99 protein-coding genes and 3 riboswitches (1 of these 102 running past the window's edge) are annotated in these 115343 nt (G+C 72.4%); of the genes, 35 read left to right on the forward strand and 64 right to left on the reverse strand.

What is annotated here, in order from left to right:
* Positions 1 to 226 precede the first annotated feature (226 nt).
* Positions 227 to 1195 carry a 16S rRNA (cytosine(1402)-N(4))-methyltransferase RsmH gene (gene rsmH, locus ACYVD5_RS09005; RefSeq protein ID WP_461000690.1) on the reverse strand — a complete coding sequence of 323 codons (969 nt, stop codon included), beginning with the start codon at positions 1193 to 1195 and terminating at the stop codon, positions 227 to 229.
* Between the two features lie 513 nt (positions 1196 to 1708).
* Complete coding sequence (mraZ, locus tag ACYVD5_RS09010) at positions 1709 to 2140, reverse strand: division/cell wall cluster transcriptional repressor MraZ (protein WP_461000691.1); 432 nt, start codon at positions 2138 to 2140, stop codon at positions 1709 to 1711.
* A 302-nt stretch (positions 2141 to 2442) separates the two neighbouring features.
* Here mraZ and ACYVD5_RS09015 point away from each other — a divergent pair, with 302 nt between their 5' ends.
* The 3 genes from ACYVD5_RS09015 (at position 2443) to ACYVD5_RS09025 (ending at position 7211) form a co-directional block, all read left to right on the forward strand.
* Positions 2443 to 3435, forward strand: a complete 993-nt coding sequence (locus ACYVD5_RS09015) for an AAA family ATPase (RefSeq protein ID WP_461000488.1) — start codon at positions 2443 to 2445, stop codon at positions 3433 to 3435.
* Positions 3436 to 3451: 16 nt separating this feature from the next.
* Positions 3452 to 4696 (forward strand): DUF58 domain-containing protein, encoded by a 1245-nt coding sequence (locus ACYVD5_RS09020; protein WP_461000489.1) that lies wholly within the window; start codon positions 3452 to 3454, stop codon positions 4694 to 4696.
* 157 nt (positions 4697 to 4853) lie between these two features.
* Complete coding sequence (locus ACYVD5_RS09025; protein ID WP_461000490.1) at positions 4854 to 7211, forward strand: transglutaminase TgpA family protein; 2358 nt, start codon at positions 4854 to 4856, stop codon at positions 7209 to 7211.
* A 469-nt stretch (positions 7212 to 7680) separates the two neighbouring features.
* Here ACYVD5_RS09025 and ACYVD5_RS09030 read toward each other — a convergent pair whose 3' ends face one another.
* The 10 genes from ACYVD5_RS09030 to ACYVD5_RS09075 form a co-directional block, all read right to left on the reverse strand.
* On the reverse strand, positions 7681 to 8100 hold the full coding sequence (locus tag ACYVD5_RS09030; protein ID WP_461000491.1) for a DUF3040 domain-containing protein: 420 nt from the start codon (positions 8098 to 8100) through the stop codon (positions 7681 to 7683).
* A gap of 296 nt (positions 8101 to 8396) precedes the next feature.
* A complete protein-coding gene (locus ACYVD5_RS09035) occupies positions 8397 to 9668 on the reverse strand; it encodes a DNA polymerase IV (RefSeq protein WP_461000492.1) in 1272 nt (423 codons plus the stop codon).
* A gap of 58 nt (positions 9669 to 9726) precedes the next feature.
* Positions 9727 to 10527, reverse strand: a complete 801-nt coding sequence (locus ACYVD5_RS09040) for a methyltransferase (RefSeq protein ID WP_461000493.1) — start codon at positions 10525 to 10527, stop codon at positions 9727 to 9729.
* A gap of 58 nt (positions 10528 to 10585) precedes the next feature.
* The gene (nusB, locus tag ACYVD5_RS09045; protein ID WP_461000494.1) at positions 10586 to 11005 is read right to left on the reverse strand and encodes a transcription antitermination factor NusB; all 420 of its coding nucleotides are present in this window, start codon (positions 11003 to 11005) and stop codon (positions 10586 to 10588) included.
* A 49-nt stretch (positions 11006 to 11054) separates the two neighbouring features.
* Positions 11055 to 11618 (reverse strand): elongation factor P, encoded by a 564-nt coding sequence (gene efp, locus ACYVD5_RS09050; protein ID WP_461000495.1) that lies wholly within the window; start codon positions 11616 to 11618, stop codon positions 11055 to 11057.
* Positions 11619 to 11759: 141 nt separating this feature from the next.
* Positions 11760 to 12848, reverse strand: coding sequence for a 3-dehydroquinate synthase (gene aroB / locus ACYVD5_RS09055; RefSeq protein WP_461000496.1), 1089 nt, complete (start codon positions 12846 to 12848; stop codon positions 11760 to 11762).
* The gene (locus ACYVD5_RS09060; RefSeq protein WP_461000497.1) at positions 12845 to 13369 is read right to left on the reverse strand and encodes a shikimate kinase; all 525 of its coding nucleotides are present in this window, start codon (positions 13367 to 13369) and stop codon (positions 12845 to 12847) included. Before ACYVD5_RS09060 ends, aroB begins: the two co-directional genes overlap by 4 nt.
* Before the next feature lie 56 nt (positions 13370 to 13425).
* Positions 13426 to 14610, reverse strand: coding sequence for a chorismate synthase (gene aroC, locus ACYVD5_RS09065; RefSeq protein WP_461000498.1), 1185 nt, complete (start codon positions 14608 to 14610; stop codon positions 13426 to 13428).
* 69 nt (positions 14611 to 14679) lie between these two features.
* Entirely contained in the window at positions 14680 to 15513 is an 834-nt protein-coding gene (locus tag ACYVD5_RS09070; RefSeq protein ID WP_461000499.1) for a prepilin peptidase, read from the reverse strand.
* 24 nt (positions 15514 to 15537) lie between these two features.
* On the reverse strand, positions 15538 to 16242 hold the full coding sequence (locus ACYVD5_RS09075) for an SseB family protein (RefSeq protein WP_461000500.1): 705 nt from the start codon (positions 16240 to 16242) through the stop codon (positions 15538 to 15540).
* A gap of 192 nt (positions 16243 to 16434) precedes the next feature.
* Here ACYVD5_RS09075 and ACYVD5_RS09080 point away from each other — a divergent pair, with 192 nt between their 5' ends.
* The 4 genes from ACYVD5_RS09080 to ACYVD5_RS09095 all read left to right on the forward strand — a co-directional run bounded on the left by ACYVD5_RS09080 (position 16435) and on the right by ACYVD5_RS09095 (position 22328).
* Positions 16435 to 16980, forward strand: coding sequence for a YceI family protein (locus tag ACYVD5_RS09080; protein ID WP_461000501.1), 546 nt, complete (start codon positions 16435 to 16437; stop codon positions 16978 to 16980).
* Between the two features lie 165 nt (positions 16981 to 17145).
* Positions 17146 to 17487, forward strand: coding sequence for a DUF2470 domain-containing protein (locus ACYVD5_RS09085; RefSeq protein WP_461000502.1), 342 nt, complete (start codon positions 17146 to 17148; stop codon positions 17485 to 17487).
* 861 nt (positions 17488 to 18348) lie between these two features.
* Positions 18349 to 21096: a protein kinase domain-containing protein gene (locus ACYVD5_RS09090; protein ID WP_461000503.1), complete on the forward strand. Its 2748-nt coding sequence runs from the start codon at positions 18349 to 18351 to the stop codon at positions 21094 to 21096.
* Positions 21097 to 21425: 329 nt separating this feature from the next.
* The gene (locus ACYVD5_RS09095) at positions 21426 to 22328 is read left to right on the forward strand and encodes an aldose 1-epimerase family protein (RefSeq protein WP_461000504.1); all 903 of its coding nucleotides are present in this window, start codon (positions 21426 to 21428) and stop codon (positions 22326 to 22328) included.
* A gap of 55 nt (positions 22329 to 22383) precedes the next feature.
* On the opposite strand, the gene ACYVD5_RS09100 is transcribed toward ACYVD5_RS09095, so the two are convergent.
* The 13 genes from ACYVD5_RS09100 to fmt form a co-directional block, all read right to left on the reverse strand.
* On the reverse strand, positions 22384 to 23025 hold the full coding sequence (locus ACYVD5_RS09100) for a nucleotidyltransferase family protein (protein ID WP_461000505.1): 642 nt from the start codon (positions 23023 to 23025) through the stop codon (positions 22384 to 22386).
* 208 nt (positions 23026 to 23233) lie between these two features.
* The gene (locus ACYVD5_RS09105) at positions 23234 to 24394 is read right to left on the reverse strand and encodes an XdhC family protein (protein ID WP_461000506.1); all 1161 of its coding nucleotides are present in this window, start codon (positions 24392 to 24394) and stop codon (positions 23234 to 23236) included.
* On the reverse strand, positions 24387 to 25526 hold the full coding sequence (locus ACYVD5_RS09110) for a vWA domain-containing protein (protein WP_461000507.1): 1140 nt from the start codon (positions 25524 to 25526) through the stop codon (positions 24387 to 24389). The genes ACYVD5_RS09105 and ACYVD5_RS09110 overlap by 8 nt, the downstream gene beginning before the upstream one ends.
* Positions 25523 to 26476: an AAA family ATPase gene (locus ACYVD5_RS09115; protein WP_461000508.1), complete on the reverse strand. Its 954-nt coding sequence runs from the start codon at positions 26474 to 26476 to the stop codon at positions 25523 to 25525. Before ACYVD5_RS09115 ends, ACYVD5_RS09110 begins: the two co-directional genes overlap by 4 nt.
* Positions 26477 to 26625: 149 nt before the next feature.
* Positions 26626 to 26760: a hypothetical protein gene (locus tag ACYVD5_RS09120; protein ID WP_461000509.1), complete on the reverse strand. Its 135-nt coding sequence runs from the start codon at positions 26758 to 26760 to the stop codon at positions 26626 to 26628.
* 149 nt (positions 26761 to 26909) lie between these two features.
* Positions 26910 to 27320: a PH domain-containing protein gene (locus ACYVD5_RS09125; RefSeq protein ID WP_461000692.1), complete on the reverse strand. Its 411-nt coding sequence runs from the start codon at positions 27318 to 27320 to the stop codon at positions 26910 to 26912.
* A gap of 166 nt (positions 27321 to 27486) precedes the next feature.
* The gene (gene ribH / locus ACYVD5_RS09130; protein WP_461000510.1) at positions 27487 to 27990 is read right to left on the reverse strand and encodes a 6,7-dimethyl-8-ribityllumazine synthase; all 504 of its coding nucleotides are present in this window, start codon (positions 27988 to 27990) and stop codon (positions 27487 to 27489) included.
* A gap of 90 nt (positions 27991 to 28080) precedes the next feature.
* Entirely contained in the window at positions 28081 to 29520 is a 1440-nt protein-coding gene (gene ribA / locus ACYVD5_RS09135; RefSeq protein ID WP_461000511.1) for a GTP cyclohydrolase II, read from the reverse strand.
* A gap of 107 nt (positions 29521 to 29627) precedes the next feature.
* The gene (locus ACYVD5_RS09140) at positions 29628 to 30242 is read right to left on the reverse strand and encodes a riboflavin synthase (protein ID WP_461000512.1); all 615 of its coding nucleotides are present in this window, start codon (positions 30240 to 30242) and stop codon (positions 29628 to 29630) included.
* A 110-nt stretch (positions 30243 to 30352) separates the two neighbouring features.
* Positions 30353 to 30483: riboswitch (FMN riboswitch) on the reverse strand.
* 38 nt (positions 30484 to 30521) lie between these two features.
* Entirely contained in the window at positions 30522 to 31559 is a 1038-nt protein-coding gene (locus ACYVD5_RS09145; protein ID WP_461000513.1) for a phosphatase PAP2 family protein, read from the reverse strand.
* A gap of 214 nt (positions 31560 to 31773) precedes the next feature.
* Positions 31774 to 32457 (reverse strand): ribulose-phosphate 3-epimerase, encoded by a 684-nt coding sequence (gene rpe, locus ACYVD5_RS09150; protein WP_461000514.1) that lies wholly within the window; start codon positions 32455 to 32457, stop codon positions 31774 to 31776.
* A gap of 110 nt (positions 32458 to 32567) precedes the next feature.
* On the reverse strand, positions 32568 to 34118 hold the full coding sequence (locus tag ACYVD5_RS09155) for an RsmB/NOP family class I SAM-dependent RNA methyltransferase (protein ID WP_461000515.1): 1551 nt from the start codon (positions 34116 to 34118) through the stop codon (positions 32568 to 32570).
* Positions 34119 to 34421: 303 nt separating this feature from the next.
* Entirely contained in the window at positions 34422 to 35354 is a 933-nt protein-coding gene (fmt, locus tag ACYVD5_RS09160; protein WP_461000516.1) for a methionyl-tRNA formyltransferase, read from the reverse strand.
* 152 nt (positions 35355 to 35506) lie between these two features.
* On the opposite strand from fmt, the gene ACYVD5_RS09165 reads away from it, so the two are divergent.
* Both ACYVD5_RS09165 and ACYVD5_RS09170 read left to right on the forward strand, forming a co-directional pair.
* The gene (locus ACYVD5_RS09165) at positions 35507 to 37810 is read left to right on the forward strand and encodes a primosomal protein N' (protein ID WP_461000517.1); all 2304 of its coding nucleotides are present in this window, start codon (positions 35507 to 35509) and stop codon (positions 37808 to 37810) included.
* Between the two features lie 122 nt (positions 37811 to 37932).
* On the forward strand, positions 37933 to 38553 hold the full coding sequence (locus ACYVD5_RS09170; RefSeq protein ID WP_461000518.1) for a Uma2 family endonuclease: 621 nt from the start codon (positions 37933 to 37935) through the stop codon (positions 38551 to 38553).
* A 91-nt stretch (positions 38554 to 38644) separates the two neighbouring features.
* Here ACYVD5_RS09170 and ACYVD5_RS09175 read toward each other — a convergent pair whose 3' ends face one another.
* The 4 genes from ACYVD5_RS09175 to ACYVD5_RS09190 all read right to left on the reverse strand — a co-directional run bounded on the left by ACYVD5_RS09175 (position 38645) and on the right by ACYVD5_RS09190 (position 43199).
* Entirely contained in the window at positions 38645 to 39874 is a 1230-nt protein-coding gene (locus ACYVD5_RS09175) for an FUSC family protein (RefSeq protein ID WP_461000519.1), read from the reverse strand.
* Between the two features lie 158 nt (positions 39875 to 40032).
* On the reverse strand, positions 40033 to 40590 hold the full coding sequence (locus ACYVD5_RS09180; RefSeq protein ID WP_461000520.1) for a DinB family protein: 558 nt from the start codon (positions 40588 to 40590) through the stop codon (positions 40033 to 40035).
* Between the two features lie 165 nt (positions 40591 to 40755).
* Positions 40756 to 41541: an SAM-dependent methyltransferase gene (locus ACYVD5_RS09185; protein WP_461000521.1), complete on the reverse strand. Its 786-nt coding sequence runs from the start codon at positions 41539 to 41541 to the stop codon at positions 40756 to 40758.
* A 230-nt stretch (positions 41542 to 41771) separates the two neighbouring features.
* Positions 41772 to 43199, reverse strand: coding sequence for an aminotransferase class V-fold PLP-dependent enzyme (locus tag ACYVD5_RS09190; RefSeq protein WP_461000522.1), 1428 nt, complete (start codon positions 43197 to 43199; stop codon positions 41772 to 41774).
* Positions 43200 to 43303: 104 nt separating this feature from the next.
* Positions 43304 to 43427, reverse strand: a riboswitch (SAM riboswitch).
* 288 nt (positions 43428 to 43715) lie between these two features.
* On the opposite strand from ACYVD5_RS09190, the gene ACYVD5_RS09195 reads away from it, so the two are divergent.
* The 5 genes from ACYVD5_RS09195 (at position 43716) to ACYVD5_RS09215 (ending at position 48848) form a co-directional block, all read left to right on the forward strand.
* A complete protein-coding gene (locus tag ACYVD5_RS09195; protein ID WP_461000523.1) occupies positions 43716 to 44141 on the forward strand; it encodes a DUF3870 domain-containing protein in 426 nt (141 codons plus the stop codon).
* A complete protein-coding gene (locus tag ACYVD5_RS09200) occupies positions 44141 to 45478 on the forward strand; it encodes a CaiB/BaiF CoA transferase family protein (RefSeq protein WP_461000524.1) in 1338 nt (445 codons plus the stop codon). The genes ACYVD5_RS09195 and ACYVD5_RS09200 overlap by 1 nt, the downstream gene beginning before the upstream one ends.
* Before the next feature lie 94 nt (positions 45479 to 45572).
* A complete protein-coding gene (locus tag ACYVD5_RS09205; RefSeq protein ID WP_461000525.1) occupies positions 45573 to 46763 on the forward strand; it encodes an acyl-CoA dehydrogenase family protein in 1191 nt (396 codons plus the stop codon).
* 86 nt (positions 46764 to 46849) lie between these two features.
* Positions 46850 to 47314, forward strand: coding sequence for a nitroreductase/quinone reductase family protein (locus ACYVD5_RS09210; protein ID WP_461000526.1), 465 nt, complete (start codon positions 46850 to 46852; stop codon positions 47312 to 47314).
* A gap of 199 nt (positions 47315 to 47513) precedes the next feature.
* Positions 47514 to 48848 carry a DUF418 domain-containing protein gene (locus ACYVD5_RS09215; RefSeq protein WP_461000527.1) on the forward strand — a complete coding sequence of 445 codons (1335 nt, stop codon included), beginning with the start codon at positions 47514 to 47516 and terminating at the stop codon, positions 48846 to 48848.
* Positions 48849 to 48890: 42 nt separating this feature from the next.
* Here the strand turns inward: ACYVD5_RS09215 and ACYVD5_RS09220 are convergent, their stop codons facing one another.
* From ACYVD5_RS09220 to pyrR, 15 genes are all read right to left on the reverse strand, one after another.
* Positions 48891 to 50438 (reverse strand): OFA family MFS transporter, encoded by a 1548-nt coding sequence (locus ACYVD5_RS09220; protein ID WP_461000693.1) that lies wholly within the window; start codon positions 50436 to 50438, stop codon positions 48891 to 48893.
* A gap of 321 nt (positions 50439 to 50759) precedes the next feature.
* Positions 50760 to 51356: a Uma2 family endonuclease gene (locus tag ACYVD5_RS09225; RefSeq protein ID WP_461000694.1), complete on the reverse strand. Its 597-nt coding sequence runs from the start codon at positions 51354 to 51356 to the stop codon at positions 50760 to 50762.
* A 358-nt stretch (positions 51357 to 51714) separates the two neighbouring features.
* Positions 51715 to 52908 carry a methionine adenosyltransferase gene (gene metK, locus ACYVD5_RS09230; RefSeq protein ID WP_461000528.1) on the reverse strand — a complete coding sequence of 398 codons (1194 nt, stop codon included), beginning with the start codon at positions 52906 to 52908 and terminating at the stop codon, positions 51715 to 51717.
* Between the two features lie 435 nt (positions 52909 to 53343).
* Positions 53344 to 54570, reverse strand: a complete 1227-nt coding sequence (coaBC, locus tag ACYVD5_RS09235) for a bifunctional phosphopantothenoylcysteine decarboxylase/phosphopantothenate--cysteine ligase CoaBC (protein WP_461000529.1) — start codon at positions 54568 to 54570, stop codon at positions 53344 to 53346.
* 103 nt (positions 54571 to 54673) lie between these two features.
* A complete protein-coding gene (gene rpoZ, locus ACYVD5_RS09240) occupies positions 54674 to 54940 on the reverse strand; it encodes a DNA-directed RNA polymerase subunit omega (RefSeq protein WP_461000530.1) in 267 nt (88 codons plus the stop codon).
* A 220-nt stretch (positions 54941 to 55160) separates the two neighbouring features.
* Positions 55161 to 55724, reverse strand: coding sequence for a guanylate kinase (gene gmk / locus ACYVD5_RS09245; protein ID WP_461000695.1), 564 nt, complete (start codon positions 55722 to 55724; stop codon positions 55161 to 55163).
* A gap of 437 nt (positions 55725 to 56161) precedes the next feature.
* Positions 56162 to 56482 (reverse strand): integration host factor, actinobacterial type, encoded by a 321-nt coding sequence (gene mihF / locus ACYVD5_RS09250; protein ID WP_040273339.1) that lies wholly within the window; start codon positions 56480 to 56482, stop codon positions 56162 to 56164.
* 460 nt (positions 56483 to 56942) lie between these two features.
* Complete coding sequence (pyrF, locus tag ACYVD5_RS09255; RefSeq protein ID WP_461000531.1) at positions 56943 to 57644, reverse strand: orotidine-5'-phosphate decarboxylase; 702 nt, start codon at positions 57642 to 57644, stop codon at positions 56943 to 56945.
* A 371-nt stretch (positions 57645 to 58015) separates the two neighbouring features.
* Positions 58016 to 58957, reverse strand: coding sequence for a dihydroorotate dehydrogenase (locus ACYVD5_RS09260; protein WP_461000532.1), 942 nt, complete (start codon positions 58955 to 58957; stop codon positions 58016 to 58018).
* 2 nt (positions 58958 to 58959) lie between these two features.
* On the reverse strand, positions 58960 to 59862 hold the full coding sequence (locus tag ACYVD5_RS09265) for a dihydroorotate dehydrogenase electron transfer subunit (RefSeq protein ID WP_461000533.1): 903 nt from the start codon (positions 59860 to 59862) through the stop codon (positions 58960 to 58962).
* A gap of 121 nt (positions 59863 to 59983) precedes the next feature.
* The gene (gene carB / locus ACYVD5_RS09270; protein WP_461000534.1) at positions 59984 to 63283 is read right to left on the reverse strand and encodes a carbamoyl-phosphate synthase large subunit; all 3300 of its coding nucleotides are present in this window, start codon (positions 63281 to 63283) and stop codon (positions 59984 to 59986) included.
* Between the two features lie 15 nt (positions 63284 to 63298).
* Positions 63299 to 64483, reverse strand: coding sequence for a glutamine-hydrolyzing carbamoyl-phosphate synthase small subunit (carA, locus tag ACYVD5_RS09275; RefSeq protein WP_461000535.1), 1185 nt, complete (start codon positions 64481 to 64483; stop codon positions 63299 to 63301).
* Positions 64480 to 65790, reverse strand: coding sequence for a dihydroorotase (locus tag ACYVD5_RS09280; RefSeq protein WP_461000536.1), 1311 nt, complete (start codon positions 65788 to 65790; stop codon positions 64480 to 64482). The genes carA and ACYVD5_RS09280 overlap by 4 nt, the downstream gene beginning before the upstream one ends.
* Positions 65791 to 65945: 155 nt before the next feature.
* Positions 65946 to 66854 carry an aspartate carbamoyltransferase catalytic subunit gene (locus tag ACYVD5_RS09285; RefSeq protein ID WP_461000537.1) on the reverse strand — a complete coding sequence of 303 codons (909 nt, stop codon included), beginning with the start codon at positions 66852 to 66854 and terminating at the stop codon, positions 65946 to 65948.
* Complete coding sequence (gene pyrR / locus ACYVD5_RS09290) at positions 66854 to 67486, reverse strand: bifunctional pyr operon transcriptional regulator/uracil phosphoribosyltransferase PyrR (protein ID WP_461000538.1); 633 nt, start codon at positions 67484 to 67486, stop codon at positions 66854 to 66856. Before pyrR ends, ACYVD5_RS09285 begins: the two co-directional genes overlap by 1 nt.
* A 498-nt stretch (positions 67487 to 67984) precedes the next feature.
* Between pyrR and bldD the strand changes: the two genes are divergently transcribed.
* Positions 67985 to 68479 carry a transcriptional regulator BldD gene (gene bldD / locus ACYVD5_RS09295; RefSeq protein ID WP_017591133.1) on the forward strand — a complete coding sequence of 165 codons (495 nt, stop codon included), beginning with the start codon at positions 67985 to 67987 and terminating at the stop codon, positions 68477 to 68479.
* Positions 68480 to 69253: 774 nt separating this feature from the next.
* Complete coding sequence (locus tag ACYVD5_RS09300; protein ID WP_461000696.1) at positions 69254 to 69793, forward strand: GNAT family N-acetyltransferase; 540 nt, start codon at positions 69254 to 69256, stop codon at positions 69791 to 69793.
* Here the strand turns inward: ACYVD5_RS09300 and metF are convergent.
* The gene (metF, locus tag ACYVD5_RS09305) at positions 69711 to 70664 is read right to left on the reverse strand and encodes a methylenetetrahydrofolate reductase [NAD(P)H] (RefSeq protein ID WP_461000539.1); all 954 of its coding nucleotides are present in this window, start codon (positions 70662 to 70664) and stop codon (positions 69711 to 69713) included. The genes ACYVD5_RS09300 and metF overlap by 83 nt on opposite strands.
* A 73-nt stretch (positions 70665 to 70737) precedes the next feature.
* Between metF and ACYVD5_RS09310 the strand changes: the two genes are divergently transcribed.
* Complete coding sequence (locus ACYVD5_RS09310; protein WP_461000540.1) at positions 70738 to 71808, forward strand: polyprenyl synthetase family protein; 1071 nt, start codon at positions 70738 to 70740, stop codon at positions 71806 to 71808.
* A 270-nt stretch (positions 71809 to 72078) separates the two neighbouring features.
* Positions 72079 to 72978: an NAD(P)H-binding protein gene (locus tag ACYVD5_RS09315; RefSeq protein ID WP_461000541.1), complete on the forward strand. Its 900-nt coding sequence runs from the start codon at positions 72079 to 72081 to the stop codon at positions 72976 to 72978.
* Between the two features lie 77 nt (positions 72979 to 73055).
* Here ACYVD5_RS09315 and thiE read toward each other — a convergent pair whose 3' ends face one another.
* The gene (gene thiE, locus ACYVD5_RS09320; RefSeq protein ID WP_461000542.1) at positions 73056 to 73706 is read right to left on the reverse strand and encodes a thiamine phosphate synthase; all 651 of its coding nucleotides are present in this window, start codon (positions 73704 to 73706) and stop codon (positions 73056 to 73058) included.
* A gap of 129 nt (positions 73707 to 73835) precedes the next feature.
* A complete protein-coding gene (locus ACYVD5_RS09325; RefSeq protein WP_461000543.1) occupies positions 73836 to 74213 on the reverse strand; it encodes an Rv2175c family DNA-binding protein in 378 nt (125 codons plus the stop codon).
* A gap of 204 nt (positions 74214 to 74417) precedes the next feature.
* A riboswitch (TPP riboswitch) is annotated at positions 74418 to 74531 on the forward strand.
* Between ACYVD5_RS09325 and thiO the strand changes: the two genes are divergently transcribed.
* The 5 genes from thiO to ACYVD5_RS09350 all read left to right on the forward strand — a co-directional run bounded on the left by thiO (position 74528) and on the right by ACYVD5_RS09350 (position 79794).
* Positions 74528 to 75754 carry a glycine oxidase ThiO gene (thiO, locus tag ACYVD5_RS09330; protein ID WP_461000544.1) on the forward strand — a complete coding sequence of 409 codons (1227 nt, stop codon included), beginning with the start codon at positions 74528 to 74530 and terminating at the stop codon, positions 75752 to 75754. Its footprint overlaps the riboswitch before it by 4 nt.
* Entirely contained in the window at positions 75745 to 75945 is a 201-nt protein-coding gene (thiS, locus tag ACYVD5_RS09335) for a sulfur carrier protein ThiS (protein ID WP_461000545.1), read from the forward strand. Before thiO ends, thiS begins: the two co-directional genes overlap by 10 nt.
* Position 75946: 1 nt before the next feature.
* Entirely contained in the window at positions 75947 to 76855 is a 909-nt protein-coding gene (locus ACYVD5_RS09340; RefSeq protein ID WP_461000546.1) for a thiazole synthase, read from the forward strand.
* Positions 76856 to 77065: 210 nt separating this feature from the next.
* Positions 77066 to 79039, forward strand: a complete 1974-nt coding sequence (gene pknB / locus ACYVD5_RS09345; protein ID WP_461000547.1) for a Stk1 family PASTA domain-containing Ser/Thr kinase — start codon at positions 77066 to 77068, stop codon at positions 79037 to 79039.
* A 38-nt stretch (positions 79040 to 79077) separates the two neighbouring features.
* Positions 79078 to 79794, forward strand: coding sequence for a response regulator (locus ACYVD5_RS09350; protein ID WP_461000548.1), 717 nt, complete (start codon positions 79078 to 79080; stop codon positions 79792 to 79794).
* A gap of 243 nt (positions 79795 to 80037) precedes the next feature.
* Here ACYVD5_RS09350 and glpK read toward each other — a convergent pair whose 3' ends face one another.
* Entirely contained in the window at positions 80038 to 81516 is a 1479-nt protein-coding gene (gene glpK / locus ACYVD5_RS09355; RefSeq protein ID WP_461000549.1) for a glycerol kinase GlpK, read from the reverse strand.
* Between the two features lie 273 nt (positions 81517 to 81789).
* Between glpK and ACYVD5_RS09360 the strand changes: the two genes are divergently transcribed.
* Both ACYVD5_RS09360 and thiI read left to right on the forward strand, forming a co-directional pair.
* The gene (locus ACYVD5_RS09360) at positions 81790 to 82815 is read left to right on the forward strand and encodes a 6-phosphofructokinase (protein WP_461000550.1); all 1026 of its coding nucleotides are present in this window, start codon (positions 81790 to 81792) and stop codon (positions 82813 to 82815) included.
* Positions 82816 to 83090: 275 nt separating this feature from the next.
* A complete protein-coding gene (gene thiI / locus ACYVD5_RS09365) occupies positions 83091 to 84365 on the forward strand; it encodes a tRNA uracil 4-sulfurtransferase ThiI (RefSeq protein WP_461000551.1) in 1275 nt (424 codons plus the stop codon).
* A 169-nt stretch (positions 84366 to 84534) separates the two neighbouring features.
* Here the strand turns inward: thiI and aroF are convergent, their stop codons facing one another.
* Entirely contained in the window at positions 84535 to 85578 is a 1044-nt protein-coding gene (gene aroF / locus ACYVD5_RS09370) for a 3-deoxy-7-phosphoheptulonate synthase (RefSeq protein WP_461000552.1), read from the reverse strand.
* Between the two features lie 350 nt (positions 85579 to 85928).
* Here aroF and ACYVD5_RS09375 point away from each other — a divergent pair, with 350 nt between their 5' ends.
* Entirely contained in the window at positions 85929 to 86531 is a 603-nt protein-coding gene (locus ACYVD5_RS09375; RefSeq protein WP_461000553.1) for a molybdopterin-dependent oxidoreductase, read from the forward strand.
* Positions 86532 to 86668: 137 nt separating this feature from the next.
* Here ACYVD5_RS09375 and macS read toward each other — a convergent pair whose 3' ends face one another.
* The 3 genes from macS to ACYVD5_RS09390 all read right to left on the reverse strand — a co-directional run bounded on the left by macS (position 86669) and on the right by ACYVD5_RS09390 (position 89679).
* Positions 86669 to 87955, reverse strand: a complete 1287-nt coding sequence (gene macS / locus ACYVD5_RS09380; protein WP_461000554.1) for a MacS family sensor histidine kinase — start codon at positions 87953 to 87955, stop codon at positions 86669 to 86671.
* A gap of 96 nt (positions 87956 to 88051) precedes the next feature.
* Positions 88052 to 88915, reverse strand: coding sequence for a hypothetical protein (locus ACYVD5_RS09385; protein WP_461000555.1), 864 nt, complete (start codon positions 88913 to 88915; stop codon positions 88052 to 88054).
* Complete coding sequence (locus ACYVD5_RS09390; RefSeq protein ID WP_461000556.1) at positions 88912 to 89679, reverse strand: alpha/beta hydrolase; 768 nt, start codon at positions 89677 to 89679, stop codon at positions 88912 to 88914. The genes ACYVD5_RS09385 and ACYVD5_RS09390 overlap by 4 nt, the downstream gene beginning before the upstream one ends.
* A 331-nt stretch (positions 89680 to 90010) precedes the next feature.
* On the opposite strand from ACYVD5_RS09390, the gene ACYVD5_RS09395 reads away from it, so the two are divergent.
* Positions 90011 to 90913: a lysophospholipid acyltransferase family protein gene (locus ACYVD5_RS09395; protein ID WP_461000557.1), complete on the forward strand. Its 903-nt coding sequence runs from the start codon at positions 90011 to 90013 to the stop codon at positions 90911 to 90913.
* Positions 90914 to 90933: 20 nt separating this feature from the next.
* Here the strand turns inward: ACYVD5_RS09395 and ACYVD5_RS09400 are convergent, their stop codons facing one another.
* The 3 genes from ACYVD5_RS09400 to ACYVD5_RS09410 all read right to left on the reverse strand — a co-directional run bounded on the left by ACYVD5_RS09400 (position 90934) and on the right by ACYVD5_RS09410 (position 93220).
* On the reverse strand, positions 90934 to 91656 hold the full coding sequence (locus ACYVD5_RS09400; protein WP_461000558.1) for an endonuclease/exonuclease/phosphatase family protein: 723 nt from the start codon (positions 91654 to 91656) through the stop codon (positions 90934 to 90936).
* An 87-nt stretch (positions 91657 to 91743) separates the two neighbouring features.
* Positions 91744 to 92694, reverse strand: coding sequence for an ROK family glucokinase (locus tag ACYVD5_RS09405; RefSeq protein WP_461000559.1), 951 nt, complete (start codon positions 92692 to 92694; stop codon positions 91744 to 91746).
* A gap of 85 nt (positions 92695 to 92779) precedes the next feature.
* Positions 92780 to 93220 (reverse strand): hypothetical protein, encoded by a 441-nt coding sequence (locus ACYVD5_RS09410; protein WP_461000560.1) that lies wholly within the window; start codon positions 93218 to 93220, stop codon positions 92780 to 92782.
* Positions 93221 to 93502: 282 nt separating this feature from the next.
* Here ACYVD5_RS09410 and ACYVD5_RS09415 point away from each other — a divergent pair, with 282 nt between their 5' ends.
* A complete protein-coding gene (locus ACYVD5_RS09415; protein WP_461000561.1) occupies positions 93503 to 95299 on the forward strand; it encodes an AMP-dependent synthetase/ligase in 1797 nt (598 codons plus the stop codon).
* 164 nt (positions 95300 to 95463) lie between these two features.
* Here the strand turns inward: ACYVD5_RS09415 and ACYVD5_RS09420 are convergent, their stop codons facing one another.
* The 4 genes from ACYVD5_RS09420 to ACYVD5_RS09435 form a co-directional block, all read right to left on the reverse strand.
* On the reverse strand, positions 95464 to 96615 hold the full coding sequence (locus ACYVD5_RS09420; RefSeq protein ID WP_461000562.1) for a glycosyltransferase family 4 protein: 1152 nt from the start codon (positions 96613 to 96615) through the stop codon (positions 95464 to 95466).
* A gap of 170 nt (positions 96616 to 96785) precedes the next feature.
* A complete protein-coding gene (locus ACYVD5_RS09425) occupies positions 96786 to 97796 on the reverse strand; it encodes a C40 family peptidase (protein WP_461000563.1) in 1011 nt (336 codons plus the stop codon).
* 547 nt (positions 97797 to 98343) lie between these two features.
* On the reverse strand, positions 98344 to 99351 hold the full coding sequence (locus tag ACYVD5_RS09430; RefSeq protein ID WP_461000564.1) for a C40 family peptidase: 1008 nt from the start codon (positions 99349 to 99351) through the stop codon (positions 98344 to 98346).
* Positions 99352 to 99836: 485 nt separating this feature from the next.
* Positions 99837 to 101219, reverse strand: coding sequence for an NYN domain-containing protein (locus ACYVD5_RS09435; RefSeq protein WP_461000565.1), 1383 nt, complete (start codon positions 101217 to 101219; stop codon positions 99837 to 99839).
* A 345-nt stretch (positions 101220 to 101564) separates the two neighbouring features.
* On the opposite strand from ACYVD5_RS09435, the gene ACYVD5_RS09440 reads away from it, so the two are divergent.
* The 3 genes from ACYVD5_RS09440 to ACYVD5_RS09450 all read left to right on the forward strand — a co-directional run bounded on the left by ACYVD5_RS09440 (position 101565) and on the right by ACYVD5_RS09450 (position 104594).
* Positions 101565 to 103367, forward strand: a complete 1803-nt coding sequence (locus ACYVD5_RS09440; RefSeq protein WP_461000566.1) for a DEDD exonuclease domain-containing protein — start codon at positions 101565 to 101567, stop codon at positions 103365 to 103367.
* 87 nt (positions 103368 to 103454) lie between these two features.
* Positions 103455 to 104222 carry a rhomboid family intramembrane serine protease gene (locus ACYVD5_RS09445; RefSeq protein WP_461000567.1) on the forward strand — a complete coding sequence of 256 codons (768 nt, stop codon included), beginning with the start codon at positions 103455 to 103457 and terminating at the stop codon, positions 104220 to 104222.
* Between the two features lie 93 nt (positions 104223 to 104315).
* Positions 104316 to 104594 (forward strand): Lrp/AsnC family transcriptional regulator, encoded by a 279-nt coding sequence (locus ACYVD5_RS09450; RefSeq protein WP_461000568.1) that lies wholly within the window; start codon positions 104316 to 104318, stop codon positions 104592 to 104594.
* Positions 104595 to 104752: 158 nt separating this feature from the next.
* Here ACYVD5_RS09450 and trpD read toward each other — a convergent pair whose 3' ends face one another.
* Positions 104753 to 105820 (reverse strand): anthranilate phosphoribosyltransferase, encoded by a 1068-nt coding sequence (trpD, locus tag ACYVD5_RS09455; protein WP_461000569.1) that lies wholly within the window; start codon positions 105818 to 105820, stop codon positions 104753 to 104755.
* Positions 105821 to 106247: 427 nt separating this feature from the next.
* On the reverse strand, positions 106248 to 106688 hold the full coding sequence (locus ACYVD5_RS09460) for a hypothetical protein (protein ID WP_461000570.1): 441 nt from the start codon (positions 106686 to 106688) through the stop codon (positions 106248 to 106250).
* Positions 106689 to 107101: 413 nt separating this feature from the next.
* Here ACYVD5_RS09460 and ctaE point away from each other — a divergent pair, with 413 nt between their 5' ends.
* The 4 genes from ctaE to qcrB are packed head-to-tail and all read left to right on the forward strand — an operon-like array spanning position 107102 to position 111478.
* Entirely contained in the window at positions 107102 to 107728 is a 627-nt protein-coding gene (ctaE, locus tag ACYVD5_RS09465; protein ID WP_461000571.1) for an aa3-type cytochrome oxidase subunit III, read from the forward strand.
* 17 nt (positions 107729 to 107745) lie between these two features.
* Positions 107746 to 108678, forward strand: a complete 933-nt coding sequence (gene qcrC, locus ACYVD5_RS09470; RefSeq protein ID WP_461000572.1) for a cytochrome bc1 complex diheme cytochrome c subunit — start codon at positions 107746 to 107748, stop codon at positions 108676 to 108678.
* Positions 108671 to 109798: a cytochrome bc1 complex Rieske iron-sulfur subunit gene (qcrA, locus tag ACYVD5_RS09475; protein ID WP_461000573.1), complete on the forward strand. Its 1128-nt coding sequence runs from the start codon at positions 108671 to 108673 to the stop codon at positions 109796 to 109798. Before qcrC ends, qcrA begins: the two co-directional genes overlap by 8 nt.
* Positions 109799 to 109801: 3 nt before the next feature.
* The gene (qcrB, locus tag ACYVD5_RS09480) at positions 109802 to 111478 is read left to right on the forward strand and encodes a cytochrome bc1 complex cytochrome b subunit (RefSeq protein WP_461000574.1); all 1677 of its coding nucleotides are present in this window, start codon (positions 109802 to 109804) and stop codon (positions 111476 to 111478) included.
* A gap of 473 nt (positions 111479 to 111951) precedes the next feature.
* On the opposite strand, the gene ACYVD5_RS09485 is transcribed toward qcrB, so the two are convergent.
* From ACYVD5_RS09485 to ctaD, 3 genes are all read right to left on the reverse strand, one after another.
* A complete protein-coding gene (locus tag ACYVD5_RS09485; protein ID WP_461000575.1) occupies positions 111952 to 113238 on the reverse strand; it encodes a L,D-transpeptidase in 1287 nt (428 codons plus the stop codon).
* 316 nt (positions 113239 to 113554) lie between these two features.
* Complete coding sequence (locus ACYVD5_RS09490; protein WP_461000576.1) at positions 113555 to 113980, reverse strand: cytochrome c oxidase subunit 4; 426 nt, start codon at positions 113978 to 113980, stop codon at positions 113555 to 113557.
* Positions 113981 to 113995: 15 nt separating this feature from the next.
* On the reverse strand, positions 113996 to 115343 hold the 3' portion of the coding sequence (ctaD, locus tag ACYVD5_RS09495; RefSeq protein ID WP_461000577.1) for an aa3-type cytochrome oxidase subunit I. It continues 332 nt past the right edge of the window; 1348 of the gene's 1680 nt are visible here — the last part of the coding sequence; its start codon lies beyond the right edge, outside the window; the stop codon is at positions 113996 to 113998.

The raw sequence follows: 115343 nt of genomic DNA on the forward strand, positions 1-115343 counted from the left end.
CGGCGCTGACCGGGCTGCCGGCGCGGGCCGCGCCGGGGCCGCCTTGCGTTCCGGGGCCGCCTTGCGCGGCGGCGCGGTCCGGCGCGCCGGCGGGGCCTCGGTACCGGCCCGCCGGGTGCGGGCGCTCTCCTCGGTGGCGCTGCTCATCTGGGTCCTCCCCGCTGTGTCTCCCACTGGGCCCTGGGCCTGCGCTCGGCAGGCCGGTCGGCCGGTGCCGCCGGCGCGGTCATGGCCGGCGGATGCGTTCGGCTGCCCGCAGCCGGGCCGAGGCCGCGCGCGGATTGGTTTCGCTTTCCTGGTCGGTGGGGGATTCGGAGCCGCGGGTAAGCAGCCGCAGCTCGGGGCTGTACTGCGGCAGCGGCACCGGCAGGTCGCGGGGTGTGGAGTCGGTGGCGAGCCCGGCCAGGGTCCGCTTGGTGATGCGGTCTTCCAGCGAGTGGTACGACAGCACCGCGATGCGCCCGCCCGCGGCCACGCTGCCGACGGCGGCCGGCAGCGCGCGGGTGAGGATTTCGAGTTCGGCGTTGACCTCGATGCGCAGCGCCTGGAAGGTGCGCTTGGCGGGGTTGCCGCCGGTGCGCCGGGTGGCGGCCGGGATGGCCTCGCGCACGAGCTCGGCGAGCTCGCGCGTGGAGTCGAGCGGTTCGTCGGCGCGGCGGCGGGCGATGGCCTTGGCGATGCGCCCGGCGAAGCGTTCCTCGCCGTAGTCGCGCAGGACTCGGGTGAGCTCGCCGACGGAGTAGGTGTTGACGACATCGGCGGCCGTCTGCCGCTGGGTGCGGTCCATGCGCATGTCCAGCGGGGCCTCGCGCGAGTAGGCGAAGCCGCGCTCGGACTCGTCGAGCTGGGGCGAGCTGACCCCGAGGTCGAGCAGCACCCCCTGGACCCCGCCGCGGCCCTGGCGGTCGAGGACGGCGGGGATGTCGTCGTACTCGGCGTGCACGAGTTCGGTCCGGTCGCCGTACGGTGCCAGCCTGGTGCGGCTGCGCTCCAAGGCGACGGGGTCGCGGTCGATACCGACCAGGTGCAGGCCGGGGTGGGCTTCGAGCAGTGCGGCGGCGTGGCCGCCCAGCCCCAGGGTGCCGTCGACGAGGACGGCCCCGGGCTCGGACAGGGCCGGCGACAGCAGCTCGACGATGCGGTCGAGCATGACCGGGGTGTGGCCCGGTCCGGGCTCGCTGCCGATATCTGCCATGAGCACAGTGCCCCCTCCTCACTGACCGCCCGGTGTGCCGCGCTGTGCCTGCGGCCGATCGGACCGCTGCGGCGCTTGGCCGCAAGCGGGCCCGCAGGCCCCGCCCCGGTGCCTGCGCGCTCCCCTGCGGGGCACTCGCTGCGAGCGGTGCTGCGGCTTGTTCGCGTTCGCGGTCGGGCCCGCGGTCGGTGTTGTCGTCTCGTTGCCGGCGGCCGAGCCGAGCCCGGGTCTGCAGCCGATCTGTCCTGATGCTGTGCGCGCCGCCGGTCCTGCGCGGCCCTCATGCCGGCGGTGCCGGCAGTGCCGGCCATATCGGCGAAGCTGTCCGGACGGGCCTCCAGGCGCGGCGCCTGCGGACCGCGCTGCAACGCGGCCGCCACCTGGCGCCGGGGAAGATGCGTCAGCTAGCTGCGGCTCGCGCCTGAAGGCCGGCGTCCAGACAGGGCTTAGACGGCGGTGGCTCGGCGGACCGGTGTGCGCGGGTGTCGAGGCCGGCACCGCGGTCGCGCGAAGTCACAGCACCCCCGGCAACACCTCCTCCGACAGATCCGCGAATGCCTGCTCCTGTTCGGCTTCGTAGCGGGCCCAAGCCGCGGCGTCCCAGATCTCCAGCCGCGTGTTGGCCCCGATGACGACGCAGTCGCGTTCCAGGCCGGCATAGGCACGCAGCCCGCTCGGAACAGTGATGCGCCCCTGCTTGTCGGGGACTTCGTCGGATGCGCTGGCGAAGAAGACCCGGCTGTAGTCGCGGACCGCCTTGGCGGTGACCGGCGCCGCGCGGAGGGCCTCGGTGATGCGCTGGAACTCGTCGGCAGGAAAGACGTAGAGGCAGCGCTCCTGTCCCTTCGTGATCACCAGTCCCCCCGACAGTTCGTCGCGGTACTTCGCCGGAAGGAACAGGCGTCCCTTCTCGTCGAGGCGCGGCTCGTGAGTGCCGAGAAACACCGGCCCCACCTCCCAAGCCCCCAGCAGAGCAGTCTCCCGCTCCACGATGCTCCACTGTACTCCACTCTTCCCCACGGTCAACAGTTTCAATCGCGCCCGCGACACAAACCGGACAGAGAAATCGCAGGTCAGAGCGGGTGGAGCGGAGTGGGGCGGACGGTCGGCGCCGCGCTGGGCGGCGCGCGGATGTGACACAGTGCTCGGCCGCCGAGGGCCGGCCCCTCACCCGTTTCGGTTTCATTCGCCGCGCTTTGCCCCTAGCCTCAATTCCGTCGGCTCCCGAATCCTCAGAGAGGGGACACGTGTCACTGGGCACGCGGCAGAACACGCAGGGGGACGGGCCCCCGGACGACGACGGCGGGGTCATCGCCATCGCGGGACGGATCCGCGAAGCCGTCGAAACCGTGATCGAAGGCAAACCCGATGTCGTACGCATCGCCCTGACGGTCCTGCTGGCTGAGGGCCACCTGCTCATCGAGGACATCCCCGGCGTCGGCAAGACCATGCTGGCGAAGTCGCTGGGGCGTGCGATCGACTGCTCGGTGCAGCGGGTGCAGTTCACCCCCGACCTGCTGCCGGCCGATATCACCGGTGTCAGCGTCTACCACCAGGACCGGCGCGAGTTCGAGTTCAACCCCGGTCCGGTTTTCGCCAACATCGTCCTGGGCGACGAAATCAACCGGGCCTCGCCCAAAACCCAGTCGGCGCTGCTGGAGTGCATGGAGGAGATGCAGGTCAGCGTCGACGGCGAAACCCGTCCGCTGGAACGCCCCTTCATGGTCGTCGCCACGCAGAACCCCGCCGACATGGAGGGCACCTACCCGCTGCCCGAGGCCCAGCGCGACCGCTTCATGGCCCGGATATCGGTGGGCTACCCCTCCCCGCAGGCCGAGCTGGACATGATCGACACCCACAGCTCGCAGTCGCCGCTGGACCGGCTGGTCCCGGTCGCCTCGGCGGCCGACGTGCGCGCCATGGTCGACCGGGTCAACACCATCCACGTCGCCCCCGGTGTGCGGCGCTACGCCGTCGACCTGGTCGCGGCCACCCGCACCTCGGCGGCGCTGCGGCTGGGCGCCTCGCCGCGCGCCACCCTGCACCTGGTCCGGGCCGCGCGCGCCTACGCCGCCCTGGAGGGGCGCCACTACGCGGTGCCCGACGACCTGCAGACCCTTGCGGTTCCGGTGCTGGCGCACCGGCTGCTGCCCAGCCCCGAGGCCCGCATGGAGCGCCGCACACCCGAACAGGTCGTCTCCGAGATCGTCGCCCGCCTGCCCATTCCCAGTCCGCGCTGAGCGCCGGGAGGCACGCGTGAGACTGCTGACGGCGATCACCGTCCGCGGCTGGGGCCTGCTCAGCGGCGGAGCCGCACTGATCGCAAGCGGCCTGATCATCGGCGAGCGCGACCTGGTGGGATTCGGCATCCTGGTCTTCGCGCTGCCGCTACTGGCCGGTGCGACCCTGGCCGGTGCGCCCGGGCGGGTGGCGCACAGCCGCGCCCTGCAGCCCTCGCGCACCCCCGCCGGGTCCGACGCGCGGGTGCTGATCCGGGTCGCCAACGGCTCGGGAGCACTGCCGGTCGGCGGGCTTCAGGTCGAGGACGGCCTGCCGCGCCCGCTGGGCCGGGCGCCCGGGTTCAACGTGGGCTTTCTCGGACCGCGCGCCGTACGCGACCTCACCTACCGGGTGCGCACCCAAGTGCGCGGGGCCTACCCCGTGGGGCCGCTGACCGTGTCGTTCACCGACCCGTTGAACTGCCTGCGGCACCGGCGGACCGTCGGCGCACCGATGACGCTGCTGGTCACACCGCCGGTCACCGCTCTGCCGCCGGTTCCCTTGCCCGGAGGCGCCGCCGAGGACGGCGACAGCTCCGGGCCGTCGCTGTCGGGCGGAACCGAGAACGACCCGGTGCCGCGCGGTTACCGGCACGGCGACGACATGCGCCGGGTGCACTGGCGCAGCACGGCCCGCCACGGCGAGCTGATGGTCCGCCGCGAAGAGCACCACCTCAGCGACCGCAGCGCAGTGCTGGTCGACCTGCGCGCCCGCGCCCACGCCGGCTCCGGGCCGGAGTCCTCGCAGGAGACCGCGGTCAGCGCAGCGGCCTCCGTCGCCCTGCACCTCATCGGCCGCGGCCACGAGATGCGGCTGCACACCGACAGCGGCGAGGTCGCCGCCACCCGCGGCCCCGACATCCTCGACGCTCTTGCGGTGGCCCCGGCCTCGCCGGCCGGCAACCTCGCCGGAGCCGCCGAGACGATCGCCGACTCCCATGTCAGCGGCCAGGGCCTGCTGGTGGCGGTGCTCGGCGCGCTCTCGGCCGAAGACCTCGACGCGCTCACCCGGATGCACGGCGGCCGCGGCCACACCTGCATCGCGCTGCTGTGCACCCGCGCCGCCTGGCCCGATTCCCAAGCCGAGCGGCGCTCGGCCGCCGCACTGCGCGAGGCGGGCTGGCTGGTGGCCGAAACCGCATCGCCGGGGGCCGACCTGGCGCGCGCCTGGAACACCGCGTCGATGGGCCCCGCCGGCGCACAGACCGGGGCGGGCCGGTGATGGCCCGCGCCGCCCAGCGCGGGCTGCCGCCCCGGAGCGCATCCGGTGCGTTGGCCCCTCCGGCCGAGTCCCCCGTCAGCTTCGCCCAGTAAGGAGGAACGGCGCAGCCCGCCGGCGCCGCCGCATCCGGCGCGCCCGGCGGGGCCGCCGGCACACGATGATCGCAAAGGCCGCGCTGACCCTGGCGACCGCCGTCTCACTGCTGCTGGCGCTGCCCGCACTGGCGCCGGTGATCGACGGCGACTCCTGGTGGGTGCCTGCGGCCGCCGTGGTCGCCGCCACCGCCCTGACCGGACTGGGGCTGCGCGCAGCGCGGCTGACCGTGGTCGTCATCCCGCTCGCACAGGCCGCGGTCGTGCTGTGCGTACTCACCGGAACGTTCGTCTCGCCCGCTGCACCGCTGGGCTTCGTACCGGCCCCCGGTGCGCTGTCGGAGCTGCTGGCGGTGTTCGCCGAAGGGCGCATGCAGATCAGCGCGGAGACCACGCCGATCCCGGCGACACCGGCGCTGGCGCTGGTGCTCGCGGCGGGGATGGCCGTGCTGGCGGTCGTCTCCGACTTCCTGGCGGTGACCGCCCGCGCGGCCGCCATGCTGGCGCTGCCGCTGGCCGGGCTGCTGCTGGTGCCGCTGCTGGTGGACGACGAAGGCCTGGGCGCCTTCGCCTTCGCCGCCGCTGCGGCGGGCTACGTGCTGCTGCTGGCGGTGGACGGCTGGGCCCGCAACGCCGAGTGGGGCGTGCGCGTGCGCGCACCCCAAGACACCGCCGCGCCGGTGCTGGGCGGGTTCCAGCACGTGTTCTCCGCAGCGGGCGTGGCCGCGGTCGCGGTGACCCTGGCGCTGCTGGTCCCGCTGGCCGTGCCGGGCCTGTCGTCCAACTCCCTGTACGCGATGGCCGACGGCAGCCAACTCGGCGGCGAGACCATCACCACGACCCACCCCCTGGTGAGTCTGCGCCGGGACCTGGCCTCGACCTCCGACCGGCCGGTCCTGGACTACACCACCGACGTCGACGAACCCGACTACCTGCGCATGTACTCGCTGGACGTGTTCGACGGCGAGAACTGGACCATGTCGCGGCTGCGCGCCAATGGCGACGGCGACCTCAACGACGAGGTGCTGCCGTCCCCGCCCGGCCAGAGCAACATCGGCAGCGAACGCGCCCACACCCGGATCCGGATGGCCGACGGCTACGCGGCCGACTTCCTGCCGATGCCCTACCCGCCGCGCCGGCTGACCAGCACCGGCGAATGGTACGCCGACGCCGACACCCTGATGGTGTTCACCACCGACACCCCTGCCCAGGGCGCCCGTTACGAGGTCACCAGCCTGGTCAACGAGCCCGACCCCGACGTCCTGGCCGCCGACCTGCCGCCCGATTCGGACTTCGACGAGCGCTACCTGGAGGTTCCGCCGGAGGTCGCAGAGCGCACCGGCGACCTGGCCGAGTCGATCACCTCCGACGCGGCCACGACCCACGACAAGGCGGTTGCGCTGCAGGAGTGGTTCACCAGCGGCGACCGGTTCACCTACGACCTGAGTCCGCCGCCCGTCCCGGCGGGCGCGGACCCGCTGACCCACTTCCTCTTCGACAGCCGGGTGGGCTACTGCGAGCAGTTCGCCGGCGCGATGGCGCTGCTGGCGCGCCAGGCGGGTATCCCTGCGCGCGTGGGCATCGGCTACACCTCTGGCACCCGTACCGGCGAGGGCGCCTGGGAGGTTTCGGAGTCCGACGCCCACGCCTGGCCGGAGCTGTACTTCCAGGGAGCGGGCTGGCTGCGGTTCGAGCCGACTCCCGCCTCCCCCGGCGGCCAGGGCACCGCCACCGTCCCCGACTACGCCGACGGCGCGGCTCCGGCACCCCCGGGCGGCCAGGCGCCCGGGGCGGAGAATCCGCAGGAGAACGGGGCGGTGGACCCCTCCGACCCCGCCGAGCAGCAGCAGGCTCCCAGCGAGGCGCCCGAGACCCCCGCCCCGGACCAGCAGGCGGACGGCGGCGGCGCCGGCGGTTCGCAGGGCTCGGGCGGTGCCGGGTGGTGGCCGGCGCTGATCCCCTCCGTGCTGCTGGCCGCGGCTGTTCCGGGGCTTGTGCGGGTGCTGGTGCGGCGCACCCGGTGGATGCGTGCGGGCTCGGCGGCCGAACGCGCCCATGCCGCCTGGCGGGAACTGCGCGACGACTGCCGCGACCTGGGGTTGGCCTGGAGCGCGGCCGAGACTCCGCGGTCGGTGGCCGAGCGGCTGGCCGCCGCGGCGCCGCAGGATCTGCAGGGCGAGGCCGGCGAGGCGCTGCGGCGGCTGGCGCTGGGTGAGGAGAGTGCGCGCTACGCGCCCGAGGTGGTCGAGCACGGCTCTCCGGCGGCCGACAGCAGCCGGGTGCGCGCGGCCCTGCGGAGCGCCTGCGGCCGCGGAGCGGCGCTGCGAGCCGCCGTACTGCCCCGTTCGCTGCTGCCGTCCCCGACGACGCAGCGGGCGCCGCAGGTGCCCGGGGCGTACGGCAGCGGGCTAAGCCCTGGCTAAGAAATCCTTTGTCTGCTTGGCCCGGTATGTCGGTTCACAGGTCCACTCGGCGACCTTGCCCGCGGTCGGCTAACGGGCGGTCTGGACGTGAAAAGCGGCAGCAACGGCCGCAGGCGGCCGGGGCGGGCGGTCACCGGCCCCGCCCGCAGGCGGCGGGCCACCCGACGCACCGACCCTGCAGAAAGGCCCGTCTCAGCGTTAAAATCTGGGCATTTCTGCAGGGTCATCGCCACCGCAACCCCGAAATCCGACATAACGGTCACGCGCCCACCCACCCGAGCCGCCCACCGCCCTTGGTGCCGCTTTCCCCTGCAGACCACCCGCCGCCCGGCCGCGGGCAAGGCCGCACAGCCGACCGTTGCCGCCGCCCTTGCCCGCACACACGAGAACGCGCCCGCCGGATCCATCCGGTGGGCGCGTTCTCGTGTGCGTTGCCTGCGACCGGGAACGGCCGCGCAGCGGGACGCCGCTACTTGTCGTCGCCCTCTTGGCGGCGGCGCCACCGCTCCTCGAAGCGGTGCATCATCCCGGGGCGCTGCTGGCGCCGGCGCTGTTTGGGTTCGGCGCCTTTGCCCTGTTCGTGCGGCTGCTGCGCAGCAGCCTCGCCACCGCCGCCGGTGGCGACACGCCTCCAGGCCGACAATCCCCACAGCAGGCAGGCCAGCATGACAATGAAGCCGATGACACCGACTATGACCTGCTGGAAGATCGCGCCGCCCATGAGGAGCGAGATCCCGACGACGAACCCGATGGAGGCCTGGACGATCGACCGCTTGTAATGGATGGCGGGCGTCGTCTGGCGCACGGTATTGGCGAACTTCGGATCCTCGGCGTACAGCGCCTGCTCGATCTGGTCGAGCATACGCTGCTCGTGTTCAGAGAGCGGCACGGCGCCTCCCAACGACAGTCCCTGAGTGGGGTGAGATGTACTGAACAACTAGCTGTTGCCCAGTTGTATGCCCAGAATAAGGTGCCTTAGCTCCTACTGAAAAGAAAAGATGAGCGTATCGCTGGCCCACGTTGGCCACATTACCCTCACGGTCTAACCGCAACACCGCTGCGCTCGCCCTTCTGCCGTCCCCTGTGCTGCCACGGTGGAGCCGCCGTTCCACTCGGCCGAGGTGCCGGTAGGCCGGTGCTCCCCCTGTCCCCTGTAACGCGTGCAACCGCCCGAAAGTTGCCGTACTATACGTCATTCTCCTCACGCTTGGCCAAGGCGGCCGGTCGGATGGCGCCGGTCCCGAACCGCCGCGTAACGGCGTCCATGGCCTGTTCGGCCTCGCGCCAGCCGGTCTCAGGTTCGTCCAGAGTGAGCTGGCGGTGGGCCTCGGCGGCCGGCACCAGCCCTTCGACACGCACCCCCACCAGCCGCAGCCGCACCCGTTCCAGGCCCGCGGCGGCGTACAGCTCGCGCGCAGCGGCGTTGATCTCGTGGGCGACGTCGGTGTGCTCGGTCAGGGTGCGCGACCTGGTGATGGTGGTGAAGTCGGCCCGGCGCAATTTCACCACCACCGTGCGGCCCACCTGCCCGCCGGCGCGCATCCGCCGGGCGACCTTCTCGGCGAGCCGCAGCAGTTCGCGGTGGATGGTGCCGGGGTCGTCGACGTCGCGGGGAAAGGTTTCCTCGGCCCCGATGCTCTTATCGGGGGTTGAGGGCACGACCGCGCGGTCGTCGCGCCCCTGGGCCAGGGCGGCCAGCCGATCGCCCAGAGCCGCACCGAACTCGCCGCGCAGGGTGGCCGCCGAGACGCGCGCCACGTCGCCGACCGTACGCAGGCCCAGTTTGGTGAGGGTCTGCTCGGTTTTCTCGCCCACCCCCGACAGCGCACCCACCGGCAGCGGGTGCAGGAACGCGGTGACCTGGTCGGTGGGCACCGCCAGCAGGCCGTCGGGCTTGCACTGGGTGGAGGCCAGCTTGGCCACGAACTTGGTGGCGGCGGCACCCACCGAGCAGGTCAGGCGCTGTTCCTCGCGCACCCGGCGGCGGATCAGCTCGGCGATGCGCACCGGGCCGCCGAGGCGCCGGCGCGCACCGGAGACGTCCAGGAACGCTTCGTCCAGCGAGACCGGTTCGACCTCGGGGGTCACCGACAAAAAGATGTCCATGACCGCCTCGGAGACCCGCCTGTAGGCGGCGCCGTCGGGCGGGAATACCACTGCATCGGGGCACTGCCGCAGGGCGCGCACCATCGGCATGGCCGAATGCACGCCGTAGGAGCGGGCGATGTAGTCGGCCGAGGAGACCACTCCGCGCGGCCCCGTGCCGCCGACGATGATGGGCTTGCCCTGGGTCTCGGGGTGCTCCAGCCGCTCAACGCCGGCGAAGAAGGCATCCATGTCGATGTGCAGGACGGTGCAGTCGTCGGCGGCGGAGTCGTTTTCAGGCAGCGGCTCGACCCCGCCGGGCCCCATCATCCCCCGCAGCGCCTGCCCGCGCTCAAGCTGGCGTCTGCTCATACCACCAGTGTGCCGCCTGCGCCATGACCAGGGCCAGTCCGCCCTCGGATCTGCGGCATCACAGCGGCCTACGGGCCAGCAGGTGGATCTGGGTGGCGATCCCCGACAGTGCCGGGTGCACCGAAGCGGCCTTTTCCAGCTCGACGAGCTGCTCGCCGAGCTGGGGCTCGCCGTCGAGCACCCGGCCGGGCAGCAGGTCGGCGAACACCCGGACGCCGCGGATGTCGGTGCCGCCGAGCCCGGCCCGTTCGGCAAGGTCGACGAGTTGGCCGGCGGTGAGGCGGCGCGGCATGGGGTCGCCGGGGCCCCAGCGCCCTTCGGAGTCGTCGATCAAGTGGCGTGCCTCGGCGAGGTGGCCGCTGAGTGCGCGGTGCAGTACACCGGCCACGGCGTTGGCGGCCAGGATGCTCACCGCGCCCCCGGGCCGGGTGAGCGCGGCGACGTCGTCCAGGGCGTCGGCGGGGTCGTCGACGTACTCCAGCACGTTGTGCACGAGCACCAGGTGGGCGTGTGCGGCGGGCAGCAGGTGGGCCAGGTCGCTGGTCTCGCCCTGCAGCGCGCGCACCCGGACCCCGGACTCGGCGGCCCGGCGCTCCAGCGCGGCCAGCGAGTCGGGACTGGGGTCGACCACGGTGACGCGGTGGCCCAGCCGCGCCAGCGGGACGGCGGCACCGCCGGTACCCCCGCCCGCGTCGACGATGTCCAGGCCGTCGGGCTCGCTGCCCGCCGGTTCCTGGTCGGCCAGCGCGGCGCGCAGGACCTCCCAGACGACCTCGGTGCGGGCCGCGCTGGCCGCCCGATGCGGGCCGGACCCCGCACCGTGCTCGGTCGGCACGGCGCCGTCGTGCTTGTCGCTCACGCCGGCTCCCCTTCTGCTTGCTGGTTGGGGTTTGCTGGTGGCGGCGCGCCGGCGGATGTCAGGGCGCGAGCTCGGCCTTGTTCTCCATCAGCCGGGAGAGCAGGCCGTTGATGAAGGTCGGCGATTCCTCGGTGGAGAGCTCCTTGGCCACCGCAACGGCCTCGGCAATCGCCACGCCGTCGGGGATGTCGCCGGCCCACAGCAGCTCATAGGCGCCCATCCGCAGGATGTTGCGGTCGACCACCGGCATGCGCTCCAGGGTCCAGCCGATCGCGTACTCGGACAACAGGGCGTCGATGCGCTCGTGGTGCTCGTTGATGGCGAACGCCAACTGCTCGGTGAACTCGTTGATCGGGGGTTCGGCCTGGGCGCGCCGGCGCTCGATGACCGCCGAGACCGTGGTGTTGCGCACCTCGGCTTCGTACAGGATCTCCACCGCTCGTCTGCGCGCCTTGCGCCGTGCTCCTCCGGTGCTCATCGCTGCTCCGCCCGGCCGCCCGGGTGGCTGCCGCCCGCAGTCGGCGCCATCAGTTGACGCGGCCGAGGTAGTCGCCGGTGCGGGTGTCGACCTTGACACGCTCGCCGGTGGTGATGAACAGCGGCACCTGGATGACGGCACCGGTTTCGATGGTGGCCGGCTTGGTGCCGCCGGTGGAGCGGTCGCCCTGCACGCCGGGGTCGGTCTGGGAGACCTCGACCTCAACGGCTGCGGGCAGCTCGATGTAGAGCGGGCTCTCTTCGTTGACGGCGACGGTGACCATGGCGCTCTCCTGCAGGTAGTCGGCGTTGCGGCCGACCACCTTGGCGTCCACGGGCAGCTGGTCGTAGGTCTCGGTGTCCATGAAGATGTAGGACTCGCCGTCGGTGTAGAGGTACTGCATCTCCCGGCGGTCGACATTGGCGATCTCGACCTTGGCTCCGGCGTTGAAGGTCTTGTCGACGACCTTGCCGGAAGTGACGTTTTTGAGCTTGGTGCGGACGAACGCTCCGCCCTTGCCGGGCTTGACGTGCTGGAACTCCACGACGTTCCAGAGTTCACCGCCGTCGAGCTTCAGGGTCGTGCCGTTCTTGAGGTCGTTCGTCGAGGCCACTTCGGTCGTCTCTCCAGAGGTCGGGCTCAGTCGGTGGCGGGGCGGGCGCGGTGCGCGCGCAAAAGCGCGCGCGGGGGCCTGCCGCCGCCGTCGTACTCGCAGTCTAGTGGGTATCGCCGGTGCGGGCGTTCACGTCGGGTTTCACGCGTCGGCGCTGCCGACGGCCGCGTAGGCGGCGTCGAGGCGTTCGTCCGGCGGCCCGGTCAGCACGGCAGGCTTGCCGAGCCCGTCGAGGACGATGAAGCGCAAGGTGGAGCCGCGCGCCTTTTTGTCCACCCGCATGTTCCGCCGCAGCTCCTGCCAGGCCCGGGCGGGGTATCCGGTGGGCAGGCCCACCGCGGCCAGCACGCTGCGGTGCCGGTCGACGAGGTCGGCGCCGATACGGCCGTCCAGGCGCGCGAGCTCGGCCGCGAAGACCATGCCGATGGCCACCGCGTAGCCGTGCCGGAACGTGTAGTCCTCGGCGCGCTCGACGGCATGGCCCAGGGTGTGGCCGTAGTTGAGGAACTCCCGGCGGCCGGATTCGCGCAGGTCGGCCGATACGACATCGGCCTTGACCGCGATCGCGCGCTCGACGAGTTCGCGGGTGTGGCGCCCCTCGGGCCGGGTGGCGCCCTCGGGGTCGGCCTCGACGAGGTCGAGGATGGCGGGGTCGGCGATGAACCCGGCCTTGATGATCTCGGCCAGGCCGCCGATGTAGTCGGCGGTGGGCAGGCCGCCGAGCGTGGCCAGGTCGCACAGCACCCCGGCGGGCGGGTGGAAGGCACCGACCAGGTTTTTGCCCTCGGGGGTGTTGATTCCGGTTTTGCCGCCCACGGCCGCGTCGACCATCGCCAGCAGGGTGGTGGGCACCAGCACGCAGCGGACGCCGCGCAGCCAGGTGGCGGCGACGAAACCGGCCAGGTCGGTGACTGCGCCGCCGCCCACGCCCACCACCGCGTCGGTGCGGGTGAAGCCCGCCTGGCCCAGCCGGCTCCACAGCCCGGCGGCGACCTCGGCGGTCTTGGCGGCCTCGCCCTCGGGCACGGGCAGCGCAAGGACGGTGTAGCCGGCCGACTCCAGGGCGCCCGCGACCGGACGCGCAAGCTCGCCGAGCCCGGCCGGGTGGATCACGGCGACCTGCTCGGCGCGCGGGCCCACCAGCTCAGGCAGTTCAGCGAAGATGCCGCTGCCCACGACGACGTCGTAGGGTTCGGCCGCGCCGCCCACGCCGATGCGGGTGGCGCTCACTGGTCGCCGCCCTGGCGCGCGGGCAGGCCCTCGACGATCGTGTCGACGACCTCCTCGGGGTGGTAGCCGCTGGTGGACACGGTCGCCTGCGCCAGGCCTTCGTACAGCGGCAGCCGCTCGTCCAGCAGCTTGCGCAGCCGGGTGCGCGGGTTGCCGGCCAGCAGCGGGCGGGGGGTGTCCAGGCCGACCCGTTTGGCGGCGTCGCTGAAGTCGACCTGCAGGTAGACCACGTGGTGCCGGGCGAGGTCGGCGGCGGTGGCGGAGTCGAGCACCGCTCCCCCGCCCAGCGCCACGACACCGTCCCAGTTGGCCAGCGCTTCGGCGACGATCTCGCGCTCCAGGGCGCGGAAGGCGGGCTCGCCGTCCTGGACGAAGATGTCGCCCACCGGCTTGCCGGCGCGGGTCTCGACCTCGGTATCGGTGTCCAGCAGCGCCGCGCCCAAGCGTTCGGCCAGCGCCCGGCCGACCGTGGTCTTGCCCGCGCCGGGCGAGCCGATCAGGACCGCGATCGGTGTGCTCATCGGTGTCTCCTCGGTTGTCGGACGGCCGGTGGGCCCAGGCCGCGCCCGGTCTGCCGCTACCGGATCTCCAGCGTATCCAGGTAGGAGCGCGCGTTGCGGGCGGTCTCGGCCAGGGAATCGCCGCCGAACTTCTCCACGGCGGCCTCGGCCAATACCAGGGCGACCATGGCTTCGGCCACCACACCGGCGGCCGGCACCGCGGTGACGTCGCTGCGCTGGTGGTGGGCCTGCGTGGGTTCGCCGGTGACCACGTCGACGGTGTCCAGCGCCCGCGGGACGGTGGCGATGGGCTTCATCGCGGCCCGCACCCGCAGCGGATCGCCGGTGGTCATACCGCCCTCGACGCCGCCGGAGCGGTTGGTACGGCGCCGCACGCCGTCGGTGCCGGGGTCGGGCTCGATCTCGTCGTGGGCGGCCGAGCCGCGCCGGGCGGCGGTGCGGAAACCGTCGCCGACCTCGACACCCTTGATGGCCTGGATGCCCATGAGCGCACCCGCCAGCCTGGAGTCCAGGCGGCGGTCCCAATGCACGTGGCTGCCCAGCCCCGGCGGCAGGCCGTAGGCCAGCACCTCCACGACACCGCCCAGGGTGTCGCCGGCCTTGCGCGTTTCGTCGACCTCGGCCACCATGCGCTCGCCGGCCTCGGGGTCGAAGCAGCGCATGGGGTCGGCGTCGATTCGTTCCAGGTCGCCGGGCTCGGGCAGCGCGGACTCGTCGGCGCTGATCCCGCCCATCGAAACGACATGGCTGAGCACCTCCACCCCCAGCGCCTGGCGGCAGAACGCGCGGGCGACCTCGCCGAGGGCCACGCGCGCAGCGGTCTCGCGGGCGCTGGCGCGTTCCAGCACCGGGCGGGCCTCGCTGTGGCCGTACTTCTGCATGCCCACCAGGTCGGCGTGGCCGGGGCGGGGGCGGGTCAGCGGGGCGTTGCGGGCCATGCCCGCCAACTCCTCGGCGGGCACCGGATCGGGCGACATGACCCGCTCCCATTTGGGCCACTCGGAGTTGGCGACCTCGACGGCCACCGGACCGCCTTGGGTCAGGCCGTGCCTGATACCTCCGACGAGGGTCACCTCGTCCTGTTCGAACTTCATCCTGGCCCCACGGCCGTACCCGGCGCGACGGCGGCGCAGCGCGGCGGCGATGTCGTCGGAAGTGACGGCGACACCGGCCGGAAGGCCCTCCAAAATCGCGACGAGTGCCGGTCCGTGGGACTCTCCCGCAGTCAGCCAGCGCAACATGGCCCGATCATTTCACGTGCTGCGGTGCCCGGGCACATCAGCCGCCCCGGATGCAGGCCGGCCCGGGACTCAGCCCGCCAGCAGCACGGCCAGCGCACCGCCGATCATGAACGGGCCGAAGGGGATCTGGGTGCGGCGGGTGGCGCGGCGCAGCACCAGCAGCACCACGCCGTAGACCGCGGAGCCGACGAACGCCGCAAAGGTGCCCGCGACCACCGCCCACGGTCCGGCGAAGCCCAGGTAGAGGCCGACCAGTCCGGCGATCTTGACGTCGCCCCAGCCCATTCCCGCCGGGTGGATGAACCACAGCAGCCAGTAGGTGGCGGCCAGAGCCGCCATCGCGCCCAGCGGGCCGAGTGCGGCCAGCAGCAGGTCGGCGCCGGTGGCCGCGGGCGCGCCGGGCGCCCCGGCACTGCACTGCAGGACCGCGGCGCCCATCACCAGCGGGACGGCGATGGGGTAGGACGGTGCGACGATCGCGTTGGGCAGCCGGTGCACCCGCAGATCCACGGCCGACAGCAGCGCTCCCACGGCCGCGAAGAACAGCAGCGCCACGAGCCAGAGCGGGTTGGCCGCGGCACCGGAGACCCCGGCGGCGGCGCCCGCGGCGGCGAAGAGCAGAGCCGTGGCGAGAGCGAGCCGCCCCGAGGCGGGCACCCGCTGCGCGCAGCCGGGGCAGCGCCCGTTGCGGGCGAACCCGCGCACCCGCGCCGCCGGCAGCCAGGCAGCGAACGGCACCACCGCACCGCAGTGCGGGCAGGCGGGCGGTGGCGGCGGGGCGTCGTCGTCGTGGCCGGGGTCGTGGCGGGCGAACAGGGGCACCAGGCGGCCGGCGGCGGCGCCGATGGGTGCTCCCGCAGCGGCCAGGAGCAGCGCCAGTGCGATGTCGATGGTGCCGGGCATGGGCGGCAAGGCTGCGGCCGGGGCTCAGCCGCGCCGCTCGGCGCGCACGACGGCACTCAGCTCCACGCCGCCGGGCAGGATCGGGGCGAGTTCGGCGGAGAGCCGGTCGGCGACCCGGCGCAGCGACTCGTCGTCGCGCCGCTCAAGTTCGAGGCGGATGCCGATGTCGGCGCGTTCGGACTCGTGGACCCGCACCCGGCCGATGCCGAACTCGGTGTGGGTGACCCGGTAGATCAGCGCGAGGATCTGCGGGTCCTCCTTGGGCGCCGGAACCGTGCCCTGCTCGGCCAGCGTGGTCAGAAAACGGCCCTGGATTGCGTAGGTGACGGGGCCGGAGACGTCGACGACCACGGCGTCGGCGCCCTCGTCCATGGCGGCGCGGCAGGCCTCGACGGCGGTGACCGGGACCGGGCGGGCGTCTGCGCGCCAGGCCCGGGCGGAGTCGACCGAGGTGAAGCCGAGGACACCGCGGCGCCCGTCCTGGCCGACCATCAGCGGCAGGGCGATGTCGCTGTTCTTCTCGTGCTCGCGGCCGGCCTCGTCCTGCTCGGTCTCGCCGGCAACGGCCACGACGGGCACCAGCAGCCGGGAGTCGCCGAGCGCGGCGAGTACCTGGCGGTCGCCGGCCTCGCCGCGGGAATAGGAGTCGAGTCGCTCGGCGACGGCGGGATCGGCCGATCCGTCGTCGTCGCGGAAGCGCTGCGCGCCGGAGATGGTGGGGCGGTTCACGACGGGTCTTGGCTCCTGCGTGTCGGGGCGAAACGCGCCCCCGTCAGATGTCCGCGCTCAGCTTAGCCAACCGGGGCGCGCACTCAGCCGGACACGCCGGGAGAGCCGAACCGGCGGACATTACCGGTAATGATCGGGAAACTACAGTTGGCGATAGTTGCAGGTGATGCCGCAGGCAGGGAGGACCGCGACATGTCCGACGAACAGCTCCAACCGGGGACCTGGCAGATCGATACCGCGCACTCGGTGATCGGGTTCTCGGTGCGCCACATGATGATCAGCCGCGTGCGCGGCCGATTCGAGAGCTTCGACGCCGCGCTGACCATCCCGGAGGATCCGATGCAGTCGTCGGTGCAGGCCACCATCGACGCCGACTCCATCAACACCGACAACGCAGAGCGCGACCAGCACGTGCGCTCCGCGGATTTCTTCGACACCGCCACCCATCCGCAGTGGCGGTTCGAGTCCACCGGAATCCGCACCTCCGGCGAGGACTTCGTCATGGACGGCGATCTCACGGTGCGGGGCAATACGCGCCCGGTGGCGCTCACGCTGGAGTTCAACGGGGTCACCCGCGACCCCTACGGCATGCTCCGGGCCGGTTTCCACGCCGAGACCGAGATCAGCCGCAAGGCGTTCGGGGTCGACATCGAGATGCCCATGGACGGCGGCGGGGTCGTGGTGGCCGACCGCATCAAGATCGAGATCGACGCGGAGTTCACCCGCCAGGAGGAGTGAGCGCACAGCGCGGCGGGCCGGGTGCTGCCGTCCGGCTGCCGCGGACGGCGGCGGCCGGGCGGCGCTGCGGCACCGGATGAGCCGGATGAGCCGGATAAACTCGTAGGCCCGCGGGCCGCCGGAAGGCGGCGCGCCGCGCAGGCAGCCACCACCCCGAGGAGCGCCGTGCCGACAGCACCGTTCACGGCCGACGCGGTCGCAGCGATCACGGCCCACATGAACGAGGACCATCCGCAGGAGACCCTGGTCATCTGCCGCGCTCTGGGCGGGGTACCGACCGCGACCGCCGCCCGGATGACCGGCCTCGACTCCGCGGGCGGCGATTACGCGGCGGTTGTCGGCGGGGCCGAGGCGGCCGTGCGCATCCCGTGGTCCGCCGAACTCACCGAACGCGGCCAGGTACGCCGCGAGGTGGTCCGGATGTACCGCGATTCCTGCGACCTGCTGGGCATCGCGCCCGGAGCGGGCGACGGCTCGGAAGCAGCAGACGGCGCCGCCGAGCACTGAGCGACCGGCATCGGGCCGGGCGCGTCCGGGCGCCCGGCGACGCGTGCTGATCGATCGGTTGGGTTTGTGTCGGTTGGAACACGGGTCCGCTCGGCGGCCTTGTCCTGGCCTTGTCCACGGTCGGCCGACTGGTGGTCCGGATTGAAACAGCAGCAACGGCCGCAGTCGGCTGGGGCGGGCGGTCACCCGGCGCACCCGAATGGTCATGCGGAAATGCCCGGATTTTAAAGCCGACGCCGAAAACGACCATAGGTACAGGCTCAACTCCGCTGTGCGGCCTTGTGGCCGGTCGGGTGGCGGGTGGTCTGCGGGGAAGGCAGCAGTGGGGGCGGCGACGGGCTTCGGCGGCAGCCGGCGGTGCCGTGGGCGGACGGTAGCGGCCGTAGCGGGGAGGCGGCGGTGGCAGCCGGAGCGCAAACCGGTCATATCAGGAGCAATCAACCACTCTTGAGGGTCGCAGTGTCTGACATAACGGACACGCGCGCGCCCACCGGCCCACCGCCGTCCTTGGTGCCGCATTTCACCGGAGACCACCCGCCGCCCGGCAGATCACAAGGCCGCACAGTGGACCGTCGCCGTCCGCCACGTGAACAGCGCCGGCGCCGCGAGTCTGATCACTCCCGTTCCTGTTTCTGATGCTGATCGCCGCTGGACGTCCGCACCTACTCCGCGTACTCCAGATCCGAGGGGCCTGCCCCCGGCGGGGCCAGGGGCCGGAATCAGGGTCGAATCCGGGTCGCCCTCCAAGGCCGCCCGGTGCGGCCTCGCCTATCCTGTAAGGGGTCAGCCCTGGCCCGGCGCCGCCTCGGCGCCCGGTACCGCCACCGCCCCGCGAGACCCCCGAGAGACGCCGCCACGACGATGGTCGAACCCGAGTCCGCAGACCCCGACTCACCCACCCGCAACATCGAGCCCGCCGCCACGACGACCCGGCTCGGCAACGACCGTGCCGCCACGCGGTGGGTCACCCGTATCCTGCGCCCGCGCAGCGGGCAGGAGCCCGCCGCGCCCACTGCGCCCACCGTCTCCGGCACCGCGCCCGCGCGCGAGAACACCCGTGCGCTCACCCGCGCGGGCCTGACCCGGACGGGCCCCGCGGCCGATGCCGCAGGCGGCGCCGCCGGCGCGCAGGCGGCGCCCTCCTGGTGGCGCCGGCTACTCGCTCCGCTGTTCGCCTGGTTCCCGCGGCTGGTCTCGCGGGTGGTGGTGGGCCCGGCCGGCGAAATCGACTACGCGGTACCCGCCGAACTGCGCCGCAGCTACACCGTGCTCGAACGCATCGGCGCCGGCGGCGAGGCCGTGGTCTACCTCGCCGAACCCGCCGGGACCGCACGCAGGCAGGCGAACGGCGATGGCGCCGCCGATGGCGGCACAGGGCACAGCGGTACCGGCGGTGCCCCGCAGCGCCGGGTCGCGCTGAAGGTCTACCGCCCCGGCCACGACCTCAACCGCGAACTGCTCGACCGGCTGCGCACCCGCGGCGGGGGCGACCCGCACACCCCCGCCATCCACGGCTACGGCCGTGCTCGCAGCTCCTGGGGCGAGGAGGTGGCCTGGGAGGCCCAGGAGTACTTCGCCGGGGGCTCGCTGCGCTCGGTGATGGAACGCGCTCCGGTCGACGACGCAACCGCGCGCGCCGTGGTCGCCGCCGTCGCCGACTGCCTGCACCACTGGCAGGACGAGCTGCAGCACAACCACACCGACGTCAAGCCCGAGAACCTGCTGGTGCGCTCCGCCGAACCGCCGGTGTTCGCACTCACCGACTTCGGCGGGGCGGTGCGGGCCACGATGAGCCGGGTCTACGGCGGTCTGGCGATCACCGAGGCCTACGCCGCACCCGAAGTGGTCGAGGGCCGGCGCGAGGCCCCGGCCGCATGGTGGTCGCTGGGCATCATGGTGCACGAGCTGATCGCCGGTCGGCGTCCCGAGCGGGGCGAGAACTGGTTGACCGCGCGCAGCACCGAGATCGACGTCTCGGCCATCACCGACGAATCCTGGCGGCTGCTGGCCCGCGGCCTGCTCACCCCCGCGCCGTCGGCGCGCTGGGGCCACGACCAAGTGCGCCAGTGGCTGGCCGGCGAGCGCCCCGCCATCGCAAAGCCCCGCCGCCACGCGCCCATCCGCTTCGCCGACGCCTCCCACGACGACCCGCCCAGCCTCGCCTTCGACCTGCTCGACCGGTGGGACCGCGGCGAGGTGTGGCTGCGCACCCACTGGCCGACCCTGCGTACCTGGCTGGACCGCGAGGTCAACGACTACACCTTCGACCGCGGCTACCTCACCGGCCTCGACGCCCACCCCGAGCGGGTGCACCTGGCCATCAGCGCCCTGGCGGCGCGGTTCGTCCCGGGCATGCCGCCGCGCTTCCGCGGTCTGGAGATCAGCGCCGAAGGCGTGCTGGCGCTGGCCCAGGGCGGGCACAGCCGCCACGCGGTGCTGCGCGAGGCGCTGGAGTTGGGAGCGCTGGACCTCGCGGCCAAGCACTGGTGCGGCCACCCGGGCTGCCGTGCCGAGGCGGCCGGCCGCTGTGCTCCGCTGGAGCATGTCCAGCACGAGGTGCCGCTGATCATGCGCCAGGTCGAGGCCACCGTGGGCGGGCTGGCGTCCGGCCCGGCCGGGGCCGCCGGCGCCGCCGACCTACCCGGCCACGCCTGGGACGGCGCTTGGGCGCTGGCCACCGAACTGGTGCTGTCGCCCGACGCGGCGAGCCGCGAACGGGGGGTGCTGCGCGCGCAATCCTGGCATCCGCGCCACCGCAGCCCGGCGCCGCACGTCGACTGGTGGCGCGAACAGCGCGACACCGGGCTGCGCCGCCGCTCCGGCGATGTCGCGGCCAATGCGGCCCTGGTCACCGCATCGCTGCTGCTGCCCGTGGCCACCCGGTTGGGTGCCGTCCAGCGCGAGCGGGACCGCCAGGACAGCCGCGCCCGGCGGCGCGACCGCTGGGCGGCCGTCTCCGGCGCCGCGGCCGACCGCTGGCAGCGGGTGCGCGAGCGCGCGGGCGGCGGCACACCGGCGGATGACGAGTCCGGCGGCGGCCGGCCGGGCACCGCTCCCTACGGCTGGGCGGGCAACGCCTACGGCCGCCCGCTCACCGAGGCCGAGCAGCGCAAGGCGCGCCGCCGCGAAGAGAAGGAGCGCACGCGGGTCAACCGCAGCATGCGCCAGATCGAGCGGGCCCAGGGGGCCGGGCGCTGCCGCCGGTTCGCCTACCCGGCCGCCGCGGTCGGGTTCGCAGACGCGCTGGGCCGGCTGGTGCGCTCCGGCGGTTTCTACCCCGAACGGCCCGGCCCGCTGGCCGACGCCTACACGGGGTGGGTCGAGTTCACCCGCAGCACCGCGGTCTCGGGAATCTCAGGCGCGGCCGACGCCGTGGTGGGGCTGCTGCCGGCGGGGATCTCCGCCCAGTGGTGGCTGCCGGCGCTGCTGGGGGTGCTGCTGGTGGTGCTGGGCCGGACTGCGGCGGGGCAGGCCCGCGCCCGCACGCGGCTGATGGCCTACCGGCTCGCGGTCGCGGGGTCGGTGGCGATGCTGCTGGTGGTGGTCTCAACCGGTCTGCTGATGGTGGGCGCGGCTGTGCTGATCCCGCTGTACAACCTGCTGGGCTGACCCGGCTGCCCCCGGGTAGGGCGCCGCCGTCCCGGTCGGCGGCGCCCGGTCCGGCCGCCCGTGCGCCCGCGGCCGCGGGCCGGCAAGCCGTGTGTGTGCCCATGCCAATGCGCGGGGCGTCCTGCGGCGCGCGGGGCCGCGCTGGTTCCGCCCCACTCGGCGGGCTCCCCCATATGCCCGCCAGGGGCCGGAGAGTGCCCGGAGAACGCCGCGGGAGTGGGAATCCCTCCCTGGTACGGCCCGCGCTGTAGGGCGGCGGCCCACCAAGCGCGGCCTGTGGGGGCTATCATCGCCCGGGATTCGGAAACGGCAGGAGAAGGGCGGCTCGCGTGGGCGATGCGATCGAGTTGGCGGCAGGAGACTACCGGGCGGTCGTCAGCAGGCTGGGTGCGGGCATGTGCCGGCTCGCCTGGGGCGGCGAGGAACTGATCTGGAGCTGTCCGCCCGACGCGCCCCCCGCCAACTTCAAGGGCCGGCTGCTGGCTCCCTGGCCCAACCGCATCGGCGACGGCCGCTACACGTTCCAGGGCGCCGAGCACCAACTGGAGATCAACGAGCCGCAGCGCGGCACCGCCCTGCACGGGCTGGCGCACGCCCTGGCGTGGCTGCCGGTGGAGATCGGCTCGGACCGGGCCACGCTGACGTGCGTGCTCGACGGCGCTACGGGCTACCCGTTCCGCATCGAGCTGACCGCGTCCTACGAGCTCGACGCGGCCCACGGCCTGGCGGTCACCATCGAAGCCCGCAACACCGGCGGCTCCGCGGCCCCCTACGGCGTCGGCGCCCACCCCTACCTTGCCGTCGACTCCCCGCTGGACGAGGCGGTCCTGCGCCTGCCCGCCGCCTCCCGGCTGCCCGTGGACGAGCGGCTGCTCCCCTCGGGCCCGCCCGAACCGGTGGCGGGTACCGAGCACGACTTCCGCACGCCCCGGCGGGTCGGCGCGACCATGTTCGACACCGCCTTTACCGACCTGGACCGCGGCGCCGACGGCCTGGCCTGGACGGTGCTGTCTGCGGACGGGGGGTCTGCGGCGGTGTGGGCCGACTCCTCTTACGGTTGGCTGCAGGTGTTCAGCGCCGACGGGCTGCCCGATGGACGGCACCGGCGCGGCCTCGCCGTGGAACCCATGACCTGCCCGCCGGATGCGTTCCGGTCGGGCACCGACCTGGCCGTGCTGGAGCCGGGCGAGCAGACGCGGTCGCGCTTCGGCATCACGCGCCTGGCGGACTGACCGGGGAGGGCTGGCGCCCGCCCCTGCCGGCTCGGCGGGCGGGTAGGCGGCCCGGTCAGCCGGAGTGGGGCGGGGCGGCGGAATGCCGGGCAAGTTTTGCCTGCAGCCGCTCCAGGTCCTCGGGGGTGTCGATGTCGTCGGGGCTGGCGATATCGTCGCAGGCGACGTTGGTCACCAGGTGGGAGTAGGCGCGCAGGAACGGGCGCGCTCCCACGTCGCCCTCGGCGAGCGCGTGGACGCTGGGCCAGTGCTCGCGGCCGAGCAGCACCGGGTTGCGGAGGTTTCCGGCGTAGGTGGCCGCGGCCGCGCGCGCACCGACGGCATAGGCCGCGAGCAGCCGCTGGACCGCCGCCGAGGTCACGAACGGCTGGTCGGCCAGCGCCACGACCACGGCATCGATGTCGCCGGGTAGGGCCGCCAGCCCCGCCCGCAGCGACGAGCCCAGTCCGCTCTCCCAGTTGGGGTTGTGGATGGAGGCCGCCTGTTCCACCGCGACCTCGACAGCCCCCGTCACGACGTAGACCGGCGCGCAGCCGCCTTCGCGCAGCAGCCGCCCGCCGCGGTCGGCGAGCCGTTCGCCGCCGACCTCGACCAACGCTTTGGGGCGGCCCAGCCGGCGCCCGGCTCCTGCGGCCAGCAGCAGCCCGGCGACCGGCGCGCCGGCGGCACCGTCCTTGCTCTGCTCGCGTGTCGTCATGGCGCGATAATGCCATGTCCGGTGCCGCCTGCAGCCCCCGGTATCGGACCCGGGGCGCCGATACTCCGCGGGAAACCCCCTCCTTCGGGACGATCCGGGCGGGTCGGCGCCCGGGATCACATCCGGAGCTGTCCGGTTGTGGCCTCCTCATGGCGGTACAGCCGGGCGTGTCGCACAGCTGCCGCCGAACCCGCGCCGGACACCGATATCACCTGGAATGCCCCGCCGAAACCGGCCGGGCACCCGCCGCCGCCATGCCGGCGAGCGGCTCGGTGTGGATGCGCCCGGTGGTCGCCGAAAGCGGCCGGCCGGTGCCGCCCCAGCGGGTCTGGATGAGCTCGGCGGCGATGGAGACGGCGGTCTCCTCGGGGGTACGCGCGCCCAGGTCGAGGCCGATGGGCGAGCGCACCCGCTCCAACTGCTCCTCGCTGAGTCCGGCTTCGCGCAGCCGGGTGAGGCGGTCCTCGTGGGTGCGCCGGCTGCCCATCGCCCCGATGTATCCGGCCGGTGTGCGCAACGCCACCTCCAGCACCGGCACGTCGAACTTGGGGTCGTGGGTGAGAACGCACACAGCGGTGCGCTCATCGATCTGCGCCTCGATCTCACCGAGGAACACATGCGGCCACTTCACGACCACCTCGTCGGCGCGCGGGAAGCGCTTGGTGGTGGCGAACACCGGGCGGGCGTCGCACACCGTGACGCGGTAGCCCAGGTAGGCGCCGATGTCGGCGACGGCCGCGGCGAAGTCGATGGCGCCGAAGACCAGCATGCGCGGCGCCGGGGCGAACGACTGGACGAAAACCTCCAGTTCGTCGCCGCGCCGCTGGCCGTCGGCGCCGTAGCGCAGGATGCCGGTGCTGCCCTGGGCGAGCATGCCGCGTACGTCGTCGTCGACCGCGGCCTCCAGGCGGCTCCCGCCCAAGCCGCCTTCGGCGCCATCGGGCCAGACCACCCGGCGCGCGCCCACGTGCCCGGGGCCCCCGGCGACCGTGGCCACCGCGACGGGCCGGTGCGCTTCGATGTCGGCGATGACGGCGCCCAGGAGCGGGGTGCGTTCGGGATCGATCGGCTCGACCAGCACCTGCAGGGTTCCCCCGCAGGTCAGCCCGACGGCGAAGGCGTCGTCGTCGCTGACGCCGTAGGTGGCGCGGGCCGCCTCGCCGGTGGAGATCACCTGCTGGGCCAGTTCGTAGACCGCACCTTCGACGCAGCCGCCGGACACACTGCCGGCCACCTCGCCTCCGGCGCCCACCGCCATGGCCGCCCCGGCCTCGCGGGGCGCACTGCTATAGGTATCGATGACCGTGGCCAAGGCGAACGTGTCGCCGGCTGCGTACATGTCGGATACGGCGGCGCGGATGTCACGCACGGGGCTCTCCTCCCTCGCGCCCACCGCCGATCACGGCGGTGGCGAGCTGCTCCAGCGCGTCCAGGCTGTGCCCGGACACGAAGTCGTCGATGTGCGGCCAAGCGGCGCGCATCCCCGCGGTCAGTGGCGCGTAGCCCGGCTGCGCACTGTGCGGGTTGGCCCAGACTATGCGGTGCGCGAGCCGGGCGAGCCGGGCCATTTGGGCTCCCAGCAAGGCGGCGTCGCCGCGTTCCCAGCCGTCGGAGGCGATGATGACCAGGGCGCCGCGTGCCGCGCCGCGCCGGCCGTACAGGTCCAGGAACTCCTTGAGCTCGCTGCCCAGTCTGGTCCCGCCGCTCCAGTCGGGGATCGCCTCGGCGGTGGCGGCCAGGGCGGACGCCGGGTCGCGCATCCGCATCTGGGCCGTGAGCCGGGTCAGCCGGGTGCCCACGCTGAAAGCCTCGGTGTGGCGGGGGTGGCCCCGCACCACGGCGTGGGCAAGGCGCAGCAGCGCGTCGGCGTAGGGCGACATGGAACCGCTGATGTCGATGAGCAGCACGACACGGCGGGGCCGGGTGGAGTGGCGCCGGCGCGGCAGCCGCATCGGTTCGCCGCCGGTGCGCAGCGCCGCACGCAGCATGCGCCGGTGGTCCAGCCGGCCGTGCGGGGCGGGTTCGAGGCGCCGGGTGCGGCGCCGGGGGCGGTCGGCGCTGATGCGCGAGACCAGCCGGGCCACCGCGGCGCGCTCCTGGCGGGTGAGGGTGGCGAGGTCGGCTGAGCGCAGGACCTCGGTGTCGCCGGCGGCGAGCAGGCCGGTGTCGCCGGTCTCGGCCCCGGATTCGGCGGGCGGGTTCCACATGGCCTGGGCGGTGGTGGTCACAGTGCGGCTGCGCTGGGCCGGGTCGGGCTCGGCGCCGCTGAAGTAGTGGGCGAAGCAGGCGTCGTAGCGGGCGAGGTCGGCGCCGCAGGAGCACAGGGTCAGCCGCCCGGCCCAGTAGACGCGTTCGGGCCGGGTGATGCCGAGGGTGTCCGCGGCGCTCAGGAAGGCCGCGGCGCGGCCGGTGTCGGCGCTGACCCCGGCTGCGCGCAGGGTGCGGACGAACCCCAGCAGGGTTTCGGTGGTGTCGCGGGTTGCGGCCTGCACGGCCATCATCCCGCCGGCACCGTGTCGTGTCCGTTGAGCAGTGCCGCGAGCCGCAGCTGGACGGCTTCGTGGTCCTCGCGGTGTTTGACGAGCGCGCCGAGGCTGCGGGCCGCGGAGTCGGGGTCGAGTTCGCGGGCGCCCAGGGCCACCAGCGCCGCGGTCCAGTCGATGGTCTCGGCCACGCCCGGCGGTTTCACCAGGCCGGCACCGTCGGTGCCGGGCGTGCGCAGCCGCTGCCCGGCGGCGGCGACCTGGCGGACGAGGCGGTCGGCGGCATCGGGCAGGCGGCGGCGGATGATGGCGGTTTCGCGTTCGAAGCCGGGGTTGGGCATCCAGTGGTAGAGGCAGCGGCGCTTGAGCGCGTCGTGGACCTCGCGGGTGCGGTTGGAGGTGAGCACGACCACGGGCGGGGTGGCGGTGTGCACGGTGCCGAGCTCGGGGATGGAGATGGTGAAGTCGGAGAGGAACTCCAGCAGGAACGCTTCGAACTCGTCGTCGGCGCGGTCGATCTCGTCGACCAGCAGCACACCGGGGCCGGCGGGGCCGGTGCTGGCCTCCAGCGCGCGCAGCAGCGGCCGGGCCAGCAGGAACCGGCGGTCGTACAGGTCCGATTCGAGCTGTTCGGTGTCGGCGGCGGCCGCGCTGCCGGCCGCTTGGGCCGCGCGCAGGTGCAGCATCTGGCGGGGGTAGTCCCAGTCGTACAGCGCCTGGGCGGCGTCGATGCCCTCGTAGCACTGCAGCCGGATCAGGGGCGTGCCCGTGACTGCGGCCAGCGCCTTGGCGAGCTCGGTTTTGCCCACGCCGGCGTCGCCTTCGAGGAACAGCGGACGGCCCATGCGCACGGCCAGGAAGCACGCGGTGGCCGCGCCGTCGTCGGCCAGGTAGTCGTGCTCGTCGAGCCGGCGGGCGAATTCGTCGGGGCCGGTGATCGCACCGGCGGCCCCGGGCATCTCAGGCATCGGTCCGCGTCTCCCTTCGCCTCAGCTCCAGGCTAGACGCTACGCGGAATCGGCGCGGCGCACCCGCGGCCGCGCGGAGCCGCGGGCACGGTTGCCATTGCCGGCTGCGGGGCCGGCACGGGCCCGCCCGGCTGCGTGGCCGGGCGGTGTCACAGGGCGACGCGGCTGACCAGAGCGTCTGCTACGGCGATGCCCATCACGGTCGCCCAGAGCAGGGTCCTGGCCCGGGTGTTGCGGGGACGCCGGCGGTAGGTGCGCCGCGGGCGCCGCATCTCGGAGTCCATGTCTCCAGCAAGCGCCACTGCGGCGACTGCGTCAACCCGCCGAACCGCTACCGGCGCGCCGCGCGCAGGCCCGAACCGCCGGAGGCGTCCGGGCCTTTGCGTTCCGGGCCGGGGTGCCCGGTGGCTCCGGGGCCGCGGCTCGGGGACACTCAGTACGGGCGGTCGGGTTCCTCGGCCTCGCCGCGGTTGCGCAGCAGCGCCTGGAAGTCCTCCAGCGCCCGGTGGGCCAGGGCACCGTCGTTGCTCTGGATGCCCATGACCGCGAGTGTGGAACCGTCGGCGAGGTCGATGGTGGGCCAGGGCTCGCCCACCGGCATGCGGGCGTCGATGATCTCGGGCCACTCCAGCACGTGGGTGCGGATGCTGTTGACCACGGTGACCCCGGACTCGGTGGCTTCAAGGCGGGGACGGGCCAGCAGGTGCAGCACACCCGCCCCCACAAGGCCCAGGGCGCCCAGGCCGAGCCGGTCCGACAGCCGCCAGTCCGGCGGCAGCGCCACGGCCAGCAGCACCATGGTCACCACGATGAGTGCGGCCAGGGCGTAGCCGACCAGGCGCATGTTGCGCGGCCGCCACGTGGCCGGCAGCGCCGAACCCGGCTGCCGGGGCGCATCGCCTTCCTGCACGGAACCTTTTTCTCCTTGACTCGCTTCGTCGGCGTCCAACCGCCTGCCCCGCTTTCTCGCTGTGCTGTGGTCGGGCGGCGGGACCACTCACCGGCTCGGATCACCGGCTCGGAGTGGGGACCCGTCCGTCGGCGGTGCGCAGCCCGTGCAGGACGGCGGCGGTGTCGACGGCCGCGGTGGCGGCCTCCCAGCCCTTGTCCTCGGAGCTGCCGGGCAGGCCGGCGCGGTCGCGCGCCTGCTCCTGGGTATCACAGGTGAGCACACCGTTGGCCACGGGGGTCGACTCGGCCAGCGCGACTTCGGTGAGGCCCTGGGTCAGCGACTGGCAGACGTACTCGAAGTGCGGGGTTCCGCCGCGGATCACCGCGCCCAGCGCCACGACGGCGTCGTGGGTGCGGGCGAGCTGCTGGGCGACGACCGGCAGCTCGACCGACCCGGCGACGTGGACGACATCGGGCTCTTCGGCGCCCCAGTGCGCCAGCGCCTCGCGGGCGCGGGCGAGCATGGGCTCGACCACTCCGGCGTTCCAGCGGGTGGCCACGATGCCCACGCGCAGGCCTGCGGCGTCGACCGCGTGTTCCTCGGGGCGGCCTGTTCCGCTCATCTCGTTTCCTTCCGGTGCTGTTGGGCGGTTGGTGCTGCGGATGCTGCGGGTGCTGTGGCCGATCCTGCCCGGCTCGGAGCCGGGTCCCGGTCAGGTCGCGGCGACGATGCCGGGCAGGTCGTGGCCCATCCGGTCGCGTTTGGTCTGCAGGTAGTGCAGGTTGTCGCGGGTCACTGCGCTGGGCATGGGGATCCGCTCGGCGACGGTGATGCCGTGTGCGTGCAGCCCGTCGGTCTTTTTCGGGTTGTTGCTGAGCAGCCGCACCGAGTGCGCGCCGAGATCGGCGAGGATCGCCGCCCCGGCGCTGAAGTCGCGGGCGTCGGCGGGCAGGCCCAGTTCCAGATTCGCGTCGACGGTGTCGGCTCCGGAGTCCTGCAGCCTGTAGGCCTGCAGCTTGTGCAGCAGCCCGATTCCGCGGCCCTCGTGGCCGCGCAGGTAGACCAGGATGCCGCGGCCCTCGGCGGCGATGGCGGCCATGGCGGCCTCCAGTTGGGTGCCGCAGTCGCAGCGGTGGGAGCCGAACGCGTCGCCGGTCAGGCATTCGGAGTGCAGCCGCACCAGCGGGTCGGCGGCTGCGGCGGGGTCGCCGAAGACCAGGGCGACGTGCTCGGCGCCGTCGGCGGTGCCGCGGTAGCCCACCGCGCGCCATTCGCCGTGGCTGTTGGGGATGCGGGTCTCGACCGCCCGTTCCACCAGCGCAGGCGGGCCCGCGGGGGCGGGGGCAACGGGCACGGTGGGTACGGCGGGCGCGCCGGGCGTGCCGTCGACCGCAACAGGCGTGCCGTCGACCTGTCCCGCAGCCGCGCCGGTGCCCGACGCCTCGATGTGGTGCACCAGTTGGTCGATGGAGACCAGTCGCAGCCCGTGCTCGTCGGCGAACTCGCGCAGCCGCGGCAGGCGCGCCATGGTGCCGTCGTCGTCGACGACCTCGGCGATGACCGCGGCCGGGCGCATGCCCGCCAGCCGGGCCAGGTCGACCGAGGCCTCCGTGTGGCCGCGGCGGGCCATTACGCCGCCGGGCCGGTAGCGCAGCGGCAGCACATGGCCGGGCCTGCGGAGGTCGCCTGCCGCGGTGCCCGCGCCGGCGAGCAGGCCTATGGTGCGGGCACGGTCGGCGGCGGAGATACCCGTGGTGATACCGGTGCGCGCATCCGCGGTGATGGTGTAAGCGGTGCGCAGGCCCTCTTGGTTGTCGGGGGTCATCAGCGGCAGTTCCAGCCGGTCCAGGTCCTCACCGAGCATGGGGACGCACACCAGGCCCGAGGTGTAGCGGACGGTGAACGCGAGCAGCTCGGGGGTTGCGGCCTCGGCGGCGAAGACGATGTCGCCCTCGTTCTCGCGGTCCTCGTCGTCGACCACGATCACCGGCCGGCCTGCCGCGATGTCGGCGATGGCCGCGGTGATGTCGTCGAGCAGGAGCGCGCCGTGCGCCGCTGCGGGAACGGGCCGGGGGCCGTACCCGTCGGCGGGGGCGGGCCGGCCCGTTTCGGACCGGTCGGTTGCGGCGGTGCTGGCGGCGGTGCTGGTCATCGCTGCTGGGACTCCTCGGCCGTTGCCTGCGGTGGGTGCGGTGGCTGCGTGGGCGGGCGGGCGCTGCGCCGAAAGCGGCGGGGGCCCGGCATCGGCCGGCCCGCCCATCAGGCGCCCGCCTGGGAGTGGGCCATCAGGCTCTCGACGTACTTGGCGATGACGTCGGCCTCCAGGTTCACCGGGGCGCCGATGCCCTTGGTGCCCAGCGTGGTGAGGTCGAGCGTGGTGGGGATGAGGCTGATGGTGAAGCTGTCGGCGGCCACCTCGGCCACGGTCAGGCTCACGCCGTCGACGGTGATGGAGCCCTTCTCGACGACATAGCGCGCGAGGTGGGGCGGCAGCGAGATCCGCACGGTCTCCCACCGCGAACCGCTGATGCGTTCGACGACCTCGGCTTTGGCGTCGACGTGGCCCTGCACGATGTGGCCGCCGAGGCGGTCGGAGACCTTGGCGGCGCGCTCCAGGTTGACCGGCGAACCGGTGGTCAGCGCGCCGAGGCTGGAGCGGTCCAGCGTCTCCTTCATCACATCGGCCGCGAAGTGGTCTTCTGCGGTTTCGGCGACGGTGAGGCAGACGCCGTTGACGGCTATCGAGGCCCCGTGTGCGGCATCGGCGGTGACGAGCGGGCCGCGCACACGCAGCCGAAGCGCATCGCCCGCGAAATCCCCCGCCTGCGTGATCTCGGCGACCTCACCGAGTTCTTCGATGATTCCGGTGAACACGTGCCATCCATCCCCTTACCCGAATCAGGCTCCGGGGGTGGCGTGCAGGCGGTCAGGTCCGCACTGGGGATCGGGGAAGGCGGGCGGCACCCGCGGTTTCGTTCGATCCCACGCGTACTGCCTCCCATCCGGACTTTAACCGTCGGTACCGGAATTCCACCGGTTCAACCGGCCGATGGCATCGGCCGGGTCGCGGACTGTCACCGCCGGTTCGGACTTTCACCGACCCCGGAGCACGCGTTGAGTCAACTTCTCAGGAGAACAGTCTGCCACGTCGGCTCATTCCCCGCCCTGCGCGGGGCCGCCCGCCGGCGTGCCCGCGCCGGGCCGCCCGGCCAGGCCCATCCGGCAGTAGAGCTCCGGCGCGCCCGCTGCGCTCCATGCCCCCAGCAGGGCAAAGACCAGGAACTCGCGCAGGGCGCCGACCGCCCCGGCGGCTTCGGGGACCGCCGCGTGCACCACGGCCAGGATCAGCACGATCCCGGAGATACCAATCACATAGCGGGCGGCGCGCGAGACCAGCGGCCCCGCAGCGGTGTACCAGCCGCGCGCGGCCAGCACGGACAGGCCGGCGACACCGCCGAAGAAGCCCCCGGCGACACCGGCGGTGTGCTCCAGCGAGGTGCTGTTGAGCCCGGGCGGCACCGATCCGGTCCACGCCTCGGGCGGGGTCCAGCCTGCGTAGAAGAGGGCCTGCCAGCAGGCGGCCACCAGCACCGGGGCCGCCGACAGCGCCAGCGCCGCCGCGAGCTGTGCGGGCAGGCTCAGGCGGCGCCAGCGGGCCAGCACCGCGTCCTCGTAGCGCAGCGCCGCCCATAGCAGCGCGGCGGCCACGGCCCAGCCCGCCAGCAGGTCGGTGATGAAGTGCGCGCCGAGGTAGATCCGCGACAGGCCCACCACAGCCACCAGTACGGCCGCCGCGGCCCACACGCCCCGCGCGGGCACGCGCGGCGCGAGCCGCCCGGGGATGGTCAGCGCCAGATAGCCCCACAGTGCCAGCGAGGTCACGGCGTGCCCGGAGGGGGCTCCGAAGGTTCCGGGCGTGGTCAGCGACCGCACACCGTGGTGGTACCAGGACGGCCGCGCGCCGTGCAGCACGATCTTCAGCAGGTCGTTCACCAGCGCGGCGCCGGAGGTGACGACGAATGCGCGCGACCCCAGGCCGGCGTGGACGCTCCAGAACAGCAAGGTCACCAGCGCCAGCAGCACCCCCTGGGAGCCGAGCGCGCTGACCGCATGCATCGGCGGTTCGAGCCACCCGCCCCAGCCCTGGACCCACTCCACAACGCCGGCCTCGGCGCCCCACACCGCGTCCATGCACACCTCTTAGCGAACTCGGAGCCTGGAGCGCGCCTTATCCGGTGCGTTCCGACACCGGATTCCAGACCTCGGGGATGCGATCTTAGACGCCCACCGGGTGATCGCCCAACCCCGCGCAGTGGCCCGGCCCGGGTACGGGCGGGGACTGCGCGCGGGGGGCCGGGGCCGCCGGCGGGCGCTGCCCGGCCGCGTCCCTGCGCCGACCGGCCGCCTACAGGCCGGCGGCGGCCGTTCCAGCGGCTTTCTCGGCCTGGGCGCGCAGCGACCGGACCGCCGCGGCGGGGTCGTCGGCCTTGTACACCGAGGAGCCGGCCACGAAGACGTCGGCGCCGGCTTCGGCGGCGCGCTCAATGGTGTCGGCGCCAACTCCGCCGTCGACCTGCAGCCAGACCGATCCCCCGGCACCGGCGACCAGCTCGCGGGCCCGGCGGATCTTCGGCAGTACGAGATCGAGGAACCGCTGCCCGCCGAACCCGGGCTCGACGGTCATCAGCAGCAGCATGTCGACCTCGGGCAGCAGGTCGGCGTAGCCCTCCAGCGCGGTGCCGGGGTTCAGTGCCAGCCCGGCGCGCGCGCCCTGGCGGCGGATCTCCCGCAGCGTGCGCACCGGGGAGCGCGCGGCTTCGGCGTGCACGGTGACGCTGCCCGCGCCGGCCTCGGCGTAGGCGGGCGCCCAGCGGTCGGGGTCCTCGATCATCAGATGGCAGTCCATCGGCACGGACACCGCTTTGAGCAGCGATTCCACCACCGGTAGGCCCAGGGTGAGGTTGGGCACGAAGTGGTTGTCCATCACGTCGACATGCAGCCAGTCGGCTGTGTCGGCGACCGCTGCGGCCTCGTCGGCGAGATGCGCGAAGTCGGCGGAGAGGATGCTGGGTGAGATTTGGATTGCCACGGGCCCGAGTCTATTAGCGGGCGCGGTGCCTGCTTGCGGCCCCGCCGCCGGTGCGGCGCGGCGCGAGCGCCGGACGGCGGGCCGCGGCCCGCGGGGCCGCGCCGGCGGAGTCACCGTTTGCGCAGCAGCGCGAGGAACATGGCGTCGGTGCCGTGGCGGTGCGGCCAGAACTGGACGTAGTCGCCGCCGGCTCCTGCGGCGATGCCGGGGACCTCGCCGAGGTGGTCGGCCGCCCGCAGCACTTCGGTGTCGGAGCGCTCGGCGAGGACGGCCTCGACCACCCCGCCGGTCTCGGGCAGGTACGGCGAACACGTCACATAGGCGACCACCCCGCCCGAGCGCACGGAGTCGAGCGCGCTGCGCAGCAGGTCGCGCTGCAGGGGGGCCAGGTTCTCAGCCGATTCCGGGGTGCGGCGCCACCGCGACTCCGGGCGGCGGCGCAGCGCGCCCAGGCCGGTGCACGGTGCATCGACCAGCACCCGGTCGAAGGCGCCGCTGCGCCAGGCCGGGCGGGTGGAGTCGGCCACCACGACGCGCCCGCAGTCGTGCACGGACCGCTCGACAGCCTGGGTGACCAGGCCGGCGCGGGCCGGCTGTACCTCGGCCGCCACCAGGCGCGCGCCGCGCTGGCCCGCCAGGCCGGCGAGCAGGCCCGACTTGCCGCCGGGGCCGGCGCACGCGTCGAGCCAGCGGGCGTCGCCGCCGGCGCCTTCGCCGCCCTCGGCGGCCTCGACGCTGACACGGGTCAGCGCCAACGCCACGAGTTGGCTGGCTTCGTCCTGGACGGCGGCGCGGCGCTGGCGGACCTCGCGCAGGGCGGCCGGGTCGCCTTCGGTCAGATAGGCGCCGTAAGGCGAGTAGCGGGCGGCGGTGGCACCGCCGCTGAGGAGGTCGGCCGTCGAGGCGCGCCCGGGCTTGGCGACCAGGGTCACCTGCGGCCGCTCGTTGTGTGCGGCCAGCAGCTGCTCGGTCTCGGCGAGCGGGACGCCGCCGGCCGACGGGTCGTCGCCCAGCGCTGCGGCGAGCGCCTCGACCATCCAGCGCGGGTGGCTGTGGACGACACTGAGGTAGCCGACGGGGTCCGCGGCGCGCTCGGGTGCCACCACGGCCGTCCACTCGTCCAGGGTGCGGCGGCCGACCTTGCGCAGTACGGCGTTGGCGAAACGGCCCCGGTGGTGGCCGACCACCCGGCGTGCCAGGTCAACGGTCGCGCTGACGGCGGCATGCGGCGGGATGGCGGTGGAAAGCAGCTGGTGGGCGCCCAGCCGCAGGGCCGGCAGCACCTCGCTGTCGACCGACTTGAGGGAGCGGTCGATGCAGGCGTCCAGGATGGCGTCATAGGTGCCCTGCCGGCGCAGCGCGCCGTAGGTCAGTTCGGTGGCCAGGGCCGCGTCGCGTCCTTGGATGCCGCGTTCGCGCAGCATCGACGGCAGGAGGAGATTGGCGTAGGCGTCGCGGTCCTGCACCGCCCGCAGCACGTCGTAGGCGACCCGGCGGGCGGGGTCCTTCGGAGCGGGCGGCGCGTTCTTGGGGCCCTTGGTGTCTTTGCCGTTCTGGGGGTTCTTGGCGCCGGTGGAGCCGTTGGCGTTACCGGCGCCGCCGGCGCCCTTGCCCCCGTTGCGGCGGGACGAACGGTAGGGCGATCGGGAACGGTCACTCACGTGGCACTCTGCCTTCAGCCTCGCCGGGGATCTGCGATCGGCCCGTGCACACGGCAACCCGGCCCCGGCGAATCGGGATCGGTTTCGAGATCAGAACCGGTTCGAGATCGGATCAGGATCGGGATCGGACCGGCTTTCGAGGATACTCACTCTGCGTACCCGGCGGAGTCAGCGGCGGACTTTTCCGGGTGCAGGCGGCCGGAGCGGGCGGCCGGAGCGCCCGGCACGCGTGCCGGGCGCCGGTGGTCGCGATGCCGCCGCCGGGTGCGGCGGGTGCGGCGGGTGCCGCGCGGCGCGGCAGGGTCAGGAGGCGCCCAGCACGTCGTCGTCGGTGGGGCGCACGCCGCGCGCCCAGTCGACGGCGGGCATGCGCCGCTTGCCCTGGGGTTGGACCTCGCCCAGTTCCACCGGGTGGGTGGCCGTTCCGGCGAACACGCGGTCCTTGGTGACGGCGGTGCGGCCGGGCGGCAGCGCGTCGGCGTCGGTGACCGGGCGGACCGGGCCCAGTTTCAGGCGTTCACCGCGGAAGGTGGTCCACGCTCCGGGAGCCGGGGTGCAGGCCCGGATGAGCCGGTCGACCCGCATGGCCGGTGCGCTGAAGTCGACCTCGGCGTCGGCGGAGGTGATCTTCGGCGCGAACGACACCCCCGCACCGCTTTGCGGGCGGGCTTCGAGTTCGCCGGCCTCGATGCCGTCCAGCGTGCGCAGCAGCAGGCCCGCGCCCGTTTCGGCGAGCCGGGCGAGGAGATCGCCGCTGGTGTCGTGCGGGCCGATCGGTTCGACGACCGAACCGAAGACGGGGCCGGAGTCGAGGTCGGGTTCGATGCGGAAGGTGGCCGCGCCGGTGAGGTCGTCGCCGTGCAGCACCGCGTGCTGCACGGGTGCGGCACCGCGCCACTGCGGAAGCAGGGAGAAGTGCAGGTTCACCCAGCCGTGCGCGGGGATGTCGAGTGCCTCCTGGCGCAGCAGCGCGCCGTAGGCCACCACCGGGCAGCAGTCGGGAGCGATGTCGCGCAGCCGGTCCAGGAACGCGGGATCGCTCGCCTTCTCGGGTTTGAGCACCTCGACCCCTGCTTCGTCGGCCACCTCGGCGACCGGGCTGGGCGAGACGTGCCTGCCGCGCCCCGAACGCGCGTCGGGCCGGGTCGCGACCGCGGCCACCTCGTGGTGGGACCCCAGCAGCGCCCGGAGTGAGGGCACCGCAGCCTGCGGGGTTCCTGCGAAGACCAGTTTCATGCGGACCGCTCTTCCTCACCGTTGCACCGATCGTGTACTGCCCGGTCCCTTGTTTACCAGCCCGCCCGCTGTTCCGGGCGCGCCTTGCCGTTCCCGCGCGCATCGGCGCAGCGCGGCGGGGGCGTCGGCGTGCTCTGGTAGACCTGGTGTCCATGACTCCGCAGCCCGCCCCCGAGGAGGGGGTCCTGTTCGACGGGCCGCAGGGGCCGAAAGCGGGCACGGCACGGCCGGACGCCAAGAACGCAGCCGGCGCCAAGGGCGCCAAATCCGGCGGCGGCGCCAAGCGCCCCAAGCAGCAGCGCCCCGCCGCCCGCGATCCCATCGCCCGCGTGGCCGTCGACACCCCGCTCCCCCACCTCGACCGGCTCTTCGACTACCGGGTGCCCGAGACCATGGATGCCGCGGCGGTTCCCGGCTGCCGGGTGCGGGTGCGGTTCAACGGCCAACTGCTCGCCGGTTTCCTCATCGAACGCTGCGCTGAGTCGGAGTTCCAGGGCCGGCTGGCCTATCTGCACCAGGTGGTCTCGTCCGAGCCGGTACTCACTCCGGAGATCAGCGGCCTGGCCCGCGCGGTCGCCGACCGCTACGCGGGCACCCTCAACGATGTGCTGCGCCTGGCCATCCCGCCGCGCCACGCCCGCGTTGAGAAAGAGGGCGGCGAACCCGCGGCGGCGGGGGCCGCCGCAGGCGGCGACGGCGGGGAGCAGGGCGGCGACAGCGGCGGCGGCACGGACGGCGCGGAGAATAAGGAGGGTGCGGCGCGTCCGGCGGCCACCGGCGCGGCGGCGCACGAAGAGCAGGAGGAGCAGCAGGGACAGGAGCAAGAGCAGGCACAGCAAGGACGGCAGGAGGAGACGGCTCCGCCCGAGCCCGGACCGTGGGCGCACTACCCGGCCGGCCGCTCCTTCCTCGCCGCGCTGCACGCGGGTTCGGCGCCGCGCGCCGTGTGGAGCGCGCTTCCGGGCCCCGACTGGGCCGACGCGATCAGCGTCGCCGCCGCCACCGCACTCGCGGCCGGGCAGGGCGCGGTCGTCGTGGTGCCCGACGGCCGCGACGTCGAGGCCGTCGACGCCGCCCTTGCCGCCCGGGTGGGCACGGGGCGCCATGTCGCGCTGACGGCGGGCCTGGGCCCCGCCGAGCGGTACCGCCGGTGGCTGGCGGTGCTGCGCGGACGCGTCCGGATCGTCGTGGGCACCCGGGCCGCGGCCTTCGCTCCGGTGCACAACATCGGTCTGGTGGTGCTGTGGGACGACGGCGACGACGTGCACGCCGACCCGCACGCGCCCTATCCGCACGCCCGCACCGTGCTGTCCATGCGCGCGCACCGCGCGCGAGCGGGGGCGCTGATCGGCGGCTTCACCCGCACGAGCGAGGGCACCCGGCTCGTCGAGTCCGGGTGGGCGCACCCGCTGGCCGCCGACCGCGCCACCGTGCGCGAGCGCGCGCCGCGGGTGCAGGCTTCGGGCGACGACAGCGAGCTCGTCCGCGACGAGGCTGCCCGCACCGCCCGTATCCCCAGTGTGGCGCTGCGCGTCGCCCGCGAGGCCGCCCGCAGCGGGCCGGTGCTTATCCAGGTGCCGCGGCGCGGCTACCTGGCCTCGCTGGCCTGCGGGTCCTGCCGCGCACCGGCGCGCTGCGGCTCCTGCCAGGGCCCGCTCGCGGTGCAGGGCGCCCACGCGATGCCCTACTGCCGCTGGTGCGGCCGGATCGCCGGCGAATGGCGCTGCGCGGCGTGCGGCGCCGCCAGGATGCGCGCGGGCGTTGTCGGCTCCCGCCGCACTGCCGAGGAGCTGGGGCGGGCCTTCCCCGCGCTGACCGTGCGCACCTCCGGCCGCGAGGGGGTGCTGACCGAGGTCGGCGCGCGTCCGGCGCTGGTGGTGGCCACTCCCGGCGCCGAACCCGCGGCCAGCGGCGGCTATGCGGCGGCGGTGCTGCTGGATTCGTGGGCCCTGCTGGGCCGCGCCGACCTGCGCGCCGCTGAGGAGGCGCTGCGCCGCTGGTGCAACGCCGCAGCGCTGGTGCGCCCGGCCACCGAGGGCGGCCAGGTGGTGGTGGTCGCCGACGCCGGAGTGGCGGCAGCCCAGGCGCTGGTGCGGTGGGACCCCGCCGGCTTCGCCGAGCGGGAGCTCGCCGAGCGGCGCGAACTCGGGTTTCCGCCGGCGGTCGCGATGGCGTCGGTCACCGGCAACCCGGCGCACGTACGCGAACTACTGGAGCAGCTCGCACTGCCGGACTCGGCCGAGGTCCTGGGCCCGGTACCGGTGGGAGCGGGCGGCGGCAGCGGATTCGGAGGCGGCGAGTCCGACGACCCCGCCGCCGAACGGGCACTGCTGCGCGTGCCGCGCAGCGACACTCTCGCCCTCGCCGCATCCCTCAAGGCCGCCGCATCGGCCCGCAGCGCCCGCAAGGACGACCACCCGGCCCAAATCCGCATGGATCCGCTGCAGGTGGTGTAGATGCGGGAAAATGGTCACCAAAGGCCAACCGGCCCGCGATTCGCGGCCGAGAAGTTTTTGCGTACCCGTCCGTAACCGAACACGGATCCGAATACTGGTTTCCATGAACGCGAGGAGGCATCATGGTACTCATGAGTATCGGCGAAACGGATCCGGATCCGCGCCCACTGACGGTCGACGACTTGGAGCACATGCCGGACGACGGCAGGCGCTACGAGCTGGTCGAGGGGAGGCTTGACGTGTCCCCGGCGCCGACCTCGCAACATAGCCTGGTGGACACTCGTCTGAGTCACGTTCTCGCGACTCAGGGACCTGACGAAGAGTGCGTGGTCCTGTCGGCCCCCGGCATCAATTTCAACGCCGACCGCACTCATCACCGGATTCCTGATCTCGCCGTATTCCGCGTCGCGGATTTTGAAGGCCCTTACCTGACCCGCCCTCCGCTCCTCGCGGTCGAGATCGTCTCGCCCAGCAGTACGTTCCGCGACCACCACACCAAGCGTACGGAATACGCGAAATTCGGCATCGAATCCTACTGGATCATCACTCTCGATGCGGAGGAACCCGGAATACTCGAACTCCGACTGGACGACGGCCAGTACCGCGAAGCCGCCCAGGCGTTCGGAACGGACGTGTTCGAGACCGACGCTCCTTTCCCTGTCCGGCTGGTGCCCCATTGGCTGCTGGCAATGGGCGCGTGGAGCACGCGCATCCACGGCGGCGAACCTGGACCCAAGCAGTGACCATGACCGCGACCGTGTGAGGGCCGTGCGGGCGGCCGGTTATGCCCCCCTTCGGGGATCCGACCGTGCCGCCCTCGTCTCCTCACCCCGCTCACCCCGCGCCCGTCGGCCGCGGGGACCGGAGCAGGGTTTCGTGGGCCGCTTCCATTTCCAGGAGCATCCGCTCGGCCTCGACCAGTAGGCCGCCGTAGAGCCGGGGGTCGCCGAGGTTGCCGTGGCCGCCGGTGGCGTCGGTGCCCGGGCCGGCCATCTGCGCCATGTCGTCGTGGACCTCGCGGGCGCGTACGAGGCTGTCGCCGAACTCGCCGTCGGCCTCGTGGAGCGGTCCCGGGGGAAGATCGGCGAGGATGCGCACCCCGACGCGGAAGTCGTCGAGGATTTCGCCGTAGCGCTGGAGGAAACCCGCCTGCGCGGGGTCGGAGGTGTCGGCTCTGCGGCGCAGGATGTCGGTGACCGAGCGGAGCCGGCCGCCGGCGGCGGAGACCTCGTTGATGAGGTGGCTGTAGCCGTCCAGCGGGACCTGCGGGCGATTCAGCAGCCGGCGCGGGTTCCAGCGCATCGCTTCTCGGGCACCGGCAATCGACTCCTGGGCCTGGTTGCCCAGCGACTCGATGCGCCCGACGCGGTAGGCCCAGTCTGCACAGTCGTCGCTGCTCACCGAGCCGGCGCACATCGACTCGGCCATTTCGCCCAGCAGGTCGTGCAGCGCGCTGGCGGTGTTGGTCAGCCCGTACCGGGCTCCCCGGTAACGCACAGGAGGCAGCAGCAACACGTTGACCGCCAGCCCGATGGCGCAGCCCAGCAGCACGAGCCCCACCAGCTCGGCCAGCACCGCGACACGGTCGATGGCCCCATCGCCGGTGATAAAGACGGAGTAGGCGAAGAACGCCGAGGTCGTGACCAAACCGCCCTGCTGGCGCAGCCGCCGCCACTGGCCCAGTGCCAGGGCCACCACCGCCACCGCGAAGAACGTGAACAGGTCGGCCTCGAAGAAGAAGCCGAGCAGCCCTTGCAGGGAGACGCCCAGTACCGCGGCCACGACGAAGCGCAGCGACCGCACGACCGACTCGCGCACGGTCACCTGGATGATCAGCACTGCGGCGAACGGCGCGAACGCGGGCGACTGCGCGTGCACCACGTGCACGGCGAGGGCCCAGGCAGCAGTGGCCGCCAGCGCACTCTTGGTGACCAGCAGCAGTTGCGCCCGCTCGGGCCCTGCGTAGCTGCGGGCGCGCTGGAACGAGGCGACGAGCCGGTCGATGGTGTCGTGCAACGCCGGGGACCTGCCCGTTGCGGTTGAGGAGGCGGTTGTGTCGGACATGGGCAATCCACCGTGGGCCGCCGGAGCGGGGGAACGGACGGGAACGCCGGGCGGCTACCCGCTTGTGCCGCCCGCACGCATACCGCCCGCCGCACATCCATTGGTGGGCGCCTGCCCGCGGCCGGGCGCCGCGCAGGCGCGGTCCGGCTACCGGCGGCTCAGACCGAATCGCAGCGGTGGGCCGGGTTGGCGCGGTAGAGGTCGCGCAGCAGCGCGACCTCGGCGTGGTGGTGGATGATCTCGCGGTTGACGTGCAGCGCCAGGGTCGCGAAGGAGACCCCGGCCCGCTTCGCGGGTTCGGCGGCCCCCACGGGCGCGGCGAAGTCGGAATCGCCGAGTCCGCGTACCTCGCTGCACCAGCGGCGGTAGGCGGCCTCAAGCCGGTCCAGCGCCTCGGCCGCGCTGCCCGGCCACGCCGCGCCCTCCAGCGACATGGTGCGGCCGCCGAAGTGGTGGTCGATGCGCATCTCGAGCACGGGCACCAGGATGTGGCACAGCCGCCAGGCGATCGTGGTAACCGGCGGAGGGTCGGGTTCGGGCCGGGAGTGGTCGGGTGCAAAGGAGCCGTCGGCGCAGGGCCGCACCGACCAGCAGCCTTCGACCGGTTCCCAGAAGTACTCGTCGTCGTCGAGCCCGTGCAGCCGCGGGCGCACCGCGGTGTCCCAGTGCAACTCCAACTGGCCGAGGATCTCGGCCCCCAGCACCGACTCGGTCATCGGGCCCTCCTGGTGTCGTGCCGCCGGTTTATCGCCGTTGTGCCGCCGCCGTGCCGCCGCCGGAGAAGGCGCGGTTGCGCTTGCACCTAGAGCGTGCACCGCAAGGGGTCACCTGGATCTCTCGGACGGTGCCCGCCCGTCGGGCGACGGGCGGGCACCGCTGTTTCAGGTGCGGCGGCCCAGGCCGGCGAGGATGCCGGTCGGTTCGGCGCTGACCTCCTCGTCGGGGTAGGGCCACCACGCCATGTCGGCCAGCCCGGGCTCGACCAGCGCGAACGGCTCGAACACCCCCGCCGCGAAGTCGCGGCAGTGCGCATCGCCGGGACGCGAAACCGGCTGGGCAATGGCGACGTGCCCGCCGCGGCCCATCCGGGCGTGCAGAGCGCGGACCAGGTCGTGGACGACGACGCCGTCGCGGCGCAGCGCGGTGGTGTCGGTGACCAGCACACCCACGGGTTCGTCGAAGTCGATCAGGCCGGGCCCGGACAGGCCGGCGATCAGCGCCGCCGGATCCATCCGGCCGACGGCGACCACGGCAGCCGCGGTGCCCGCGGCGCCTGCGCGGCTGCCGCGCAGCGCGGCGCTGGATTCGGCGTCGACGTAGACGACCCGGGAGCCGGGGGCGTACTCGCGCGCCGCCCGGCCGATGCCCTCGCCCGCAGGCAGGCGCGAACCGAGGTCGACGAACTGGCGCACTCCGGTATCGGCGGCCAGATAGCCCACGGCCCGGCGCAGGAACCCGCGCCGGGCCTCGATGAGGGGCGTGCCGCTCTGAGCGGGCACCCCGGTACCCGCTCCGGTACCGGCGGCCGGACCGGGTTCGGGGGGCTGCTGCGGGGACGGGGCGGCCGAGCGCGGCATTCGCTCGCTGATGTGCACCACCCGCGGGTCGGGGACAGCGGCCGCGGACCGGTCGTCGTCGATGTGCACCGCTCGCCACTGGTCAGTCACGGTCGCGCTCCCCGGGCCGTCGGGCCGGTGCCGCGGTCGCCCGGTGGCCGCTGCGGGCGCCGGTTCGCGGGCCCGCAACGGCCGGGGCGGTGGTCCTTGCGGGCCCGCCGCACCTTATTAGGGCCAGATGTTACCGGTTGTGAGACACATCATTCACCCGCGGAGAAATTCACGGTTCCTTCTCCCGCTCATCCCTGGCGCCGCGCTCCCCGCGCCCGGCGCGGGGGTGCTCAGCCGGCCGCATCCGTACCGGCCGCCGCCTCCGTACCGGGCGCCGCGGCGGTATTCGGGCGCACCGGCGCCAGGTGGCCGTCGCCGTCCTCGGCGTAGACCCAGCGGGGGCCGCGCGCCGCGATGTCGGCGACCGCCCGCACCAACCGGTCGACGTGCTCGGCGGTGGTGGCCAGGCCCAGGCTCGCCCGCACCGCCTGCGTGTGGCCCGCGGGCAGCAGGTGGCGGGTGAGCGGGTGTGCGCAGAAGAGGCCGTCGCGCACGCCGATGCCGTGCACGGCCGCCAGCTCCGCGGCCACGACCTGCGCGGACCGCCCCTCCACGACGAAGGAGGAGATTCCCACGCGCGGGTGCGCGCCGCCCCACAGGCTCAGCTCGCTGACACCGGGGATCGCGGCCAGACCGGTGCGCAACCGCTCCAGCAACTCCTGTTCGCGGGCGTGCAGGCGGGCCCGGCCGGCCCCGGCAAGGGCCTCGCAGGCGGCGGCCAGCGCGATCGCGCCCAGCACGTTGGGGCTGCCGGCCTCGTGCCGGGCGGGCAGGTCGTTCCAGCGGACCTCGTCGTCGGTGACGGCCGCGGTCGCTCCGCCTCCGGCGAGGTAGGGGGCTGCCTCGCGCAGCCAGTCGGCGCGTCCGGCCAGCACTCCGCTGCCGAAGGGCGCGTAGAGCTTGTGCGCGGAGAAGGCCGCGTAGTCGGCGCCGCAGTCGGCCAGGCCGAATTCGCCGTGCGGCACCAGTTGGGCGGCGTCGACGCAGACCCGCGCACCCTCCTCGTGGGCGGCGGCGGTCAGCTCCGCCACCGGCCACAGTTCACCGGTGACGTTGGAGGCCGCGGTGACGCACAGCAGGCGCGGCCCCGCGGGAGCGGCGCGCAGGGCTTCGCGGGCGGCCGTGACCGCGGCCTCCGGTGTCTGCGGCAGCGGCAGCCGCACGACCCGCCCGGCCTTGCTGCCCCGGTGCTGCCACGGCAGCAGGGACGCGTGGTGTTCGGCGGCGAAAACGACGACCGTGCACCCCTCGGGCAAGGCGCGGGCGAGCAGGTTCAGCGCGTCGGTGGTGCCGCGGACGAACACCACCGCGTCGTCCTCCCGGGCGCCGATGAAGTCGGCGACTGTGGTGCGGGCGCGCTCGTAGGCGCGGGTGGTGATCCGGGAGTGCAGGCCGGCGCCGCGGTGGACGCTGGCGTACGTGGGCAGTGCCGCGGCGACCGCGTCGCTGACGGCGGCCAGACAGGGCGCGCTGGCCGCGTGGTCGAGGTTGGCGTACTCCCCCTGCCCGCCGCCGGCCAGCGGCACGAGCGCTCCGGCGCCGGTGACGGCGGGGACGGGGGCGTTGCCGCCCGGTGCGGTCCGGGCCGCGTCAGGCGCGGATACGGGGGTGTCCGCTGCGCTGGAGCGGCGAGTGGCGGTAGCTGCGGTAGTCGACATGGTGGCACCTCCAGGGGCCGGTTGGGACCCCTGGGGAGAGCGCACACAGTGGCGCTGCGGTTGCCGTAGTGCTGCCGCAGCGGCGGCACGCTCGCAAACCTCGGGGTCCGCGCTTGCCTGACACGTCAAAGGCGGTCGTGTCCTGACCTGGTCCTCACCCGGGGCACCCCACCGCGGAAGGAGGGTTGCCGGCCAGCGAGCCGGGGCTTGGCGCTGGCACTCATGACCTGCAGGGAACTATAGCGCAGAGATCGCGCGCCGGTGCAACCGCCCCGGTGGCGACCGCAGCCGGCGACCGGCGCGGCCCCTGCGCTCGCGCCCGGACCCGTATCCGGTCCCCCACCCGCCGCAGCCGAGCGCCAAGGCCGGCAACGATTGACAGGCGGCCGCCGGGTCCGGGGATACTGGAGCGGTCTGCCCTCCCGCTGGGGGTGTCCGGCTTCCCCGGGCGCCCCGCCAGGCGCGAGACTCCAGCACACCGGGGGTTCCCGCATGCCCAAAGGGAGGAAGTGCACTGTGCGCAGCAACGATGGGATCCGGCCGCTCCTGGAGCATCCCGGCATCATCCTCGTCTCCGGATACGCCCGGCTGCCCGACACCGTGGCGAGCCATTCCCAGTACGAGCGCCTGGGGGTGGTGCTGGCGGTGGACGTGTCCGACGGCCGCATCGTCGCCGCCGACACCACCTTGCTCACCGACCTGGCCAAGGAGTTCTTCCGCGCGCTCGTGGAAGGCCTGTCGGTGACCGAGGACATCACCGAGATCGTCGAGCGGGTGCAGCACCGCTACGCCGGCCAGTCCGGCGGCGCGCTGGCCACGGCGCTGCGCCGCTGCCTGGAAACCTTCCATCAGCGGCGCGAAACCGAGCATCCGCCCGGCGCCGCGGGCGCGGGAACCGCCGCGCACCGCACGCAGCGCGAGCGCGGCCCGGAGCGCCCGTGATGCCCGGCGGCGCACCCGGCCGGCCGCTGGAAGGGGTGCGCGTGGCCGACCTGTCCCGCGTACTGGCCGGCCCCTATGCGACCATGCTGCTGGCCGATATGGGCGCCGATGTCATCAAGATCGAGCATCCCGGCCGCGGCGACGACACGCGCGCCTGGGGGCCGCCGTGGGCGGGCGGCGAGGCCGGCTACTTCCTGTCGGTCAACCGCGGCAAGCGCAGCCTGGCCGTGGACTTAAAGGACCCCGAGGGCCTTGCCGCGGTGCAGGACATCTGCGCCGGCGCCGACGTCGTCGTGCAGAACTTCCGCCCGGGGGTGGCCGAGCGCCTGGGGCTGGGCCATGCCGATGTCGGCGCCCGCAACCCCGCCGGCGTCTACTGCTCCATCAGCGGTTTCGGCGCCGAGCACGAACCCGCCGACCGCCCCGGTTTCGACCTCATCGTCCAGGCCGAGAGCGGTTTCATGGCCGCCACCGGCGAGCCGGACGGGCCGCCCACCAAGGCGGGCGTCGCCATCACCGACGTACTGACCGGCCTCAACACGGCGGTGGCGGTGCTGGGCGCGCTGGTGCGGGCCCGCGCATGCGGCCGGGGCGAGCACGTCCGCGTGTCGCTTATCAACTCGGCGCTGTCGGGCCTGGCCAACGTCACCCAGCAGGCGCTGGTCACCGGCGCCGAACCCGAGCGCGTAGGCAACGCCCACGGCGCCATCGTCCCGTACCAGGCGTTTCCCACCGCCGACTCCGACATCGTCGTCGCCGCCGGCAACGACGCGCTCTACCAGCGGCTGTGCGCGGTGCTGGGGCGCGCCGACCTCGCCGCCGACCCGCGGTTCGCCACCAATCCGCAGCGGGTCGAGCACCGCGCCGAACTGGTCGCGGCGATCTCCGCCGAGCTGCGCACCCGACCGGCGCAGGAGTGGCTGGACCTGCTGCTGGAGGCCGGTGTCCCGGTCGGCCGGGTCCGCGGAGTCCTCGACGCGCTGCGCAGCGCGCAGCAGGCCGGCGACGACGTGCTCCTGGCCACCGACCATCCCGCCGCCGGGCCACTGGAACTGGTGCGGGCCGGGTTCCGGCTGGACTCGGCGGCCCCCGGCGGCGAACGGGCCCCCGCCGCCCCTCCCCCGCGGCTGGGCGAGCACTCCGCCCGCGTCCTGGCCGAGTGCGGGGTGGACGCCGATCTGGTCACCCGGCTACTCCAACGCGGCGCGGTGCTCCAGGCACCGCAGCCCGGGCACGACCCGGATGGCCGATGGCAGAGCGGGCCGGTCCCGGACCGGGCGCCGCAACAGGACGGGGACGGCAGCGGGGGCGGCCACCAGGCGCCGCCCGCGGGCTGAGCCTCCACCGCAGCCTCAGCCCGACCGCCAAAGCCCTTCCGCCCCACCCGTCGACCAGTCGACCCGCCCGTCCGCGCCCCAAAGGAGGCACCGCATGAGCGACCGGAACCGGCCCCAAGCGCCCGATCCGCAGGATTTCCTCGCCGTCGACGCGGCCCTGTCGGCCGAGGAGGCCGACATCCGCGACACCGTCCGCACCTTCGCAGCCCGCGAGCTGCAGCCCCACGTCGCCGACTGGTTCGAGGCGGGCACGCTGCCCGACCCGCGCGGCCTGGCCAAGGCGTTCGGCGACCTGGGTGTGCTGGGCATGCACCTGCAGGGCTACGGGTGCGCGGGGGCGGGCGCGGTCTCCTACGGGCTGGCCTGCCGGGAACTGGAGGCGGTCGACTCCGGGCTGCGCAGCTTCGTGTCGGTGCAGGGGTCGCTGGCCATGTTCGCCATCCACCGGTTCGGCTCCGACGAGCAGAAGAGCACCTGGCTGCCGCGGATGGCCGCGGGCGAGGCCATCGGCTGCTTCGGGCTGACCGAGCCCGACTCCGGCAGCGATCCCGCCTCGATGCGCACCCGCGCCCGGCGCGACGGCGCGGATTGGGTACTGGACGGCACCAAGATGTGGATCACCAACGGTTCCATCGCCGACATCGCCGTGGTGTGGGCCGCCACCGACGAGGGTGTCCGCGGTTTCCTGGTGCCCGCCGGCACCCCCGGTTTCACCGCCACCACCATCCACCGCAAGCTGTCGCTGCGCGCCTCGATCACCTCCGAACTGGTGCTGGACGGGGTGCGGTTGCCCGGCGACGCGCTGCTGCCCGAGTCGTCGGGGCTCGGGTCGCCGCTGTCGTGCCTGAACGAGGCCCGCTATGGCATCGTGTGGGGCGCGGCGGGCGCGGCGCGCGCCTGCTACGCGGCTGCGCTGGACTACGCAACGACCCGCGAGCAGTTCGGCGGGCCCATCGCCGGATTCCAGCTGACGCAGCGCAAGCTCGCCGACATGGTGCTGGACACCGGCCAGGCTGGGCTGACCGCGCTGCAGATCGGCCGGCTCAAGGAGGCGGGCGCCTGCCACCGCAACCACATCAGCCTGGGCAAGTTCGGCAATGTCGCGGCCGCCCAGCGGGTGGCCGGCGCCGCCCGCTCGGTGCACGGCGCCAACGGCATCACCCTGGAGTACCCGGTCATGCGGCACATGCTGAACCTGGAGACCGTGGCCACCTACGAGGGCACCGCGGAGATCCACGCGCTGAGCATCGGCCAGGCCGTCACCGGCATTGCGGCGTTCCGTTAGCTCACCGGGGTTCCGGTAAGGGCGCTGCGAGGTGCGGTGGGTGCGCACAAGCACCACAATGGGGGAAACCGAACAAGGAGGCGTCGATGGCAGACGAGGCCGGCCGTTTTCCCCGTACACGGCTATGGCGCACCGCCAACACCGTTATCGGGGAGTTCATCAGGTACGGGATCAGTCCGGACGACGTGCGGCTGCTCACCACGCGCGGCAGCAAGTCGGGGTTTTTGCGCACCACGCCCGTGAGTCTGGTGGAGAACGAGCAGGGCAGGTTCCTCGTGGGCGTCTACGGCGAGTCGGGCTGGGTGCGCAACATCCGCCGCGACGGGTTCGCGACCCTGCGCCACGGCGGGTGGATCGAGCTGATCAGCGTTGTCGAGGTCGGCACGGAGCGCGCCGCGCCGGTGCTCAAGGAGTACCTGGACCACCCGCGCGCAGTGCTGGTGGCAGATCAGTTCACGGCCGCGGCGGACTCCCCGGTCGAAGGGTTCGAGCAGGAGGTCGCCACCCACCCGGTCTTCGAGATCATCCGCAGCACGACCGTCCGGCTCTAGGACGCGTCCGGTGGGTCCGTCGGCGGGCCCGCCCGGTCCGGCGGCGCACGCCGTGTTCCTGCGGTTCCTACAACCAAAGCAGGACGCGGTTTCGGCACCGGGCAGGACGTGCCGAAACGCCCGATTCGGCCAGGCTGGTGTCCGGGCGGGGCCCCACCCCGCCCGGACGCTTTTCCAGGACCGGACAGGGGTTTCGCGCATGGATCCGACGGGTGCCGAGCAGGCCCGCACACCGCCCTCGCAACAACAGGCGGGCGCAGGGCGCCTACCTCTGCTGGATGTGCTGCGCGGCGCGGCCATCCTCGGCACGCTCGCGACCAACATCTGGATCTTCGCCGCTCCGGAGGCCGAATTCGGGGTGCTCAGCGGGTCGACCCAACTGGTCGACGCCGCGGGCCTGCTGGCCGACCCGTCGCCCGGTGCCGCCGCTGAGGCGCTGCTGCGCTTCACCGCCAACGGCAAGTTCCTGGCGCTGCTGACCCTGCTGTTCGGGGCGGGGCTGGCCATCCAGTTCCGTTCGGCGGCCCGGCGCGGCCAACGCTGGCCCGGCCGGTACAAGTGGCGGGCACTGTTCCTGTTCGCCGAAGGGGCCGTGCACTTCACCCTGGTCTTCGCCTGGGACGTGCTGATGGGCTATGCCGCCGTGTCCATCGTGGTCGCCTGGCTGCTGACGCGTTCCCAACGCGCCCAAACAGCGGTGCTGTGGGCGATGGGCGGTGTGCACATCGCCCTGATGGCGCTGCTGACCACCGCGATGGCGGCCGCGGGCCCGGCGGGCGGCTCCGCAACGGGCCCCGACCCAGCCACGGTCCGGCTCTACGCCGAAGGCGGCTACCTCGAACAGGTGGCGGCGCGGCTGCAGAACATCGCGGTGCTGCGGATCGAACCGGTGCTCACCTTCGCCCTGATGATGTGCCTGTTCCTGGTGGGTGTGCGGCTGCTGCGTGCGGGAGCGTTCGACCCCGGCGCCGCCGGCGAGTCCCTGCGCAAACGGCTGATGGGGTGGGGACTCGGCGCCGGACTGCCGCTGAACCTCGCCACGACACTCGCCGGCGAGGCGTTCTTCTTCGCCGACCGCTATGTCGCCGCCCCGGTGCTGGCGCTGGGGGTGCTGGGGCTGATCGGCCGGCTGGTGGACCGGTTCGGCCGCGGCGGCGGCCCCCGGCCGGTCACCGCGGCCCTTGCCGGTCTGGGCCGGACCGCCATGACGGGGTACGTGCTGCAGAACATCGTGGCGATGCTGCTCTGCTACGGGTTCGGGCTGGGGTTGGCCGCGCGGCTTGCGGGCGCGGGGCCGTGGTGGGTGATCGCGATGTGGGCGGGCATCAGCCTGTTCCTGCTGGCGGGATCGGCGCTGTGGCTGCGCCGGTTCGACCACGGGCCGCTGGAGGCGCTGCAGAAGGGCGTGCTGGCCCGTATCCCCGAGCGGCCGCGGCCTGCTGCGGGGCACTCGCCGGGCGGCGCCGACGCACCGGCCGCCGCTCCCCCACCGGACAGGGCGGCTGCCGACGGCCCGCCGCAGCGCCGCCGCTGAACCGGCGGGCGGCCGGCGGCACCATGTGGGTCGACCGGCGGGTCAGCCGGTGAACAGGCGGGCGGCGGTGGCGGTGATCCGGATGAGCGCGTAGCCGAGCAGCACCGCGACGATCGCCCACGACACCACCAGCCACACTCCGGTGCCGCGCGGCGCCGCAGCCGGCTCGGCCCGGACGCCGGCGGCCGCGGACTCACCCGCCGGCACCGCGGCGGGTCCTGCGTCGGCTGCAGCCGGCTCGTAGAAGCGGGCCGCCACGCGCCGGATCAGCAGGTTGGCGACGAAGCCCACCACCAGCAGGCCGACCATGGTGAACAGCGGCGCGTGGTAGGCCTCCTGGGTCAGCGTGCCCGGTTCGCCCTGGGCGTCCAGGAAGGCGTTGATGATCAGCGGCCCGGCGATGCCCGCGGCCGACCACGCGGTCAGCAGCCGGCCGTGGATGGCCCCGACCTCGTAGGTGCCGAAGAGGTCGCGCAGATAGGCGGGCACAGTGGCGAACCCGCCGCCGTAGAAGGAGATGATGATGCCCGCCGTGGCGGCGAAGACGATGGTCGACGTGCCGCCCACCGTCGCCATCAGCAGGTAGAGGATCGCGCCCGCGCCCAGGTAGAAACCGTAGATGGGCTTGCGTCCCACGGCGTCGGAGGTCGTGGACCACACGAACCGGCCGGCCATGTTGAACAGCGAGAGCACACCGACGAACCCGCCGGCCGCCGCGGCGGTGACGGCGGAGGTGCCGGAACCGTCGCGGAAGAAGTCCTGGATCAACGGGCTGGCGTGCTCCAGGATGCCGATGCCGGCGGTGACGTTGGTGAACAGCACGGTCCACAGCAGCCAGAACTGCGGGGTGCGCAGCGCGTTGTTGGCCGATACCCCGGCCGAGTTCCGAACGGGCGCACCGTTGTCGGCGGCGGGATCGTAGCCCGCGGGCCGCCAGGCTTGGGGAGGCACCCGGATGAGCAGCACACCCATCATCATCAACGCGAAGTAGCCCAGCGCCAGCGTGGCGAACAGGCCCACCAGCGCCTCGCCGGAGGCCACCGAACCGGGCACCGTGGAATCGTAGGCGGGGTCGTACAGCGCCATGAGCTGGCTGGATACCGGGGTGGCCACCAGCGCGCCGCCACCGAACCCCATGATCGCCATGCCGGTGGCCAGTCCGGGGCGGTCGGGGAACCACTTCATCAGCGTTGAGACGGGCGAGATGTAGCCGATGCCCAGGCCGATACCGCCGAACACGCCGTAGCCGAGGTAGAGCAGCCACAGCTGGCCGGTGGCGATGCCCAGCGCGCCGACGAGGAAACCGCCGCTCCAGAACAGCGCCGAGACCAGCATCGCCTTGCGCGGCCCGTTGTGCTCGACCCAGGTGCCGCCCACCGCCGCGGACAGGCCCAGCATCACGATGGCGATGGAGAAGATCACGCCGATCTCGGTCTGGCTCGCCTCGAAGTGTTCGACCAGCGAGTTCTTGTAGACGCTGGTGGCGTAGGCCTGCCCGATGGACAGGTGCACCGCCAGCGCCGCCGGCGGAATCAGCCACCGGTTGTAGTCCCGGGGCGCGACCGATCTCTCCCGGTCCAGCACACTCAACGCGGACAAGCGGCCCCCTCTGCGCAGCCTCGGGCACGGCCGGCCCGGGTGGATGGGCACTCATGGGTACTCCGTATGCGGCATACTTCGCATACCGCATACTGCCAACCGCCCGTATGATGCCATGATCCACACGGAGTGGGAACCCGTGCCATCGCAGGGAATCAGGGGCCGCACCCGCCATCCGGAAGCGGCAGGGCCAGCGGCTCAGGCTGTGGTCCGGCCACACCGGATAATCCGGGTGGCCGGAGCCTGCCCCGCGGTTCGCCGCCTTACCGCACCGCGGTTCCCCCACCGATACACAGAAACGGAACCACCGGATTATTCGTCAAGCGGAGAATCGTACCGGGGGAATTCGATGGTCTCAATACGGATCCCGTCGAGTTCTTGAGGAAGCTCGACAACGTCTCCGAACCGGAACAGTTCCCGTTTCTCATAAGCGCCCGCGCGCGGTGCCGAGTGCAGGGTGATGTCGCCGGTGCGTGGGTCGACCAGCAGGTAGACCGGGATCTGCCACGCGGCGTACAGCACCGGGAGCAGCCGGAGATCCTTGTTGGCGTTGCTCTTGGACACCACCTCGACCGCTAGGTCCACCTCAGCGGCCGGAAGCATGATCGCTTCCTTCCTGATCGCGCTCATGGTGGTCACGATGAGATCCGGGACGGTGTAGTCGCCCCTGTCGGCGATCGGTGCGACACCGAAACCGCTGTTCGACGGGCGGCGCCCGCCGGTGAGCCTGCCCATCAACTGCTCCTCGATAAGGTCGCTGATGAGGTTGTGCTTCGGCGTCGGCGCTGCAGAAACGTGAATGCGTCCCCCGAGAATTTCCACCTTGGAGCCCTCGGGAACGACAATCCGCTCGGCCATCTCGCGGAGCGGATCCGTTTCCGCCTTCGGCGACCGTTCGCATAGTTCCATGGTCACGGGCATTCCCTTCTCTGACCCGTTCACGCTAGCGGGATGCCACCTTCAGCCGTCGGACGCTCGGTAAGACCGGCCAGAAGCGGCGAATCTGTGCGTTCCTCCGCCCGACAGCATAGATCCATGGTATTACTCTCCGTTATCGCGACCGGCCCGCCGCCGGTACCTGCTGAGCGGCCGTCCGGGAAACCGCTCCCACGGGTAGCCCGGAACCCCAAAACACGGAAACCCGACATACAGGAAAACATGCCGCACTTCGCACAAACGCGCCCGGCCGCGGACCCGTGTGCACGGATCCGCGGCCGGGCGTGGTCAGCGGGCGCTGTGCGGAAGGGGCGCCCGTGCTTTGGCGGGGTTAGGCGCCGACAGCGGCCTTGAGCGCCTCGGCGCGGTCGGTCTGCTCCCAGGTGAACTCCGCGGACTGGCGGCCGAAGTGGCCGTAGGCGGCGGTGCCGGAGTAGATCGGGCGCAGCAGGTTGAGGTCGCGCACGATCGCGGCGGGGCGCAGGTCGAAGACCTCCTGCACGGCCTTCTCGATGACCTCGGGGGCGACCTGCTCGGTGCCGAAGGTCTCGATGAAGACGCCCACAGGGGCGGCCTTGCCGATGGCGTAGGCGACCTGGACCTCGGCGCGGTCGGCCAGGCCGGCCGCGACGATGTTCTTGGCGACCCAGCGCGTGGCGTAGGCGGCCGAACGGTCGACCTTGGACGGGTCCTTGCCGGAGAACGCGCCGCCGCCGTGGCGGGCGTAGCCGCCGTAGGTGTCGACGATGATCTTGCGGCCGGTCAGGCCCGCGTCGCCCATCGGGCCGCCGATCTCGAAGCGGCCGGTCGGGTTGACGAGCAGGCGGTAGTCGTCGGACTCAAGCCCGTAGCTCGCGACGATCGGCGCGATCACGTGCTCCTTGATGTCCGGCGTAAGGAGCTCGTCCATGTCGATGTCGGGAGCGTGCTGGCTGGAGACCACGACGGTGTCCAGCCGGACGGGGGTCGCGCCGTCGTACTCGACGGTGACCTGGGTCTTGCCGTCGGGACGGAGGTAGGGCACCGTCCCGTTGTGGCGGACCTCGGAGAGGCGCTGCGACAGCGCGTGGGCGAGCTTGATCGGCAGCGGCATGAGCTCAGGGGTCTCACGGTTCGCGTAGCCGAACATCAGGCCCTGGTCGCCGGCACCCTGGCGGTCGAGGGCGTCGTCCTCGTTTTCGACACGCGCCTCGTAGGCGGTGTCGACGCCCTGGGCGATGTCGGGGGACTGCGCGTCGATGGAGACCGAAACCCCGCACGACTGGCCGTCAAAGCCCTTGGCGGAGGAGTCGTAGCCGATCTCCAGGATCTTCTTCCGAACGACGGCGGGGATGTCGACGTAGGTCTGCGTGGTGACCTCACCGGCCACGTGTACCTGTCCGGTTGTGATCAGGGTCTCGACGGCGACCCGGCTGGCCGGGTCCTCCTTGAGCATCTCGTCGAGGATCGCGTCACTGATCTGGTCGGCCATCTTGTCGGGGTGGCCTTCGGTGACCGACTCGGAGGTGAAAAGACGACGGGACACGTTTAGTGACTCCTTGCAGCGGCTGCTGGCTGACAGTTGTCGGCTCGGCTCGGCCATCACGGAGGGGAAGGGGGTCTCCTCCGCGAAACCGACCGACGTGGTTGGTTTCTGAAATCCACTGTAGTGGGACGCCGCCCGGCGCGCTCGGGTGGGCTCGCCGCATCGGATCGGTTGCGGCCGCCTACACGGCGGCGCGCCGCCGGCGTGTGAGCGCGGAATGCCTACTCAGGCGGCAACCCGCGGATTGTGACGCACGACACAAGGGTTTTTCCCGTACCGCCCTGATCATGCCCATGTGCTGGGAATTTCCGTAGCGTACAGCGGAACGGGAAGCTGCACACGCAACACGGAGCCCGCCGCGGCGGCGCTCGCGGACGGCGTCCGGCGGCGGCTGCGGTTACCCCCTGTACACACCTCCGCGGCCCCGAACGGTCGCTACGGCGCGGTGCCGGGGGCGGCCAGGCGCCCGGCCACCAAGTCCCAGACCCGGTCGGCGAGTTCCTCCTTGGGGCCGCGGGGGATCTCGGTCGCCGACCCGTCTGCGCCCAGGACCACCGCCTGGTTGTCGGCGGTGCCGAAGGCCCGGCCGTCGCCGACCTGGTTGACGACCAGCAGATCGCAGCCCTTGCGCTGCAGTTTCGCGCGGCCGTGGTCGAGCACGTGGTCGGTCTCGGCGGCGAAGCCGACGACGACCTGGTCGGGGCGGGCGCGCCGGGCGGCCAGTTCGAGCAGGATGTCGGGGTTCTCCACGAGCTCGACGGGAGCCGGCCCGTCGCCGTTCTTCTTGATCTTTCCGGTCGCGGTTTCGGCGGGCCGGAAGTCGGCGACGGCCGCGGCCATCACGATGGCGTCGGCGGTTCCGCTGTGGGCCAGCGCGGCCTCGCGCAGTTCGCGGGCCGACCCGACCTCGACGACCTCGGCCCCTGCGGGCGCCGGAAGTGCGACGTTGGCCGACAGGAGGCTCACCCGCGCGCCGCGGGCCAGGGCGGTGGCCGCCAGCGCGTATCCCTGGCGGCCCGAGGACCGGTTGCCGATGAAGCGCACCGGGTCGATGGGTTCGCGGGTTCCGCCTGCGGTGACCAGGACCCGGTGCCCGACCAGGTCGGCGGGTGCAGAGCCGCGGGCGAGCACGCGGCGGGCGGCGGCGAAGATGTCGCCGGGCTCGGGCAGCCTCCCGGGACCGGTATCGGCGCCGGTGAGCCGGCCCGAAGCCGGCTCGATCACCACGGCACCGCGCGAACGCAGGGTGGCGACATTGGCGCGGGTGGCCGGGTGCTCCCACATCTCGGTGTGCATCGCCGGGGCGAAGACGACGGGGCAGCGCGCGGTCAGCAGCGTGTTGGTGAGCAGGTCGTCGGCGAGGCCGTGGGCCGCCTTGGCCAGCAGGTCGGCGGTCGCCGGGGCGACCAGCAGCAGATCGGCACGCCGACCGATGCGCACGTGCGGGACCTCGTGCACGGAGTCCCAGACCTCGGTGGCGACGGGGCGGCCCGAAAGCGCGGACCAGGTGGGCTCGCCCACGAAGCGCAGGGCGTCGGCGGTGGGGACGACTTGGACGCTGTGCCCGGACTCGGTGAGGCGGCGGAGCAGCTCGCACACCTTGTAGGCGGCGATGCCCGCTCCCACCCCCAGGACGACCTCGGGCCGGTTATCAGTATTCACGGAAGAATCTCAGCACAGCGGGCGCCGGGTGGGCGGTCCGCCCCGGCCGGGCCGCGTGCCGCCGCGGCCCGGGGCCGCCGGCGGTACACGCCCGGATGTGCGGTCAGGCCCCTTCGTAGGGCTCCGCGGTGAGCAGGCCGCTCTTGACCTCGCGCAGTGCGATGGACAGCGCCTTCTCTTGGACCTGGGTCTCGACGAGCGGACCGACGTACTCAAGCAGGCCCTCGCCGAGCTGGGCGTAGTAGGCGTTGATCTGCCGGGCGCGCTTGGAGCTCATGGTGACCAGGCTGTACTTGCTCTCGACGCATTCGAGGAGGTCGTCGATAGGCGGGTTCGTGATGCCTTCGGCGACGGGCTCTGTGCCTGCCACGTGCGTCCCCCTGGAGGGTCGGACGGTCCACTGCGGGACCTGCGGAATTCTGATTGCGGAAAACAAGGATAGTCGAGGCCGCGCACCTATTCGGACGCCGACGCGGCGGGCCTGGTGCTGATGGGCCTGCGCCGGACGGCGGTGGAACGTGGCGCGGTATGCACCCGTTCCCGGGGCGGCTCGCGGGCCGCGGATGCCCCGAAGGCTGCGGACCCGAGGACTAGGAAGTGGCCGCGGAGTCGTCGCCGGGGATCCCGATCAACGCTAGCAGCTCCGCGCGCACTTCGCGTACCGACGTGTTGACGAGGGTGGTGTCGAACTCCTTCTCGGCGGCCAGCTCGACGCGGGCGGCGTCCAGGCGGCGCTGGACGACCTCGGGGGGTTCGGTACCGCGCCCGGTGAGCCGGCGCACCAGCTCCTCCCAGGAGGGCGGCGCCAGGAACACCTGCAGCGCCTCGGGCATGCTCTCGCGCACCTGGCGGGCGCCCTGCAGGTCGATCTCCAGCAGCACGGGCTGCCCGCGGTGCAGGTGCTCCTCGACGGGCACGCGCGGGGTGCCGTAGCGGTTGCCCGAGAACTGCGCCCACTCCAGCAGCTCGCCCCGGGCGATCATGCGGTCGAAACCGGCGTCGTCGGTGAAGTGGTACTCGACGCCGTCGGTCTCGCCGGGGCGGGGCGGGCGGGTGGTGGCCGAGACCGACAGCCACACCTCGGGATGGTGCGCCCGGATCTCGTGGACCACGGTGCTTTTGCCGACCCCGGAGGGGCCGGACAGGACGGTCAGCCGCTGCGCCGACCCGGCGCGCCGGCCCCCGTCAGCGGAGGCGGCGGATGCGGCGGAGTCGTTGGACACGGGCGGATCTAACTCTCGTAGGAACGGCCGGCCGGGCTGCGATCGCGGGCCCGGCGCCGGATGCGGCGGGTTCGGCACGCTCGCCCGGTTTCCGCAGCAGGCCGCTCTCGGCGCAGACCGCGCGTGAGCGGCGGCTCGGCGAGCGGCACCGGTGGCGATTGGTCTTTTATACCACCGCACCGCAGCGGACCCGCCGCTGCTGCGCTGCGCCGGGGGCCGCCCGCGCGGCCTGCGCGGTTCGGCGCGCCGCCGGTACCGCCTCCGCGGGGCTGCGGAGAATGCGGTATCGGCGGTCGCGCCCGGACCGGCCGCCGCTAGCGCGGACGGCCCCCAGTGGCCGTGAAAAACGGCACATCCGCCTTCGAGCGCTACTCGGCTCCGCCGAATTCACGCTCCAGCGCCGAGCGCTGGTTGGCACCGAGCCCGCGGACTCGGCGCGACTCGGCGATGTTCAGCCGCTCCATGATCTGCTTGGCGCGGACTTTACCGACGCCGGGAAGGGATTCGAGCAGTGCCGAAACCTTCATCTTGCCGATCACGTCGTCGGTCTGCCCGTCGGACAGAACCTCCGACAGCGAGACGCCACCGTGCTTCAGGCGGTTCTTGACTTCTGCGCGCTCTTTTCTGGCCTTGGCGGCTTTCTCCAGAGCCGCGGCGCGCTGTTCGGGTGTGAGGGGAGGAAGGGCCACGCCGGGTCACCTCGGTTTTCTCTCGTTTGTAGAGGGCGGACGCCTGCGCAAGTTAGTAGGTTCCGACCCCGTTCGGCAACGCAAAGTGGCCTTTCAGGCGCCATTTCGTCAAAGTAATTACTCTTTGTAATGGATTGATTGCGCAGGGGTACGAAAATCAGGACTTTCGGCCCGGTTGAGGCCGGTGGCAAACCTACCGGCGCCGAGCGCCTCCCCAGACCGCGCAGGTCATGGGCATGCCGTCTCAAGGGGGTTTCGGTCGTGAGCATTCTGCAACGACGAAGTGGCCGCAACCGGTCATTCTGACGGGTCGAGATCCGGCTGAGCCCACCGATCCGGCTGTGCCGGGCGGTCCGGCCGGGCCGGTCGGACCGGTCGGACCCGGCGAACCGCCCGGCGCGGACGAATCGGATGCAGTGGACGCGGCGAGTGCGCAGGGGGCGCCCGAAGAGCCGCGCCATCACGCCGAGGCCGCCTCCACCCTGCGCAGCGCGGCCGCGATCGAGGCGGCAGCGGCCCCCGGATCGGCCGCACGGGTGATGGGCCGGCCGATCACCAGCAGGTCCGCACCGGCCTCATAGGCCGCCTCGGGCGTCGCCACGCGGGCCTGGTCGCCGTGGTCGGCACCCAGCGGGCGCACACCCGGAGTGATCAGCGTCACGTCGGGCCCGACCTCGGCCCGCAGCGAGGCGACCTCGTGCGGCGAGCACACAAGTGCCCGGGCGCCGGACTCCACCGCCAGCAGCGCCAGCCGCCGGGCGGCGTCGCCGGGCGGACCGCTGATACCGATGTCGGCCAGCGCCGAGTCGTTGAGCGAGGTCAGGATCGTCACCGCGGCGATGGTGGTCTGCGGGGCCGCCTCGACCGCCGACGAGATCATCTCGCGGCCCCCTGCCGCGTGCACGGTCAGGATCGAGGGCTTGAACCGCGCGAGGTTGCGGGTGGCCCCGGCCACGGTGGCCGGGATGTCGTGCAGTTTGAGGTCCAGGAACACCGAGGTCTTGCTGCCGCCGCGCAGCGTGCCGACGACCTCGGCGCCGTAGCGCAGGTAAAGCTCCAGCCCTACTTTGACCGTGCTGACGTGCGGGGAGACCTCAGAGGTCCAGCGTGCGGCGGTCTCGATATCGGGTGCGTCGATGGCGACAGCGATGGGCGCGGCCACGGTGGTTCTCCTTCGGCTCGCTGAGGTGGCAGGACGGTTCAGGGCTGGCGGTCATGCGGTCATGCGGTGCGGTGGTGCGGTCCGGTGCGGTCATACGGCGCGAGTCGTGCTGCGGAGTCGGGTGGTGTGGTCATCGGTCTGTTCGGCCGCGGCTGCGGCCGGGCAGCGGCTGCACCGGCGGTGCGCCGGCGGGCCGGCACTGCGGTGCTGTCCCGAGCGGTTCCCGCCTGCGTCCGGTTCATGCATGCGGGGCACCAGACATGCACCGGGGCGGCTGAGGCGGCCGCAGCGCCGCTTTCCGCATTCAGGGGTGGGGCCGGTGTGGCTGGGCGGATTCGACCCGCTAGCGGGCGATCTGAGCAGTTTGCCGGTCATCGCGCGGTCCCTACCGGCCGGTGCGCGGCACCGATGACATCGGTGACCCGGTCCACGCCGCGCTCCTCCAGCAGCTCCTCCAGCTCCCGCAGGATGCGCACGCACGCCGAGGGGTCGGCGAAGTTCACCGTGCCCACCGCCACCGCCGAGGCGCCCGCGGCAAGGAACTCCAGCGCGTCGGCGCCGGTGCGCACGCCGCCCATGCCGATGATGGGCACCTCGGGCAGCTCCGCGCGGGTCTCGAAGACGCGGCCGACCGCGATCGGGCGGATCGCCGGCCCCGAAATCCCGCCCATGCCGCCGGCGACCGCCGGCCGCAGCGTGGCGGGGTCGACCGCCATCCCCCGCACGCAGTTGACCATGGACAGCCCGTCGGCGCCCGCCTCGACGCAGGCCGCCGCCAGGCCCGCCGGGTCGGGCACGTCGGCCGCGAGCTTGGCGAAGACCGGCACATCGGCCCCCGCTCGGGCGCAGACGGCCTGCACGACCCGCGCGGCCTCTGCGGGGTCGTCGGCAAAGTGCCGGCCGCGCCCGGCCGGGGACGGACACGACAGATTGACCTCGATCATGGCCGCGCCCGCCGAGGCCGGCAGCCTGCTCGCCAGTTCGCCGTACTCCTCGGCGCTGTGCCCGGCCACCGACACCACGGTGGTCGCCCCGCGCGACTGCAACCAGGGCAGGTCGCGCTGGAGGAACACCTCGATGCCCGGCCCCTGCAGCCCGACCGCGCTGAGCATGCCCGCGGGGGTCTCGGCCATCCGCGGCGCGGGACGCCCGGCGCGCGGCTCCAGCATCACCGACTTGGTGGCCACCGCACCCAGCCGGGCGATGTCGTAGAAACGGGCGAGCTCGCGGCCGGTGCCGGCGCAGCCGGCCGCCGCCATCACCGGGTTGGCCAGCTCCAGCCCGCCCAGGCGGGTTCGCAGATCGGTGTGCATGCTCAACCGGCCTCCCGGTCCGCGGCCCCGCCGCCCGGCTCATCGGCGCGGGCCTTCCAGCCGGGTGCGCCCAGGGTGTCGAAGGGGATGGTGCCCACATCGTCGAAGCGCACCCGCTCGCCGCGGAACACCGGCCCGTCGACGCAGGCGCGCGCCATCCGGGTGATGCCGTCGTCGCCGACCACGGGGATGACGCAGCTCATGCACACGCCGGTACCGCAGGCCATCGACTCCTCCACCGCCACCTGCGCGGGTATGCCCATGCGGGCGGCCGCGGCGGCGACCCGGCCCAGCATCGGCATGGGGCCGCACGCATAGACGACGTCGGAGCGGGCGTCGGCGGCGACCCGCTCCAGGGTGTCGGTGGCGCGCCCGCGGACCCCGAAGGAGCCGTCGTCGGTGGTGAAGGTGGCGGTCTCGGCGATGCGGCGGGCGCTGATCGCGCTGAACACGCGGTCGGCCGAGGCCGCACCCAGCACGAAGTCCACCCGGCAGCCGCGCCGCCGCAGCGCGTGGGCCAGCGGGAACAGCGGGGCCGCACCCGACCCGCCGCCCACCAGGACGCAGTTGACCGGGTCGCGCGGCAGCGGGAAGGGCCGGCCCAGCGGCCCCACGACGTCGATGAGGTCGCGCGAGCGCCGCTCGGCCAGCCAGGCGGTGCCGGGCCCGCGCACCGCGAACAGGAACTCCACCGTGCCGCCGTAGTCGGGTTTGACGTCGTGGATGGCGAAGGGGCGGCGCAGCAGCATGCTGGACTGCTCGCCGCCCACCGCCACCGACAGGAACTGCCCCGAGCGGAACCGCTCGGCGATCTGCGGCGCCACGACCGTGATGGCGTGGTAGGCGTCGACCCGGCGCACGGTCAGTACAGGGCTGCGTGTCTGCACCGGCCCGTTGTCACTCACTCGCGCTGCCCTGCCTTGCTCCGCTCGGCGGCGCGGCCTGGTATCCGCGCCCGGCACCCTGCCGGCCGCCCCCTTGCTGCGGCCCGCCCTGCCCGGCCCGCCCCGGTTTCCCGCGCGGGCCTCAGCCCGCCGCGCTGTGCAGTGTGGCGGCGTGTTCCTGGAGGGAGCGCACACCGATGTCGCCCCGCACCAGGGCCTCGATGCCCTGCACCGCCGCAGCCAGCCCCTGCACTGTGGTGACACTGGGCACGCCGCGCACGACCGCCGCAGTACGGATCTCGTAGCCGTCCAGGCGCGGACCGGACTGGCCGGCGCTGCCGAAGGGCGTGTTGACGATGAGGTCCACACCGCCGCGGTGGATGAGTTGCACGATAGTGGGTTCGCCGGCCGGCCCGGGACCTTCGCTGTGCTTGCGCACCACTTGGGCGGCGACGCCGTTGCGCCGCAGTACCGAAGCGGTGCCTTCGGTCGCCAGGATCTCGAAGCCGAGGTCGGCCAGCCGCTTGACCGGGAAGACCATGGTGCGCTTGTCGCGGTTGGCCACCGAGACGAACACCGAGCCGGAGACCGGCAGGGACCCGAACGCCGCGAGCTGGGACTTGGCGTAGGCGGCGCCGAAGTCGGTGTCGAGGCCCATGACCTCGCCGGTGGAGCGCATCTCGGGGCCGAGCACGGTGTCGACGCCCTCGCCGTGTCGGTCGATGAAGCGGTTGAAGGGCAGCACCGCCTCCTTGACCGCGACGGGAGCATCCAGGGGCAGCGCGCCGCCGTCGCCCTTGGCCGGCAGCATCCCTTCGGCGCGCAGACCGCGCACGCTGGCGCCCAGCATCACCCGCGCCGCGGCCTTGGCCAGCGGCACCGCGGTGGCCTTGGACACGAAGGGCACGGTGCGCGAGGCGCGCGGGTTGGCCTCCAGCACGTAGAGCACGCCCGAGGCCAGCGCGTACTGCACGTTGAGCAGGCCGCGCACGCCGGTGCCGCGGGCGATGGCCTCGGTGGAGTAGCGGATGCGTTCGAAGTCCTCGTTGCCCAAGGTCACCGCGGGCAGGGCGCACGCGGAGTCGCCGGAGTGGATGCCGGCCTCCTCGATGTGCTCCATGATGCCGCCGAGGTAGAGGTCGGTGCCGTCGTAGATGGCGTCGACGTCGACCTCGATGGCGTCGTCGAGGAACCGGTCGATCAGCACCGGGTAGTCGGGGCTGACCTCGGCGTTGCGCTCGATGTAGTCGGCCAGCATGCGCTCGTCGTAGACGATCTCCATGCCGCGCCCGCCCAGCACGTAGGAGGGGCGCACCATCACCGGGTAGCCGATCTCGCCGGCGACCTCGCGGGCTCCCGCGAAGGAGTGGGCGGTGCCGTGCTTGGGTGCGGGCAGGCCGGCCTCGGCCAGCACTTTGCCGAACTCGCCGCGGTCCTCGGCGAGGTCGATGGCTTCGGGGCTGGTGCCGACGATGGGCACGCCGGCCTCTTGGAGGCCGCGGGCCAACCCCAGCGGGGTCTGCCCGCCCAGCTGCACGACCACCCCGGCCAGTTCGCCGGTGGCGCGCTCGGCGCGCACCACCTCCAGCACGTCTTCGAGGGTGAGCGGCTCGAAGTAGAGGCGGTCGCTGGTGTCGTAGTCGGTGGAGACGGTCTCGGGGTTGCAGTTGACCATGACGGTCTCGTAGCCGGCCGCCGACAGCGCGAGGGAGGCGTGCACGCAGCTGTAGTCGAACTCCACGCCCTGGCCGATGCGGTTGGGGCCCGAGCCCAGGATGATCACCTTGGGGCGGGTGCCCGCGGGGACCTCGGTCTCCTCGTCGTAACTGGAGTAGAGGTAGGGCGTCTGGGCGGCGAACTCGGCGGCGCAGGTGTCGACCGTCAGGTACACGGGATGCAGGCCCAGTGCGTAGCGCAGCTCGCGCACGACCTCTTCGGCCTTGCCGGTGGCCTCGCCGATCTGGGCGTCGGAGAAGCCGGCCCGTTTGGCGGCGCGCAGGCGTTCGGCGTCGAGCCGGCCCGCGGCCAGGTCGCGGGCGGTCTCCTCCAGCAGCAGCATCTGGTCCAGGAACCACGGGTCGATTCCGGTGGCCTGCTGGAGTTCGGCGACACCGGCGCCGGCGCGCAGCGCCTGCTGGACGTTGCGCAGCCGCAGCTCGCCGGGGGTGGCGGCGGCCCGCACCAGGGCGTCCTTGTCGCCGGGTTCCCCGGCCCAGGTCAGGCCGACGCCGTTCTTCTCGATCGAGCGCATGGCCTTTTGCAGCGCTTCGGGGAAGGAGCGGCCGATGGCCATCGCCTCGCCGACCGATTTCATGGTGGTGGTCAGCGCCGGGTCGGCTCCGGGGAACTTCTCGAAGGCGAACCGCGGCACCTTGACCACGACGTAGTCCAGGCTCGGTTCGAAGCTGGCCGGGGTCTCGGCGGTGATGTCGTTGGGGATCTCGTCGAGCGTGTATCCCACGGCGAGCTTGGCGGCGATCTTGGCGATGGGGAACCCGGTGGCCTTGGAGGCCAGTGCCGAGGACCGCGACACCCGCGGGTTCATCTCGATGACGATGATGCGCCCGGTCCCAGGGTGCACGGCGAACTGGATGTTGCAGCCGCCGGTGTCGACGCCGACCTCGCGGATGACCGCGATGCCGATGTCGCGCATGCGCTGGTACTCGCGGTCGGTCAGGGTCATGGCCGGGGCGACGGTGATGGAGTCGCCGGTGTGCACGCCCATCGGGTCGAAGTTCTCGATGGAGCAGACGACGACCACGTTGTCGTTGCCGTCGCGCATCAGCTCCAGCTCGTACTCCTTCCAGCCGAGGATGGACTCCTCAAGCAGCACCTCGGTGGTGGGCGAGAGGGCCAGGCCCTGCCCGGCGATGCGGCGCAGGTCGACCTCGTCGTGGGCGAAGCCCGAGCCCGATCCGCCCATGGTGAAGGAGGGGCGGACCACCACCGGGTAGTTGAGTTCGTCGGCGGCGGCCAGGCACTGGTCCAGCGTGTGGCAGATGCGCGAGCGGGCGGACTCGCCGCCGATGCGCTCGACGATGCCCTTGAACGTTTCGCGGTCCTCGCCGGACTGGATGGCTTCGACGTTGGCGCCGATCAGTTCCACGTCGTACTTGGCGAGCACGCCCGAGGAGTGCAGGGCCACGGCGGTGTTGAGGGCGGTCTGGCCGCCCAGGGTCGGCAGCAGCGCGTCGGGGCGCTCCTTGACGATGATCTTCTCGACCATGTCCGGGGTGATCGGCTCGACGTAGGTGGCGTCGGCGATCTCGGGATCGGTCATGATCGTGGCCGGGTTGGAGTTGACCAGGATGACGCGCAGGCCTTCGGCCTTGAGGACGCGGCACGCCTGGGTCCCGGAGTAGTCGAACTCCGCTGCCTGGCCGATCACGATCGGCCCGGAGCCGACCACGAGAACGGACTTCAGGTCATTTCGGCGCGGCATGTGGTGTCCTCTGGCTTACGACTGTGCGGGCTCGGCCGGCCGGCCGGAGCTGCTGGACGGATCGGTGGCGGCGGCCATCAGGTCGCAGAACGCGTCGAAGTGCTCGGCGGCGTCGTGCGGGCCGGCGGCGGCCTCGGGGTGGTACTGGACGCTGAAGGCGGGGCGGTCGAGCAGCCGCAGGCCTTCGACCACGCCGTCGTTGAGGTCGATGTGGCTGACCTCGGCGCGCCCGTAGGGGGTGTCGAAGGGCCCGCCGGTGGGTGCGTCGACGGCGAAGCCGTGGTTGTGGCTGGTGATGTGGACGCGGCGGGTGTGCACGTCCTGCACGGGCTGGTTGACGCCGCGGTGTCCGAAGCGCAGCTTGAAGGTGCCCAGTTCCAACGCGCGGCCCAGGATCTGGTTGCCGAAGCAGATGCCCAACAGGGGGGTGCGCGACTCCAGCACGGCCTGCATCGCGGCCACCGGCTGTTCGGCGGTGGCGGGGTCGCCGGGGCCGTTGCTGAAGAACACGCCGTCGGGCCGGTCGGCGAGGATCCGGTCGGCGGTCGCGCCGGCGGGCAGCACGGTGACCTCGCAGCCGCGCTCGGCCAGGCGCTGGGGGGTCATCGCCTTGATGCCCAGGTCGACCGCTGCGACACGGAAGCGGGTGGCCACGCCCTCGGGCGGGTACACGGTGTAGGGCTCGGTGGTGGCGACCTCGCCGGCGAGGTCGGCGCCGGACATCTGCGGGCTGGCCAGCACCCGTTCGCGCAGCACCGCGGTGTCGGTCTCGGTGGTGCTGATGACGGCGCGCATGGCGCCGCGGTCGCGCAGGTGGCGGGTCAGGGCGCGGGTGCCGTCCAGAGCGATGCCGACCACGTTCTGGCGCACCAGCTCCTCTTCCAGGGTGCGCTTGGCGCGCCAGTTGGAGGAGACGCGGGCGGGTTCGCGCACGACGTAGCCGGCCACCCAGATCCGCCCGGACTCGGGGTCGTCGTCGTTGACGCCGGTGTTGCCGATGTGCGGCGCGGTCATCGCGACGATCTGGCGGTGGTAGGAGGGGTCGGTGAGTGTCTCCTGGTAGCCGGTCATGCCGGTGTTGAAGACGATCTCGCCGAGGGTTTCGCCGTGTGCGCCGAAGGCGCGGCCGTGGAAGGCGCGGCCGTCCTCCAGTACGAGGACGGCGGCGGTGCTGCCGCCGGATGCTGGTTGTGGAGTCACTGGATCTTCCCATCGAGGACCGTGGGGACGCCGCGCAGGAACGTCGCGCGGATGCGGCCGGGCAGGCGCATACCCCGGTAGGGGGTGTTTGCGCTCTTGGATGCCAGGGCCGCCGGGTCGACGTCAGCGGCGGTGTCCGCGTCATACAGGGTAACGTTGGCGGGCTCGCCTGGGGCGATGGGACGGCCGTGACCTGCAAGACGTCCGATTCGAGCGGGTGCGGCCGACATCCGCTGCACCACGCCGGCCCAGTCGAGCAGGCCGGTGTCGACCATGGTGTGCTGGACCACCGGTAGCGCGGTCTCCAGGCCGAGCATGCCCATGGCGGCCGTGGACCACTCGGTCTCCTTGGCCTCGGCCGGGTGGGGCGCGTGGTCGGTGGCCACGCAGTCGATGGTGCCGTCGGCCAGGCCTTCGCGCAGCGCCTGGACGTCCTCGGCGGTGCGCAGCGGCGGGTTGACCTTGTAGACCGGATCGTAACTTTCGGCCAGGTCCTCGGTCAGCAGCAGGTGGTGCGGGGTGACCTCGGCGGTGACGTCGCAGCCGCGGCTCTTGGCCCAGCGCAGGATCTGCACCGATCCCCTGGTCGAGACGTGGCAGACGTGCAGCCGCGAGCCGACGTGCTCGGTGAGCAGGCAGTCGCGGGCGATGACGGCCTCTTCGGCGACGGCGGGCCAGCCGGCCAGCCCCAGCCGGTCGGAGACCACGCCCTCGTTCATCTGGGCGTTCTCGGTCAGCCGCGGCTCTTGGGCGTGCTGGGCGACCACCCCGTCGAAGGCCTTGACGTACTCCAGGGCGCGGCGCATCAGCAGCGCGTCGGAGACGCACTTGCCGTCGTCGGAGAACACGCGCACCCCGGCGGCGGAGTCGGCCATGGCGCCGAGCTCGGCCAGCTGGGTGCCGCCCAGGCCGCGGGTGACCGCGCCCACCGCCCGCACGTCGCAGTGGCCGGACTCGCGGCCCAGCCGCCAGACCTGCTCGACCACGCCGGCGGTGTCGGCGACGGGGTCGGTGTTGGCCATCGCGTGCACGGCGGTGTAGCCGCCGACCGCGGCGGACCGGGCGCCGCCGGCGACGGTCTCGGCGTCCTCGCGGCCGGGCTCGCGCAGGTGGGTGTGCAGGTCGACGAGGCCGGGCAGCGCGATCAGCCCGGTGGCGTCGACCACGGTGGCGTCCGCGGCGGCATCGGCGGCGGCCAGGTCCGGGCCGGTCTCGGCGATGGCGCCGTCGCGGATCAGGATGTCGGCCGGGTCCGCCCCGGCGATGCGGGCGCCGCGGATCAGGTAGGCGGCGCTGCTCTGGGTCATCTGTCCATCACTTCTGTCTTCAGTGGTTGCTGTGCGGGCGGGGCGCGCGGGGCCGGGCCGGCGCCGCCCGGTGCAGGGGGCGGGCGCGGCGGGCCGGTCCGGGGCGCCGCCGGGGTTGGCCGGAAGCGGGCTGCGCGCTGGGGCGCGCAGACGGCCTAAGACCCGCCCAGGAGCAGGTACAGCACGGCCATGCGCACGCTGACGCCGTTGGCGACCTGCTCGTTGACGGTGCTGCGCGGGGAGTCGGCGACCTCGGCGGAGATCTCCATCCCGCGCACCATGGGCCCGGGATGCATGACGATCGCGTGGTCCTGCATCCGGGCGAAGCGTTCGCCGTCGAGCCCGTAGCGGCGGCTGTACTCGCGTGCGGTGGGGAAGAACGCGTCGTGCATGCGTTCGGCCTGCACCCGCAGCAGCATCACCACGTCGCTCTTGGGCAGCACCGTGTCGAGGTCGTAGGAGACGGCGCAGGGCCAGGTGTGCACCGAGACCGGGACCAGGGTGGGCGGGGCCACCAGGGTGACCTCGGCGCCGAGCGTGTGCAGCAGCAGCACATTGGATCTGGCCACCCGGCTGTGCAGCACGTCGCCGACAATGGCCACCCGCAGCCCGTCGAGCCGGCCCAGGCGCTCGCGCATCGTGTAGACGTCCAGCAGCGCCTGGGTGGGGTGCTCGTGGGTGCCGTCGCCGGCGTTGAGCACGGCGCCGTCGACCCAGTTGGCGAGCCGGTGGGCGGCCCCGGAGGCGCCGTGGCGCACGACCACGCCGTCGGCCCCCATGGCCTGCAGGGTCAGCGCGGTGTCCTTGAGGCTCTCGCCCTTGGAGACGCTGGAGCCCTTGGCGGAGAAGTTGACGACGTCGGCCGAGAGCCGTTTGGCGGCGAGTTCGAAGGACGTGCGGGTGCGGGTGGAGTCCTCGTAGAAGAGGTTGACCACGGTGCGGCCGCGCAGGGTGGGCAGTTTCTTCACCGATCTGCCGCTGACCTGGGCGAGTTCGGCGGCGGTATCGAGCACCAGCAGGGCTTCGTCGTGGGCGAGGTCGCCGGTGGACAGCAGGTGGCGCATCAGGCCTCCTCGTCGCCGGGGCGCGGTTTGGCCGGGCCGAGCAGGACGGCGTCGGCGCCGTCGGGCTCGCTCAGCTGCACGGTGACGGTCTCGCGCAGCGAGGTCGGCAGGTTCTTGCCCACGTAGTCGGCCCGGATTGGCAGCTCGCGGTGGCCGCGGTCGACGAGGGTGGCCAGTTGGACCGCGCGGGGGCGGCCGATGTCGTTGAGGGCGTCGAGTGCGGCGCGCACCGTGCGGCCGGAGAACAGGACGTCGTCGACCAGGACCACGGTGCGGCCGTCGACCCCTTCGGGCGGGATCTCGGTGCGGCCCAGGGCGCGGGCCGGCGCCAGCCGCAGGTCGTCGCGGTACATGGTGATGTCCAGCGATCCCCACGGGACAGTGCGGCCTTCGACCCGCTCGATGCGTTCGGCCAAGCGGCGGGCCAGCGGCACACCGCGCGAGGGGATGCCCAGCAGGGTGACGTCGGTACCGCCCTTGGTGCGTTCGAGCACCTCGTGGGCGATTCGGGTGAGCGCCCGCTGGATCTCGGGAGCGTCCAGGACGGTCCGTGCCGGAGCGGGGACGCGGTCGGTGGATTCGGCGGAATCACCGGCCGATACTTCCGAGTCACGCTCGGCACGCTGTTGCATACACACAGTAGTGACCCCCTTCCCTGCCTCACGGGACAGGACGTTAAAGGATGTCGAACGGCCTCACGCTACCAGCGCACCGCGGGGACACTGCTCGCCGGCCGCCCACCGGCACCGCGAAACGACTGGAAAATGTGACTCTCATCACACCACCCGGGATTGACATATCCCCTCATCGTTCCGTGAATAGGACACCACGCGCGGTGGGTGTCGCGGACGAAAACACGGAATCCCTGCGTTTGCGGGCTTTCCGTGCACGATGCCTGGCCAAGATGTCCGCATCGATCCGGAAATGAGAGGGCACTCACTTACACACGGTTTGGCCACTGAATCATCGCTTTTCCACCCAACGGCTTGACCTGGCACCCGAACCGGCCTACCGTCACTGTCCGTAACCAAACTCGGGCAGGGCCGGTTGAGTTCGGGCCCTGCGGCAGGAGCCCTCCCGGGCCCCTCCGCCCGACGAGCCACCTTCACGGCCGGGGAGCGACGAAGAAGATGCCATCGGAATACGCTAAGTCCCTCGGTGCGCGACTGCGCGCCATCCGCACCCAGCAGGGGCTCTCCCTGCACGGGGTCGAGGAGAAGTCCCACGGGCGCTGGAAAGCCGTCGTCGTGGGCTCCTACGAGCGCGGCGACCGCGCCGTTACCGTCCAGAAGCTCGCCGAGCTCGCGGACTTCTACGGCGTGCCCATGTCAGAGCTGCTGCCCGGCGGCGCGGCACCGACCCCGCTCGGCCCCACACCCAAGCTGGTCATCGACCTGGAGCGCATGCAGCAGCTCCCCCAGGAGAAAGCCGGCCCGCTCGCCCGCTACGTGGCCACCATCCAGAGCCAGCGCGGCGACTACAACGGGCGCGTGCTGTCCATCCGCCAGGAGGACCTGCGCTCCCTGGCGGTCATCTACGACCGCTCGCCCGGCGACCTCACCGAGGAGCTGATCAACTGGGGCGTCCTCGACCCCGAGGCCCGCCGCGCCGTCGACGCCTTCTAACCGGCACAGCGCCCAACCGCCCAACGGACCAACCGGCCAACCGGATGGCCGGCGGATGACCCGGTCGGCACCGGCCCGGCGCGCCCCCCACAGCGCACCAGCGCGCCCGCCGGCGCCAATTGCCCATGTCCCCCTGCCCCGGGGCTGCCGGCGCCGCCGCGACCGCGCCGGCGCGTCCCGCGGCGGCTCCAGCCCCGACCACCCAAGAGCCCGAGACCCCGCGAGCCCGGCACCCGGGCTCACCCCCCGTTGCCGAGACCCGCACCACCGGCCCAGGCCCCTACGAACACCCGCACGCGGCGAACGGCCGCGCTCCCGCAGTGGGGCGCGGCCGTTCGTCGCGTGCGGGGGCACCGCGGGAGCGCTGGAGCGCGGCCGAGCGGGCGGCGCGCGCGGATTCGGTGCGCAGGGACTCACGGAGGTACGCAGGTGCGGGCCGAGGGCGCAGGCGCCCGCAGGTCCGCGGAAACGGCGCGGCCGGGCAAGAGGCTTCCCCTCCCCCCGCCCGGCCGCTCACGCGCCCGCACCGGATTGCAGTCGCGGCAAGCGGGCGCGAGTGGAACGCACAGCTGCACAAACCAAGCGGAATCGAACAGCAGTACGAACAAGAACAGTTAAGCGCACCCCGGCCGCCGCCGTCAACAGCGCCGCCCCCGCACGCCCGTGGTCTACCGTGGCCGTGTGCGCACCGACGACGAACCCCGCCGGGCGGGGGAACCGTGGGAGCTCCGGGAGCTCGCCGCCCCGGCGTTCCTGCACGCGCTGCCGGCCCTGATGGAAATCTATACCGCGGCGATGGATCCGCCCGGCGAGCAGATCCCCGGGCGCCGATCCATCATGCGCGAGCACGCCCGCAACGCGCGGTTCCGCTCGGTCGCCGCCGTACGCGGCGGCAGCGCGATCGGGTTCGGCTACGGATTCCACGGCAGCGGCGGGCAGTGGTGGCACGACGTCGTCTCGGCCGAGCTGCGCGAGCGCGACCCCCGCGCCGAACGGCGCTGGTTCGCCGACTCCTTCGAAGTCGCCGAACTGCACGTGCTGCCCGACCACCAGGGCCGGGGCATCGGCCGCGGCCTGCTGGACGCACTGACGGCGGTGCGCCGAGAGCGCACCGCCGTCCTGTCGACCCCGGTCGGCCCTACGGCCGCGCGGAGCCTCTACCTTTCGTGCGGATTCGTTGACGTGCTACCGGAGTTCACGTTCCCCGGCAGCCCTCACCAGCCCTTTGCGATCATGGCCGCGCCCCTGCCATTGCCGGCATGCGGTCGGCGGCGACCTGCTGGTAGATCTCCCTGGTGGCGGTGGACTGGTTGAACGTAATGAAGTGGATGCCGGGGGCACCCTCATCCAGCAGCCGCTCGCACATGCGCTGCGCCTGCTCGATGCCCAGCTTGCGCACCGATTCGGGGTCGTCGGCGACCTTGTCGAACTCCTCCGCGAGGTGGCGCGGGAAAGGTGCTCCCGAGAGCTGCTCGGAGCGCTCGATGGTGGAGTATTTCACCACCGGCATGATCTCGGGGATGATCGGCACCTCGCCGCCCGCAGCGACCACGCGGTCGCGCAGCCGCAGGTAGTCCTCGGGGTCGAAGAACATCTGGGTGATGGCGTAGTCGGCCCCCGCGCGGCACTTGCGCACGAAGTACTCGACATCGGAGTCGACGTCGGGCGAACGCGGGTGCTTGTACGGGAAGGCCGCCACGCCGACACTGAAGTCGCCGGTCTCCTTGAGGAGCCGGACCAGTTCGTCGGCGTATTCCAGCCCTTCGGGGTGCTTGACCCACTCGCCCAGCGGGTCTCCCGGAGGGTCGCCGCGCAGAGCGAGGATGTTGCTGACCCCAACGCCGGCAAAGCGGCCGATGAGGTGGCGCAGTTCGCGCACGGAGTGGTTTACGGCTGTCAGGTGTGCGACGGGGAGCAGCGTCGTGTCGGTTGCCATCTGCTCGGTGATCTCGACGGTGAGATCGCGGGTTCCGCCTCCGGCACCGTAGGTGACTGAGACGAACGACGGCTGCAGTGCCTCGATCTCGCGGATGACCCGCCAGAGTTTGCGCAGCCCTTCGTCCGTCTTCGGTGGGAAGAACTCGAAGGAGAATGTCGGTTCGCCGGCTTTGAGCAGTTCGCGGATATCGCGCGGCCGCGAGGCTGCGGTCGGCGCGCTCCCGTCGCGTGTCGGTGACCCAAGCATGTCTCCCACCTTAGGCCAAGGCCCTTCCGGGGTGGGGTGGCCGGGTACCGGCTAGCCGATAACCTTGCAGACCATGACCTCCTTCGCGTCCTCTCCGGTCGCCTTCGTGCGCGCGGCCGTCGACGACGAAATCGCCCGTTTCATCGCGGCCCGCCGCACCCAGCTGATGGAGGTCGGTGCCGAACTGACTCCGGTCGTCGACGCGCTGGAAGCCATGCTCGCCGGCGGCAAACGGCTGCGCCCCGCCTTCTGCTACTGGGGTTGGCGCGGCGCGGGAGGCGACGACATCCCCGGGATCCACGCAGCCGCCGCCGCGCTGGAGTTCCTGCAGGCCTGCGCGCTCATCCACGACGACGTGATCGACAACAGCGACACCCGCCGCGGGCTGCCGGCCACCCACAAGCGCCTGCAGGCGCTGCACGAGCGCGCGGGCTGGAGCGGGTCCGCCGACTCCTTCGGCCGCGGCGCCGCGATCCTCATCGGCGACCTGTGCCTGACCTGGAGCGAGGACCTGTACCAGTCCAGCGGCCTGGACCTGGCCGCGCTGGCCGCCGGACGCGCTCCCTTCAACGCGATGCGCACCGAGGTTATGGCCGGGCAGTACCTGGACATGCTGGAACAGGTGCGCGAAGACGGCGACGTCGCGGCGACACTGCGCGTCATGCACTACAAGGCGGCCAAGTACACCATCGAGCGGCCGCTGCACCTGGGCGCGGCGCTGGCGGGCCGCTACGCCGACCTCGGCCCCGTCTACACGGCCTACGGGCTCCCGCTCGGGGCGGCCTTCCAGCTGCGCGACGACATTCTGGGGGTCTTCGGCGACCCCGGGCAGACCGGCAAGCCGGCAGGCGACGACCTGCGCGAGGGCAAACGCACCCTGATCGTGGCCGAGACCCTGGAGCGTGCCCGCGGGGCCGACCGCGCCCGGTTCCTGGGCCACCTCGGCGACCCCGGCCTCTCCACCGAGACCGTGGAGTGGATGCGCGGCGCGGCCGAGGACTGCGGCGCGCTGGCAGCCTGCGAGCGCCGCATCGACGACTACGTCGCCCAGGCCACGGCGGCGCTGGAGACCGACCTGCTCGACGACTCGGCCCGCTCGCCGCTGGCCGACCTGATCGTCGCGGCCACCGCGCGCAAGCACTGACGGCCGGCCGGAGCCGCGGACCGTGCCGGGCGGCGGTTGCCGGCGCCGCCCAGCACGGTGACCTGCCCTGCGACCTGCCGCCTTACCGGCCCGCCGGCCCGCCGGCCTGTGCGGCCCGGTGCCGATGTAAGGTCCCGCATGCCCGGTGCCGGGTTGCGCCGGAGGCTCGCGACGCGCTGACGACCGCGCGAACGCCTGCAGCGGCGCGGTTGCCGACCCGGTCGGCCCGCGGTCGGTGACCCGGCGGCGGCGCTGCCGGAAAATACCGCCATGGGCGACGAACCGACACCAACGCACACCATCGGCATCACGGGCGCCACCGGGGCCCTCGGCAGGCGGGTCGCTGAACGGCTGGCCCGGCTCGGCCTGGCCCAGCGCCTCATCGTCCGCGACATCAACCGCGCCCCCGACCTTCCCGGCGCCGGCGCCGCCATGGCCGCCTACGAGGACACCGCCGCCTTCGAGCGCGCGGTCCGGGGCGTCGACACCCTGCTGCTGATCCCGGCTCCGGAGTCGGACCGCCGCGTGGAGCAGCACTTCGGCGCCGCCGACGCGGCCCTGGCGGCGGGGGTCACCCGCATCGTCTACGTGTCGTTCCTTTCCGCCGGGCCCGCCGCCGTCTACACCGCGGTCCGCGACCACTTCTACACCGAGGCCCACATCCGCGCCGCAGGTGTGGCCCACACCTTCCTGCGGCCCAGCCTGTACCTGGACCTGCTGCCCGGCTGGGTCGACTCCGACGGCCTCATCCGCGGCCCGGCCGGCCAGGGCCGCCTGGCGTGGGTCTCGCGCGAGGATGTGGCCGAGGCCGCCGCGGCCGTGCTCACCGGCGGCCGCGAGCACGAGGGCCGCACCTACGACGTGACCGGCCCCGAAGCGGTCACCCTGGGCGAGACCGCGCGCAAGCTCTCCGCGCTGACCGGGCGCACCATCGCCTATGTGCCCGAGACCTGGCAGGAGTCGGCGGCCTGGTCGGCGGTCCGGCCGCCGCACCGGGGCCGGTTCGCCGCGGCACAGCCGGGCGCCGATCCGGCCGCCTGCGCCGCGATCGCAGCTGGCGAGCTGGACGTGGTCTCGCCCGCCGTGGGCGAACTCACCGGGCGGCCCGCCCAGTCCATCGAGGGTTACCTGCGCACCCGCCCCAGCGCGCTGCACCACGCACCGGTGTGACCGGCGCGCCGGTGCAGGCGGCCGCTTGCGGCGGGCGGCGCCGGGCCGGGTCCGCACCGGCGGCGGCTCCGGCGGGCTCAGCCGGCTGCGGCGAGCCTGGCTTGGAACCGCTCGGCCGCGGCGCGGGGGTCGCGGGCACCGGTGATGGCGCGCACGACGACCACGCGCTTGGCGCCGGCCTCGATGACCCGGTCGAGGTTGTCCAGGCCGATGCCGCCGATGGCGAACCAGGGGCGCCGGGTCTGCAGTGCGGCGGTGCGCTCGAGCAGCTCCAGTCCGGCGGCCGGGCGGCCCGGTTTGGTGGGGGTGGTCCAGGTGGGCCCGACGCAGAAGTAGTCGACGCCCTCCTGTTCGGCGGAGGCCGCCGCCATGGCGGCGTCGTTGTTGGAGCGCCCGATCAGCGGGCCGGGGCCGATGACGGCGCGCGCGTGGGCCACCGGCAGGTCGTCCTGGCCCAGGTGCAGCACGTCGGCTCCCGCGGCAAGGGCGATGTCGGCGCGGTCGTTGACCGACATCAGGGCGCCGTGGCGGTCGCAGGCGGCGCGCACGGTCTCCAGCGCTGCAAGCTCTTGGCGGGCTTCCAGCGACTTGTCGCGCAACTGGACGATGTCGACGCCGCCCGAGAGCGCGGAGTCGAGGAACCCGGCCAGGTCGCCCTGGGCGGTGCGGGCGTCGGTGCACAGGTACAGGCGCGCGGAATCCAGGCGGTCTCGCAGATTCGTGTTCACGCGGCCAGGTTAGCCATGGATCCGGGGCGGATCGCGCCCGGTGGCGCACTGCGCCGCCGCGGTGGCGGCGGTTGGCCCGCCGCCGGAGGGCGCCGGGCGAAGCCGGCGGCCCGGAGCCCCCCGGACGACTCAGAAGGCCATGGCCTGAGCACGGCGCCGGACCTCGGTGCCGCGGTTTTCGATCAGGGCCTGGATGGGTGATCCCGGGAGCGTGTCGTCGGGGGTGAACAACCACTGCAGGGCCTCGTCGGTGCTGAACCCGGAGTCGGCCAGCACGGTAAGGGTTCCGGACAGGCCCTTTACGGTGTCACCGCCGGTGATGAATGCGGCCGGGACGCATAGTTCGCCGTTGCGCCGGACGCCCAGCAGCTTGTGGTCGGTGATGAACTGCTTGATCCGGTTGGGGCTGACGTTCAGTTCCCGCGCGGCTTCTTTCAGCGTCATCCACTCGCCGACCAGGGTGTCGGTGTCGCGGTCGTTCTCATTCACGCTGCCAATGTGCCACATCCGGCGCCATGCCAAACGCCCATGCCGCGCGGTATCGCTCAGGGCGTAGCGCCCAAGGGCCGCGCCGCCTGCTGCCATACGGCGGACCGAGCGGGTCGGCACCGGCTCGGCGGGTGCCGGGCAACACCCGCGCCGGCCGGGCGGAGGTTCGGGGCGCCCGCCCCGCGGCGGCGGCCCGGCAGCCGACTAGACTGGTAGCGGACGAGATACACCCGCGGGAGCCGGGTCGGGACCCGGCTGAGAGGGAGACTGGCAGTCTCCGACCGCATGAACCTGATCCGGGTCATACCGGCGAAGGAAGTGGCAGCAGGGCCGTGTGCGCAGCGACATTCCCGAACTCCTCCACCCCCTCGGCCGCCGACGTGGCCGTCGTCGGCGGCGGGCTCATCGGCCTGGTCACCGCCTGGCGGGCGGCTCGCGCCGGGTTGGGCGTCACCGTGGTGGCCGACCGGCTCGACGGTTCGGCCTCCGCGGTCGCCGCGGGCATGCTCACGCCCGCCACCGAGGCCTCGTTCGGCGAGGAGCCGCTGATGCGGTTCGGCGCCGTCTCCCGCGACCGCTATCCCGGGTTCGTCGCCGAGCTTGAAGCCGACAGCGGCACCTCGGCGGGCTACCGAGCCGAGGGCACCCTGCAAGTCGCCTTCGACACCGACGACCTGGCGCGCCTGGGCCACCTCAGCGAGCTCCGCACCCGGCTGGGCCTGGCCACCGAGCGGCTCACCAGCCGCGAATGCCGCCGGCTGGAGCCCATGCTGGCGCCGTCGGTGCGCGGCGGCTACCTCGCCGCCGGCGACCACTCCATCGACCCCCGCTCGCTGCTGAGGGCGCTGCGCGCCGCAGCCGAGCGCCGCGGCGCCGTGGGGGTCCGCGATCGGGCGTGCCGGCTCATCGTCGAAGGCGGCCGCGCCCGCGGCGTCGAACTCGACTCCGGCGGCCGCATCACCGCCGATCAGGTCGTGCTCGCGGCGGGAGCGGCCAACCCCGGCATCGAGGGGGTTCCCGCAGGCGCGGTGCCGCCGCTGCGCCCGGTCAAAGGCCAACTGCTGCGCCTGCACATGCCCGCCGGCGAGCCGCCCATCGTGACCCGCACCGTACGCGGGCTGGTCCGGGGCTCCGCGGTCTATCTGGTCCCGCGCCGCAGCGGCGAGATCGTGGTCGGCGCAACCCAGGAGGAGCAGGGTTTCGACACCCGGCTGACCGCGGGCGGGCTCTGGCAGGTGCTGCGCGACGCCCACGAACTGGTGCCCGGTGTCAGCGAACTGGAGATCACCGAGACCTGCGTGGGCCTGCGCCCCGGCTCGCCGGACAACGAGCCGCTGCTGGGCCCCACCGCGGTACCGGGCCTGCACCTGGCCGCCGGGCACTTCCGGCACGGGGTGCTGCTCACGCCGGCCACCGGCGACGCAATGGCCGAGGCACTGACCACCGGCGCGCTGCCCGACTACGCGCGCCGTTTCGCCGCCACCCGCACAGCGGACCGCGACCCCGCCGGCGCGGGCGGCGGCACCACCGAGGGAGGCGAGCAGGACCAGTGGATGTGATCGTCAACGGCGAGCGCCGCGAAATTCCACCGCAGACCACGGTCGAGGAGGTGGTGCGCACGCTCACGCAGGCGCCCAGCGGCGTGGCCGTCGCACTGAACGACGAAGTGGTGCCCAAAGCCGGATGGGGCACCACCGAGGTCGGCGAGGCCGACCGCATCGACGTGCTCACCGCGGTCCAAGGAGGCTGACATGACCTACACCCATTCCCCGTCTTCGGCTGCCCCTTCCTCCCCTGACCCGGCGGACTCCGGCGGCGCCGGTGCAGGCGCCCCGCCCGCCGGATTGCAACCGGCCGCGGGCACGGACCCGGGCACGGCCCGGCCGCCCGAGGCGGCGGCCGCAGCCGACCCCTTCGTCATCGCCGGCCGCGCCTTCTCCTCCCGGCTGATCACCGGCACCGGCGGCGCGCCGTCGCTGCGGGTGCTGGAGGACGCGCTCATCGCCTCGGGCACCGAACTGACCACGGTCGCGCTGCGCCGCGTCTCCCCCGGAGCCGACGGCTCGGTGTGGGACGTGCTGCGCCGCAACGGCATCCGGCCGCTGCCCAACACCGCCGGCTGCTTCACCGCGGGCGACGCGCTGCGGACCGCGCGGCTGGCCCGCGAAGCCCTCGAAACCGACTGGATCAAGCTGGAGGTCGTCGCCGACGACCGCACCCTGCTGCCCGACCCGGTCGAACTGCTCGACGCCGCCGAACGGCTGGTCGACGACGGTTTCACCGTCCTGCCCTACACCAACGACGACCCCGTCCTGGCGCGCCGCCTGGAGCAGGCCGGCTGCGCCGCCGTGATGCCGCTGGGCGCCCCCATCGGCTCGGGGCTGGGCATCCGCAACCCGCACAACATCGAACTGATCGTCGAGCAGGCGGAGGTACCGGTGGTCATCGACGCCGGGATCGGCACCGCCAGCGAGGCGGCGCTGGCCATGGAGCTGGGCTGCGACGCGGTAATGCTGGCCACGGCGGTCACCCGCGCCGCCGACCCGGTGCTGATGGCGGGCGCCATGCGCGACGCGGTCTCCGCCGGCCGCGCCGCCCGCCGCGCGGGCCGCATCCCGGTGCGGCGCTACGCCCAGGCGTCCTCGCCCGCCGTTGACTGAAAACCGCAGCGGCACCTGCGCCGCGCACCGGTGGTCCGGCGGTACCGTGTCCGGGAGGCCGGGCCACCGGTGCAGGTTTTCCGGTACGGGTGAGCGATGCCACCGCCGGTTCCGGCGGCGCCGCGGTCCGGGGCGGTCCGAACCGGTCGGCACCGCCCTCAAGGCGCCGCGCCCGGCAACCGCCCGCCGCTGACGCTCTACACTCGCCCTGTGGACATGACGACTGCCGACCCTCTGGTGGGCACGACACTCGATCAGCGCTACCACGTCCAGGCACGGGTGGCCAGCGGCGGCATGGCCACTGTCTACGTGGCCCACGACCTGCGGTTGGACCGGCGGCTGGCCTGCAAGGTGATGCACTCCTCGCTGGCCACCGACCCCTCCTTCGTGCAGCGTTTCATCAACGAAGCGCATTCGGTGGCCAAGCTCTCGCACCCCAACGTGGTCCAAGTCTACGACCAGGGCACCGACCAAGGGCACGTCTACCTGGCCATGGAGTACGTGCCCGGGCGGACGCTGCGCGACATGCTCAACGCGCGCGGGCACCTGTCGCCCACCGACGCGCTCGACACCATCGCGCCGGTGCTGGCGGCGCTGGGTGCCGCGCACCAGGCCGGGCTGGTCCACCGCGACGTCAAACCCGAGAACGTGCTGCTGACCGAGGACGGCCGCGTCAAGGTCGCCGACTTCGGTTTGGCGCGGGTGGTCGAATCCGCCCAGCAGGGCGCCACGAAGACCGGCGCGGTCATGGGCACCGCCGCCTACCTGGCCCCCGAGCAGATCGAACGCGGCGCCGCCGATGCGCGCACCGATGTCTACGCGGCCGGCATCATGCTCTACGAGTTGCTGACCGGGTCCCAGCCGCACACCGGCGACACCCCCATCTCGATCGCCTACCAGCACGTCAACGAGGACGTGCCCCGGCCCTCCCGGGTCGTTGGGGGCCTGCCGCCGCAGATCGACGCCCTGGTCACCCGCGCCACCGAGCGCGACCCCGGCTACCGGCCCGGCGACGCCGGGCAGTTCCTCACGCTGGTGCTGAGCACCGGTTCGGCGCTTTCCGGCGCCGGCAACGCGGCCCCGCCCGCCGCGGCGCTTCCGGCCACCGGCGGTGCCGGCAGCGCCGGGGCGGGTGGCGGCGCCGGCAACCAGACCCTGGTGGTCGAGACCGGCGGCCTGGCCGATGCCGGACCGGACGACTACGCCGGCAGGGGCGGTGGCGGCGGTATCCGCGGCCTGCTGCGCCCGGACCGGCGCAACTATCCGATGATGCTGATCGCCGGCGTGCTCGCGGTGGTGCTGCTGGTGTTCGGCTGGTGGTTCCTCGTCGGCCGCTACGAGCCCGTGCCCGATGTCGTCGGCATGGACGACCAGGAGGCCCGCGCGGAGTTGGGCGAGGTCCCGGTACGCATGACCATCGACGACAAGCGCGTCTACTCCGAGGAGGAGCCCGGGTCCGTCGCCAAGGTCGAGCCGGGTGTCGACGAGCGCATCCTGCCCGAGGACACGGTCACCGTTTACCTGTCCAAGGGGCCGCAGACGGTCGAAATGCCGGATCTGGTGGGCCAGAGTTCCGCGGACGCCCGCTCTTCGCTTGAGGACGACGGCTTCGGCGAGATCGTCGAGGAGGAGACCGACTCCCAGGACCACCCGGCCGGCACGGTCATCAGCACCGACCCCGAGCCGGGCGCCGACGCCGATCGCGAGGCACCGGTCACGCTGACCGTCAGTTCCGGATTCGAGATTCCCGATGTCGTGGGCCGGCAGGAGCAGGAGGCGCGCGCCGCCCTCCAGGAGGCCGGTCTGCAGGTCTCCATCACCCAGCAGCCCAGCGACGACGTGCCCAAGGGCGAGGTCGTCTCGCAGACCCCTCAGGCGGGCGGCACCGTCAGCTCGGGCGACAGTGTCACGATCACGGTCTCGTCCGGGCCCGAGAAGATCGAGATTCCCGATGTCACCGGGTGGAAGGTCAAGGACGCCAGGAAGAAGCTGGAGGAGCTGGGCTTCAAGGTGACCGTCACCCGCGTCTTCGGCGGCGATCGCGTCGCGAGCTACGACCCGAAGGGCCCGGCCACCGAGGGCACCGAGATCAAGCTGATCGCCAGCCCGTTCGCGGGCGGAGGCGGCAACGGCAATGGCAACGGGGGCAATGGGAACGGCAACGGCAACGGCGGTGACGACTGACCCGCCTGCGCCGCAGCCGCGTTCGCTAGAGTCGCCCCATGGCAGCAGAGTCCGATCCCGGCGCGGTCGGCGCCCGCCATGCGGCGGGTGAGCGGCCCGTCCGGGTGATGGTCGTCGACGACCACCCGATGTGGCGCGACGCGGTGGCGCGCGACCTTGCCGAGGCGGGGTTGGAGGTGGTCGCGACCGCCGGCGAGGGCACCAAGGCGGTGCGGGTGGCGCCGGCGGCCCGGCCCGATGTGGCAGTGGTCGACCTGCAGCTTCCCGGCATCGGTGGTGTCGAGGTCACCCGCCGGCTGCTGGCGCAGGCCGAGCCGCCGCGGGTGCTGGTGCTTTCGGCCAGCGGCGAGCAGGCCGACGTGCTGGAGGCGGTCAAGGCCGGCGCCACCGGCTACCTGGTCAAGTCGGCCGGGCGCGAGGAACTGCTGGACGCCGTGCACCGGGTGCGCACCGGCGAGGCGGTCTACACGCCCGGGCTGGCCGGGCTGGTGCTGGGCGAGTACCGGCGGCTGGCGGCCGGGCCCGAACCCGCCGGCGACACCGCCGCCCCCTCGCTGACCCCCCGCGAGACCGAGGTGCTGCGGCTGGTGGCCAAGGGGCTGGGCTACAAGCAGATCGCCGAGCGCCTGTCGGTCGCGCACCGCACCGTGCAGAACCATGTGCAGAACACGTTGAGCAAGCTGCATCTGCACAACCGCGTTGAGTTGGCGCGCTATGCCATCGACCGAGGCCTCGACGGCGACGGAGACGGCTGAGCGGACGACCACGCGGCTTGCCGTGTTGCACCCGGCCTGCACCTGACTCGTAGGTCCACCCGACTTGCACCTGATGCCGTTTTCGGTGCCGGCGGTTGCCGGCGGCCCAAGACGGCGGCGGGGCTGCCGAACGGCGGATCGATGCGGCTGCCCGGGGCCCCAGGACCGCCTGCGACCGCTTCGGTGGTCGCGGCCGCGGGCCGGCACCCGGGCGGCCCCGTTCAGGTACCGCCCGGGACCGGATCAGCTCAGCTCGGACCAACCCTTGGAACGCTCCACCGCCGTGCGCCAGCGCAGGTGAGTGGTCTCGTCGCGGCTGCCCGGCTCGAAGCGGCGGTCCAGGTGCCAGGTGCGCGCCAGGTCCTCGGTGGACTCCCACACGCCGGTGGCCAGCCCGGCCAGGAAGGCAGCGCCCAGCGCCGTGGTCTCCTGCACCTCGGGCCGGGCGACACTGACCTGGAGCTGGTCGGCCTGGATCTGGCAGAGCAGGTCGTTGTTGGACGCGCCGCCGTCGACCCGCAGCTCGGGAAGTTCGGTGCCCGAGACCGCCGCCATCGACTCGGCGACGTCGCGGACCTCGAACGCGATCGCCTCCAGGGTGGCGCGGGCGAGGTGGGCCCGCTTGGTGCCGCGGGTGATACCGAAGATGGCGCCGCGGGCGTAGGGGTCCCAGTCGGGGGCGCCCAGCCCGGTCAGCGCCGGCACGAACACTACGCCGCCGGAGTCCGGCACGCTGGCGGCCAGCGCTTCGGACTGGGGGGCGCTGTCGATGAGCCCGAGCCCGTCGCGCAGCCACTGCACGGCCGCGCCGGTGACGAAGATGGAGCCCTCGAGTGCGAAGTCGCGGGTGCCGTCGGGGTGCTGCCACAGCACCGTGCTCAGCAGGCCGTGCTCAGGGGCGACCGGCTGCTTGCCGGCGTTGATCAGCACGAAGGAGCCGGTGCCGTAGGTGCACTTGGAACTGCCCGGGGTGTAGCAGTTCTGCCCGAACATGGCGGCCTGCTGGTCGCCGGCGATACCGGCGATGGGCAGCCGCAGCCCCAGGAACTCGTTGGGATCGGTCTCGCCGATGACACCGTAAGAGGAGACGATCTCGGGCAGCGCCGACATGGGCACTCCCAGGAGGTCGCACATCTCCTGCGACCAGGTGCCCTGGTGGATATCGTACAGCAGGGTGCGCGAGGCGTTCGAGGCGTCGGTGACGTGCCGGGCGCCGGCGGTCATCCGGCTGATGACGTAGGAGTCGACGGTGCCGATGACCGTGTCGCCGGACTCCACGCCGCTCCAGGCCCGCTCGTCGTTGCGACGGATCCAGGTCAGCTTGGTGCCGGTGAAGTAGGGGTCCAACCGCATCCCGGTGACCTCGGTGACGCGGTCCTCGTGGCCGGCCTCGCGCAGCTCGGCGCAGATGCCGGCGGTGCGCCGGTCCTGCCACACGATGGCTCTGCGCGGCGCGCTGCCGCGCTTGAGGTTCCACAGCACCGCGGTCTCGCGCTGGTTGGTGATGCCCACGCAGGTGGGCGGATCGTCGGTGCCGTCCAGGGCACTCTGGCAGGCCGCGAGGGTGGCCTGCCAGATCTCCTCGGGAATGTGCTCGACCCAGCCGCTCTCGGGGTAATGCTGGGCGAATTCCTGGTAACCGCGGGAAAGGACTCCGCCGTTCTCATCGACGACGAGTGCGGTCACGCCAGTGGTACCGGCGTCGAGCGCGAGGACGGACATGGGTTGGCCTCCAGGACATTGGACGACTATGGTCTAGACCATGCGGACGGTGTGGAACAGAAGGCGCCGACCCCGGCTCCAACCCGCCATCCGGGGGGCATACCCCCGCAAAGCGGATTGCAACGCCCGGCGGGCGCCTTCAACGGCACTGGTCACACTGTCGCTGTCAGCCTGACAGCGCAAGACCCAATGGTCCGCGTCCGGTCCACACCGCCCGGCCGTGCCCCCGCGCCGGCGGGCGGTCAGATTTTCACAGGAATTCGAGGAGTGCGCATGCGAGTCGGGGTGCTGACCGGTGGCGGCGACTGCCCGGGGCTGAACGCGGTCATCCGCGCAGTCGTCCGGAAGGGCATCAAGGACTACGACTACGAGTTCGTCGGGTTCCGTGATGGCTGGCGGGGGCCACTGGAGGGCGAGACCATGCCGCTGGACCGGGCGGCGGTCAGCGGGATCCTGCCGCGCGGCGGCACGATTCTGGGGTCCTCGCGCACCAACCTGATGAAGATCGAGGGCGGTGTCGAGCGGGTCAAGCAGAACATGGCCCAGATGGGCATCGACGCCCTGGTGGCCATCGGCGGCGAGGACACCCTCGGTGTGGCCACCCAGCTCCACGACAGCGGCGTCAACGTCATCGGCGTACCCAAGACGATCGACAACGACCTCAACGCCACCGACTACACGTTCGGCTTCGACACCGCGGTCAACATCGCCACCGAGGCGATCGACCGCCTGCACACCACCGCCGAGTCCCACCACCGCGCGCTGGTCGTCGAGGTCATGGGCCGCCACGCGGGCTGGATCGCGCTGCACTCGGGCATGGCCGCCGGCGCCAACGTCATCCTCATCCCCGAGCGCCCCTTCGACATCGGCGAGGTCGTGGCGCACGTCGAGAGCCGGTTCAAGACCAACTACGCCCCCATCCTGGTGGTCGCCGAGGGCGCCCACCCCAAGGACGGGCAGATGGAGCTGACCGCCGGCGAGAAGGACTCCTTCGGCCACGTGCGCCTCGGCGGCATCGGCCAGCGCCTCTCCGAGGAGATCGAGCAGCGCACCGGCAAGGAGGCCCGCTCGGTCGTGCTGGGCCACACCCAGCGCGGCGGTACCCCCTCGGCGTTCGACCGCGTGCTGGCCACCCGGCTGGGCGTCAACGCCATCGAGGCCGTGCACGACCAGGAGTACGGCAAGATGGTCGCCCTCCAGGGCACCGACATCGTGCGGGTCGACCTCTCCGCCGCGACCGAGAAGCTCAAGACGGTCCCGACCGAGCGCTACGAAGAGGCCGAGGTCTTCTTCGGCTGATCCGGCCGATCCGGCTCACTCGGCCGATCCGCCCGGCGCCGCGCAGGCCCGGCCCTGCGCGGCGCCGGGCGCGGACTTCAAGCCGCACCGGGCGCGGCGCGGCCGGGGGCCTCGCCCTGTTCCCTGCCCCGCCCCGGCCGCCGCAAGAGGGTGGCCGGGGCGGGAATGCGGCTGTTCCGACCGGTCGTTGGGATGTTCGATACTGGAAACGGCGGAGGGCTGCGCACCGGCCTCCGCCCTCCCCACATCCGGCGATACAACTGGGAGCCGCTGCCATGGCCGTCATGTCCGAAACCGAGGCCGTCGAAGGGCGCGAGGCCGAGGCCGCCGTCCAGGAGCGGTCCGCGGCCGGACCGCACGAGCTGTGCGTGCTGATGAAGCTCGGCGAGATCGTACTCAAGGGGAGCAACCGCAGCCTGTTCGAGCGCCGCCTGCACAACAACATCCGCGCCTCGGCGCGCGGGCTCGCGCCGATCAAGCTGACCCGGCGCGGCTCGGGGGTCGTCATCCTGCGCATGCCCGGCTCCTCCGACCTGGAGGTCGCCGAACTCGCCGAACGCATGCGCAACGTCATGGGCGTGGTCTGGGTGCACCTGGTACGCCGGGTGCCCAAGGACCTCGACGCCGTCACCGGTGTCGCCGTGCAGGCGCTGGCCGACCGCACCGGCTCCTTCGCGGTCCGGGGGCGCCGCCGCGACAAGCGTTTCCCACTGACCTCCTCGCAGATCGCCCAGCACGTCGGCACGGCCGTGCAGGAGGCGCACGCGCTGCCGGTCAACCTGAAGAACCCCGACCATGCGGTCTCCATCGAGGTCGACAAGGACGAGGTGTTCGTCTTCACCGACGGCATCCCCGGTCAGGGCGGCCTGCCGGTGGGCATGAGCGGGCGCGGGCTGATGCTGATGTCGGGCGGCATCGACTCCCCCGTGGCCGCGCACCGGATGATGCGCCGCGGGCTCAAAGTCGACTTCCTGCACTTCTCCGGCATGCCCTTCACCGGGCCCGAATCGATCTACAAGGCCTACAGCCTGGTACGCGAGCTCGACCGGTTCCAGATGGGATCGCGGCTGTTCGTCGTCCCCTTCGGCAAGGCCCAGCAGCAGCTCAAGACCTCCGGCACCGAACGGCTGCAGATCATCGCCCAGCGGCGGCTGATGCTCAAGACAGCCGAGGCGCTGGCCGACGACCTCGGCGCCGAGGCGCTGGTCACCGGCGACGCGCTGGGCCAGGTCTCCAGCCAGACCATGACCAACCTCACCGCGCTGGACGATGCGGTGGACGTGCCGATTCTGCGGCCGCTGATCGGCATGGACAAGACCGAGATCATGGACCAGGCCCGGCGCATCGGCACCTTGTCGATCTCCGAGCTGCCCGACGAGGACTGCTGCACGATGCTGACGCCGCGCCAGGTCGAGACCGCCGCCAAGATCCCCGACCTGCGCCAGATCGAGAAAAGGCTCGACGCCGAGGAGCTGGCCGAACACCTGCTCACGGCCAAGCAGCTGCACCGCCCCAGCTTCCTGGGCGACGCCGCTCCCGAAAAGGTCTGAGCGGCTGAGCCACCGAGCGGCCGAGTCGCTGATTCGGCCGGCGCCTGACCGCGGGGCCCGCACGCGTTCGCGCAAGCGGGCGGGCCCCGTTTCCCCACCTCTCGGCGCCCCGGTGTTCCGGCGGCGCCCCGGGGCCTCAGCCGCCCGGCGTCCCGGGGCCGCGGTGCCTTCAGGCGCCGACCAACTGGGGCGCCTCGGTGAGCCGGCGGCCCAGCAGCGGCGGCAGGGTCTCGGCGATACCGGCCAGCTCGGCGATGTCGTCGCCGACCAGCGCCTGCGGCCCGTCGCACAGGGCCGTCTCGGGCGTGGGGTGGACATCGACGATGATCCCGTCGGCGCCGACCGCGATCGCGGCCCGCGACAGCGGCAGCACCAGCTCGCGCTTGCCGCCCGAGTGCGAGGGGTCGACGATCACCGGCAGGTGCGTGAGCCGCTGGGCCACCGGGACCGCGCTGATGTCCAAGGTGTTGCGGGTGGCCTTTTCGAAGGTGCGGATCCCGCGCTCGCACAGCACGATGTCGAGGTTGCCGCGCTGGGCGATGTACTCGGCCGCCATCAGCCATTCTTCGATGGTGGCGTTCATGCCGCGCTTGAGCATGACCGGCCGGCCGCTCTCGCCGGCCGCCTGCAGCAGCGCGAAGTTCTGCATATTGCGGGTGCCGATCTGCAGCATGTCGGCGTATCCGGCGACCAGGTCCACGTCGGCGGCGTCGACAACTTCGGTGACGATCGGCAGCCCGGTTTCGGCACGCACGTCGGCGAGGATCTTCAGGCCGGCTTCGCCCAGCCCTTGGAACGCGTAGGGCGAGGTGCGGGGCTTGTAGGCCCCGCCGCGCAGCAGCGAGGCACCGGCGGCCTTGGCCATGCGGGCCGCGGCCAGCGTCTGTTCGGGGGTCTCGACCGCGCACGGCCCGGCGATGACGGTGGTGTGTTCGCCGCCGCCGATGGGCACGCCCGCGACGCTGACCAGCGAGCGGGTGGGCTGGTTCTCGCTGCTGACAAGCTTGTAGGGGACGCTGATGCGCAGGACGTCGCTGACGCCGGGCTTGGCGCGCAGGTCCAGGGTCTCGAACCGCCGCACGTCGCCGACCAGGCCGATGATCGTACGGCTCACACCGCGGGTCACGTAGGCCTCGCCCCCCGCGCTGGTGACGAGGTCGACGAGGCTGTCGATATGTTCGGGTGTGGCTCCGGGCCCCATGACGATGACCATGTGCGTGTCCCTTTCGGCTGTTCGTGCATCCCGGATCAGCGGGCGCTGACCGGGTCGTCGGCCGGATGGACCGGGGAGCGGGGCCGGCTGCGGTTTCGCCCCGGACAGCAAGAAGCCCCGGGCCGCTACCGGCCCGGGGCTCCTCAAGTCGTCCGTGTCAGCTCAGCGCTTGGCGGGCGACCGTCCTAGCCGTAGGCCGGTTGCCATAAAAGCGCCAAAAGCTCTGCTGCATGGAAGCGACTATAGCGCATGCCTGCGGCGCGGCGGACAGCTCCGGGGGCCGGGCATGCCCCGAAGGACGGCACTGGCAGGATGGCCCAAAGGGCGCACTTGCGCACGGAGGAGAGCGATTGTCGGATCACACGCTGCCGCCGGGGCAGCACGTGCCACGCGGCCGGCCCGCCCTGCACTACGGCCCCGTGCCGCGTTTCCGCGCGCACAGATGGGACCTGCGGGTCTTCGGGTTCACCGAGTCGCTGGGCGAGTTCCGGTGGAAGTGGCCCGACTTCGACGCACTACCGCGGGTGGACTCCGTCGCCGACTTCCACTGCGTGACCAGGTTCACCCTGCCGGACGTGCATTGGAGCGGGGTCTCCACCGAAACCCTGGTCGAGTTGGCGCCGCCCGCCGATGCGGCGACCCACGTGATGGTGTGGGCCGAGTACGGCTACAGCGCCAACCTGCGCATGGACGATTTCCTGGAGCGCGGCGTGCTGCTGGCCACCCACCGCGACGGCGAGCGGCTGAGCCCCGAGTACGGCTATCCGGTGCGCCTGGTGGTGCCGCACCGCTACGGCTGGAAGAGCGTGAAGTGGGTGCGTGCGGTGGAGTACCTCACCGCTGACCGCCGCGGCTTCTGGGAGGAACGCGGATACCACAACCTCGGCGACCCCTGGCAGGAGCAGCGCTACTCCTACCAGGAAGAGCCCGGCGAGGGCCCGCCGCTGCTCTAGTGTTCACCCGGCGCACTGCTGATCATGCGGAAATGCCCGAAAATCAAAACCGCGACCGGCATTCCTGCATGATCGTCGCCGGCGGCGTCCGATCCCGGCACGAGTCAGAAATTTTCCGGCCGGGCCGCACCGCGCGCCTACCGCGGGACCCGGATCTCGATCTCCGTGCCCTGACCCGGCGCGGAGGTGATGGCGGTGGTGCCGCCGATGTCGGCGATGCGCCCGCGGATGGACTGGGCCACGCCCATGCGCCCCTCGGCCGCGGCCGCAGCGAGGCGGTCGGGCGCGATCCCGGGGCCGTCGTCGCGCACCGTCACCGCCACGGTCGCGCCCTCGTCCTCCACCAGCAGCCAGACACCGGTCTGCGGTGGGCAGTGGCGCTCGACGTTGCCCAGCGCCTCGCGGACGGCGGCGTCGATCTCGCGGGCGCTTGCCAGCGCCAGCGCGACCTCGGTCGCCGGTGCCGACACCGTGACCCGGGCTCCGGCGTGCGCGCCCAATAACGCGGTCAGGTCGGTTGCCGGCACGCCGGCCTCCCGGGACGCCGCGGCGCCCGGACCGGCGGCGGAGGCGGTGCCGGTGGACGGCGCCGCGCCCTCGTGGCGCCCGCCGACCAGCGCCCGCAGCTTGGCCTCCTGCTCCCCGGCGAGCCGGCCCAGTTCGGCGGCTTCACCGCCGGCCTCGGCACCGCGCCGCTGCACCATCGCCAGCACCTGCAGCACAGAGTCGTGGATGGAGCGGCCCAGCCGCTCGCGTTCGCGGGTGCGCGCCTCCATCTCCACGGCCGCGGCAAAGCGGCGCTCGGCGGCCGCGGCGTAGTTGGCCAGATAGCCCATGCAGTACCCGGCCAGGAGCAGCAGCACCACACCGCGCGGGACCGCAGCGGAGATGGTCAGCCCGAGCACCACCCGCACCGTGATGTCGACGACGCCGTGCGCCAGGGCCACCCCCAGCGCCCAGCGCCGGCCGGCCAGCACCGCCGACGCCAGTACCGCACCGCCGAACCAGGTACTTGTCAGCGGCGGGGCCATGCGCAGATAGGCGGGATGGACCACCAGTGCGGTGGCCGCCAGGCAGCCGAAGGCGATGGCGAGGTCGGCGGCCAGCAGCAGGCCGGCGCGGCGCCGCGGGCGGGCATAGAGCAGCGCCGAAGCCGCCGTCCAAGCCGCCATCACCACCAGGACCGCCCATGCCGCCCACGGTCGCGCCAGCAGGTCGGGGTGCTGGGACAGCTGGAACACCGCATAGACCATGGACGCGGCCCGGAACACGGCGATGGCGCGCCACAGCGGCGCGGACAGACCGGGCCGCTCCCCCGAACCGGCGCTCCCGCCGGCCGGAGCGGCGGGGGCGGCGGGATCCGCGGAGCGGGACACGGGCGGGTCGGCGGATACACGGGCCGGTTCGGGGGCGGAGGGGATCATGGCGGAGCGTCCTGCCGGCTGGTGGTCGGGGGCGGCCCGCCCGGGGCGGCGGGCCGTACTCGATGCCGGCCCGGATGGACGGCCGGGCCGGCCGTTCTAAACCACGGCGCCGTCGTCGGGGCCGTTGTCGCCGGGCGGTCGGTCGCCCATGCGGACCACGAGCACGACGAATCCGCCGATGAAACCGGCCACGGCCAGGAACGCGACCCACCCGGGCAGCGACACCCCCAGCAGCATCGACCCGAGCAGCACCAAGGGCCCGCCGAACAGGCCCGCCCACGACAGCCGGCTGGTGAGGTCGCCGCGGGGCAAGGGCGGCGGCGGGGGCGGTACGTAATGGTCGTGCTGCTCGTGCTCGCCGCCGCGGTGGGCCGGGCGGACCACGCGGCCGCGCCCGGGGGCCGGGGTGTCAGCGGAGTCGTCGGCGCCGTTGTCGGCACCGGGCTCGTCCGGCTCACCGGAGCCGGTGGTCTCGGCGGACTCGGGATCCGGCGCTGCAGGGCCGCGCTCGTCGGCGGAGAGGTTTTCGGCGTCGGGCCAGGCGGCTTCGGCCGAGGAGGGGGTGTCGTAGAAGCGCGCGATGAGGTCGGCCCAGACATCGTCGTCATCGCCGGCCGGGCGCGGGCCGGCTTCGGCGGTGGCCGGCGGCGCTTGGGGCCGGGGCGGCTCGGCCGGATCGGTACCGTCCGGATCCGTGCGGTACTGCTCGAGGTCGGGCAGCTGCGTGCGCAGGATGTCCTCGGCGGCCGCACGCCCCTGGGAGTCGACGTAGAGGTGGTCGGTCGGCGGGTCCTCCAGCGCTCCGGAGGTTTCGAGCGCGCCCTCGTCGAGCTGCACGGCGTAAGCCGCGATGCCGGACTCGCGCAGCGCGTCGAGCATCTGGTCGGCCGGCGCTCTGGGGAGCACGATGAGCGGGACGTAGGTATCGGCGAGCAGGCCGTTGCCCCGGCGATGTGTCATCGCTTCGTCCCTTCCCCGCTCCTGCTGTGCTCGCGCACGAACGCGAGGCTCCCGTCGAAGACCGTTGCAGCGTCGTAGTCGAGGGTGGCCACGTGGTAGCTGTTGTCCAGCGAGTGCACCCGCAGCTGCGCGTTGACCGCCCTACTTGTGAGGATACGCAGACTCCGGGGGCCCACGACATGGTCTTGGGGACTCCGGTAAGCCAGCACAGGTGCGGTGATGGCCGCCATGTCCCGCTTTGTCGCACGCCAAAGTTTCGGGAGTGTCGCCGCGGCCGCGGTGGGGACCTTCTCGTAGGACCCTTCGCCCACGCCGGGCATGCAGATGTCCTCGCCCACACTGGATGTGGCGGGCACCAGGGGCGCCAACTGGCGGGCGATGAGCAGCAGCGGGTTCTCCAGCGCCAGCGAGGGGTTGACCACCACGACACCGCGGACCCTGTCCGGGTGCAGTTGGGCCAGGCGCAGCGCCAGGCATCCGCCCATCGACAGGCCCATCACGAAGACCGTGTCGCAGACCCCGTGCAGCCGCAGCAGCGCCGACTCGACGGTGGCCAGCCACTGGGTGCTGGTGGTCGCGGCCATCTCCTGCCAGGAGGTGCCGTGGCCGGGCAGCAGCGGTAGATCGACCGTGAACCCGGCACCGGCCAGGTGCTCGGCCCAGGGGCGCAGGGATCGGGGGGTTCCGGTGAATCCGTGGCACAGCAGTACGCCGACTCCGTCGCCGGATCGGCTGTAGGGCTCGGCGCCCGGCAATAGCGGCATGGAGGACCCTCCTCGGCTCGGGCGGGATGCGGCGGGGCGGCCGCGCCTCTGGACCGACTTTACGAAACTAGTATGCGGCGCGCTTCCCGCGGTACCCCGGCGAGCACGGCGGGCACGCTTTCGTCGCCGTATGCGGCCTGGCGGGGACCCGGCGGGACTCCGGTGCGTGGAGGCGGCGGCCGCCTCAGCACCGCCGCTACCTGCGGGTAACTTGTTCCGGCATTGGTAGTAGGGCGCTGACAATGGGAAGATGACCACGATTGTTCGTGGAAGCGGGAAGTCGAGCGCGAGTCCGTCGAGGCGCGCCCCGCGTGGGCGAGAGTGAGTGCCGGTGTTCTATTGGGTTGTCAAAGCGATTCTGGGCCCCGTGCTCGCGGTGCTGTGGCAGCCGCGCGCCGAGGGGGTCGAGAACGTGCCCCGGCAGGGACCGGCGATCATGGTCGGCAACCACCTGTCCTTCTCCGACCACTTCTTCGGCCCGCTGCCGCTCCCCCGCAAGATCACGTTCCTGGCCAAGTCCGAGTACTTCACCGGTACCGGCATCAAGGGCCTGGCCAGCCGCCTGTTCTTCACCGGTGTCGGGCAGATCCCCATCGACCGCTCGGGCGGCAAGGCCAGCGAAGCGGCACTGCGCACCGGCCTGAAGGTGCTGCGCCAGGGCAAGCTGCTGGGCATGTACCCCGAGGGCACCCGCTCGCCTGACGGCAAGCTCTACCGGGGGCGCACGGGCGTGGCGCGCGTGGCACTGGAGTCCAAGGCTCCGGTGATCCCCATGGCCATGATCAACGTCGACAAGATCATGCCTCCGGGGCGCACCATCCCCAAGCTCGGCATCCGGCCCAAGGTCGTCTTCGGCAAGCCGCTGGACTTCTCCCGCTACCAGGGCATGGAGAAGGAACCGCGGGTGCTGCGCGCGGTCACCGACGAGATCATGTACGCGCTGATGGAACTGTCGGGCCAGGAGTACGTCGACCGCTACGCCCAGTCGGTCAAGGCCGACCTGGAGGCCGCGGCCAAGGAGGAGAAGAAGGAGCAGCACGCCGGCGAGAAGGAGCGCAAGCGCACCGAACGCGCCGAACGCAAAACGCGCAAGCGGGCCGAACGCCGGGCACGCAAACGCAAGGCGAAAAAGCAGCGCGCCGCCGACCGCGCCACCGCCGACACCGATCCCGGCGCCGTCCCCGCCCCCGAGCCCGAATCGGGCCCCGACGAAAACCGGGGAACCGCCGCTTAAGCACCGCGGTGCGGGCGGCTTCAGAGTGTGATGTCGGCCACCACCGGGCGGTGGTCGCTGGCCGCGGCCATGTCGGCGGGGGACGTCGGGGCGACCGGTACGCCTGCGCGCCGGACCCGCAGGTCGCCTGAGGCGAAGACCCCGTCGATGCGGCTGCGCGGGTTGCGTGCGGTGAACGTCGCGGCCTCGCCCCACGGGTGCTCGCCTGCGCTGTCGCGCAGCCCGGCGGTGAGCATGCGCCAGGCGGCGCCGCCGGGTGGGCAGTTCACGTCGGCGGCGAGTACGCAGGGCCCCGGGTTCTCCGCGGCAAAGGCCGCCAGGTGGTCGACCACCTCGCCGGCGTGGTGCAGGCGCGCGCCCGGATGCAGGTCGAGGTGGGTGCAGCCGACCAGCAGCGGCCGCCCTTGCACGCGCACCGCGGCCATGGACAGGGTGCGCACCCGCAGGCCCGGGTACCGCCGCAGCAGCCGGTGGCCGATGCGGTGCACCTCGACGCCGGGGCGGCACAGGATGGCCAGCCCGCCGGTGCGCCGGCTGATCGCCGGGACCATGCCGATCGCCCGGTCCAGCCCGCGACGCCGCGACTGCCAGCGCAGCAGCCGCGGGGCCTCCTGCAGGCACACGATGTCGGGGCGGCAGGCGTGGACCACCCGCGCCAGCGCCTCGGCGTCGCCGCGCAGGGAGTGCACGTTGTAGCCGAGCACGCGGATTTCGGGATTGGGCTCGTTCTCCACATTCGACACGTCCGGGGAACTACCCGCGCGAGTGGGCCCGATGGGTGCGATCGAGCGCCGCTCGCGTGCGCCCTGCCGCGGGCACCCCGCCCGCGGTCAGCGCAGCGCCAGGTCGGCGGCGCCGGCCATGCCCGCCTGCGAGCCGAGTTCGGCGATGCGGATGTCGGCCAGGCGGCGCGTGGCGCGCCCGGTGACGTGCCGGGCAAAGGAATCCCGGACCGGGCCGAGCAGGACCTCGCCGGCGTCGCTGACACCGCCGCCGATCACGAACAGCTCCGGGTCGAGGATCGCTGCGAGGTCGGCGAGCCCGAGGCCGACCCACTCCCCCACCGCGCGGAAGCAGGCCAGGGCGCCCTCGTCGCCCTCCATCGCGGCGCGGGTGATCTCGCGGCCCTGGATGTCGGCCATGCTGCCGCCTGCCAGCTCCAGCATCCGGTCGGCGCGCTTGGGTTCGGCGCGGGCGAGGTCGTGGGCCTCGCCGACAAGGGCGCGGCCGCTGGCGTACTGCTCCCAGCAACCGTGGTTGCCGCACCCGCACCGGCGGCCGAAGGGCACGACGCGGTAGTGGCCGACCTCGGCGGCGACACCGTAGCGGCCGCGCTGAAGCTCGCCGTCCATGACCACTGCGCCGCCCACGCCCGTGCCCAGGGTGACGCAGACGACGTGCTCGCTGCCGCGGCCGGCACCGAAGCGGACCTCGGCCCACGCGGCGGCGTTGGCGTCGTTCTCCACCACCACGGGCAGATCCGTCCGGCGGCTCAGCCGCTCCTTGAAGGGTTCCTCGACCAGGCCGAGGTTGGCGCCCAGCACGATCGTGGCCCGGTCGGCGCCGACGAAACCCGCGGTCCCCACCCCGACAGCCGAGATCGTGCCGGAGGTGTTGCGGTCGCATAGGTCGCGGACCGCCTCGCCCACGACGTCGGCGAGGGCCTCGCCGTCGCCGTAGGGGGTGGGGTGCTTGACGGCATCGCGGATCCGCCCGCCGGAGTCGACGATCCCCGCGGCCACCTTGGTACCGCCGATGTCCACGCCGATCGTCATCCGCATGGGCGGCTCCTGTTCTCTTGTACGGCCGGGTGCTCGGGTGCGGTGCGCGGCGATCGGTGCGACCCGGTCACCGCGGCCTGCCGGTTCACTCGCCCCGGCGGATCTCCCGCGGGGACTCGGCCTCGCCGCGGCCGGGTTCCTGCTCGCGCGGGGGCCGGGCTCCGGGGTCGGGAGTGCGGCGCTCCAAGGCGCGCTCGACCACTCCGAGGGTCTCGCCGAAGGCGCCGACCGCGGCGATGCCGGCCCGGCCGAGGTGGCCGACCACCTCGGGCCCCTTCTTGCGGGCGATGCCGAACAGCTCCTGTACCGGCGAAGGCTCCGGTTGCGGCTGCTCGTACTTGATGGCCTCCTCCCACACGTCGCCCTTGCGGGGAGGGGCCGCAGCTGCGGCGGCACCGCGGCGCACGCCCGCCGAGATCAGCCGGCGCTGCAGCGCGTCGACCATGTTCAGCGCGTCGTCGATGATGTCCTGCGATCCGTTGTTGCGGTCGGTGCTGCGACCGGTGTCGCGGTCGGGTTCGGCCATGGTGCTCCTGCCCTTGCTTGCCTGGTTCGCCGGATCCTCGGCTCTGCTCGCCACGTTAGCCGCCCGCGGGGCCTGCGTGGCGATACGCCCGGGGAAATCCGGGGCATCCCCGGCGAAGGTCCGGGATGCCCCAGGGGTGCGGCGCGGGCGGCCGGCGCCGCGCCCGGGGTCGGTGCAGGTCACTATCGGATACCAGGCGAGAACGTGTTCTACCCGCGAGTAGCGAAAGTTGTTACCGTCGTGCTGTCCCCCTCGTGGAAGCAAACGTCCGGGAGCAATCACGTGCGCGAATACAGCAGTCCCGTCAAGGTGGAGGTCGCGGCCGAGTCGCGGCTGCCTGACACCCCCTTTGCGCGGGCCGAGCAAGAGCCCGACACCGTCGCGTTCCGCCGCCAGGAGTCCGGGCAGTGGCGCGACGTCACGTGCGCGCAGTTCCGCGACGACGTCGCCGCGATCGCCAAGGCCCTGATCGCCGCCGGCATCGAGCACGGCGACCGGATCGGGCTGATGTCGCGCACCCGCTACGAGTGGACCGTCCTCGACTACGGGATCTGGGCGGTCGGCGCGGTGGCGGTGCCCATCTACGAGTCCTCCTCCGAGGAGCAGGTCGCCTGGATCCTCGGCGACTCCGGCAGCCGCGCGGTCTTTGCCGAAACCGCCGAGCACGCCGCCCGAATCGAGGCCGTCCGCGGCGAACTGCCCGAGCTGAGCGGGATCTGGGAGATCGACGGCCCCGGATTCGACCGCTTCAAGGAGAGCGGGGCCGGGGTCGACGACGCCACCGTCCACGAGCGCCGCACCGCCGGCACCGCCGACGAGATCGCCACCCTCATCTACACCTCCGGCACCACCGGCCGCCCCAAGGGCTGCGAACTGACCCACCGCAACCTGCTCTTCACCATCCTCAACGTGATCCACGGCCCGTTGGAGGAGGTCTTCAGCGTCGAGGGCCGCTCGACACTGCTGTTCCTGCCGCTGGCGCACTCCTTCGCCCGCGTCATCCAGATCGGCTGCGTCGAGTCGCGCACCGTGATGGGCCACTTCCCCTCGACCGGCCCCGAGGTCATCGACGCGCTCGGCTCCTTCCGCCCGACCTTCCTGCTCGCGATGCCGCGGGTGTTCGAGAAGGTCTACAACAAGGCCGAGCAGAAGGCCGTCTCCGAGGGCCGCGGCCGCATCTTCCGCGCCGCCGCCGACACCGCCGCCGCCTACAGCCGCGCCCTCGATACCGGCCGCGTCCCGCTGGCCCTGCGCCTGCGCCACGCGCTCTTCGCGCGGCTGGTCTACGGCAAGATCCTGGCCGCGGTGGGCGGGCGGGCCCGCTACTCGGTCTCGGGCGGCTCCGCGCTCGGCGAGCGGCTGGGCCACTTCTTCCGCGGGGTGGGCCTGACCATCATCGAAGGCTACGGGCTCACCGAGACCTCCGCCCCCACGTGCGTGAACAGCCCGGCCGGCAACAAGGTCGGCACGGTCGGGCCGCCGCTGCCCGGCGTCGCCCACCGCATCGGCGAGGACGGCGAGATCCTGGTCAAGGGCGACCACGTGATGCGCGGGTACTGGCGCAACGACAAGGCCACCGAGGAGGCTTTCGACGAGGACGGCTGGTACCGCACCGGCGACCTGGGCACCCTGGACGGGGACGGATACCTCACCATCACCGGCCGGAAAAAGGAGATCATCGTGACCGCCGGCGGCAAGAACGTCGCACCGGCGGTGCTGGAGGACCGGATGCGCGGCCACGCCATCGTCAGCCAGTGCATGGTGGTGGGCGACAACCGCAGCTTCATCTCGGCGCTGGTCACCATCGACGAGGAGGCGTTCCGGTTCTGGAAGGAGCGCAACGGCAAGTCCGGCGGCATCGCCGACCTGGTGCAGGACCCCGATCTGGTCGCTACCGTGCAGGAGGCCGTCGACGACGCCAACAAGGCTGTGTCGCGCGCGGAGTCGGTGCGCAAGTTCACCATCCTGCCGACGGACTTCTCCGAGGAGCGCGGCCAGATGACGCCGTCGCTCAAGGTCAAGCGGCACGTGGTGGCCAAGGACTTCAGCGAGGAGATCGACCGCCTCTACAGCGCGTGATGGCGGGCGGCACCCCGGCACGGTCGGCCGGGCGGCCGGCATCCGCGGGCGCAGCGGTGGCGGCGGGCCATGGCGGGCGGGTACGGGCGCACCGGCGCCGCCGCGCCCGCCGTCCGGCTCCGCGGCCGCAAAGCGGGGGCGGAGGGCCCGCCGCGGGCCCGCGTTCACCCCTCCAGCAGCTCGGCCAACTGCGCCGAGGCGCGCTGCCAGGTCCACTCCTGCCGGACCCACGCGCGGCCGCGCTCGCCCATGGCCGCCGCACGCTCGGGGTTCTGCAGCAGCTTGATGAGCGCCCGCGCAGCGGGACCTGGAAGGGTGCCGTCGACCAGTAGGCCGGTCTCGCCTTCGCGCACAGAGTCGCGGGCACCGCCGGAGCGCCCGGCCACCACCGGCAGCCCGGACGCAGCGGCCTCCAGGTAGACGATCCCCAGGCCTTCGACGTCCAGTCCGCCGTTGCGGGTGCGGCAGGGCATCGCGAACACGTCGGCGGCGTCGTAGTAGGCGGGGAGCTGATCGGCGGCGACATCGCCGGCGAAGTACACCGAATCGGCGACCCCCTGTTCGCGCGCCAGCGCCTCAAGCCGGCGCCGGTAGGGGCCGCCGCCCACCAGCAGCAGCGCGGCGCCGGGCACGTCGGCCAGGATGCGCGGCCAGGCCCGCAGCAGGGTGTCCTGGCCTTTGCGCGCCACCAGGCGCGAAACGCACACCGCGACCGGGCGGCCCTGCAGGCCCAGGCGCTCGCGCACGCCCGTGCCGCCCGCGCCGGGAAAGAACCGCTCGGTGTCGACACCGGGCGCGAGCGGGCGCATGCGCGCCGCCGCAGCGGGCGAGAGCGCGCGCTGCAGGCGGGCGCGCGTGTAGTCGCCGAGATAGGTCAGGGTGTCGGTCTGCTCGCCGATGCGGTGCAGCGCCTGGCGTGCGCCCGGCAGCGCCGACCACCCGGTCTCGTGGCCGTGGGTGAGCCCCACGATGCGGCGCACCCCGGCGCGGCGCAGCGGCCCGGCCATCAGACCCAGTGGCGCGGCCGCGCCGAACAGCACCGAGTCGCACTCCTCAAGTGCGGCGATGCGCGCGGCCCGCCGCTGCACGCCCGGCGTGGGCAGCAGCACCGGAGTGCGTTCGCGCACGACAGGGAAGGGCAGCCCGAGGTCGAAGTCCTCGGCGCGCCCCCAAGCGGCCGAGTCGGCGCGGCTCGGTGTCGAGCAGTAGACCACCACGGATTCAGGGGGCCTGCGCAACGCGAGCTCGTGGACGAACGCCTGGATGCCTCCGGGGCGCGGCGGAAAGTCGTTGGTGATGATCAGCGTACGCGGCACGCGGCCGAGTCTAATGTGCCGATCGCCGAGGCCGCGTTACCCGCGCAGATCCTGCCGTCGGCGATGATCGTGGAGAAATGCCCGCCTCGACTTCTCCGCTCCGAAGTCCGGGCATTTCTCCACGGCGCATCAGGACGGTTGCGCAGGACCCGCGGCGCATCCCGGCGCGGTTAGGGCCGTACCGCCGAGTGGAAGTTGTTCTGGTAGTAGCCGCTCAGGGAGACCTCGGCGACCGGCTTGGACGGGTTGGAGGCGTGCACCATCTTGCCGCTGCCGACGTACATGCCGACGTGGTCGGGGCCGTCGTAGAAGAAGATCAGATCGCCGGGCTGCATGTTGTCCCAGGTGACCGGAGTGCCGGCGTTGACCTGGTCGTAGGTGGTGCGCGGCAGGCTCACGCCGCCCTGGGACCAGGCGGCCTGGACCAGGCTGGAGCAGTCCCACACGTCGGGGCCGTTGGCGCCGAGGCTGTAGGAGTCGCCGATCTGGCCGTAGATGAAGTCGAGGGCGGCTCCCGCACTACCCGAGGCGCTGCCGGTGTAGCTCGACCCGCCGCCCCCGCCGCTGCCGACGCCGGAAGTGGCGTTGGCGGCCTCCTCGGCCGTGAGGTCGTCGAGGATGCCCTGCTGCTTGTCGATCTTCTTAGTGGCCTTGTCCTTGGCTTCCTCGGCCTCGTCCAGCTTCTCCTTGGCCTCGTCCTCGGTGTCGGCGGCCTCGGAGGTGAGTTTGTCGAGCTTCTCCTGCTGGTTGTTGTACTCGACGAGGTCCTGCTGCTGGTTCTCGGAGAGGTAACCGAGGTCGGCGGCCTGCTCCAAGGCCGCCTCGGGACCGCCGGAACTCAGCAGATAGGCCGGGGAACCGTAGTCGGCGTTGGTGTAGGCCGCGTTGGCCATGCCGCGGATGTCGTCCTGCATGCCTTTGATCTTGTCCTGAGTGTCCTGCTTGTCCTCCCGCAGGTCCTCAAGCTTTTCCTTCGCGGCATCATGGTCCTGCTTCGCCTGGTTGTACTTCTCGGCGAGCTCCGCGTGTTCTTCCTCAAGCTTCTCGATCTTGTTCCGGACCTCGTCGGCGGTCGGCTCGGCGACCGCAGCGCTGGTGGACAGGATCAGAGCGCCTGCGGCGACAAAGCCGACTGTCGCGAGATGCCGGCGGAACGAGCCACGTTCATGGCGTTCATCCACGATGGTGGCACACCTTTCTGCCAGGGCCGCCTACCGGAGGCGACGCAGCCGGGGTGGGCGGCGGCGCGGCACGGGTATGCCCGGCAGCACCGCTTGGGACCGGTAGCGCCCGAAAAGAGGCTGCGTGCGGCGCGCAGAGGACGCGGCCGCAGGGGGTTTCCGGTCTCCGCCGGCCGAGCGATGGGGCGGCCGGGGCGGAGGTCGGCGGGAGCGGGCCGCTGCCACCCTTCTGATGGCAAGAGCGACGACCGCACTCGGCGTGGAACCCTAGTGCATCCGCGGCACCATACTCAACGGATTCGTTACTTTTCCCCGTTATTTCCGGCGTGTCCGTATTACCAAGAACGCCCCATCCCAATACCAAGTGCGGGTAAAGTCGGCTGGTCGCCCGTACCCTGCGCGGTTGCGCGCGGCCGCCGCTGCGGCCACGGGTGCCGGCGGATAATGAGCCGCACGTCACTACCGCCTGAGCCGCACCCCGCACAACCGCGGCCGGCCGCCGCGGGCGCACCCGCGACGGCCGGTAGGACCTGCTGGAAGCGCCGCGCTAGGGGCGGACGCCGAACTGGAACTGGCCGCCCCAGTAGCCCGACAGCGACACGACCTCGACGTTCTTGCCGGAGCTGGGCGCGTGCACCATCTGGTTGTTGCCGACGTAGAGCCCGTCGTGGCCCAGACCGCCGAAGAAGAACACGATGTCGCCGGGCTGCAATTGGTCGCGGGTGACCCGTTGCCCGGACTCGGCCTGGCCGTAGGTGGTCCGCGGCAGGCTCACCCCGGCGGCTCCCCACGCCCGCATGACCAGGCCCGAGCAGTCGTAGCTGTCGGGGCCGGTGGCGCCGTAAACGTAGGGCTTGCCCACCTGGGCGTATGCGAAATCGAGGGCGGCGTGGGCATCGCCGGAGGCCGGACCGTTGTAGCTCCCACCGCCGGCGCTGTCGCCGCTCTGGGAACCATCGGCGGTCGGATCGGAGTCGGGGAACTCGGCGAGCAGCTCCTCCTGCTCCTCGAGCTTGGCCTCGACCTTCTCCTTCTTCTCCTCGATCTCGTCCTTCTTGTCCTTGGCCTCCTGGAGGGCGCTGTCGGCCTCGTCCTTCAGCCGGAACAGGCGCTCGGAGGACTCGCCGAACTCGTCGAGCTGGTCCTTCTGCGCCTTGGAGAGGTAACCGACGTCGGACGACTGCGCGAGCAGTTCCTCGGGGTTCTCGACGTTGATGATGTTCGAGGGGGAGTCCAGGTCCTGGCCCTGGTAGGCGGCGCTGGCGAAGTCGGCGACCTCGTCGCGCAGCTTGTCGTAGCGCTCCTGCTCGTCGCCGACCTCCTCCTCAAGGTCGTCGGCCTTCTCCTTGGCGGCCTCGTAGTCCTCTTTGGCCTTGTTGTACTTCTGGACAATGCTGTCGGCCTCTTCCTGGAGCTCGCCGATCTTGGCCTCGACGTCCTCCTGGGACGGCTCGGCGTTGGCGACTCCGGTCGGCACGATCAGACTTCCAGCGGCCACGACCCCGATACCGGTCGCGATCCGGCGGGCCGTGCGCCGACCACCGGTATTCGTCATGGCGGCCACGCTCCTTACGGGTCAGGTCCACATGCGCAGATGAGGGGGTGCAGATGGCGGTTGGGGTGGTGCTCGGGGCAGCCGCACTGCGCCGGGGCGAGCGGGACCGCAATGGCGGCAGGTGCGGCGGGCTCCGACCGGCGCGGCGGCGCGTTGGGCGCTGCCGGCACCGGGGCCTCCCGCCGGAACAGCGGGCCTGCGGCCACGTCGCCGTGGGCGCGGTGCAGCCGCCGATCCGTTGCAGGAAGCCGATAATGCTCCCGGTAGAACTTAGCGGACCCGACCGGGCGCCTCAACCACGGGGGGGCACGAGCCACCCGATGTATAAGGGGTTTCCGGTGCCCGGAGTTACCCGTGCGGACCGCCGCCGAACCCGTTCATGCTGATCGGAGGGGGCGGCACGGCTCCGCCAGGGCCGCGGCGGCCCGCAGCGCGGCGCCCCGCCCGCCGCTGCTGCCGCGCAAATCGATCACCGGCCCGCCGGCTCAACCGCCCAACCTGCGCAGCAGCAGCGCCGAGGAGACCGTACGCGCGCCGGCCCGGCGCACCGCGGTGACGATCTCCCGGTCGGAGGTGACCACCGCCAGCGGGCGGCCCTGCGGCTCGGCGCGCACCAGGCGGATGATCAGCTCGTCGGCGGTCTCCTCCGGCTCGGAGAACAGCAGCCGCACCCGGCGCGTCGCCGAGAGCACCGGCGGCGCGCTGACATCGGCGCCGTCGAACACGCAGGTGATCTCCGCCTTGGTGCGGCTGGCCAGGCCCTCCAGCGAGGACAGCAGCCGGCTGCGCTGGTCGGCCAGCGGCAGGGTGCCGTACCCGGTCTTGGTCACGTTGTAGCCGTCCACCAGCAGATGCACGCGCGGCAGGCTCAGCAGCTCGTCGACCAGCCCGGGATCGTCGTCAGGCAGCCCTTCCCCGGGCACGGGTGCGCCCTTGGCGCCGCGCTGCTCGGCGGCCAGGTCGGCGGGGCTCTCGATCGAGGTCGGCAGCGCCAGTTCGCGGCGCAGGCCATGGGAGGCGTCCAGCAGCACGTCCAACAGCACCCGCAACCGGGCATCGTCGGCACTGCGGCCGGCCCGCGCCGCGCGGCGGGCGTTCTCCACTTGGGTCTCGGCTGCGGCGAGGCGGTCGCGCAACCGGCGGTTCTCCGCCTCCACCGCGTTGACCTCGCCGGCCGCGGCGGCGGTGCGGTCCGCCGCCGCCGCGACCGCCTGCTCGGCCGCGCTCTCGGCCTCCCTGGCGCGCTCGCGCTCGCCGTGCAGTCTGCGGCGCAGGTCGGCGATGGTGCTGCGGTGGTCCTTCAACTCGCTGCGCATCCGCGCCAGCTCGTCGCGCTGGCCGGCCTTGGCCTCGTCCAGCTGGCGGCGCAGGTCGGCGATGGTATCGGCCGCCTCGTCGACCTCCTTCGCGGTCTCCTGGCGGTCGATTTCGCCGCGGATGCGGCCGAGGATCCGCTGCCAGCCCTCGGGTCGCAGCAGATAGGCGGCGGCCGCCACCGCGACGGGATCGGCGGCCGGCGGCACCACGCCGCGGCGCAACTCTTCCGCCAGCTCCGGCCAGACCTGCTCGATCCGCTCGGCGACGTGCGCGCGAAAATCCGGGTCCGACTCCAGTTGGGCGGCGATCTGCGGACCGGCCAGGCGCGCGCGGCGGCGCGGCTCGAACTTGGCGACGCGGCGCAACACCTGCGGCTGGTCGGCGATACGCATCCCGCCCAGCACGTCGGAGCCGTACTCGATCACACGCGCACGCACCGCGCCGGGCAGCGGGCGGTCGACATCCTCGCCGGCCTCACCGCCGCCCGCGGAACCGTTCACCGGCTCCGCACCGCAGCCGCGGGACTCGGAGTGCTCAGCGGAGCCGGTCATGTCCGCTCCCCTGCGCCGGGACCGCGGGGCCGAACCGGATTTCGCACAGCTATCTCCTCCTGGTCCTCCTGCACTCCCGCGGCGCCGGCTCAGCGGCGCAGGAGCCACCCGCCCGGGCACGGGCGAGCGCTCCGGACCAGGCTGGCCCGGGCCGGAGTCTGAGCCATCTTTCCACGGAGACCAGCGCGGAAACCGGCCGAACCGCTCGGCCGTCCCGCATCGCCCCGTGTGCGGGCCGGCCGGCGGCGCCGAACGCCCGCCCCGAGCGCCCCACCGGCGCCGCCGGGCCGCTGCGGCGCCCGACCTGCCGCTGGTTCGGTCGCACCCTGCGATTACGCTGGCCGAGTGGTTGAGCAGCACTTCTCCGTTCAGGGCACCCTCGACGACCTGGGCACACCCCTGTCGGCGAGCACGTTCGTGATCGTCGACCTTGAGACCACCGGCACCCGCGCCGGTTCCTCGGGCATCACCGAGATCGGCGCCGTCAAGGTGTGCGGCGGCGAAGTCCTCGGTGAGTTCTCCACGCTGGTCAACCCGGGCGTGGCCATCCCGCCGTTCATCACCCTGCTCACCGGCATCACCCAGGCCATGGTCGCCCCCGCGCCCGCGATCGACGCGGTCCTGCCCGGATTCCTGGAGTTCGCCGGCCTCGACCGCGGCGCCATCCTGGTCGCCCACAACGCCCCCTTCGACGTCGGGTTCCTCAAGGCCGCCTGCGCCGGGCACGGCTACGACTGGCCCGCGCCCCAGGTCGTCGACACCGTGTCGCTGGCCCGCAAACTGGTCACCCGCGACGAGGTCCCCAACCACAAGCTGGGCACCCTCGCCGGCTTCTTCGGCGTGCCCGACCAGCCCACGCACCGCGCCCTCGACGACGCCCGCGCCACCGTCGGGGTGCTGCACGGGCTGCTGGAACGCCTGGGCTCCTTCGGCATCGACACCGCCGAGGAACTGCGCCGGTTCCGCTCGGCCCCCACGGCCGCCCAGCTCGGCAAGCGCCGCATCGCCGACAACGTGCCCGAGGCTCCCGGCGTCTACGTCTTCACCGACGCCAAGGGCGAGGCCCTCTACGTCGGCAAGAGCACCAACCTGCGGCGGCGGGTGCGCTCCTACTTCACCGGGTCGGAGAAACGGGCCCGCGTCCGCGAAATGGCGGCCCTGGTCGAAGGGGTCACCCCCATCGTGTGCGACACCGGTCTGGAGGCCGAGGTCCGCGAACTCCGGCTGATCGCCGAACGCAAGCCGCCTTACAACAAGCGCTCGCGCAACCCCGAACGCGCACCCTGGCTCAAGCTCACCGCCGGCGACTTCCCGCGCCTGTCGATCGTGCGCACCGTCCGCGACGACGGCGCACCCTACATGGGCCCGTTCCGGTCCGCGCGCGAGGCCGAGCTCGCCCGCGAGGCGCTGCACCAGGCGTTCCCGCTGCGCCAGTGCACCCGCCGCATCTCACCGCAGAAACCCACCGCCGCCTGCGTGCTGGCCGAACTGGGCCGCTGCGGCGCCCCCTGCTCCGGCGCCGAGTCCCCCGACGACTATGCGGTGCACGCCCGGGCCGCACTGTCGGCCATGACCGCCGACCCCGCGGCCGTCGTCGACCGGCTCACCTCCCAGATCACCGAGCTCGCCGGCCAGCTGCGCTACGAGGAGGCCGCCAGCTACCGCGACAAGCTGGCCGCCTTCCTGACCGCGGCGGCGCGCAGCCAACGCCTCGCTGCGCTGTCGGCCATTCCCGAGCTGGTCGCGGCCGCCCCGGCGGCCGCTCCTGCAGCCGGACCATCCTCCGGGCCCGGCACCGGCGGCCGGCCCGCAGACGGCTCGTCAAGCGCCGCACGGCCCGGCTGGGATGTGCACGTGGTGCGCTACGGCCGGCTGGCCAACAGCGGGTACATGCGGCCCGGCGCCGACCCCGCCGAGTTCGTCGCGGCACTCACGAGCACCGCCGAGTCGGTGTTCGCCGGTCCCGGCCCGGCCCCGCGCGCCAGCGCCTGGGAGATGGAGTGCGTCCTGCGGTGGCTGGAAACCCCGGGCCTGCGACTGGCCGAATCCACCGAAGGTTGGACATGCCCCATCAATGGGGCCGAGAAGTACCGCCACCTGACAGACTGGGAACGCGGCGGCGGCCTGTCGGCGCTCTCCCACCGCTGAGGCGCGCCGGCGCGCCGGCGCTCCGGCGGGCGGGCGGCAGCCGCGCCGCGGCTGCAATGCCCCGGAGCCCTCGGCCAAGGAGTGCAGATGGCGGGTATCCCGCTGAGTGACGACTACGCGGTGCGGCGCGTGCCGACGGTGACCTACCTGCTGATCACCGCCAACGTCGCCGTCTACCTGCTCTCGCCGCTGTCGCTGCTGGCCGTGTGGTACGGCACCGGCTCGCTCCCCCGCGAGTGCGCGGTCGAGCACTACATGCTGCGCTGGGCGGCGGTCCCGGTCGAGCTGCTCGGCGGGCAGCAGGTCAGCGGGTCAGGGCTGTGCCCCGACCCCGGGCACACCAAGGTCGCCTGGGTGTCGGCACTGACCTCGATGTTCATGCACAGCGGGCCGGCGCACCTCGTCGGCAACATGGTCTACCTGTTCGTGTTCGGCCCGGTCGTCGAGGACCGCCTGGGCCGGCTGCGCTACCTGGGGCTCTACGTGGCCGGCGGCCTGGTCGCCACCTACGCCTTCGCCCTGTCCCAGGCCGCGGCCGAGGTCCCCCTCGTGGGCGCCTCGGGCGCGATCTCCGGCGTGCTGGGCGCCTACCTGCTGGTGCAGCACCGCAGCCGGGTGGTCACCCTGGTGTTCATCGTCGTACCGGTGCGGCTGCCGGGGTGGGCACTGGTGGGCACGTATTTCATCCTCCAGTATTTTCTCTACGTCAGCCTGTCGACCTATCCGGGCGCCGAAGAAGGCGGCGGAGTCGCCTACGCGGCGCACGTCTACGGCTTCATCGCCGGGGTGCTCGGGGCACTGCTGATGCACCGCATACGCTGGCGCTCCGGCACGCGCCGCTCCGACGTGTACTGACGGCCCGGAACCGGCCGGAGCCCGCCGGCAGCGACCAGGCCCGACCGGCCCCGGCGGCGCCCGCAGCCCCACCCGAAACCAGGAGGAAGCCCCGTGATCACCGCGATCGTCATGGTCAAGGCCGATGTGGCCCGCATTCCCGAGGTCGCCGAGGCGATCGCCGAGATCGACGGCGTCAGCGAGGTCTACTCGGTCACCGGCGATGTCGACCTGATCGCGATGGTCCGCGTCAGCCGCCACGAGGACCTGGCCGAGGTCATCCCCGGCCACGTCAACAAAATCCCGGGCGTCCTCTCCTCCGACACCCACATCGCCTTCCACGCCTACTCCAACCACGACCTGGAGGCCGCGTTCTCACTCGGGATGGAGTAGGCGGAGTAGGTTTTCTGCGGGGGTGATCCCGGTGACCATGCAGAAATGCCCGGATCCAGCCCCTAGCCCCGAATCACGGCATAACTGCATGCTCGTCGCCGTACACGCCGGCATAAGGGAGCTAAACAGGGCTTAGGGCCGGTGGTGCCCCCGCCGCCTCAGCTTTTTTTGGCGTGGGACTGGCTGGTCTCGACCCAGGACTCCAGGACCTGGGCTGCGGCGCCGCTGGTGAGGGCGTTTTCGGTGATCTGCAGGGCCTCGGCGAGGATTTCGGTGGGGCCCGTTGCGCCGAAGCCGGGCAGGGTGGTGGCGACCGCGGCGGCCGCGTTGAGGAGGACGGCGCCGCGGACGGCGCCGTCGGCGGTGGGGCCGCCGGCCAGGAGGTCGCGGACCACGCGGGCGTTGTATTCGACGTCGCCGCCGCGCAGCGCGTCCGGGGCCGCGCGTTCGATGCCCAGGTCGGCGGGGTCGATGCGTTCGTGGGTCACTGCGCCGCCGTGCACCGACCAGATGCGGGAGGTCGTGGTCGTGGTCAGCTCGTCCAAGCCGTCGTCGCCGCGGAAGACCATGGCCGAGGCGCCCCGGCCGGCGAACACGCCGGCGATGGTCTCGCACATGTTCTCGTCGAAGACGCCCACGGCCCCGGCCATCGGGCGCGCCGGGTTGGTCAGCGGCCCCAGGAAGTTGAACACGGTGGGCACCCCCAGCTCCTTGCGCGTCTTGGACGCATGCCGCAGCGAGGGGTGGAACAGCGGGGCGAAGCAGAAGGTGATTCCGGCTTCCTCGGCGACCCGCGCGGTCTGCTCGGGTGCCAGGTCGATGACCACGCCCAAGCGTTCCAGCACGTCCGCGGTGCCGCAGGAGGACGAGGCGGCGCGATTGCCGTGCTTGACGACCTTGACCCCGGCCGCCGCGGCCACGATCGCCGCCATCGTGGAGATGTTGACGGTGTGGGCGCGGTCGCCGCCGGTGCCGACGATGTCGACGGTCCGGCCCGGCACCGAGATCTGCACGGCGTGGCGGAACATGCCTTCGGCCAGCCCGGTGACCTCGGCGACCTCGGCGCCCTTGGCGCGCAGCGCAACGGCGAAGCCGGCGATCTGCACGTCGGTGGCCGAGCCGTTCATGATCTCGTTCATGGCCCACGCGGTGTCGTCGGCGGCGAGCGGCCTGCCTTCCAACAGCGCGGTGATCAGCTCGGACCAGGTGCGTTCAGTGGTGCTCACGTGGGTGCTCCTCGAGAGGGCTCGGACGGATGCGGGGCGGCTCGCAGGCTTGGCCGGCCAGCTGGTCGGCTGACCGGCGGTTGGCCGTTCGGCTGAGTCGGCCGGTTCAAGGACCGGCAGGTCAGCCGCGCCATCGCGCTGTGTCCGCCCCGTGGTGGCCGGCTCCGAAAAACGCCCGCACCACCGACCGCCGACCGGTATCGGCCCCGTGGCGGCCCGCACCGGCGAACGGCCGCTGCAGCGGACGCGATCGCCGCGGCGGCCGGTGGCCTGCCGCAACTGCGCTGAGCACCATCGAAAACGTCTCCCGCTCGGGTGGATCCGCGGCCCGCCGCGGTGGCACCGCCACGCCGCAGGCCCGCCCCCGGCGCGAAGGCCGGGGGTGCGCGGCGCCGCCCGCGGGCGGCGCCGTGTTCTGCGTCGCAGACTACCCGAGGGCCGCGGTGGCGGCCGCCCGCTCGCGCATGAGCTCGGCCAGCGCCTCAGCCAGCGCGACCGGGTCGACGGGGTGGCTGACGACCTTGTCGGCGCGCGACCAGGCGCCCAGCCAGCCGTCGTCGCGGCGGCCGATGATCAGCAGCACCGGCGGGCACTGGTAGATCTCGTCCTTGATCTGGCGGCAAACGCCCATGCCGCCGGCAGGTGCGGTCTCGCCGTCGAACACGGCGACGTCGATGCCGCCCTCTTCCAAGCGCGCCAGCACACCGGGGGCGGTCGCGCACTCGACGAACTCGACCTTGGGGACGTCGGCGGCCGGCCTGCGCCCCACCGCCGCACGCACCTGCTCGCGGGTGCCGGGCTTGTCGCTGTAGAGCAGTACACGCATCCGCGCGGCGGACTCCGCGGAGCCGGGGCCGTTGGTCGCCATGGTCTACCGTCACCATCCCTCATACGTCTCGGCCGCGCCGGTGCGACAGGGGCCGCGCCGGGTATCCGAGCCTATGCCCTGCGGCCGTCGGGTTGAGACCTTTGCCACCTCAGCATGCCACCGCGATCACCCGGGCGGCCAACGGGGGCCGCCCCCGCCCGGCGCTGCGCAGCACACGCCACCCGCGTCGGCGCCGCTGCGCCGCTCCGGTCGTGCGCAACCGGCCCGACCGCACCGGTTCGTGACTGCCGGCGCCAGGCACGCTAGGGTCTCCACAGCGCCCCCGCAGCGGCCTGGCACGCGCTCGGCGGCCCCTTCCGGCCCATCACGAGCCGATACCGTTGTCACGGCAGATCGGGCGCCTTTCGGGGGGTCGTGCACCAACCTCCGCGGGATGCCGTAATAATGCTCCCGTGGCGACAGCAACCGCGAAACAACCGACAGGACCGACACCGTTGCACGGTGCGGCAAAGCGACCTGACCTGGTGAGCGTTGGCACCATCGTTTGGCTTGCCAACGAACTCATGTTCTTCGCAGCGCTGTTCGCGATGTACTACACCATCCGATCGGTGACCAAGGGCAATCCCGACTTGGGTGAGTGGCCGGCCACTCACCTCAACGTTCCGTGGGCCCTCGGCATCACCATCATTCTGGTGGCCTCCAGCTTCACCGCTCAGGCAGGCGTCTGGGCCGCCGAGCGCGGTGATGTCCGGAAGCTCCGTATGTGGTTCTTCATCTCGTTCTTCATGGGCCTGGTCTTCGTACTCGGCCAGGCATACGAGTACTACGAGCTCATCTACCACCAGGGCCTGACCCTGCAGTCCAGCGCCTACGGCTCGATGTTCTACCTCACCACGGGTTTCCACGGTCTCCACGTCATCGGTGGTCTGATCGCGTTCCTGATCATGCTGGGACGCACGTACGCCGCGAAGCGCTTCACACACCAGCAGGCAACCAGCGCCATCGTCGTGTCCTACTACTGGCACTTCGTCGATGTGGTCTGGATCGCTTTGTTCGCAACCATCTACTTCCTACAGTGACCCGAAACGGGGAAACCGTGAAATGGATTACCGCGCGGCGACGGCATCCCCTTGCGGGGTACGCCGTCGTCATACTCGCGCTCACGCTTTTCGGGGTGGGCTACGCAGTCATCGCGCCCAGCGCGGAGCGGGCCGAGGCGCAGACTCTGGCGGCTGAGGCAGCAGCGGCCGAGCAGCCGGAGCAGCAGGACATCTCCGAGGGCAAGGAGATCTTCACCAAGAGCTGCGCAAGCTGCCACGGCCAGGACGGCAAGGGCGGCGAGGGCTACACCGGCCCCGACATCACCGGCGAAGGCGGCGCAGCCGTCGACTTCCAGGTGAGCACCGGCCGCATGCCGTCCATGAACCCCGACGCGCAGATGCCCCGCAAGCCGTCGGCGTTCACCCAAGAGGAGATCGACGATCTCGTCGCCTACTACGAGGCCGAGATCGGCGACTCCGGTGCGCCCAAGGTGCCCGCCGCCGACGTTCCGGGCAGCGCCCCCAAGCGCGCCGACTTCACGGACGAGGCCGCCTACGAGGAGGCCCACGCCGACTGGGAGTCCGACTACGAGGACTACCTCGAAAACGCCAAGAGCACCAATGCGGGCATGCAGCTCTACCTCGCCAACTGCGCGCACTGCCACAGTTGGTCCGGCGAGGGCGGCGCGCTGACCGGCGGCCGGTGGGCTCCCGAGATCGGCGACGCATCACCGCGCCAGATCTACGAGGCCATGATCACCGGTCCCGGCGCGATGCCCGTGTTCAACGACACGACCGTCACTCCGGACGAGAAGCAGAGCCTGATCGCCTACGTGAAGGACCTCCAGGCCGAACCGAACGCCGGCGGGATCTTCGACCTTAACCGCGTCGGCCAGGTCGCCGAGGGCTTCATCGGCTGGACGGTCGGTATCACCCTGATCATCGCCTGCGCGATCTGGATCACCGCGAAGCAGCGAGCCCATGACTGAGAACAACCGCAACCAGAGCAGCGAGCCGGGCGCCGAGGGCCCCGAGCGGGTGGTCGGTACGCCCGTCGGCAGCAGCCGGGTGATCGCCCCTGAAGCCGGGGAGCACGCCGGCCACGAGGGCCCCTACTCCGCTGCAGAGACCCACAGCCGCCCCGAGGAATACCAGCGCAAGGGCGAGCGCACCGCGTCGGTGTGGTTCACCATCGCGTTCTTCGCCGGTGTGGGCTTCCTGGTGTCCTACTTCCTGTTCCCGCCCAACGCCGAGGGCGAGCCGGCCATCGCCGTCCCCCTTATCGGCCAGTGGTCGAACATGCTGCTGGGCGGCACGCTGACCCTCTCGCTGTTCGGCATCGCCGCCGGGATGACGGTGTGGGCGCGCCAGGTCATGCCGCACTACGAGGTGGCCAGCCCGTACGACGAGCTGCCTTCGGCGCCTGAGGAGAAGAGCTCGTTCAGCGACTTCCTCATGCGCAGCGCCGACGAGAGCGGGGTCACCAAGCGCCCGTTGATGCGCCGCACCCTGCTGCTGGCCATGGCCCCGCTGGGGCTGGCGCCCATCGTGCTGCTGCGCGACACCGGGCCGCTGCCCCGCGAAACCCTCAAGCACACGCTGTGGGAACCGGGCATGCACATGGTCGTCGAGGGCGCCGACCGCTCCGGCGATGAACAGTGGATCCACGAGGACGACATCCGCGCCGGCGGCATGATCAGCGCGCTGCCCTTTGTCGAGCCCGACCCCGAGCACCCGCACGGCCTCAGCCTCAACGACCAGGCCAAAACGGTCATCCTGCTGATTCGCCTGGAAGAGCGCGAATTCAGCGACGAGATGACCTCGGAGCAGCTCAACTGGACCCACAACGGGATCATCGCGTACTCGAAGATCTGCACCCATGTCGGGTGCCCGGCGGCCCTGTACGAGAGCGGCACGCACCGGATCCTGTGCCCGTGCCACCAGTCGACCTTCGACGCCACCAACGGCGCCAAGGTGACGTTCGGGCCGGCCAACCGAGCGCTTCCGCAACTGCCCATTACAGTGGACGAAGAAGGCTACCTCGTGGCCGACGGCGACTTCTCTGAGCCGGTCGGGCCCACCTTCTGGGACGCGCAGAGGGGGAACTAGCCGATGAGTCGGACAACACAGGCACCGAAGGCGCTCCGCGGCGCCGGAAACTACATCGACGACCGGTTCCACCTCGCCAAGACCGGCGAGAAGCAGCTGCGCAAGGTCTTCCCGAACCACTGGTCGTTCATGCTGGGCGAGATCGCCCTGTACTCCTTCATCATCCTGCTCGTCACCGGCGTGTTCCTGACGCTCTGGTTCAAGCCGAGCATGGCCGAGATCGTCTACGACGGCTCGTATGAGCGGATGCAGGGCGTCACCATGAGCGAGGCCTACGCCTCGACGCTGCACATCACCTTCGATGTGCGCGGCGGCCTGCTCATCCGGCAGATCCACCACTGGGCGGCGCTGATCTTCCTCGGCGCGATGCTGGTGCACATGCTGCGGGTGTTCTTCACCGGAGCGTTCCGCAAGCCGCGCGAGCTCAATTGGCTGATCGGGATCGCGATCTTCGGCCTCTCGATGGTCGAGGGCCTGTTCGGGTACTCGCTGCCGGACGACCTGCCCTCGGGCATGGGTGTGCGCATCCTGCAGGGCGTGATGATGGCGCTGCCGATCGTCGGGCCGTATGTGTCGATGTTCCTCTTCGGCGGGGAGTTCCCCGGCGAGGAGATCATCTCGCGGCTGTACATGCTGCACATCCTGCTGATCCCCGGGATCCTGCTGGCGCTGATCGGCGCGCACGTGCTGATCCTGTGGCACCAGAAGCACACCCAGTACCCCGGCAAGGGGCGTTCGGAAAAACAGGTCGTCGGCACGCCGATGATGCCGGCGTTCGCGGTCAAGGCGGGGGGGTTCTTCTTCTTCGTCTTCGCCGTGATCGCCGGGCTCAGCGCGTTCGTGCAGATCAACCCGGTCCACCTGTTCGGGCCGTTCACCCCGACCTCCATCACCTCCGGGTTGCAGCCCGACTGGTACATGGGCTTTATGGAAGGGGCGCTGCGGGTCTTCCCGAACTGGTTCGACATCGACGTGGCGGGCTACTCCATTCCCACGGCGGTGCTGGTTCCCGGCCTGGTGATCCCGGGCCTGATCTTCGGCGCGATGGCGTTGTGGCCGTTCGTCGAGGCCTGGATCAGCGGCGACCGGCGCCACCACAACGTCGCCGACCGCCCGCGCAACGCGCCGGTCCGCACCGGAATGGGTGTCGCGGGGATCGTCTTCTACGGCCTGCTGTGGCTGGCGGGAGCCAACGACATCCTGTCGGAGACCTTCTCCGTCAGCCTGTACGCCACGACGTGGTTCTTCCGGATCACCCTGATCATCGGGCCGATCATCGGCTTCATGGTCACCAAGCGCATCGCACTCGGCCTGCAGCGGCGCGACCGCGAGCAGTTGGAGCACGGTTACGAGAGCGGCACGATCCAGCAACTCCCCAGCGGCGAGTTCATCGAGGTCCACAAGGAATCCTCCGACGAGATCGTGCACGTGCTGGAGAGCAAGGAGCCGGTCTCGCGCATCGATGTGCAGGCCTCCGACGAGAACGGCGTCGAGGCGCCGTCCTCGCGCGGGATAATGGGCCGGCTGCGTACGCGGCTCGCCGATTGGTACACCCGCGACAACGTCTCGTTCGAAGGGGTGCAGCCGCACACCGGCCACCACCTGCACCATGAGGCGCACGAGGAAGCCACGCACGAGTCTCCCGAGGCCAAGGCCCGCGAGGAGGCCCCGACAAGCTGAGGCCGCCACAGGCCCAGCGCCGACCGCACGGCCCGGTGCCCCCGAGGGGGTACCGGGCCGTTCTGCTGGGCGGGGGGCCGCGGACCTTGTGCGGCCGGTGGTTCCGCATTCGGGCGTCCCGTGTTCGGCGGTCCTGTGCGGGGGCGCGGGGCGCGCCCGGCCCTCGCCGCAGCGGGATGCGTTCGGTGCGCCGCCGCGCGCGGCCGCCCAGCGGGAGGTCGGCGGCCGGCCGGCGCACGCGGTGCGCCGACCGGGCCCGGTGCCGCTCACGATCCGCCGCTCCAACCGGGCGGGTGGGCGTGTGCGGCGCTGAGCCGGACCGTGCGGACGGCGGGTGATCAATGTGGCCCATGGGGCGCAAAACAACTGCGGGGCCGCAGACGGTGTCTCTGCGGCCCCGCAGCGGGGTTTCCCGTGCCGCGGTGGCGGCTGCGGCGGGGGCTCCCCATCCCCCGCTTGTCCGGTCGCTGGGGCTAGCTCTCCTGCTCGCCGTGGACGTCGCCGGGCGTGCCCTCGCCGTCGGTGGTGTCGGCCTCGCCGGTGGGGCTGTTGGCCAGCCAGTCCTCCCAGGAACGCTGCCAGTAGCCCCACCCGTTGTCGACCTCCAACTGGCGGTCGGTGCCCTCGATGACGAGCGGGTCGCCCATCATGGACTCCTGGTAGAACCACTTGGCGTCGGCGTTGCTCATGTTGGTGCAGCCGTGGCTCTCGTTGGAGACCCCCAGCTGGCCGTTCCACGGTGCGGCGTGGGTGAACTCGCCGCTGTTGGAGAACCGGACCGCGTAGTCGACGTCGAGCTTGTAGCCCTCGGCGCTGTCGACCGGGATGCCCATGGTCGAGGAGTCCATGACCAGGTGCTCGTACTTCTCCATGGTCAGGTGGACACCGCTGGTGGTGGTGTACTTGCGGATGTCGCCGCGCCCGTTGCTGATGGGGAAGTTCTTGATGGTCTCGCCGTTGCGCTCGACGGTCATCGTGTGGTTGTTGTCGTCGATGGTGCTGATCTGCTCGCGGCCGACCTCGAAGTTGAGCTGGTGGTTCTCGATGCCGTAGACGCCGTCGGAGGCCTGCACGCCGGCCAGGCGCATGTCGACGGTGATCTCCTGGTCGGGCTCCCAGTACTCCTGGGGGCGGAACACGGCCGTCTTGCCGCCGAACCAGTTCCAGGCGCCGTCGACGGGTTCCTCGGAGGTGACCTCCATGGAATTCTCGACCTGCGCCTTGTTCTCGACGGGCATGTCGAAGTTGACGATGACCGGCATGCCCACACCCACGGTCTGGCCGCTGGTGGGGAAGTTCGACTGCAGCTCCAGGCGTTTGCCCTCGACCGCCGGCAGCGTGCTGAACTCGCTGACGACCTCGGTCTGCTCGCCGTCGCTGTTCTCGGCGGTGGCGGTGACGGTGATGTCGGAGCCGGGGACGAGGTTCCAGTCGCTGACCCAGGTCGACTTGTCCTCGCTGAGCGTTCCGGTGACGCCTCCGGAATCGTCGGCACCGGCCGACGGGCTCGGGCTCTCGGCGGGTGCGGGTTCGGCCGACTCCTCGGCGGCCGCGCCGCCGTTCTGCTCGATCCGGACGTCGGTGATCTTGCCGTCGGCGGTCTCGACGGTCACCGGAAGGTTCGGCTCGACCTCGCTGGCGCCGTCCTGCGGTGTGATCTGCACGTCGACGGCGGGGGTCTGCTGACCGCCGCTGGTCGGTGATGCGCCGTCCTGCCCGCCGGTGCAGGCGGAGGCGAGGACGAGAGCCAACCCGGCCATGCCGGCGCCCGCGCCGCGAACCGCCGTGGGGAGTGAACCGCCCCTGGTGCTGCCCTTCACCCTGCGACCTCCAGATTTCGAAAGCGGCCTTGCCCAGTGCTGCCTAGCGCTGCCCAGTGGCTTAGTACCCCGAAAAGGGAAGATGCAGCACACGGCCGACAAGTTCGGCTTCTCACAGTGGGGGCGGCCGCCGCGCAGCGGCACCGAACCGCGGGGGAAACTCGTCAAGTAAAGAATACCCCCGGCCGGTGGCGGTTTCGGATGAAACCGCCTCCAACCGGGGGCAACAGGGACTCCCAGTGAGAGTTCGCCGCCGTTAGTGGCTGAACTCACCCCGGTAGTACTCGAACACCCAGCCGATGGTGGTCAGGATGATGCACAGCGCGCCGATGAAGACCATCCACCAGCCGATCGCCACACCGACGGCCATGAACGCCACCGACAGCGCCACGAACAGCGGCCACCAGCTGTGCGGGCTGAAGAACCCGTACTCGCCGGAGTTCTCGGCGATGTCGCCGTCGAGGCGTTCCTCGGGCGCCAGCCCGTGGTAGCGCTCGCTGCGCCGAGCCGACTGCCACAGCCAGAACCCGATCATCCAACCGAACGCGATGGACACGACCAGGGCGACCGTGCCGGTCCACTCGATCCTGCCTTCGGCCACCCAGGACCAATAGGCGTACAGGGCCGCCACCAGACCGAAAAAGGTCGAGACGCCCATAAACAGGTAGGCCTGCATTTTCATGGTGAGCTCGCTCCCCTACTTCGCGGCGGTTGCGGGTTCGGGTGCCGCAGCACCGGGTGCGGCGGCGTGCGGGTGGTGCAGGTCGAACGCCGGGCGCTCGGAGCGGATGCGCGGCAGCGACGTGAAGTTGTGCCGCGGCGGCGGGCACGACGTGGCCCACTCCAGCGAGCAGCCGTAGCCCCACGGGTCGTCGACCTCCACCGCAACGGCCTTGCGGTGGGTCACCCACATGTTCCAGAAGAAGATCAGTGTGGAGGCGCCCAGCACGAACGAGCTGACCGAGGAGAAGATGTTCAGCCCGGTGAAGCCGTCGGAGGGCAGGTAGTCGGCGTAGCGCCGCGGGAAGCCCTCGGCACCCAGCCAGTGCTGCACCAGGAAGGTCCCGTGGAAACCGAAGAACAGCAGCCAGAAGTGCAGCTTGCCGAGCCCCTCGTTGAGCATCTTGCCGGTGAACTTGGGCCACCAGAAGTAGAACCCGGCGAACATCGCGAACACCACGGTGCCGAACACGACGTAGTGGAAGTGGGCCACTACGAAGTAGGAGTCGGTCACGTGGAAGTCCAGCGGCGGCGACGCCAGGATGACCCCGGTCAACCCGCCGAACAGGAAGGTCACCAGGAACCCGACGGTGAAGAGCATCGGTGTGGCGAAGACCAACTGGCCGCGCCACATGGTGCCGATCCAGTTGAAGAACTTCACCCCGGTGGGGACCGCGATGAGGAACGTCATGAACGAGAAGAACGGCAGCAGCACCGCGCCGGTGGGGAACATGTGGTGCGCCCATACGGTCACCGACAGGCCGGTGATGGCGATGGTGGCCGCCACCAGGCTCTTGTAGCCGAAGATGGGCTTGCGGCTGAAGACCGGTAGCACCTCGGTCGCGATCCCGAAGAACGGCAGCGCGATGATGTAGACCTCGGGGTGGCCGAAGAACCAGAACAGGTGCTGCCAGAGGATGGCGCCGCCGTGTGCCGGGTCGAAGACGTGGGTGCCGATCATCCGGTCGGCGCCGAGTGCGACCAGTGCCGCGGTCAGCACCGGGAACGCGATCAGCACCAGCACGCTGGTCAGCAGCGCGTTCCAGGTGAAGATCGGCATGCGGAACATCGTCATACCGGGTGCGCGCATGCACAGCCCGGTGGTGATGAAGTTGACCGCACCCAGAATGGTGCCCAGACCGCTGACGGCCAGGCCCAGGATCCACAGGTCGCCGCCCAGCCCCGGCGAGCGGACAGCGTCCGACAGCGGCGTGTAGGCGAACCAGCCGAAGCTGGCGGCGCCGCCGGGGGTGAGGAACCCGCCGACCGCGATCAGGCTGCCGAACAGGTAGAGGTAGTACCCGAACAGGTTGATGCGCGGGAAG

Source organism: Streptomonospora sediminis (genome assembly GCF_054778995.1).

What these genes read in the sequence shown, in the direction of transcription:
- rsmH (WP_461000690.1), bottom strand. Translation starts at nt 1,195, where the DNA reads ATGGCAGATATCGGCAGCGAGCCCGGACCGGGCCACACCCCGGTCATG.
- ACYVD5_RS09025 (WP_461000490.1), top strand. Translation starts at nt 4,854, where the DNA reads ATGATCGCAAAGGCCGCGCTGACCCTGGCGACCGCCGTCTCACTGCTG.
- ACYVD5_RS09035 (WP_461000492.1), bottom strand. Translation starts at nt 9,668, where the DNA reads ATGAGCAGACGCCAGCTTGAGCGCGGGCAGGCGCTGCGGGGGATGATG.
- nusB (WP_461000494.1), bottom strand. Translation starts at nt 11,005, where the DNA reads ATGAGCACCGGAGGAGCACGGCGCAAGGCGCGCAGACGAGCGGTGGAG.
- ACYVD5_RS09060 (WP_461000497.1), bottom strand. Translation starts at nt 13,369, where the DNA reads ATGAGCACACCGATCGCGGTCCTGATCGGCTCGCCCGGCGCGGGCAAG.
- aroC (WP_461000498.1), bottom strand. Translation starts at nt 14,610, where the DNA reads ATGTTGCGCTGGCTGACTGCGGGAGAGTCCCACGGACCGGCACTCGTC.
- ACYVD5_RS09070 (WP_461000499.1), bottom strand. Translation starts at nt 15,513, where the DNA reads ATGCCCGGCACCATCGACATCGCACTGGCGCTGCTCCTGGCCGCTGCG.
- ACYVD5_RS09080 (WP_461000501.1), top strand. Translation starts at nt 16,435, where the DNA reads ATGTCCGACGAACAGCTCCAACCGGGGACCTGGCAGATCGATACCGCG.
- ACYVD5_RS09090 (WP_461000503.1), top strand. Translation starts at nt 18,349, where the DNA reads ATGGTCGAACCCGAGTCCGCAGACCCCGACTCACCCACCCGCAACATC.
- ACYVD5_RS09100 (WP_461000505.1), bottom strand. Translation starts at nt 23,025, where the DNA reads ATGACGACACGCGAGCAGAGCAAGGACGGTGCCGCCGGCGCGCCGGTC.
- ACYVD5_RS09110 (WP_461000507.1), bottom strand. Translation starts at nt 25,526, where the DNA reads ATGATGGCCGTGCAGGCCGCAACCCGCGACACCACCGAAACCCTGCTG.
- ACYVD5_RS09115 (WP_461000508.1), bottom strand. Translation starts at nt 26,476, where the DNA reads ATGCCTGAGATGCCCGGGGCCGCCGGTGCGATCACCGGCCCCGACGAA.
- ACYVD5_RS09120 (WP_461000509.1), bottom strand. Translation starts at nt 26,760, where the DNA reads ATGGACTCCGAGATGCGGCGCCCGCGGCGCACCTACCGCCGGCGTCCC.
- ACYVD5_RS09125 (WP_461000692.1), bottom strand. Translation starts at nt 27,320, where the DNA reads ATGCGCCTGGTCGGCTACGCCCTGGCCGCACTCATCGTGGTGACCATG.
- ribH (WP_461000510.1), bottom strand. Translation starts at nt 27,990, where the DNA reads ATGAGCGGAACAGGCCGCCCCGAGGAACACGCGGTCGACGCCGCAGGC.
- ribA (WP_461000511.1), bottom strand. Translation starts at nt 29,520, where the DNA reads ATGACCAGCACCGCCGCCAGCACCGCCGCAACCGACCGGTCCGAAACG.
- ACYVD5_RS09145 (WP_461000513.1), bottom strand. Translation starts at nt 31,559, where the DNA reads ATGGACGCGGTGTGGGGCGCCGAGGCCGGCGTTGTGGAGTGGGTCCAG.
- fmt (WP_461000516.1), bottom strand. Translation starts at nt 35,354, where the DNA reads ATGAAACTGGTCTTCGCAGGAACCCCGCAGGCTGCGGTGCCCTCACTC.
- ACYVD5_RS09165 (WP_461000517.1), top strand. Translation starts at nt 35,507, where the DNA reads ATGACTCCGCAGCCCGCCCCCGAGGAGGGGGTCCTGTTCGACGGGCCG.
- ACYVD5_RS09170 (WP_461000518.1), top strand. Translation starts at nt 37,933, where the DNA reads ATGGTACTCATGAGTATCGGCGAAACGGATCCGGATCCGCGCCCACTG.
- ACYVD5_RS09175 (WP_461000519.1), bottom strand. Translation starts at nt 39,874, where the DNA reads ATGTCCGACACAACCGCCTCCTCAACCGCAACGGGCAGGTCCCCGGCG.
- ACYVD5_RS09180 (WP_461000520.1), bottom strand. Translation starts at nt 40,590, where the DNA reads ATGACCGAGTCGGTGCTGGGGGCCGAGATCCTCGGCCAGTTGGAGTTG.
- ACYVD5_RS09190 (WP_461000522.1), bottom strand. Translation starts at nt 43,199, where the DNA reads ATGTCGACTACCGCAGCTACCGCCACTCGCCGCTCCAGCGCAGCGGAC.
- ACYVD5_RS09200 (WP_461000524.1), top strand. Translation starts at nt 44,141, where the DNA reads ATGCCCGGCGGCGCACCCGGCCGGCCGCTGGAAGGGGTGCGCGTGGCC.
- ACYVD5_RS09205 (WP_461000525.1), top strand. Translation starts at nt 45,573, where the DNA reads ATGAGCGACCGGAACCGGCCCCAAGCGCCCGATCCGCAGGATTTCCTC.
- ACYVD5_RS09210 (WP_461000526.1), top strand. Translation starts at nt 46,850, where the DNA reads ATGGCAGACGAGGCCGGCCGTTTTCCCCGTACACGGCTATGGCGCACC.
- ACYVD5_RS09215 (WP_461000527.1), top strand. Translation starts at nt 47,514, where the DNA reads ATGGATCCGACGGGTGCCGAGCAGGCCCGCACACCGCCCTCGCAACAA.
- ACYVD5_RS09225 (WP_461000694.1), bottom strand. Translation starts at nt 51,356, where the DNA reads ATGGAACTATGCGAACGGTCGCCGAAGGCGGAAACGGATCCGCTCCGC.
- ACYVD5_RS09260 (WP_461000532.1), bottom strand. Translation starts at nt 58,957, where the DNA reads ATGCACACCGATCTGCGAACCCGCCTGGGCGGGCTGGAGCTGGCCAAC.
- carB (WP_461000534.1), bottom strand. Translation starts at nt 63,283, where the DNA reads ATGCCGCGCCGAAATGACCTGAAGTCCGTTCTCGTGGTCGGCTCCGGG.
- ACYVD5_RS09280 (WP_461000536.1), bottom strand. Translation starts at nt 65,790, where the DNA reads ATGACCCAGAGCAGCGCCGCCTACCTGATCCGCGGCGCCCGCATCGCC.
- ACYVD5_RS09285 (WP_461000537.1), bottom strand. Translation starts at nt 66,854, where the DNA reads ATGCGCCACCTGCTGTCCACCGGCGACCTCGCCCACGACGAAGCCCTG.
- pyrR (WP_461000538.1), bottom strand. Translation starts at nt 67,486, where the DNA reads ATGCAACAGCGTGCCGAGCGTGACTCGGAAGTATCGGCCGGTGATTCC.
- bldD (WP_017591133.1), top strand. Translation starts at nt 67,985, where the DNA reads ATGCCATCGGAATACGCTAAGTCCCTCGGTGCGCGACTGCGCGCCATC.
- ACYVD5_RS09300 (WP_461000696.1), top strand. Translation starts at nt 69,254, where the DNA reads ATGGAAATCTATACCGCGGCGATGGATCCGCCCGGCGAGCAGATCCCC.
- metF (WP_461000539.1), bottom strand. Translation starts at nt 70,664, where the DNA reads ATGCTTGGGTCACCGACACGCGACGGGAGCGCGCCGACCGCAGCCTCG.
- ACYVD5_RS09310 (WP_461000540.1), top strand. Translation starts at nt 70,738, where the DNA reads ATGACCTCCTTCGCGTCCTCTCCGGTCGCCTTCGTGCGCGCGGCCGTC.
- ACYVD5_RS09315 (WP_461000541.1), top strand. Translation starts at nt 72,079, where the DNA reads ATGGGCGACGAACCGACACCAACGCACACCATCGGCATCACGGGCGCC.
- ACYVD5_RS09325 (WP_461000543.1), bottom strand. Translation starts at nt 74,213, where the DNA reads ATGTGGCACATTGGCAGCGTGAATGAGAACGACCGCGACACCGACACC.
- ACYVD5_RS09340 (WP_461000546.1), top strand. Translation starts at nt 75,947, where the DNA reads ATGACCTACACCCATTCCCCGTCTTCGGCTGCCCCTTCCTCCCCTGAC.
- ACYVD5_RS09350 (WP_461000548.1), top strand. Translation starts at nt 79,078, where the DNA reads ATGGCAGCAGAGTCCGATCCCGGCGCGGTCGGCGCCCGCCATGCGGCG.
- glpK (WP_461000549.1), bottom strand. Translation starts at nt 81,516, where the DNA reads ATGTCCGTCCTCGCGCTCGACGCCGGTACCACTGGCGTGACCGCACTC.
- ACYVD5_RS09360 (WP_461000550.1), top strand. Translation starts at nt 81,790, where the DNA reads ATGCGAGTCGGGGTGCTGACCGGTGGCGGCGACTGCCCGGGGCTGAAC.
- thiI (WP_461000551.1), top strand. Translation starts at nt 83,091, where the DNA reads ATGGCCGTCATGTCCGAAACCGAGGCCGTCGAAGGGCGCGAGGCCGAG.
- aroF (WP_461000552.1), bottom strand. Translation starts at nt 85,578, where the DNA reads ATGGTCATCGTCATGGGGCCCGGAGCCACACCCGAACATATCGACAGC.
- macS (WP_461000554.1), bottom strand. Translation starts at nt 87,955, where the DNA reads ATGATCCCCTCCGCCCCCGAACCGGCCCGTGTATCCGCCGACCCGCCC.
- ACYVD5_RS09385 (WP_461000555.1), bottom strand. Translation starts at nt 88,915, where the DNA reads ATGACACATCGCCGGGGCAACGGCCTGCTCGCCGATACCTACGTCCCG.
- ACYVD5_RS09390 (WP_461000556.1), bottom strand. Translation starts at nt 89,679, where the DNA reads ATGCCGCTATTGCCGGGCGCCGAGCCCTACAGCCGATCCGGCGACGGA.
- ACYVD5_RS09405 (WP_461000559.1), bottom strand. Translation starts at nt 92,694, where the DNA reads ATGCGGATGACGATCGGCGTGGACATCGGCGGTACCAAGGTGGCCGCG.
- ACYVD5_RS09410 (WP_461000560.1), bottom strand. Translation starts at nt 93,220, where the DNA reads ATGGCCGAACCCGACCGCGACACCGGTCGCAGCACCGACCGCAACAAC.
- ACYVD5_RS09430 (WP_461000564.1), bottom strand. Translation starts at nt 99,351, where the DNA reads ATGACGAATACCGGTGGTCGGCGCACGGCCCGCCGGATCGCGACCGGT.
- ACYVD5_RS09435 (WP_461000565.1), bottom strand. Translation starts at nt 101,219, where the DNA reads ATGACCGGCTCCGCTGAGCACTCCGAGTCCCGCGGCTGCGGTGCGGAG.
- ACYVD5_RS09445 (WP_461000567.1), top strand. Translation starts at nt 103,455, where the DNA reads ATGGCGGGTATCCCGCTGAGTGACGACTACGCGGTGCGGCGCGTGCCG.
- ACYVD5_RS09460 (WP_461000570.1), bottom strand. Translation starts at nt 106,688, where the DNA reads ATGGCGACCAACGGCCCCGGCTCCGCGGAGTCCGCCGCGCGGATGCGT.
- qcrA (WP_461000573.1), top strand. Translation starts at nt 108,671, where the DNA reads ATGACTGAGAACAACCGCAACCAGAGCAGCGAGCCGGGCGCCGAGGGC.
- qcrB (WP_461000574.1), top strand. Translation starts at nt 109,802, where the DNA reads ATGAGTCGGACAACACAGGCACCGAAGGCGCTCCGCGGCGCCGGAAAC.
- ACYVD5_RS09485 (WP_461000575.1), bottom strand. Translation starts at nt 113,238, where the DNA reads ATGGCCGGGTTGGCTCTCGTCCTCGCCTCCGCCTGCACCGGCGGGCAG.
- ACYVD5_RS09490 (WP_461000576.1), bottom strand. Translation starts at nt 113,980, where the DNA reads ATGAAAATGCAGGCCTACCTGTTTATGGGCGTCTCGACCTTTTTCGGT.